This window comes from Microbacterium sp. UNCCL10 (assembly GCF_000746195.1).
Lineage (GTDB): Bacteria > Actinomycetota > Actinomycetes > Actinomycetales > Microbacteriaceae > Microbacterium > Microbacterium saccharophilum.
On record NZ_JQKT01000007.1, the window covers coordinates 735525 to 845310 of the forward strand.

Annotated in this window: 115 protein-coding genes, 4 tRNA genes, 1 other RNA gene and 1 pseudogene (2 of these 121 only partly in view); 83 read left to right on the top strand and 38 right to left on the bottom strand. The window is 70.6% G+C overall.

The genetic code is table 11. The features are described 5' to 3' along the window. A protein-coding gene (locus BR85_RS03670; protein WP_028495302.1) for a phosphocholine cytidylyltransferase family protein crosses the window boundary here: on the bottom strand, window positions 1-522 show its 5' portion. It extends 171 nt beyond the left edge of the window; the window shows 522 of its 693 coding nt (coding positions 1-522); its start codon is at window positions 520-522; its stop codon lies off the left edge, out of view. Window positions 523-717: 195 nt separating this feature from the next. Between BR85_RS03670 and BR85_RS15835 the strand changes: the two genes are divergently transcribed. Genes BR85_RS15835 through BR85_RS03685 form a run of 3 tightly spaced genes read left to right on the top strand, consistent with a single transcriptional unit; the run spans window position 718 to window position 3965 of the window. Then, the gene (locus tag BR85_RS15835) at window positions 718-2127 is read left to right on the top strand and encodes an ABC transporter ATP-binding protein (RefSeq protein ID WP_028495303.1); all 1410 of its coding nucleotides are present in this window, start codon (window positions 718-720) and stop codon (window positions 2125-2127) included. Then, window positions 2103-3659: a hypothetical protein gene (locus tag BR85_RS03680; RefSeq protein WP_028495304.1), complete on the top strand. Its 1557-nt coding sequence runs from the start codon at window positions 2103-2105 to the stop codon at window positions 3657-3659. Before BR85_RS15835 ends, BR85_RS03680 begins: the two co-directional genes overlap by 25 nt. 39 nt (window positions 3660-3698) lie before the next feature. Next, window positions 3699-3965 (top strand): DUF3039 domain-containing protein, encoded by a 267-nt coding sequence (locus BR85_RS03685; protein WP_028495305.1) that lies wholly within the window; start codon window positions 3699-3701, stop codon window positions 3963-3965. Between the two features lie 4 nt (window positions 3966-3969). On the opposite strand, the gene BR85_RS03690 is transcribed toward BR85_RS03685, so the two are convergent. Further along, entirely contained in the window at window positions 3970-5310 is a 1341-nt protein-coding gene (locus BR85_RS03690) for a nicotinate phosphoribosyltransferase (RefSeq protein WP_028495306.1), read from the bottom strand. Between the two features lie 38 nt (window positions 5311-5348). Between BR85_RS03690 and murI the strand changes: the two genes are divergently transcribed. From murI to BR85_RS03715, 5 genes are all read left to right on the top strand, one after another. Beyond that, window positions 5349-6176, top strand: a complete 828-nt coding sequence (gene murI / locus BR85_RS03695) for a glutamate racemase (protein WP_028495307.1) — start codon at window positions 5349-5351, stop codon at window positions 6174-6176. A gap of 9 nt (window positions 6177-6185) precedes the next feature. Continuing rightward, window positions 6186-6929 (top strand): ribonuclease PH, encoded by a 744-nt coding sequence (gene rph, locus BR85_RS03700; RefSeq protein WP_028495308.1) that lies wholly within the window; start codon window positions 6186-6188, stop codon window positions 6927-6929. Continuing rightward, complete coding sequence (gene rdgB / locus BR85_RS03705; RefSeq protein ID WP_028495309.1) at window positions 6926-7543, top strand: RdgB/HAM1 family non-canonical purine NTP pyrophosphatase; 618 nt, start codon at window positions 6926-6928, stop codon at window positions 7541-7543. Before rph ends, rdgB begins: the two co-directional genes overlap by 4 nt. Window positions 7544-7647: 104 nt before the next feature. Beyond that, on the top strand, window positions 7648-8559 hold the full coding sequence (locus BR85_RS03710; RefSeq protein WP_028495310.1) for a cation diffusion facilitator family transporter: 912 nt from the start codon (window positions 7648-7650) through the stop codon (window positions 8557-8559). Window positions 8560-8683: 124 nt separating this feature from the next. Then, complete coding sequence (locus BR85_RS03715; protein WP_028495311.1) at window positions 8684-10153, top strand: HNH endonuclease signature motif containing protein; 1470 nt, start codon at window positions 8684-8686, stop codon at window positions 10151-10153. Between the two features lie 31 nt (window positions 10154-10184). Here BR85_RS03715 and BR85_RS03720 read toward each other — a convergent pair whose 3' ends face one another. After that, complete coding sequence (locus tag BR85_RS03720; RefSeq protein WP_028495312.1) at window positions 10185-12626, bottom strand: ATP-dependent DNA ligase; 2442 nt, start codon at window positions 12624-12626, stop codon at window positions 10185-10187. A 60-nt stretch (window positions 12627-12686) separates the two neighbouring features. Between BR85_RS03720 and ku the strand changes: the two genes are divergently transcribed. Continuing rightward, the gene (gene ku, locus BR85_RS03725; protein WP_028495313.1) at window positions 12687-13646 is read left to right on the top strand and encodes a non-homologous end joining protein Ku; all 960 of its coding nucleotides are present in this window, start codon (window positions 12687-12689) and stop codon (window positions 13644-13646) included. Between the two features lies 1 nt (window position 13647). On the opposite strand, the gene BR85_RS03730 is transcribed toward ku, so the two are convergent. From BR85_RS03730 to BR85_RS03740, 3 genes are all read right to left on the bottom strand, one after another. Further along, entirely contained in the window at window positions 13648-14448 is an 801-nt protein-coding gene (locus tag BR85_RS03730; RefSeq protein ID WP_028495314.1) for a DedA family protein, read from the bottom strand. A gap of 60 nt (window positions 14449-14508) precedes the next feature. Next, window positions 14509-14590: transfer RNA gene (locus BR85_RS03735), tRNA-Leu, on the bottom strand. 24 nt (window positions 14591-14614) lie between these two features. Further along, window positions 14615-15448 carry a formate/nitrite transporter family protein gene (locus BR85_RS03740; RefSeq protein ID WP_028495315.1) on the bottom strand — a complete coding sequence of 278 codons (834 nt, stop codon included), beginning with the start codon at window positions 15446-15448 and terminating at the stop codon, window positions 14615-14617. A 93-nt stretch (window positions 15449-15541) separates the two neighbouring features. Between BR85_RS03740 and BR85_RS03745 the strand changes: the two genes are divergently transcribed. The 7 genes from BR85_RS03745 to BR85_RS03775 are packed head-to-tail and all read left to right on the top strand — an operon-like array spanning window position 15542 to window position 19935. Next, window positions 15542-16702: a TadA family conjugal transfer-associated ATPase gene (locus BR85_RS03745; RefSeq protein ID WP_028495316.1), complete on the top strand. Its 1161-nt coding sequence runs from the start codon at window positions 15542-15544 to the stop codon at window positions 16700-16702. A 10-nt stretch (window positions 16703-16712) separates the two neighbouring features. Beyond that, window positions 16713-17570: a type II secretion system F family protein gene (locus BR85_RS03750; RefSeq protein ID WP_028495317.1), complete on the top strand. Its 858-nt coding sequence runs from the start codon at window positions 16713-16715 to the stop codon at window positions 17568-17570. Next, a complete protein-coding gene (locus BR85_RS03755; RefSeq protein ID WP_028495318.1) occupies window positions 17567-18478 on the top strand; it encodes a type II secretion system F family protein in 912 nt (303 codons plus the stop codon). The genes BR85_RS03750 and BR85_RS03755 overlap by 4 nt, the downstream gene beginning before the upstream one ends. A 42-nt stretch (window positions 18479-18520) precedes the next feature. Then, window positions 18521-18712, top strand: coding sequence for a hypothetical protein (locus tag BR85_RS03760; RefSeq protein ID WP_028495319.1), 192 nt, complete (start codon window positions 18521-18523; stop codon window positions 18710-18712). A gap of 8 nt (window positions 18713-18720) precedes the next feature. Further along, complete coding sequence (locus BR85_RS03765; RefSeq protein WP_028495320.1) at window positions 18721-19095, top strand: TadE/TadG family type IV pilus assembly protein; 375 nt, start codon at window positions 18721-18723, stop codon at window positions 19093-19095. Next, the gene (locus BR85_RS03770; protein ID WP_028495321.1) at window positions 19070-19525 is read left to right on the top strand and encodes a hypothetical protein; all 456 of its coding nucleotides are present in this window, start codon (window positions 19070-19072) and stop codon (window positions 19523-19525) included. The genes BR85_RS03765 and BR85_RS03770 overlap by 26 nt, the downstream gene beginning before the upstream one ends. After that, a complete protein-coding gene (locus BR85_RS03775; RefSeq protein WP_028495322.1) occupies window positions 19522-19935 on the top strand; it encodes a pilus assembly protein TadG-related protein in 414 nt (137 codons plus the stop codon). The genes BR85_RS03770 and BR85_RS03775 overlap by 4 nt, the downstream gene beginning before the upstream one ends. Before the next feature lie 9 nt (window positions 19936-19944). Here BR85_RS03775 and BR85_RS03780 read toward each other — a convergent pair whose 3' ends face one another. After that, on the bottom strand, window positions 19945-21192 hold the full coding sequence (locus tag BR85_RS03780; protein ID WP_051526235.1) for an MFS transporter: 1248 nt from the start codon (window positions 21190-21192) through the stop codon (window positions 19945-19947). Window positions 21193-21253: 61 nt separating this feature from the next. Between BR85_RS03780 and prfB the strand changes: the two genes are divergently transcribed. From prfB to smpB, 8 genes are all read left to right on the top strand, one after another. Continuing rightward, entirely contained in the window at window positions 21254-22363 is a 1110-nt protein-coding gene (gene prfB, locus BR85_RS03785; protein WP_028495324.1) for a peptide chain release factor 2, read from the top strand. A gap of 95 nt (window positions 22364-22458) precedes the next feature. Further along, a complete protein-coding gene (locus BR85_RS03790) occupies window positions 22459-23280 on the top strand; it encodes a DUF4397 domain-containing protein (protein WP_028495325.1) in 822 nt (273 codons plus the stop codon). 11 nt (window positions 23281-23291) lie between these two features. Then, window positions 23292-23924: a class F sortase gene (locus tag BR85_RS03795; RefSeq protein ID WP_028495326.1), complete on the top strand. Its 633-nt coding sequence runs from the start codon at window positions 23292-23294 to the stop codon at window positions 23922-23924. Continuing rightward, window positions 23924-24511, top strand: coding sequence for an RNA polymerase sigma factor (locus BR85_RS03800; protein WP_028495327.1), 588 nt, complete (start codon window positions 23924-23926; stop codon window positions 24509-24511). Before BR85_RS03795 ends, BR85_RS03800 begins: the two co-directional genes overlap by 1 nt. Continuing rightward, window positions 24498-25220, top strand: a complete 723-nt coding sequence (locus BR85_RS03805) for an anti-sigma factor (RefSeq protein ID WP_028495328.1) — start codon at window positions 24498-24500, stop codon at window positions 25218-25220. Before BR85_RS03800 ends, BR85_RS03805 begins: the two co-directional genes overlap by 14 nt. 61 nt (window positions 25221-25281) lie before the next feature. Continuing rightward, window positions 25282-26265, top strand: a complete 984-nt coding sequence (gene ftsE, locus BR85_RS03810; RefSeq protein WP_028495329.1) for a cell division ATP-binding protein FtsE — start codon at window positions 25282-25284, stop codon at window positions 26263-26265. Beyond that, window positions 26262-27176, top strand: coding sequence for a permease-like cell division protein FtsX (gene ftsX / locus BR85_RS03815; protein ID WP_028495330.1), 915 nt, complete (start codon window positions 26262-26264; stop codon window positions 27174-27176). Before ftsE ends, ftsX begins: the two co-directional genes overlap by 4 nt. A gap of 72 nt (window positions 27177-27248) precedes the next feature. Next, on the top strand, window positions 27249-27725 hold the full coding sequence (smpB, locus tag BR85_RS03820) for an SsrA-binding protein SmpB (RefSeq protein WP_028495331.1): 477 nt from the start codon (window positions 27249-27251) through the stop codon (window positions 27723-27725). A 28-nt stretch (window positions 27726-27753) separates the two neighbouring features. Here the strand turns inward: smpB and BR85_RS03825 are convergent, their stop codons facing one another. Continuing rightward, window positions 27754-28419 carry an SIMPL domain-containing protein gene (locus BR85_RS03825; protein WP_028495332.1) on the bottom strand — a complete coding sequence of 222 codons (666 nt, stop codon included), beginning with the start codon at window positions 28417-28419 and terminating at the stop codon, window positions 27754-27756. Window positions 28420-28555: 136 nt separating this feature from the next. Here BR85_RS03825 and ssrA point away from each other — a divergent pair. Further along, window positions 28556-28924: a transfer-messenger RNA gene (gene ssrA, locus BR85_RS15125) on the top strand. Window positions 28925-29149: 225 nt separating this feature from the next. Next, window positions 29150-30274: a ScyD/ScyE family protein gene (locus tag BR85_RS03835; RefSeq protein WP_028495333.1), complete on the top strand. Its 1125-nt coding sequence runs from the start codon at window positions 29150-29152 to the stop codon at window positions 30272-30274. 51 nt (window positions 30275-30325) lie between these two features. Here BR85_RS03835 and BR85_RS03840 read toward each other — a convergent pair whose 3' ends face one another. Then, entirely contained in the window at window positions 30326-30946 is a 621-nt protein-coding gene (locus tag BR85_RS03840) for a hypothetical protein (protein ID WP_147049299.1), read from the bottom strand. Window positions 30947-30956: 10 nt separating this feature from the next. Further along, window positions 30957-31619: a VOC family protein gene (locus BR85_RS03845; protein WP_028495334.1), complete on the bottom strand. Its 663-nt coding sequence runs from the start codon at window positions 31617-31619 to the stop codon at window positions 30957-30959. A 65-nt stretch (window positions 31620-31684) separates the two neighbouring features. On the opposite strand from BR85_RS03845, the gene BR85_RS14835 reads away from it, so the two are divergent. After that, entirely contained in the window at window positions 31685-32737 is a 1053-nt protein-coding gene (locus BR85_RS14835) for a bleomycin resistance protein (RefSeq protein WP_051526134.1), read from the top strand. Window positions 32738-32752: 15 nt separating this feature from the next. Here BR85_RS14835 and BR85_RS03855 read toward each other — a convergent pair whose 3' ends face one another. Continuing rightward, window positions 32753-33364, bottom strand: a complete 612-nt coding sequence (locus BR85_RS03855) for a TetR/AcrR family transcriptional regulator (protein ID WP_028495335.1) — start codon at window positions 33362-33364, stop codon at window positions 32753-32755. Between the two features lie 78 nt (window positions 33365-33442). On the opposite strand from BR85_RS03855, the gene BR85_RS03860 reads away from it, so the two are divergent. Next, complete coding sequence (locus BR85_RS03860) at window positions 33443-33865, top strand: ester cyclase (RefSeq protein WP_028495336.1); 423 nt, start codon at window positions 33443-33445, stop codon at window positions 33863-33865. A gap of 5 nt (window positions 33866-33870) precedes the next feature. On the opposite strand, the gene BR85_RS03865 is transcribed toward BR85_RS03860, so the two are convergent. The 3 genes from BR85_RS03865 to BR85_RS03875 are packed head-to-tail and all read right to left on the bottom strand — an operon-like array spanning window position 33871 to window position 35539. After that, complete coding sequence (locus BR85_RS03865; RefSeq protein ID WP_081782651.1) at window positions 33871-34884, bottom strand: NAD(P)-dependent alcohol dehydrogenase; 1014 nt, start codon at window positions 34882-34884, stop codon at window positions 33871-33873. After that, window positions 34881-35105 carry a helix-turn-helix transcriptional regulator gene (locus tag BR85_RS03870; RefSeq protein WP_028495338.1) on the bottom strand — a complete coding sequence of 75 codons (225 nt, stop codon included), beginning with the start codon at window positions 35103-35105 and terminating at the stop codon, window positions 34881-34883. Before BR85_RS03870 ends, BR85_RS03865 begins: the two co-directional genes overlap by 4 nt. Further along, on the bottom strand, window positions 35105-35539 hold the full coding sequence (locus tag BR85_RS03875) for a hypothetical protein (protein ID WP_028495339.1): 435 nt from the start codon (window positions 35537-35539) through the stop codon (window positions 35105-35107). The genes BR85_RS03870 and BR85_RS03875 overlap by 1 nt, the downstream gene beginning before the upstream one ends. 145 nt (window positions 35540-35684) lie before the next feature. Here BR85_RS03875 and BR85_RS03880 point away from each other — a divergent pair, with 145 nt between their 5' ends. After that, window positions 35685-37082: a hypothetical protein gene (locus BR85_RS03880; RefSeq protein WP_028495340.1), complete on the top strand. Its 1398-nt coding sequence runs from the start codon at window positions 35685-35687 to the stop codon at window positions 37080-37082. A 30-nt stretch (window positions 37083-37112) separates the two neighbouring features. Here the strand turns inward: BR85_RS03880 and BR85_RS03885 are convergent, their stop codons facing one another. Beyond that, window positions 37113-37670 (bottom strand): hypothetical protein, encoded by a 558-nt coding sequence (locus tag BR85_RS03885; RefSeq protein ID WP_028495341.1) that lies wholly within the window; start codon window positions 37668-37670, stop codon window positions 37113-37115. A 17-nt stretch (window positions 37671-37687) separates the two neighbouring features. Next, the gene (locus tag BR85_RS03890) at window positions 37688-38515 is read right to left on the bottom strand and encodes an inositol monophosphatase family protein (protein ID WP_028495342.1); all 828 of its coding nucleotides are present in this window, start codon (window positions 38513-38515) and stop codon (window positions 37688-37690) included. Between the two features lie 94 nt (window positions 38516-38609). Here BR85_RS03890 and BR85_RS03895 point away from each other — a divergent pair. Continuing rightward, window positions 38610-38682, top strand: a tRNA-Lys gene (locus tag BR85_RS03895). Window positions 38683-38756: 74 nt separating this feature from the next. Here the strand turns inward: BR85_RS03895 and BR85_RS03900 are convergent. Next, on the bottom strand, window positions 38757-39995 hold the full coding sequence (locus BR85_RS03900) for an MFS transporter (protein WP_051526135.1): 1239 nt from the start codon (window positions 39993-39995) through the stop codon (window positions 38757-38759). After that, complete coding sequence (locus BR85_RS03905; RefSeq protein WP_028495344.1) at window positions 39992-40423, bottom strand: MarR family winged helix-turn-helix transcriptional regulator; 432 nt, start codon at window positions 40421-40423, stop codon at window positions 39992-39994. The genes BR85_RS03900 and BR85_RS03905 overlap by 4 nt, the downstream gene beginning before the upstream one ends. A gap of 128 nt (window positions 40424-40551) precedes the next feature. Between BR85_RS03905 and BR85_RS03910 the strand changes: the two genes are divergently transcribed. Genes BR85_RS03910 through BR85_RS03950 form a run of 9 tightly spaced genes read left to right on the top strand, consistent with a single transcriptional unit; the run spans window position 40552 to window position 49115 of the window. Next, complete coding sequence (locus BR85_RS03910) at window positions 40552-41754, top strand: substrate-binding domain-containing protein (RefSeq protein WP_028495345.1); 1203 nt, start codon at window positions 40552-40554, stop codon at window positions 41752-41754. Beyond that, a complete protein-coding gene (locus BR85_RS03915) occupies window positions 41751-42512 on the top strand; it encodes an ABC transporter ATP-binding protein (protein WP_028495346.1) in 762 nt (253 codons plus the stop codon). Before BR85_RS03910 ends, BR85_RS03915 begins: the two co-directional genes overlap by 4 nt. After that, window positions 42509-43219 carry an ABC transporter ATP-binding protein gene (locus BR85_RS03920; protein WP_028495347.1) on the top strand — a complete coding sequence of 237 codons (711 nt, stop codon included), beginning with the start codon at window positions 42509-42511 and terminating at the stop codon, window positions 43217-43219. Before BR85_RS03915 ends, BR85_RS03920 begins: the two co-directional genes overlap by 4 nt. Next, window positions 43216-44091, top strand: a complete 876-nt coding sequence (locus BR85_RS03925; protein WP_028495348.1) for a branched-chain amino acid ABC transporter permease — start codon at window positions 43216-43218, stop codon at window positions 44089-44091. The genes BR85_RS03920 and BR85_RS03925 overlap by 4 nt, the downstream gene beginning before the upstream one ends. Then, window positions 44088-45230 (top strand): branched-chain amino acid ABC transporter permease, encoded by a 1143-nt coding sequence (locus tag BR85_RS03930; RefSeq protein WP_028495349.1) that lies wholly within the window; start codon window positions 44088-44090, stop codon window positions 45228-45230. The genes BR85_RS03925 and BR85_RS03930 overlap by 4 nt, the downstream gene beginning before the upstream one ends. Then, window positions 45227-46798 carry a class I adenylate-forming enzyme family protein gene (locus tag BR85_RS03935; protein WP_231478562.1) on the top strand — a complete coding sequence of 524 codons (1572 nt, stop codon included), beginning with the start codon at window positions 45227-45229 and terminating at the stop codon, window positions 46796-46798. The genes BR85_RS03930 and BR85_RS03935 overlap by 4 nt, the downstream gene beginning before the upstream one ends. Next, window positions 46785-47477 (top strand): TetR/AcrR family transcriptional regulator, encoded by a 693-nt coding sequence (locus tag BR85_RS03940; protein WP_081782652.1) that lies wholly within the window; start codon window positions 46785-46787, stop codon window positions 47475-47477. The genes BR85_RS03935 and BR85_RS03940 overlap by 14 nt, the downstream gene beginning before the upstream one ends. Continuing rightward, the gene (locus tag BR85_RS03945) at window positions 47470-48222 is read left to right on the top strand and encodes a 3-hydroxybutyrate dehydrogenase (RefSeq protein WP_028495352.1); all 753 of its coding nucleotides are present in this window, start codon (window positions 47470-47472) and stop codon (window positions 48220-48222) included. The genes BR85_RS03940 and BR85_RS03945 overlap by 8 nt, the downstream gene beginning before the upstream one ends. Continuing rightward, entirely contained in the window at window positions 48219-49115 is an 897-nt protein-coding gene (locus BR85_RS03950; protein ID WP_028495353.1) for an alpha/beta fold hydrolase, read from the top strand. The genes BR85_RS03945 and BR85_RS03950 overlap by 4 nt, the downstream gene beginning before the upstream one ends. On the opposite strand, the gene BR85_RS03955 is transcribed toward BR85_RS03950, so the two are convergent. After that, window positions 49099-49905: an IclR family transcriptional regulator gene (locus BR85_RS03955; protein WP_028495354.1), complete on the bottom strand. Its 807-nt coding sequence runs from the start codon at window positions 49903-49905 to the stop codon at window positions 49099-49101. The two genes, BR85_RS03950 and BR85_RS03955, sit on opposite strands and share 17 nt — an antisense overlap. Before the next feature lie 100 nt (window positions 49906-50005). Between BR85_RS03955 and BR85_RS03960 the strand changes: the two genes are divergently transcribed. The 4 genes from BR85_RS03960 to BR85_RS15765 are packed head-to-tail and all read left to right on the top strand — an operon-like array spanning window position 50006 to window position 52804. Beyond that, window positions 50006-50806 carry a CoA transferase subunit A gene (locus BR85_RS03960; protein ID WP_028495355.1) on the top strand — a complete coding sequence of 267 codons (801 nt, stop codon included), beginning with the start codon at window positions 50006-50008 and terminating at the stop codon, window positions 50804-50806. 1 nt (window position 50807) lies between these two features. Beyond that, entirely contained in the window at window positions 50808-51461 is a 654-nt protein-coding gene (locus BR85_RS03965; RefSeq protein WP_028495356.1) for a 3-oxoacid CoA-transferase subunit B, read from the top strand. Next, window positions 51458-52642, top strand: a complete 1185-nt coding sequence (locus tag BR85_RS03970; protein WP_028495357.1) for an acetyl-CoA C-acetyltransferase — start codon at window positions 51458-51460, stop codon at window positions 52640-52642. The genes BR85_RS03965 and BR85_RS03970 overlap by 4 nt, the downstream gene beginning before the upstream one ends. A gap of 39 nt (window positions 52643-52681) precedes the next feature. Beyond that, window positions 52682-52804 (top strand): hypothetical protein, encoded by a 123-nt coding sequence (locus BR85_RS15765; RefSeq protein ID WP_261798688.1) that lies wholly within the window; start codon window positions 52682-52684, stop codon window positions 52802-52804. Window positions 52805-52835: 31 nt separating this feature from the next. Here BR85_RS15765 and BR85_RS03975 read toward each other — a convergent pair whose 3' ends face one another. Continuing rightward, a complete protein-coding gene (locus tag BR85_RS03975) occupies window positions 52836-53090 on the bottom strand; it encodes a hypothetical protein (RefSeq protein ID WP_028495358.1) in 255 nt (84 codons plus the stop codon). A gap of 77 nt (window positions 53091-53167) precedes the next feature. Between BR85_RS03975 and BR85_RS03980 the strand changes: the two genes are divergently transcribed. The 10 genes and pseudogenes from BR85_RS03980 to serA all read left to right on the top strand — a co-directional run bounded on the left by BR85_RS03980 (window position 53168) and on the right by serA (window position 63889). Further along, complete coding sequence (locus tag BR85_RS03980; protein WP_028495359.1) at window positions 53168-54589, top strand: alpha,alpha-trehalose-phosphate synthase (UDP-forming); 1422 nt, start codon at window positions 53168-53170, stop codon at window positions 54587-54589. Beyond that, window positions 54586-55371: a trehalose-phosphatase gene (gene otsB, locus BR85_RS03985; RefSeq protein ID WP_028495360.1), complete on the top strand. Its 786-nt coding sequence runs from the start codon at window positions 54586-54588 to the stop codon at window positions 55369-55371. The genes BR85_RS03980 and otsB overlap by 4 nt, the downstream gene beginning before the upstream one ends. A gap of 29 nt (window positions 55372-55400) precedes the next feature. Further along, window positions 55401-57107, top strand: a complete 1707-nt coding sequence (ilvD, locus tag BR85_RS03990; RefSeq protein WP_028495361.1) for a dihydroxy-acid dehydratase — start codon at window positions 55401-55403, stop codon at window positions 57105-57107. Window positions 57108-57148: 41 nt separating this feature from the next. Beyond that, window positions 57149-58948 carry an acetolactate synthase large subunit gene (locus BR85_RS03995; protein ID WP_028495362.1) on the top strand — a complete coding sequence of 600 codons (1800 nt, stop codon included), beginning with the start codon at window positions 57149-57151 and terminating at the stop codon, window positions 58946-58948. Between the two features lie 3 nt (window positions 58949-58951). Next, window positions 58952-59461 carry an acetolactate synthase small subunit gene (gene ilvN, locus BR85_RS04000; RefSeq protein ID WP_028495363.1) on the top strand — a complete coding sequence of 170 codons (510 nt, stop codon included), beginning with the start codon at window positions 58952-58954 and terminating at the stop codon, window positions 59459-59461. Window positions 59462-59496: 35 nt separating this feature from the next. Beyond that, on the top strand, window positions 59497-60522 hold the full coding sequence (ilvC, locus tag BR85_RS04005; RefSeq protein ID WP_028495364.1) for a ketol-acid reductoisomerase: 1026 nt from the start codon (window positions 59497-59499) through the stop codon (window positions 60520-60522). 137 nt (window positions 60523-60659) lie between these two features. Continuing rightward, window positions 60660-61268: pseudogene (locus BR85_RS04010) on the top strand (copper homeostasis protein CutC); the annotation flags it as partial. Window positions 61269-61300: 32 nt separating this feature from the next. Next, window positions 61301-61822, top strand: coding sequence for a hypothetical protein (locus BR85_RS04015; RefSeq protein ID WP_028495365.1), 522 nt, complete (start codon window positions 61301-61303; stop codon window positions 61820-61822). Further along, window positions 61819-62157: a hypothetical protein gene (locus BR85_RS04020; protein WP_028495366.1), complete on the top strand. Its 339-nt coding sequence runs from the start codon at window positions 61819-61821 to the stop codon at window positions 62155-62157. The genes BR85_RS04015 and BR85_RS04020 overlap by 4 nt, the downstream gene beginning before the upstream one ends. 127 nt (window positions 62158-62284) lie before the next feature. Further along, window positions 62285-63889 (top strand): phosphoglycerate dehydrogenase, encoded by a 1605-nt coding sequence (serA, locus tag BR85_RS04025; protein WP_028495367.1) that lies wholly within the window; start codon window positions 62285-62287, stop codon window positions 63887-63889. 3 nt (window positions 63890-63892) lie between these two features. On the opposite strand, the gene BR85_RS04030 is transcribed toward serA, so the two are convergent. After that, window positions 63893-64438 carry a TetR/AcrR family transcriptional regulator gene (locus BR85_RS04030; RefSeq protein WP_028495368.1) on the bottom strand — a complete coding sequence of 182 codons (546 nt, stop codon included), beginning with the start codon at window positions 64436-64438 and terminating at the stop codon, window positions 63893-63895. Window positions 64439-64475: 37 nt separating this feature from the next. Between BR85_RS04030 and BR85_RS04035 the strand changes: the two genes are divergently transcribed. Genes BR85_RS04035 through BR85_RS04055 form a run of 5 tightly spaced genes read left to right on the top strand, consistent with a single transcriptional unit; the run spans window position 64476 to window position 70217 of the window. Further along, a complete protein-coding gene (locus BR85_RS04035) occupies window positions 64476-66059 on the top strand; it encodes an MFS transporter (protein WP_092896826.1) in 1584 nt (527 codons plus the stop codon). Next, window positions 66022-67074 carry a 3-isopropylmalate dehydrogenase gene (locus BR85_RS04040; protein WP_028495369.1) on the top strand — a complete coding sequence of 351 codons (1053 nt, stop codon included), beginning with the start codon at window positions 66022-66024 and terminating at the stop codon, window positions 67072-67074. Before BR85_RS04035 ends, BR85_RS04040 begins: the two co-directional genes overlap by 38 nt. Window positions 67075-67126: 52 nt before the next feature. Continuing rightward, window positions 67127-68221: a branched-chain amino acid aminotransferase gene (locus BR85_RS04045; RefSeq protein ID WP_028495370.1), complete on the top strand. Its 1095-nt coding sequence runs from the start codon at window positions 67127-67129 to the stop codon at window positions 68219-68221. Between the two features lie 3 nt (window positions 68222-68224). Further along, window positions 68225-68992, top strand: coding sequence for a fumarylacetoacetate hydrolase family protein (locus tag BR85_RS04050; RefSeq protein ID WP_028495371.1), 768 nt, complete (start codon window positions 68225-68227; stop codon window positions 68990-68992). Next, on the top strand, window positions 68985-70217 hold the full coding sequence (locus tag BR85_RS04055) for an MFS transporter (protein WP_028495372.1): 1233 nt from the start codon (window positions 68985-68987) through the stop codon (window positions 70215-70217). Before BR85_RS04050 ends, BR85_RS04055 begins: the two co-directional genes overlap by 8 nt. A gap of 85 nt (window positions 70218-70302) precedes the next feature. Here the strand turns inward: BR85_RS04055 and BR85_RS04060 are convergent, their stop codons facing one another. Further along, window positions 70303-70530 carry a VOC family protein gene (locus BR85_RS04060; RefSeq protein ID WP_028495373.1) on the bottom strand — a complete coding sequence of 76 codons (228 nt, stop codon included), beginning with the start codon at window positions 70528-70530 and terminating at the stop codon, window positions 70303-70305. A 68-nt stretch (window positions 70531-70598) separates the two neighbouring features. On the opposite strand from BR85_RS04060, the gene gltX reads away from it, so the two are divergent. Together gltX and BR85_RS04070 are read left to right on the top strand one after the other, a co-directional pair. Beyond that, window positions 70599-72113, top strand: coding sequence for a glutamate--tRNA ligase (gene gltX, locus BR85_RS04065; protein WP_028495374.1), 1515 nt, complete (start codon window positions 70599-70601; stop codon window positions 72111-72113). A gap of 73 nt (window positions 72114-72186) precedes the next feature. Then, window positions 72187-72258 (top strand) — tRNA-Gln (locus BR85_RS04070). Window positions 72259-72328: 70 nt separating this feature from the next. Here BR85_RS04070 and BR85_RS04075 read toward each other — a convergent pair. Then, window positions 72329-74341, bottom strand: a complete 2013-nt coding sequence (locus BR85_RS04075; protein WP_028495375.1) for a DUF262 domain-containing protein — start codon at window positions 74339-74341, stop codon at window positions 72329-72331. A 140-nt stretch (window positions 74342-74481) separates the two neighbouring features. Between BR85_RS04075 and BR85_RS04080 the strand changes: the two genes are divergently transcribed. Continuing rightward, on the top strand, window positions 74482-75255 hold the full coding sequence (locus BR85_RS04080) for a hypothetical protein (RefSeq protein WP_028495376.1): 774 nt from the start codon (window positions 74482-74484) through the stop codon (window positions 75253-75255). 67 nt (window positions 75256-75322) lie between these two features. On the opposite strand, the gene BR85_RS04085 is transcribed toward BR85_RS04080, so the two are convergent. Beyond that, window positions 75323-76966 (bottom strand): YhgE/Pip domain-containing protein, encoded by a 1644-nt coding sequence (locus BR85_RS04085; protein WP_028495377.1) that lies wholly within the window; start codon window positions 76964-76966, stop codon window positions 75323-75325. Window positions 76967-77375: 409 nt separating this feature from the next. Here BR85_RS04085 and BR85_RS04090 point away from each other — a divergent pair, with 409 nt between their 5' ends. From BR85_RS04090 to BR85_RS04105, 4 genes are all read left to right on the top strand, one after another. Continuing rightward, window positions 77376-78155, top strand: coding sequence for a DeoR/GlpR family DNA-binding transcription regulator (locus BR85_RS04090; RefSeq protein WP_028495378.1), 780 nt, complete (start codon window positions 77376-77378; stop codon window positions 78153-78155). Next, window positions 78152-79102 carry a 1-phosphofructokinase family hexose kinase gene (locus BR85_RS04095; RefSeq protein WP_028495379.1) on the top strand — a complete coding sequence of 317 codons (951 nt, stop codon included), beginning with the start codon at window positions 78152-78154 and terminating at the stop codon, window positions 79100-79102. Before BR85_RS04090 ends, BR85_RS04095 begins: the two co-directional genes overlap by 4 nt. 64 nt (window positions 79103-79166) lie before the next feature. Beyond that, window positions 79167-81233 carry a PTS fructose transporter subunit IIABC gene (locus tag BR85_RS04100; protein ID WP_028495380.1) on the top strand — a complete coding sequence of 689 codons (2067 nt, stop codon included), beginning with the start codon at window positions 79167-79169 and terminating at the stop codon, window positions 81231-81233. 17 nt (window positions 81234-81250) lie between these two features. Beyond that, window positions 81251-81523: an HPr family phosphocarrier protein gene (locus tag BR85_RS04105; RefSeq protein WP_028495381.1), complete on the top strand. Its 273-nt coding sequence runs from the start codon at window positions 81251-81253 to the stop codon at window positions 81521-81523. A gap of 74 nt (window positions 81524-81597) precedes the next feature. On the opposite strand, the gene BR85_RS04110 is transcribed toward BR85_RS04105, so the two are convergent. Further along, window positions 81598-82236 carry an MBL fold metallo-hydrolase gene (locus BR85_RS04110; RefSeq protein WP_028495382.1) on the bottom strand — a complete coding sequence of 213 codons (639 nt, stop codon included), beginning with the start codon at window positions 82234-82236 and terminating at the stop codon, window positions 81598-81600. 98 nt (window positions 82237-82334) lie between these two features. Here BR85_RS04110 and BR85_RS04115 point away from each other — a divergent pair. Next, a tRNA-Glu gene (locus tag BR85_RS04115) sits at window positions 82335-82410 on the top strand. A 255-nt stretch (window positions 82411-82665) separates the two neighbouring features. Here the strand turns inward: BR85_RS04115 and BR85_RS04120 are convergent. The 3 genes from BR85_RS04120 to cmtR (BR85_RS04130) all read right to left on the bottom strand — a co-directional run bounded on the left by BR85_RS04120 (window position 82666) and on the right by cmtR (BR85_RS04130) (window position 84897). Then, window positions 82666-83793 (bottom strand): site-specific integrase, encoded by a 1128-nt coding sequence (locus BR85_RS04120; protein ID WP_028495383.1) that lies wholly within the window; start codon window positions 83791-83793, stop codon window positions 82666-82668. Window positions 83794-83890: 97 nt separating this feature from the next. After that, window positions 83891-84547 carry a cation diffusion facilitator family transporter gene (locus BR85_RS04125; RefSeq protein ID WP_028495384.1) on the bottom strand — a complete coding sequence of 219 codons (657 nt, stop codon included), beginning with the start codon at window positions 84545-84547 and terminating at the stop codon, window positions 83891-83893. Beyond that, on the bottom strand, window positions 84544-84897 hold the full coding sequence (cmtR, locus tag BR85_RS04130; protein WP_028495385.1) for a Cd(II)/Pb(II)-sensing metalloregulatory transcriptional regulator CmtR: 354 nt from the start codon (window positions 84895-84897) through the stop codon (window positions 84544-84546). Before cmtR (BR85_RS04130) ends, BR85_RS04125 begins: the two co-directional genes overlap by 4 nt. 226 nt (window positions 84898-85123) lie before the next feature. On the opposite strand from cmtR (BR85_RS04130), the gene BR85_RS04135 reads away from it, so the two are divergent. The 10 genes from BR85_RS04135 to BR85_RS15130 all read left to right on the top strand — a co-directional run bounded on the left by BR85_RS04135 (window position 85124) and on the right by BR85_RS15130 (window position 94090). Next, window positions 85124-85528: a four-helix bundle copper-binding protein gene (locus tag BR85_RS04135; protein ID WP_028495386.1), complete on the top strand. Its 405-nt coding sequence runs from the start codon at window positions 85124-85126 to the stop codon at window positions 85526-85528. Window positions 85529-85561: 33 nt separating this feature from the next. Beyond that, window positions 85562-86179, top strand: coding sequence for a DUF305 domain-containing protein (locus tag BR85_RS04140; protein ID WP_028495387.1), 618 nt, complete (start codon window positions 85562-85564; stop codon window positions 86177-86179). A gap of 129 nt (window positions 86180-86308) precedes the next feature. Next, window positions 86309-86590 carry a metal-sensitive transcriptional regulator gene (locus BR85_RS04145; protein ID WP_028495388.1) on the top strand — a complete coding sequence of 94 codons (282 nt, stop codon included), beginning with the start codon at window positions 86309-86311 and terminating at the stop codon, window positions 86588-86590. 31 nt (window positions 86591-86621) lie between these two features. Beyond that, window positions 86622-86948 (top strand): heavy-metal-associated domain-containing protein, encoded by a 327-nt coding sequence (locus tag BR85_RS04150; RefSeq protein WP_028495389.1) that lies wholly within the window; start codon window positions 86622-86624, stop codon window positions 86946-86948. Beyond that, entirely contained in the window at window positions 86945-89218 is a 2274-nt protein-coding gene (locus BR85_RS04155) for a heavy metal translocating P-type ATPase (RefSeq protein WP_036272218.1), read from the top strand. The genes BR85_RS04150 and BR85_RS04155 overlap by 4 nt, the downstream gene beginning before the upstream one ends. A gap of 71 nt (window positions 89219-89289) precedes the next feature. Continuing rightward, complete coding sequence (locus BR85_RS04160) at window positions 89290-89706, top strand: DUF6153 family protein (protein WP_231478563.1); 417 nt, start codon at window positions 89290-89292, stop codon at window positions 89704-89706. 90 nt (window positions 89707-89796) lie between these two features. Continuing rightward, entirely contained in the window at window positions 89797-90390 is a 594-nt protein-coding gene (locus BR85_RS04165; RefSeq protein WP_028495391.1) for a DUF305 domain-containing protein, read from the top strand. Between the two features lie 56 nt (window positions 90391-90446). After that, window positions 90447-91328: a WD40/YVTN/BNR-like repeat-containing protein gene (locus BR85_RS14840; RefSeq protein WP_051526139.1), complete on the top strand. Its 882-nt coding sequence runs from the start codon at window positions 90447-90449 to the stop codon at window positions 91326-91328. Between the two features lie 35 nt (window positions 91329-91363). Continuing rightward, on the top strand, window positions 91364-93868 hold the full coding sequence (locus BR85_RS04175; RefSeq protein WP_036272453.1) for a heavy metal translocating P-type ATPase: 2505 nt from the start codon (window positions 91364-91366) through the stop codon (window positions 93866-93868). A 36-nt stretch (window positions 93869-93904) separates the two neighbouring features. Next, the gene (locus BR85_RS15130; protein WP_081782656.1) at window positions 93905-94090 is read left to right on the top strand and encodes a YHS domain-containing protein; all 186 of its coding nucleotides are present in this window, start codon (window positions 93905-93907) and stop codon (window positions 94088-94090) included. An 82-nt stretch (window positions 94091-94172) separates the two neighbouring features. Here BR85_RS15130 and BR85_RS04180 read toward each other — a convergent pair whose 3' ends face one another. From BR85_RS04180 to cmtR (BR85_RS04205), 6 genes are all read right to left on the bottom strand, one after another. Then, window positions 94173-95330, bottom strand: a complete 1158-nt coding sequence (locus tag BR85_RS04180) for a hypothetical protein (RefSeq protein ID WP_028495392.1) — start codon at window positions 95328-95330, stop codon at window positions 94173-94175. A gap of 329 nt (window positions 95331-95659) precedes the next feature. Beyond that, on the bottom strand, window positions 95660-96007 hold the full coding sequence (locus tag BR85_RS04185) for a helix-turn-helix domain-containing protein (protein ID WP_028495393.1): 348 nt from the start codon (window positions 96005-96007) through the stop codon (window positions 95660-95662). Continuing rightward, complete coding sequence (locus tag BR85_RS04190; protein WP_028495394.1) at window positions 95991-97103, bottom strand: tyrosine-type recombinase/integrase; 1113 nt, start codon at window positions 97101-97103, stop codon at window positions 95991-95993. The genes BR85_RS04185 and BR85_RS04190 overlap by 17 nt, the downstream gene beginning before the upstream one ends. A 49-nt stretch (window positions 97104-97152) precedes the next feature. Next, window positions 97153-97473 (bottom strand): hypothetical protein, encoded by a 321-nt coding sequence (locus BR85_RS04195; protein ID WP_028495395.1) that lies wholly within the window; start codon window positions 97471-97473, stop codon window positions 97153-97155. Then, window positions 97470-98141 (bottom strand): cation efflux transmembrane domain-containing protein, encoded by a 672-nt coding sequence (locus BR85_RS04200; protein WP_028495396.1) that lies wholly within the window; start codon window positions 98139-98141, stop codon window positions 97470-97472. The genes BR85_RS04195 and BR85_RS04200 overlap by 4 nt, the downstream gene beginning before the upstream one ends. After that, complete coding sequence (cmtR, locus tag BR85_RS04205) at window positions 98138-98497, bottom strand: Cd(II)/Pb(II)-sensing metalloregulatory transcriptional regulator CmtR (RefSeq protein ID WP_028495397.1); 360 nt, start codon at window positions 98495-98497, stop codon at window positions 98138-98140. The genes BR85_RS04200 and cmtR (BR85_RS04205) overlap by 4 nt, the downstream gene beginning before the upstream one ends. A gap of 364 nt (window positions 98498-98861) precedes the next feature. On the opposite strand from cmtR (BR85_RS04205), the gene BR85_RS15375 reads away from it, so the two are divergent. Together BR85_RS15375 and BR85_RS04210 are read left to right on the top strand one after the other, a co-directional pair. Continuing rightward, on the top strand, window positions 98862-99059 hold the full coding sequence (locus tag BR85_RS15375) for an SHOCT domain-containing protein (protein ID WP_197018584.1): 198 nt from the start codon (window positions 98862-98864) through the stop codon (window positions 99057-99059). A gap of 414 nt (window positions 99060-99473) precedes the next feature. Further along, a complete protein-coding gene (locus BR85_RS04210; protein WP_028495398.1) occupies window positions 99474-102224 on the top strand; it encodes an AAA family ATPase in 2751 nt (916 codons plus the stop codon). Window positions 102225-102272: 48 nt separating this feature from the next. On the opposite strand, the gene BR85_RS15135 is transcribed toward BR85_RS04210, so the two are convergent. Beyond that, entirely contained in the window at window positions 102273-102419 is a 147-nt protein-coding gene (locus tag BR85_RS15135) for a MerR family transcriptional regulator (protein WP_081782657.1), read from the bottom strand. Window positions 102420-102572: 153 nt separating this feature from the next. Here BR85_RS15135 and BR85_RS04215 point away from each other — a divergent pair, with 153 nt between their 5' ends. Beyond that, window positions 102573-103205, top strand: coding sequence for a hypothetical protein (locus BR85_RS04215; RefSeq protein ID WP_206686736.1), 633 nt, complete (start codon window positions 102573-102575; stop codon window positions 103203-103205). Window positions 103206-103484: 279 nt separating this feature from the next. Here the strand turns inward: BR85_RS04215 and BR85_RS04220 are convergent, their stop codons facing one another. From BR85_RS04220 to BR85_RS04230, 3 genes are all read right to left on the bottom strand, one after another. Next, on the bottom strand, window positions 103485-104384 hold the full coding sequence (locus tag BR85_RS04220) for a hypothetical protein (protein WP_051526140.1): 900 nt from the start codon (window positions 104382-104384) through the stop codon (window positions 103485-103487). 98 nt (window positions 104385-104482) lie between these two features. Next, on the bottom strand, window positions 104483-105604 hold the full coding sequence (locus BR85_RS04225; RefSeq protein WP_028495400.1) for a DUF4349 domain-containing protein: 1122 nt from the start codon (window positions 105602-105604) through the stop codon (window positions 104483-104485). Continuing rightward, on the bottom strand, window positions 105601-106161 hold the full coding sequence (locus BR85_RS04230) for an RNA polymerase sigma factor (protein WP_028495401.1): 561 nt from the start codon (window positions 106159-106161) through the stop codon (window positions 105601-105603). Before BR85_RS04230 ends, BR85_RS04225 begins: the two co-directional genes overlap by 4 nt. Before the next feature lie 227 nt (window positions 106162-106388). Here BR85_RS04230 and BR85_RS04235 point away from each other — a divergent pair, with 227 nt between their 5' ends. The 4 genes from BR85_RS04235 to BR85_RS04250 form a co-directional block, all read left to right on the top strand. Then, window positions 106389-107480, top strand: coding sequence for a TerC family protein (locus BR85_RS04235; RefSeq protein WP_028495402.1), 1092 nt, complete (start codon window positions 106389-106391; stop codon window positions 107478-107480). A 121-nt stretch (window positions 107481-107601) separates the two neighbouring features. Next, window positions 107602-108429, top strand: coding sequence for an ABC transporter ATP-binding protein (locus BR85_RS04240; RefSeq protein WP_028495403.1), 828 nt, complete (start codon window positions 107602-107604; stop codon window positions 108427-108429). Then, window positions 108426-109115 carry an ABC transporter permease gene (locus tag BR85_RS04245; protein WP_028495404.1) on the top strand — a complete coding sequence of 230 codons (690 nt, stop codon included), beginning with the start codon at window positions 108426-108428 and terminating at the stop codon, window positions 109113-109115. The genes BR85_RS04240 and BR85_RS04245 overlap by 4 nt, the downstream gene beginning before the upstream one ends. Next, a protein-coding gene (locus tag BR85_RS04250) for an ABC transporter permease (protein WP_028495405.1) crosses the window boundary here: on the top strand, window positions 109112-109786 show its 5' portion. 45 nt of this gene lie beyond the right edge of the window; 675 of the gene's 720 nt are visible here — the first part of the coding sequence; its start codon is at window positions 109112-109114; the stop codon falls past the right edge of the window. The genes BR85_RS04245 and BR85_RS04250 overlap by 4 nt, the downstream gene beginning before the upstream one ends.

Sequence of the window (109786 nt, forward strand, 5' to 3'; positions counted from 1 at the left end):
CGGCTTGTCGGCGCGGGAGATGTAGTTGATCCCCACGGCTTCGCCGATGCCGCCCGTGACCGTCTTGGACAGCTCCTGGATGAAGCCCTCCGCGTCGACGGTGTACTTGACCTCTTCGTCGCTGACCTTGGCGGTGTTGACGGAGACGAAGGACTGGTCTCGCTCGATGAACTCGACGGCGCGGCCGAGCACGCGCGGGTCGAAGACGACGTCGCCGTTCATCCAGAGGACGGCGTGCTTGCCGGTGGCCTTGAGGGCGCGCAGCAGGCTCTTGGACGTGTTGGTCTCGTCGTAGCGGTCGTTGTAGACGTACTCCGCCTCGGGGAACGCCTCCACGATCGTCTCGGCGCGGTAGCCGACGACGGCGGTGATGCGCGCGTCCGAGCCGAACGCGGCGCGGATGTTGTCGTGCTGCTGGCGCATGATGGAGCGACCGTCGCTCAGCGCGGTGAGGGGCTTCGGCAGGCTGCGCCCGAGCCGCGAGCCCATACCGGCCGCGAGGATGACGGTCTGAAGAGTCAAAAGGTGCTCCTGAAAGGTGTTCACTGTCCGTTAGACGAAATGACACTCCTTCGTGCCTCGTCAAATGGTAGCGAAGCCACCTGGGAGGGCGCAGGAAGTCGGTCCTCCGTTGTGGATTCGTGACAATCCTGCGGCCTGTGACGCCGCGCGCTCATTCCCGACCGGGGATTGAGGGGCCTTGCTAGGTTGGGTCGCGTGACCGCCTCGCTGCCACTGCCTGACGACGACCGGGACGCCGTTCCCGGCGTCTCCGGGGTCGTGCCGCCGCTGCCGCCGCTCCCGGCCGCGGACGCCGCGGCGGCCGCGAAGGCGCCGCCTGCGAAGGCGCCGGGGGCGAAGGTCCCGGGAGCGAAGGCGGCGAAGGCCGCGGGAGCGCAGGCGCGGCCGGTCAAGGCGGTGCCGCCGCGCCCGCCGAAGCCCCGCACCGCCACGCCGCCCCCCAAGCCGCCGATCCCGGCGTCCGTCGCCGCGGCGCGGTTCGACGTCGCGGAGCCCGCCCCGGTCGAGCCCGCCCCGGTCGAGGCGGAGCCGGTCGAGCCCGCCCCGGTCGAGGCGGAGCCGGTCGAGCCCGCGCCGGTTGCCGTCGTCGCGCGGGCGGAGCCGCCGCTCATCGTCCCGCCCGTCCCGCCGCTGCCGGTCCTCCCCGTTCCCGAACCGGAGCCGGAGCCGGAACCACAGCCGGAACCCGCACCAGAGCCCGAGCCCGTCCCGGTGCCGGAGCCCGAACCGGAACCCGAACCGGAACCCGAACCCGAACCCGAGCCTGAGCCTGAGCCGGAGCCTGAGCCCGAGCACGCCTTCGTCTTCGAACCCGACCCGGAGGGGGCGACGGAGGTCGAGGGGATGGTGGCAGCCGTCCGCCTGGCCGGCGTGACGAAGGTGTTCGGGGCGACACGCGCCGTGGACGCGGTCGACCTCACGATCCCGCCGGGCACGTTCTACGGTCTCGTCGGGCCGAACGGCGCCGGGAAGACCACGACGCTCTCGATGATCGCCGGGCTCCTCCGCCCCGATGCCGGACGCATCGAGGTCGGCGGCGTGGATCTCGCCCGCCATCCCGCGCGGGCCAAGAAGCTGATGGGCGTGCTGCCCGACCGGCTCCGCACCTTCGACCGCCTCACCGGGCGGCAGCTCCTGCACTACTACGGCGTGCTCCGCGGGCTCAAGCCCGGGGTCGTGGCGAGCCGCACCGCGGACCTCGCCCGCGCCTTCGACCTCACCGACGCGCTCGGACGCCCCGTGGCGGACTACTCCGCCGGCATGACCAAGAAGGTCATGCTCGCCGGCGCCATGATCCACTCGCCGCGGGTGCTCGTGCTGGATGAGCCGTTCGAAGCCGTCGATCCGCTCTCCAGCTCCGTCATCCTCGACATCCTGTCGACGTACGTCGACCACGGCGGCACCGTCGTGCTCTCCAGTCACGGGATGGAGCTCGTCGAGCGCGTCTGCACCGGGATCGCCGTCATCGTCGGCGGTCAGGTGCTCGCCGAGGGCACCGTCGCGGAGGTGCGGGGGGAGCTGACGCTGGAGCAGCGCTTCGTGGAGCTCGCCGGAGGCCTCAGCGACGTGGAGGGCCTCGAATGGCTGCACACGTTCTCCGGCTGAGATTCGACCTGCTGCTCGGCGCGTTCCGCGGCGACGCCCGCCACGTGGCCCGTACGGTGCTGGGCGCGGCGGCGTTCCTGGCCGTCGTCGCCGTCGGGTGCGCCGGCATCCTCGCGCTTCGGGGCGCCTCGGATGACGTCGCGCGCGCCGTCACGGTGCTCGGGGGTGCGGCGGTGACCCTCGGGTTCCTGATCGCGCCGCTCGTCACGGGCCTCGCCGATCCCCTCGACCCGCGCCGTTTCGCGGTGCTCGGCGCCGATCCGCTCTGCCTCGCCGGCACGATCCTCCTCGCGAGTCTCATCAGCGTCCCCGTGCTCGCCCTCGCGGCCCTCGGGGCGTGCCTCGTCGTCCTGTGGAACGCGCACGGCGTCCCCGCGGGCACCGGCATCCTCGCCGTCGTCCTCGGCGGGGTGATCTGCGTCCTGTTCGGCAAGGTGTCGGCGGCGCTCGCGGGGCTGGTGCTGCGCCCCCGGCGTTCCCGCGAGCTCACCGGTCTCTTCCTCGTCGCGGTGCTCGTGGTCGTCGTCCCGATCGTCGGGTACCTCGCCTCGCGGCAGTGGCGCGGACGGGTGCCCGCCCCGGTGGAGCGCGCCGTCGACATCCTCGCCGTCACGCCCTTCGGGGCGGCCCCCGCCGTCCCCGCACTCGCGGTCGATGACGCGCACCTCGCGCCGCTCGCCGTCGCCGCCGTCACGGCCCTCGTGCTCGCGGGGCTGTGGTTCTGGCTCGTCCGGCATCTGCTGACGACGACGCCGCGACCGCGGTCGACCCGCGTGCGAGGCGGTCTCGGCTGGTTCGCCTTCCTGCCCGGCACTCCTGCCGGAGCCGTGGCCGCCCGGAGCCTCACCTACTGGTCCCGCGATGCGCGGTACATCGTCAACGTCGTGGTGGTGCCGATCGCCGCGCTCATCACGGTCGTCCCGCTGCTCCTCGTGGGCGTGCCGGTCGAGGTCGTGGCGCTCGTGCCGGTGCCGCTCATGGCCCTCTTCTTCGGCTGGCTGGCCCACAACGACCTCGCCTACGACTCCTCGGCGCTGTGGATGCATCTCGCCGGGGCCGTCCGCGGCGCCGCCGACCGCGTCGGACGGCTCGTCCCGGTCAGCCTCGTCGCGGTGCCGCTCCTCGCGGTCGCCATCCTGCTCTCGGTCCGGCTGCACGGGAACCCCGAGATCCTGCCGGCGATGGTCGGCGTGTGCACGAGCCTCTTCCTCTGCGGCCTGGGGCTGTCGTCGATCTCGTCGGCCGCGGCGCCCTACCCGGTCTCCAGCCCGGGCGACAGTCCGTTCCAGCAGCCGCAGCGCACCGGCGGCGGGCTCGCGCAGGGCCTCGTGCTCGTCGGAGCGATGATCCTGAGCGCCCCGGCGCTGTGGTTCGCGTGGCTCGCACTCACCGATGACCCGACGCACGCGCAGACCGCGCTGTGGGCCGGGGTGGGGGTCGGCGTCTTCGTCCTGACGGCCGGGATCCTCCTCGGCGGCTGGATCTTCGACCGCGGCAGCGGACGCCTCATGGAGTTCGCGGAGTCGGTCTGACGGCCCCGGCCGCGACCCGCCCCGGCTACACTCGCAGGCATGAGTACGCCTCTCGACAGCCCCGACCAGGGGGGTCTTGCGACCCTCGACCGTGAGCTCGAGGAACTCCTCAAGGAGGAGCATTTCGAGCCGGGCGATCACGAGCGCTTCTCGCACTACGTCAAGAAGGACAAGATCCTCGAGTCGGCGCTCACCGGCAAGCCGGTCCGCGCCCTGTGCGGGAAGAAGTGGACGCCGGGCCGCGATCCGGAGAAGTTCCCGGTCTGCCCGACGTGCAAGGAGATCTACGACTCGATGATGGCCTGAGGGCTCAGCCCTCGACGTCGACGAAGACCGTGGGGATCGCCGGGTCGGACCGGCTGAGCGCGAGCGCCCGCACGGGCAACTCCTCCCGCGCCCGCAGGTGGTGCGCACGGGCCGTCTGCACGCCCGCGGGGCCGAGCGCGCCGGCATCCACCTCGCCGCCCTCGACGAGCGTCACCTGGAGGGCGCGCGCGTCGGGCTGATCCGCCGCCGTCTGCACCTCCTCGAAGCCGTCCGAGACAACGATGAGCTCGCGGGTCGCGGTGCCGTGCTCGAGGGTCCGGAACGCGGCCTTGCGGCCGCCCTTGGACGCCTTGTCGCTCGACGCCTTCGCCACCGACACCCACCCGCCGGCGGCATCCTGCCGGGCGACGAGCTTGTAGACCATGCCCGCCGTCGGGGCGCCGGAGCCCGTCACGACGGACGTGCCGACGCCGTAGGCGTCGACGGGGGATGCCGCGAGGGCGGCGATGGCGAACTCGTCGAGGTCGCTCGTCACGGTGATCTTCGTACCGGTCGCGCCGAGCGCGTCCAGCTGCGCGCGGACCTCGGCGGCCACCGTCGGCAGATCGCCGGAGTCGATGCGGACCCCGCCGAGGCCCGGCCCGGCGACGCGGATCGCCGTGGCGACGCCCTCCTCGATGCCGTACGTGTCGATGAGCAGGGTCGTGTCCAGGCCGAACGCCTCGATCTGGCTGCGGAACGCCTCCTCCTCGGTGTCGTGCAGGAGCGTCCAGGCGTGGGCGGCCGTGCCCATCGTCGGGATGCCCCACAGCCGCCCGGCCTCGAGGTTGCTGGTGGCGCCGAACCCGGCGATGTAGGCGGCGCGGGCCGCCGCGACGGCGGAGTGCTCGGCCGCGCGCCGCGAGCCCATCTCCGCCAGCGGACGGTCGCCGGCCGCGATGCTCATGCGCGTCGCCGCGTTCGCGACCGCCGAGTCGTGGTTCAGGACGCTCAGGGCCAGGGTCTCCAGGACCACGGCCTCGGCGAAGGTTCCCTCGACCGTGAGGACCGGGGAGCCCGGGAAGTAGAGCTCGCCCTCCCGGTAGCCCGTGACCGTCCCGGTGAACCGGTAGCCCTCCAGGAAGGCCAGGGTCTCGGCATCCACGACGTGGTTGTCGCGCAGGTACCGCAGCTCGTCGTCGCCGAAGCGGAAGTCGCGGAGCATCTCCAGCAGCCGTCCCGTGCCGGCGACGACGCCGAAGCGGCGCGCACCGGGCAGGCGGCGGCCGAAGAGCTCGAAGACGCACCGGCGCTGCGCCGTGCCGTCGCGGAGCGCCGCGTCGATCATCGTCAGCTCGTAGCGGTCGGTGAACAGGGCCGTGCTCTCGAAGCCGTCGACGCTCATGCCGGTCACTCTACCGAGGACGGGTAGGGTGGACGATCGTGGATGACGCGCCGATCGGGATCTTCGACTCCGGTGTCGGCGGGCTCACGGTGGCTCGCGCCGTCTCCCAGCTCCTGCCGAGCGAATCGGTGCTGTACATCGGCGACACGGCCCACTCGCCGTACGGTCCGAAGCCCATCGCCGACGTGCGCCGCTACTCGCTCGAGGTGCTCGACACGCTCGTCGACGAGGGCGTGAAGATGCTCGTCATCGCCTGCAACACAGCATCCGCCGCGATGCTGCGCGATGCGCGGGAGCGCTACGACGTGCCGGTCGTCGAGGTCATCGGGCCCGCCGTCCGCACCGCCGTCTCCACGACCCGCAACCGCCGCATCGGCGTCATCGGCACCGCCGGGACGATCGGCTCGGGGGTGTACCAGGACATGCTGGGGGTCGATCAGACCCTCACCGTCTTCGCGCAGGCCTGCCCCCGGTTCGTCGAGTTCGTCGAAGCCGGTGTCACCGGCTCGCCGGAGGTGCTCGCCGTCGCGGAGGAGTACCTCGCGCCGCTGCGCCACGCCGGCGTCGACACGCTCGTCCTCGGCTGCACGCACTACCCGTTCCTCGAGGGCGCGATCAGCTATGTCATGGGCCCCGACGTCTCGCTCGTCGCCAGCGACACCGAGACGGCGAAGGACGTCTACCGCCAGCTCGTCTCCCGCGACCTGCTCGCGAGCCCCACGGCCGTCCCCACCCACGTCTACGAGGCCACCGGCGACTCCGCCGACGACTTCCTGAGCCTCGCGCACCGCCTGATGGGGCGCGAGGTGTCCGCCGTCCGCCTCGTGCAGACCGGCGCCATCGACCTGCCGCCCGCCCGGGCCTGAGAGGACAACATGACCGAGATCACCCGCGCCGACGGCCGCGCCGTCGACGACCTCCGCCCCGTCACGATCGAACGCGGCTGGAGCGCGCACGCGGAGGGCTCGGCGCTCATCTCGTTCGGCGGGACGAAGGTGCTGTGCACGGCGTCGTTCACGAACGGCGTCCCGCGCTGGCTCACCGGCAAGGGCAAGGGCTGGGTCACCGCCGAGTACGCGATGCTCCCGCGCGCGACGAACTCCCGCAACGACCGGGAGGCGGTCAAGGGCCGCATCGGGGGCCGCACGCACGAGATCTCCCGCCTCATCGGCCGGGCCCTCCGCGCCGTCGTCGACACGAAGGCGCTCGGCGAGAACACGATCGTGATCGACTGCGATGTGCTGCAGGCCGACGGCGGCACGCGCACCGCGGCGATCACGGGAGCGTACGTCGCCCTGGCCGACGCGATCGAGTGGGGCCGCGCGAAGGGCTTCGTCGGCAAGAACGCCAAGGCGCTCATCGACTCGGTCGCCGCCGTCTCCGTCGGGATCATCGACGGCGAGCCCATGCTCGACCTCGCCTACGTCGAGGACGTGCGCGCCGAGACCGACATGAACGTCGTCGTCACCGGCCGCGGCCTGTTCGTCGAGGTGCAGGGCACCGCGGAGGGCGCGCCCTTCGACAAGCGCGAACTCGACGCGCTGCTCGAGCTCGGGGTCGCCGGCTGCGCGACGCTGCGTGATGCGCAGACCGCGGCCCTTGCGGTGGACGCGGCGTGACGCTGCTGGATGCCACGGCGGGACGCCAGATCGTCCTGGCGACGCACAACCTGCACAAGGTCGCCGAGTTCCAGGCGATCGTCGCCGCGACGCGGCCCGACCTGGAGGTCATCGGCTACGACGGCCCGGAGCCCGTCGAGGACGGCGTGACGTTCGCGCAGAACGCGCTCATCAAGGCGCGCGCGGCGGCGGCGCACACCGGCCTACCCGCCCTCGCCGACGACTCCGGCATCTGCGTGGACGCGCTCGGCGGGGCTCCCGGGCCGTTCTCCGCCTACTGGGCGGGGCACCGGAAGGATGCGATGGCGAACCTCGAGCTGCTGCTGGACCAGCTGTCCGACATCGCCGACCCGAACCGCACCGCGCAGTTCGTCTCCACGATCGCGATCGTCCACGGCGAGTCGGAGCAGGTCGTCGAAGGCATCTGGCCGGGCCGGCTCGCGACGGCGCCGGCCGGTGAGGGCGGGTTCGGCTACGACCCGGTCTTCATCCCGGACGGGCAGGAGGCGCCGGAGCGCACCGTCGCGCAGTGGTCGGCGGAGGAGAAGAACGCGGTTTCGCATCGCGCCCGCGCGTTCGCCGCGCTCACGCCCCTGCTGACCGAGCTGTCCTAGGCGCCGGCGGCCTCGCGGGCGGCGCGCCCCAGGTGAGAACCGGACTCATTCCCGACTGGCGCGCAATGCGCTCGCGGAGTGCGCCGCGGGCATAGCCTCGGAGCATGCACGACCACGCGCCGAACGGCATCCGCGGGGCGAGCAATCAGCGGCTCCTCGCCATGTCGCTCGCGCTCACCGCGACCGTCATGATCGTGCAGATCGCCGGCGCCGTGCTCACCGGGTCGCTGGCGCTGCTGGCCGACGCGGCGCACATGTTCACCGACAGCTCCGCGCTCGTCATCGCGCTCATCGCGAGCGTCATCGCGGCGCGCCCGGCGAACGACCGGCACACCTACGGGTTCCAGCGCGCCGAGGTGTTCGGCGCGCTCGCGAACGCCGTCATCCTCATCGTCCTGTGCGCGTGGATCGTCGTCGAGGCGGTCGGCCGGCTCGTGCGGGCGGACGACGCGGTCGTCGACGGCGGTCTCATGCTGATCGTGGCCGCCGTGGGCCTCGTCGCGAACGGCGTCTCGATGTACCTGCTGAGCGCGGCCCAGCGCCGCAGCATCAACGTGCGCGGTGCCTACCTCGAGGTGCTCGGCGACCTGATCGGTTCGGCCGTCGTCATCGTCGCGGCGATCGTGATCGCCCTGACGGGGTGGATGCCGGCGGACGCGCTCGCGTCGCTCGTCATCGCGGCGATGATCCTGCCGCGGGCCGTCGTGCTGCTGCGCGAGGTGTTCGAGGTGCTGGGGGAGCGCGCCCCCAAGGACACCGACCCGGCGCTCATCCGCTCGCACCTCCTCGGCACCCCCGGCGTCGTCGACGCGCACGATGTGCACGTGTGGCAGCTGACGCGCGGGGCGCCGGTGTTCACGGCGCACGTCGTCGTCGCGCCGTACGTCATGGCGGAGGGGCGCTCCGGCGAGCTGCTGACGCGCCTGCAGACCTGCCTCGCCGATCACTTCGACGTGGAGCACTCGACGTTCCAGCTCGAGCCGGCGGGACACGAGGACCACGACGCGCACACGTGAGGCGCGCTGGCGATCCGGGTGTCGATCCCGATGTCGGAGGGGGTCCCTACTCTGGAGACAGAACATCCCGCACGTGCCCATCCGCGGGAGCCGCTGACGCGAGCGACGCTCGCGGGAGGTCGCCATGGGGCACGAAGAGGATCCGGTCCAGGACGCGGTCGGTGACGCGCTCGGCTGGCCGGCGCTGGACGCGCTGGTGTCGACCCTGATCGACACGCGACGCCGCGTGGCGGCGCTGCAGGCCGCGGAGGCGCGGCTCCTCGCCGACGCGACCGAACTCGTGATCGCCCGGACGGCCGAGTCCCGCGCGCAGGGACGATCGCAGGCCGACCTCCCGCTCCGCGAGGTGGCGCTCGAACTCGGCATGGCCATGCGGGCCAGCGACCGCACCGTCCAGGGGCGGATGAGCGACGCGGCGATCCTTGTCGGACGGCTGCCGCGGACCCTCGCAGCCTGGGAGGAGGGCCGCATCGATGCAGCGCACGCCTGGGCCATCGTGCGGGCCGGGGTGGCGATCGGCGACCCCGACCGGCTCGCCCGCTACGAGGATCTCGCCCTTGCGGCCGCCGAGACCGAATCGCCGGGACGGCTCGTCCCCGTCGTCCGGGCGCTGGCCGCCGCCGTCGACCCCGACACCTTCCAGGACCGGCTGACGCGCGCCGCCGATGACCGGTCGGTGCGCGTCTACGACCTCGACGAGGGGATGGCGCGGCTCATCGCCGACCTGCCCGCCCCGCTCGCCTATGGCATCCGCGACCGCCTCACCGAGATGGCCCGCGCGGTGCTCGCACCTCAGCAGGGCGGGGAGGGCGATCCGGCGGGCGCAGCCGGCCCGGCGGGCGCAGCGGATCCGGCGGGCGCAGCGGATCCGGCGGGCGCTGCCGACCCGGCGGGCGCAGAGAGCGCCGACGTCGCCGCGCCCGCCTGCCTTCGCACTGGGCCCGGGATCCGCCGCGAACGCCTGGCCCAGGGCGGGAACGGGGCCGACCCGCGCACCATGGACCAGGCGCGCGCCGACGTCCTCGCCGACCTGCTGCTCGGCGGATCGCCGATCGCGCACGGCACCGACCTGGGCGCGATCGCCGCGCGCATCCACCTCACGGTGCCGGCGTTGACGCTCGCCGGCGTCGGGAGTGCACCCGCTCTGCTCGCGGGGTACGGCCCCATCGATCCGGAGCTCGCCCGGCGACTGGCCTTCGCGGCGCCCGGCTGGGATCGCGTCTTCACCGACCCGCATACCGGCGCCGTCCTCGCCGTGGATCGCTACCGGCCCTCCGCGGAGCTGCGGAGATACCACGCCGTGCGCGACGAGCGGTGCCGGACGCCTGGATGCCGGCGGGCGGCGCACCGCTGCGACCTCGACCATACGGTGGACGCCGCGCGCGGCGGCGCGACCGCCGTCGGCAATCTCGCCTTGTTCTGCCGCCGGCACCACACCGACAAGCACGCCACCGCCTGGCGGCTGCGGCAGCTCTCCGGCGGGGTCATCGAGTGGATCGCGCCGACGGGGCGCCGGTATCGCGACCGGCCGCCGGCGACCGTCCGCTTCGTGCCGGAGGGTGTCTCCGTCGAGCACGATCCGCCCCCGTTCTGATCGGTGGGCGTGCTCGCGTCGGATCGGGGCCTCAGACGTCCTCCCGCACCACGTCCTCGGGACGCACGTCGGGGCGCAGTCCGCGCCACCGCGCGTGACGCAGTGTGCCGCCCGGGGTGAACTCGGCGAACTCGACCTCGGCGACGAGTTCCGGGCGCACCCACAGGGCGTCCGACGCGTCCGCCCGCGGGACGCCGACCATCGGGTTCTCGTCGGTCCGCAGCGGCTGAAGCTGCGACTCCAGCAGCCGCAGCGTGGCCTCGCTGAATCCGGAGCCCACCCGGCCGACGTACTGCAGGCCGTCCGGGCCGGGGATCCCGAGCAGCAGCGACCCGATGGTGCCCGTGCGGCCGCCCTTCCCGGGGCGGATCGCGCCGATCACGACGTCCTGCGTGCGGGTCAGCTTCACCTTGAGCCACTCCTCCGACCGGGTCCCCGGACGGTAGCGCGACCGCGGATCCTTCACGACGACCCCCTCCAGCTCCAGCGCCGTCGCCGTCGCGAGCGCCGCGTCGAGGTCGTCGGCCACCGGCGGGACGACGACGGCCGCATCGGCGCCCGCGACGAGGTCCTCGAGCAGAGCGCGGCGTTCGGTGAGGGGCCGGTCCATGACATCCAGCCCGCCCACCGACAGCACGTCGAACAGGACGTACGTGACGGGGGTTCGACGCGCCTCGCGCTCGATTTCCCGCGGCCTCGTCAGGTGCATGCGGCTCTGCAGCCGATGGAAGCTCGGTCGCCCGCGCTCGTCGTACGCGACGACCTCGCCGTCGACGACCGCAGGCCCGGGCCCGAGACCGACGTCGACGCCGGTCAGCTCGGGGTAGCGGGCCGTGATGTCGGTGCCGCTGCGCGCCCGCATCCGCAGGCGCTCCCCGTCCCACACGCCGATCGCGCGGATGCCGTCCCACTTGAACTCCACCCACGGCTCACCCCAGCGCCGCGCGGCCTGCGCCGCCCGGGTAGGGGTGGACGGCGTCGCGAGCATGGGTGCCGCGTCCGGGGCGGCGCCGCGCGACCGGGGCCGTGCGCGCCCGGGCACCGCCGCAGCCACAGGCACCGCGGCAGCCACGGGCGCCGCAGGCGCGGCATCCTTCATGCGGTGCAGCAGCCACTGCGACTTCTCGCCCGCGCCCTGCGTGCGGATGAGCGCGAGCCGCACGGTGCCGAGCGGCCCGCCCTCGGCGCCCGCGGCGGTGAAGATCACCTCGTCGTCGCGCCACTTCTCCGCGTCGTAGACGCCGCGGTCCCAGATCGTCATCGTGCCGGCGCCGTACTCGCCCTTCGGGATCTCGCCGGAGAAGTCGAGGTAGCTGAGCGGATGCGGCTCGGTCATGACCGCGAGGTTGTTCTTCTCCGTCGTGACCGGGATGCCGCGCGGCACGGCCCAGCTGACGAGCACGCCGTCCCGCTCCAGACGCAGGTCCCAGTGCAGCCGGCTCGCGTGATGCTCCTGGATGACGAACCGCGCCGCGCCTGGGCCGGGGTCGCCGCCCGGAGCGGGGGAGGCCGGGACCGGCTCGGGCGTGCGTGCCGCGTCGCGCTTGGCGATGTACGAGGCGAGGCTCCCGGTCGACCCGGCCGAGGCCGCCGAGGCGGCCACCGGAGCGAGAGGCGCGAGGAGGTCGCCGACCTCGTCCGTGCGCTCGAGCATCTCATCGAAGCGGAGATGCCGGAGGCCGGGGTCTGCCAGCTCCTCCCACGACCGGGGCGCGGCGACCATCGGGTGGTCCCGGCCGCGCAGCGAGTACGGCGCGATCGTCGTCTTCGACCCGTTGTTCTGGCTCCAGTCCAGGAACACCTTGCCGGGCCGGGCGCTCTTGGACATCTGCGACACGACGAGGTCGGGGTGATCGGCCTCCAGGAGCCGGGCCAGCTCCTTCGCGAACGCGGAGATCTCGTCGCTCGTCCGCGTCCCGTCCAGGTGCGCGTAGAGGTGGATGCCCTTGCTGCCGCTCGTCACGGGGAAGGGGTCGAGGCCCATCCCGGTGAGGATCTCCCGCGACCAGCGCGCCACCTCCGCACACTCAGCGAGCCCGACGCCGGGGCCGGGGTCGAGGTCCAGCACGATCCGGTCGGGGTTGCGCCGGGCGCCGTGCGCGTCGAACCGCCATTGCGGCACGTGCAGCTCGAGGCTCGCGACCTGCGCGAGGTAGACGAGGGTCGGCACGTCCTCGACGAGCGGGTAGTCCTTCGCCCCTGTCGAGTGGTCGATGGGATGCCGGGGGATCCAGGCCGGCGCGCCGGGCTCGAGGTCCTTCGCGAAGAACGGGGGCGCGTCGACCCCCTCGGGCCAGCGCTTCCGCGTCACGGGGCGGCCGCTCACGTGCGGGATCAGCAGGGGGGCGATGCGGGTGACGTAGTCGATGACCTCGCCCTTGGTCGTCCCGGTGTCGGGGTAGAGCACCTTGTCGAGGTTCGTCAGTCGCAGGCGGCGGTCGCCGACGCGCACGAGCTGTCCCTCACCTGCCATGACGAAAGGCTAGTGCGCAACCTCTGGCCCGAATCGGTCCACGCGGTGTGTACTGGGGGAATGAGAGCGATCTGGAAGGGTGCCCTGACCTTCGGCCTCGTCAACGTGCCGGTCAAGGTCTACTCCGCCACCGAAGACCACGACGTGTCGCTGCACCAGGTGCACGCGGCCGACGGAGGGCGCATCCGGTACCAGCGGATCTGCGAGATCGACGGCGAGGTCGTGCCGTACGCCGAGATCGACAAGGCCTACGACGACGGGGAGCGCACGGTCGTCCTGACCTCCGACGACCTCGCCTCCCTGCCCTCCGAGCGCAGCCGGGAGATCGAGGTGGTGGAGTTCGTGCCGAGCGAGCAGATCGACCTGCTCACCCTCGACCGTGCGTACTACCTCGAACCGGATTCCGCATCGCCGAAGGCCTACGTGCTGCTGCGGAAGACGCTCGAGCAGACCGACCGCACCGCCGTCGTGCGCTTCTCGCTGCGGCAGAAGACGCGGCTCGCGGCCCTGCGCGTCCGCGGCGACGTGCTGGTGCTGCAGACGCTGCTCTGGGCGGATGAGGTGCGCGAGGCCGCATTCCCAGGGCTCGACGCGCCGGTGAAGATCTCCGAGAAGGAGCTCGAGCTGTCGGCATCCCTCGTGGAGAGCTTCTCGAGCGACTTCGATCCCGACGAATTCGTCGACGAGTATCAGAAGGAGCTGCGGACCCTGATCGAGGCGAAGCTCGAGCAGGGCGACGCGCTGGACACGTCGGAGACCTTCGGCGACCGCGAAGAGGCCGACACGGGTGGCGAGGTGATCGACCTCATGGCGGCCCTCCGAGCGAGCGTGGAGCGCAGCCGCGCGGCGCGCGGGGAGAGCACCGCGAAGCCTGCGGCGGCGGAGGACCCGAAGCCGGCGGCGAAGAAGCCGGCCGCGAAATCCGCCGACAAGACCGCGGAGAAGAGCGCGGCGAAGGCCCCCGCCAAGAAGAGCACGGCGAAGACGCCTGCGAAGAAGGCGACGAAGAAGGCGTCCTGAGTCAGACCTGCGCGCGGGGCGGCTCGGTGCCGTCGCCGTCGTGCCGGCCGAACTCCGGCTCCTTGTCGAAGACCTCGGGGTCGAGGACCAGCGCCTCGGCCTCGTCGTGGTCGACGACGACGTCCTCGCCGGCGGCGGCGGCCTTGCGGGCCTTGTACCGCTCGGAGAAGTAGTGCCAGACCGTGATCAGCGCCGTGCCGCCGACGGCGGCCAGCAGGATGAGGTCGATGTACTCCGACACGAACCATGCCACCGGCGGAATGAACCCGATGAGGTAGCCGAACATCGTGAGGCCGAAGCCCCAGAGGACCGCACCGATGAGGTTGTACAGCGTGTACTTGCCCTTGTGCATGTGCCCGACACCGGCCGCGACCGGCGCGAACGTGCGGACGATGGGCACGAAGCGGGCCAGGATGATCGTCAGCCCGCCGTACCGCTCGAAGAACGCGTTGGTGCGCTCGACGTTCTTCCGGCTGAACAGGCCGGACTCCTTGCGCTCGAAGATCGCCGGGCCGCCCTTGTGGCCGATGAAGAACCCGACTTCACCGCCGACGAACGCCGCGAGTCCGATGAGCAGCGCCACCCACCAGACGCTGATGCCGAAGACGCCGTTGGGGGCGTAGTCCTGCGGGTGCGAGAGCAGACCGGAGATGACGAGCAGCGTGTCGCCCGGCAGGAGGAATCCGATCAGCAGACCGGTCTCGGCGAAGACGATGAAGCACACGACGACGAGGGCCCAGGGGCCCGCCGTCGTGATGATCAGTTCGGGGTCGAGCCAGGGGATGAGAGCGATGGAGTGCACAGGGGTCCCGTCGGTCGTGCGTGCGGTCGGCGGTCAGCAGATTCCAGCCTAACCGGCTCGTGCGGAAGGTGGGACTTGAACCCACACGCCCGAAGGCACAGGAACCTAAATCCTGCGTGTCTGCCGATTTCACCACTCCCGCGGAAGCCTCAGTCTAGCGAGCGCGTCAGGCCTCGACGGCGGCGTCGTCGGGGCGGGGGAGCGCCTGATCGAGCTGACGGTCCCAGCGCGGCGAACCGCCGACGAACCAGTACGCGGCGCCGATGAATACGGCGCCGCCGATGAGGTTGCCGAGACCGACCCAGAGCAGGTTCCCGCCGAAGAGCCCCCACGTCGCATGCTCGTAGCCGCCGAAGAGGCCGATGGAGTACGTCGTCATGTTCGCGACGACGTGCTCGAAGCCGGAGGCGATGAAGGCGAGCAGCGCCCAGAAAATGACGGCGAGCTTCGGTCCGTCGGTGGTGAGGCGGTTGCACATCCAGATCGCGAGGCACACGAGGATGTTGCAGAGGATGCCGCGGACGAACAGCTCGGCGGGCGATTCGGTCGCCTTCGCGGCCAGGAGGTCCTGGATCATCTCGCCCGCGGCGGCGTTGGAGTGCAGGACGCCGGAGGCGACGACGAGACCGCCGAAGACCGCCGAACCCAGGATGTTCGCGCCGAAGGTGAACAGCAGCGCCCCGAGGGCAGGGAGGGGGCGGACCGCCCGCATGAGCGTTCCCTGGGCGAGGATCATCATCGCGGACGTCACGAGCTCCGCGCCCGCGAAGACGACGAGCGTGAGCGCGACCCCGAAGACGAGGCCGCTCACGAGCTTGACGGCGGGTTCGCCCGCGGCGGCGAAGGGCCCCGCAGCGCTGACCATCAGGACGACGGCCACGCCCACGTAGGCGCCGGCGAGCATCCCCGAGACGAGGAAGCGCACGGGAGCGCGCAGGCCCTCGGTCTTGTGGATCGCGGCATCGGCCTGCGCCGTCAGAGTCTGCGGAACGGTGAGCACACTCCATTGTCGCTGTGGTCGGACCACAAAGCAAGCACCGGAAGATGTGGATAACTTGCTCGGGCGTGCCCAGGGCTTGTCAGGATGCCTCGGGTGAGCCTGGCGTCGCTGTCTCCGAACGTCGCGCCGGCGACCCGGACCGTCGCCGAGCGCGTGCGCGAGCGCCTGCGCGCCGAGCAGGTCGATCCGGCGCGGGAGCCGGACCGGGCTGCCCTGATCGTGCGCGCCGAGGTGCGGCGGCACAACGACTATGCGCTCGGGCGCGGCGGCGAGCTCATCGACGACGAAGCGGCCTGCGTCCGCGACGTGCTCGCGAGCGTCGCGGGATACGGCCCGCTGCAGGCGCTCCTCGATGACCCGGGCGTCGAGGAGGTGTGGATCAACGCGCCGGACCGCGTGTACGTCGCACGGGCCGGTCGCAGCGAACGCGCCCCCGTCGTCCTGACCGACGACGCCGTCCGCGATCTCGTCGAGCGGATGCTGCACGCCACCGGCCGGCGCGTCGACCTCAGCCAGCCGTTCGTCGACGCGTCCCTGCCCGACGGCTCCCGGCTGCACGTCGTCATCCCCGACATCACCCGGCGGCACTGGGCCGTCAACATCCGGAAGTTCCTCCCCGCCTACCGCGGGCTCGACGACCTCGTCGCGATCGGCTCCATGCCGCCGGAGATCGCCGACCTGCTGCGGACCGCGATGGCGGACGGCCGCACCGTGCTCGTGTCGGGGGCGACGGCGGCGGGGAAGACGACGCTCCTCGGCGCGCTCATCGCGGCATGCCCCGCCCACCACCGCATCGTCACGGTCGAGGAGACGTTCGAGCTGGCCGTGCGCGCCCCCGACATCGTCGCGATGCAGGGACGCCAGCCGAGCCTCGAGGGGACCGGGGAGGTGACGCTCCGTCGCCTCGTGAAGGAGGCGCTCCGGATGCGACCGGACCGGCTCGTGGTCGGGGAGGTCCGCGACGCCGAGGCGCTCGACCTGCTCCTCGCGCTCAACACCGGCGTGCCGGGCGCCGCGACGCTGCACGCCAACTCCGCCGGGGAGGCGCTGCGCAAGCTCGCCGCCCTGCCGCTGCTCGCGGGGCGGAACATCGACGCCGGCTTCGTCGTGCCGGCGATCGCCTCCTCCGTGCACCTCGTGGTGCACTGCGCGCGTGCCGCCGACGGCCGGCGTTTCGTCTCCGAGGTCGTCGCCCCCACCGGCCGCGTCGCCGACGGGGTCGCCGAGACCGAGACCGTCTGGGCCTGGGCATGACGGCGCGGACATGATCATCGTGTGGGGCGCGACCCTCGCCGCCGGGCTGCTGCTGACGCTGTCCCCGTGGCTCTGGCCGCCGCGGACGACGGCGGCGCCGCCCCGCGCCCCCGGCCGCATCGCCCGCATGCTCGAGGCCGCCGGGTTCGCGCATACGCCCGCCGGTCGCCTCCTCGTCCTGTCCGCCGGCGCCGCCGTTCTCGCGGCCGCCGTCGCCTGGCTCCTCACCGCGCTGGCGGCGGTGGCGCTCGTCGCGGCGCTCGTCGGGGCCGCCGCCCCCACCGTGTGGCTGCGCGGCCGGGCTCGCCGGCTGCTCCGGTCGCGCCGGGCGCTGTGGCCCGACGTGTGCGACCTCCTCGTCGCATCCGTCCGCGCCGGTATTTCGCTGCCGGATGCCGTCGCCGCGCTCGCGACGTCGGCACCGGCGCCGCTGCGTCCGGCCTTCTCCGCATTCGCCGGCGACGTCGCGGCATCCGGTCATTTCGACTCCAGCGCCCTGCGCCTGAAGTCCGCGCTCGGCGATCCGGTCGGCGACCGCATCATCGAGACGCTCCGGATGGCGCGCCAGGTGGGCGGGACCGAGCTCACCACCGTGCTGCGCGCGCTGTCGTCATCCGTGCGCGCCGATGCGGCACTGCGCGCCGAGGTCGAGGCCCGCCAGTCGTGGATCCGAGGAGCCGCCGTCCTCGGCGTCGTCGCGCCGTGGATCGTGCTCGTGCTGCTGTCGATGCGGCCCGAGGGCGCGGCGGCGTACTCCAGTGCGCAAGGCGTCGTCGTGATCCTCACCGGTGCGGCCGTGTCGGTCCTCGCCTACCGCCTCATGCTCCGGGTCGGCCGCCTGTCCGAGCCCCGGCGGTGGTTCGGATGATCACGCAGGCGGCCCTCGCGATCGTCCTCGGCGGCGCGTTCGCAGCCGGCGTGCTGCTGGCCGCCCAGCGGGTGCCGCGCTGGGCGGCGCCGAGCCTCGCGCGGCGCATCGCGCCCTACGTGCGCGACGTCGCGGATCCGCTCGGCCTCACCCCGCTCGCCCCGCCCGTCGGGCTCGGTGTGTGGCGGGTCCGGCGTGACCGGCTCATCGCCGGGCTCGGTGGGGCGGAGGCGCTCAACCGCCGGCTCCGGCAGGCCGGCTGGGCGCAGGATGCCGTCGCCTTCCGCGCCCGGCAGCTCGCGTGGGCGGTGGCCGGCGTCGCGGTCGGGGGAGCGCTCGCCGTCGTCGCCGTGCTGAGCGCGGGCAATCCCGCGGCCGCGGCGCTCGCGCCGCCGATCCTCGGATGCGCGGGCGCCGTGCTGTGCGACGTGCACCTGACCGGCGCCGCACGGCGGCGGGTCGCCCGTGTCGAGGAGCAGCTGCCGACCGTGCTGGAGTTCCTCGCCCTGTGCCTCGCGGCCGGGGAGAGCCTGCTGGATGCCCTGCGCCGCATCGGCGAGGTGGGCTCGGGAGACCTCACCGCCGAGATCCGGCGGGCCGTCCTCGCGACCGGTACGGGGTCGAGTCTCACGGACGCGCTGGGCGAGCTGGCGCGGACGCTCGACGTGCCCGCCCTGTCGCGGGCCCTCGATCAGCTCATCGCGGCCCTGGACCGCGGCGCCCCGCTCGCGCAGGTGCTGCAGGCGCAGGCGTCCGACGCGCGGGAGGACGCCAAGCGCACCCTCATCGAGCAGGCCGGGCGCAAGGAGATCGCGATGCTCCTCCCGCTGGTGTTCCTGATCCTCCCGCTGTCGGTGCTGTTCGCCGTGTTCCCCGGCATCGTCATGCTGCGGCTGGGTATCGGATGACGGGTGAGGGGACCGGATGACCGGTCGGAAAGGAGGCGGATGATGATCCGCACAAGCTGGGGCCGTGTGAGGGCGGCATGGGAGGACACGCTCGTCGACGAACGCGGCGACGTGCCCGGCTGGGTGCTCGTGACGCTCATGACGGCGGGACTCGTCGTCGCGATCTGGGCGCTCGCCGGGCCCGCGCTGGCCGACCTGTTCCAGCAGGCGATCAGCCGCGTCTCCGGCTTCTGAGGCCGGCGATGGACGACCGCGGCTCGAGCCCCGTGGAGTTCGTCCTCGTCGGTGCGCTCCTGACGGTGCTGACCCTCGCCGTCGTGCAGCTCGGCCTCGCCGTCTACGTCCGCAACGTCGTCCACGATGCGGCCGTCGAGGGTGCGTACCACGCGGCGCTCGCCGACACGTCCCTGCGGGACGGTGCCGAGCGCACGACCGCGATCATCGCCCGCACGGTTGGGGACGTGTTCGTCCAGGACGTGAGCGCGCGGGACGCATCCTCGGGCGGTCAGCCGATCATCGAGGTGACGGTCACGGCGACCCTGCCGCTCGTCGGGCTGCTCGGCATGACCGGAGGGCTGGAGGTGACCGGTCATGCGCCCGCAGAGAGCCTGGACTGACGAGGACACCGGCGCGGCCGCGCTCGAGTTCATCCTCGTGGGCCTCGTCCTGCTCGTTCCGGTCGTGTACCTCATCGTCGCCCTCGGCTCGATCCAGGCCCACGCCCTCGGCGTCGAGGCGGGGTCGCGGCACATCGCGCGGGCGATCGCGACGGCCCCGGATGCCGCCACCGCGGACGCCCGCGCGCGGGAGATCCTCGCGTCGGTGACGCAGGAGTACGGCATCGATCCGGGCGCCGTGCAGGTCTCCGTCGGATGCCGCCCGGCCGGCGCCGCGTGCCCGTCCGCCGGCGCGACGCTCCTCGTGACCCTGACCACCGCCGTCCCGCTTCCGCTCGTCCCGCCGGTGCTCGACCTGGACCGCGTCGCCCGGGTGCCCGTGGAGGCCGTGACGGCGCAGAAGGTGTCGCGCTTCTGGGGGACCGGATGACCCGGCGACCACGGGACGATGAGGGGAGCGTGCTGCTCCTCACGATCGGCTACGCCGTGCTGGCGCTCGCCCTCGTCTTCGTGTGCGTGGACGCCACGAGCCTGTATCTCGCGCAGAAGCGGGTGGATGCCGTCGCCGACGCGGCCGCACTCGCCGGCGCCGACGGGTTCACCGTGACGGTCGAGGGAGGCCAGGCGTCCGCGACGCTCACCGACGCCGGTGTCCGCGACCAGGCCGCGGACCTCGTCGCGGCGCTCGGGACGGCCACGCTCGTCTCCGCGGAGGCCCCCGACGGCGTCTCGGCGCGCGTCACCGTCACCGCGACGTGGCATCCGCCCATCCTCGCGCTCTTCGTTCCCGACGGTGTCGTGCTGCGGGCGACCGCCACGAGCCGCAACGCGCTGCGCTGACCCGCCGGGTCAGGCGCGGGGGACGAACCGCGGCACCCAGCGCAGGAACGCGCCGGCGCCGAGGAGCCCCACGACGCCCATGACGGCGGTCGCGAGGCCGAGCGTCGACACGGCCGCGACGGCGGAGACGAGGAGCGGGGCGACGGCGCCGCCGGCATCCGTCAGGGTGCGCCACGACCCGAGGAACGGCGCCGGGTCGGCGGGTGGGGCCACATCGGCGCCGAGGGTCAGGAGGATGCCGCTGGACAGGCCGTTGCCGACGCCGAGGACGGCGGCGAACATCGCGAACCACATGGCGGCGGAGTCCAGGTCGTGCGTGACGGACAGCGCGAGGAAGCCGGCGCCCATCAGGATCATCGCGGGCAACGCCGCCCACAGGCGCCCGAAGCGGTCCATGACCTGTCCGCTCGCGTAGAACAGCGCGAAGTCGATGGCGCCGGAGATGCCGACGACGAGGGCGATGCTCTGCGCATCCAGGCCGATGGACACGCCCCACAGCGGCAGGACCACCTGACGCGTCGACCGGACCGCCGACAGCGACGCGGCGGCGAGCCCGAGCCGCGACAGGACGCCGCGATGCCGCCACATGGTGCGGAAGACGCCGGCCCGCTCGCTCGTCGGAATGGACCCGGTCACCGCCTCCCCGGTGTCCTCCGCGAAGCGCGGGTCGCCCGTCGCGGCGGGCTCCCGCACGGCCGCCATCTCGGTCTCGGGGTCGGCGCCGACGAGCACCAGGATCACGGTCGCGACGAGGCATCCGCCGAAGAACCAGAACGCGGCATGCTCGTCGGCGAACACGGCGAGCAGCCCCGCCGCGACGAACGGCCCGATGAACATGCCCAGGCGGAACGTGCCGCCCAGGAGCGACAGCGCGCGGGCGCGGAAGCCCAGCGGCACGCGCGTCGTCATGAACGAATGCCGGGCGAGGCCGAAGACGGCCGCGCAGAAGCCGACGAGGAACACGGATGCCGCCAGCACGGGCAGGCTGGGCGCCGCGAGCAGGCCCGCGACCCCCGCGATCGCGAGGGTACCGCCGCCTGCCATCGTGACGCGCTCCCCGAACCGGGCGACGGCCCACCCCGCCGGGATGTTGCCGCACAGCTGGCCGACCACGAGGGCGGAGGCGATGAGCGCCGCGGTCGGGACGTCGGCGCCGAGCTCGGCGGCGATGACGGGCAGGAGCGGGATGACGGCGCCCTCGCCGAGGGCGAACAGCAACGTCGGGCCGTAGATCATGGGGGCGAATCGCCACAGCATGGCCCGGATCGGTTCGGAGTCGGCGGCGGCGGTCACCGCATCCACGTTAGTCTGGACTGTCATGCTCGAACTCGATCTCTCCGCCGACATCCAGGCCCTCCGCGCCACCTTCGCCGACATCCAGGCGGTGGTCGACGTCGAAGGGCTCACCGCGGAGATCGCGCGCCTGTCCGAGGAGGCCGGTGCACCCGACCTCTGGGATGACGTCGAGAAGGCGCAGAAGGTCACGAGCGCCCTCAGCCACCGGCAGACCGAGCTTCGCCGCATCACCGAGATCGAGCAGCGCCTCGACGACCTCGACGTGCTCATCGAGCTCGCCGTCGAGATGGAGGACGAGGACTCCGCGGCCGAGGCGCGCACCGAGCTCGCCGACCTGGAGAAGGTCATCGGCCAGCTCGAGGTGCAGACGCTCCTGGACGGGGAGTACGACTCCCGCTCCGCCGTCGTCACGATCCGCTCCGGCGCCGGCGGCGACGACGCCACCGACTTCGCCGACATGCTCCTGCGCATGTACCTGCGCTGGGCGGAGCGTCACAAGTACCCCGTGAAGGTCATGGACACCTCGTACGCGGAGGGCGCGGGCATCAAGTCCGCGACCTTCGAGGTCGACGCGCCCTACGCCTACGGCACGCTGTCGGTCGAGGCCGGCACGCACCGTCTCGCCCGGATCAGCCCCTTCGGCTCCGCCGACAAGCGGCAGACGAGCTTCGCCGCCGTCGAGGTCATCCCCGTTATGGAGGAGGCCGTCGAGGTCGAGGTCCCCGAGGGCGACATCCGCGTCGACGTCTTCCGCTCCTCCGGCCCCGGCGGGCAGTCCGTCAACACGACCGACTCGGCCGTCCGCATCACCCACCTCCCGACCGGCCTCGTCGTCTCCATGCAGAACGAGAAGTCGCAGATCCAGAACCGGGCCGCCGCCATGCGCGTCCTGCAGACGCGCCTGCTGCTCCTCAAGCGCGAGGAGGAAGCGGCGAAGAAGAAGGAGCTGGCCGGCACCATCACCGCCAGCTGGGGCGACCAGATGCGCTCCTACTTCCTCTACGGACAGCAGCTCGTGAAGGATCTCCGCACCGGATACGAGGTCGGCAACCCCGCCGCCGTGTTCGACGGCGACCTGGACGGTCTCATCGCCGCCGGCATCCGCTGGCGCAAGCGCAAGACCGACGACTGAACTTTTTTCATTCGCCTGCATCCAAATGACGGTGTGCGGGGGAATCCCTTGATGAAGCGCGAAACAGGTCGCGCCCCATCGATAAGGAGTTCCTCGTGCGTAAGACACTCACTGCGGGCATCGCCGTCGGCGCTGTCGCCGCTCTCGCCGCATTCGCTCCCGCCTACGCCATCTCGGACACCACGGCCGATCTGTCGGTCCTGCACGGCATCCCGGACACCCCGGTCGACGTCTACGTCAACGGAGAGCTGACGCTGGACGACTTCCAGCCCGGCGATCTCGCCGGCCCGCTCGACCTTCCCGCCGGCGACTACGTGGTCGCGCTGACGGCGCCGGATGCCGCGGACGACTCCGCCCCGGTGCTCGGTCCCATCACGCTGACGCTCGAGGCGAACAAGAGCTACACCGCCGTCGCCCACCTGGACGCCGACGGGGCGCCCACCGCGAAGCTCTTCACCAACGACATCTCCGCCACGGATGCGGGACAGGGTCGACTGACCGTCCGCCACGTCGCCGCGGCCCCGGCCGTGGACATCCTGGCCGGCGGCCAGGCCGTCGTGTCGGGTCTCGCCAACCCCGATGAGGCCTCGCTCGACCTCGCAGCCGGCACCGTGTCGGCGGCCGTCGCGCTGGCCGGCACCACCGACCCCGTCATCGGCCCGGCCGATGTCACCGTCTCGGAGGGCGCCCTCACCATCGTGTACGCGTGGGGCAGCGCCGCGGATGAGAACCTCGCCCTCGCCGTCCAGACCGTTTCGGGCCTCCACTCCGGCCCCGACGGAGTGAACACCGGTGAGGCCGGCCTTGCCGCCGAGAACGGCTCGACCGGATGGCTGTTCGGCGCCGGCGCCGCGCTGCTGCTCGCCGTCGCGGCCGGCTCGGTCCTCTCCGTCCGCGCGGCCAACGCCCGCCGCTGACGCCGATGGCCATGTCGCGTCTGCTCCCCGCCCTCGTCGCTGTAGCGATGATCGGGACCCTCGCGGCCTGCACCACCCCCGACGCGGAGGGCGGGATCCCCAACCCGCCCTCCGCCTCGGCGACCGCGGCACCGGCACCGACCCCGTCGGTGTCGGTGCCGGTCGTCCGGGCGACCCCGACGCCCCCGCCCGTACCCTCGCCGGAGCCGACCGCGCTCGTGCTGCCCGACCTCGGCGTCGACATGCCGGTCGATCCCGTCGGCGTCCAGGCGGACGGGGCGATGGAGATACCGACGGATCCCGCCGTCGCGGGGTGGTACCGGTTCGGCCCCGCCCCGGCCGACGCGGCGGGCGCCACCGTCATCGCGGCGCACGTCGACTCCCGTGTGTACGGGCTCGGGCCCCTCGCGCGGCTCCGCGACGCGCAGCCGGGTCAGCAGGTCTCGGTCACCGATGCCGCCGGCACGACGACGACGTACGTCGTCGAGAGCGTCACCTACATCCCGCGCGCGCAGCTCCCCGTCGACGAGCTGTTCTCCCGCGAGGGGCCGCGTTCCCTCGTCGTCATCACGTGCGGCGGCTCGTTCGACGAGCGAACCCGCAGTTACAGCGATAACGTGGTGCTCGTCGCACGGGAGGCATGATGACCCTCGTCGCCCCGCCGCCCGCCGCCTTCCGGAAGGAGCCCGCCATCGAGGACGATGCCGAACTCGGCGCACGCTTCGCCGCGGGCGACGAGCGCGCGCTGAAGGAGATGTACGACCGCTGGTCGCGGCTGGTCTACACCCTCGCCGTGCGCTCGCTCGGCGACCGGGCGGAGGCGGAGGACGTCACCCAGCGCACCTTCGTCTCGGCGTGGACCTCACGGGCTTCGTTCCAGTCGGGCAAGGGCCCCCTCGGCGGATGGCTCGTCGCCATCGCGCGGCGCCGGATCGCCGACGCGCACGAAGCCCGCTCCCGCACGGCGCGGATCGAGGAGGCCATGCGCGCCGTGGCGGAGGAGCCGGTGGCGGCACCTGTCGACGTCAGCGATGCGATCGTCCTCGCCGACGAGATCGAGCAGCTCGAGCCGGACGCCCGCGCCGTCGTGACGCTCGCGTTCTACCAAGACCTGACCCACGCGCAGATCGCCGAGCGACTGGCCATGCCACTGGGTACCGTGAAGAGTCACATCCGCCGAAGTCTCACCCGTCTGCGATCCCGATTGGAGGCCGCTCATGTCGCATATTGACCCGGACGTCGCGGCGCTCATCGCGATGGGCGAGCCGGTCGCCACCCCGGCCGAGCGTACGCACCTCGCCGAATGCGCGTCCTGTGCCGCCGAGGTGGCCGCGCTGGCACGCACCGTCGCCGTGGGCCGCTCCGTCGGCGGCGACGCCGCGCTCCTCACCCCGCCGCCGCGGGTGTGGGATGCCATCAGCTCCGAGCTGGGCTTCGACGAGGCCGTCGCGCCCGAGCCGGCAGCCCCACAGCACGCCGTGCGGCGCGGAGCCCGCGGAAGCCGACCCCGTCGGCGCCTTCTGCTCGCCCTGGTGGGCGCCGCGGCCGCCGTCGTCATCGTCGCGGGCGTCTGGACGTCCGTGAGCCTGCTGACCCCGCGCCCGCAGATCGTCGCCGAGGCCACCCTCGACGGGTTCCCCTCCTGGCAGGGCGCGGCCGGTGAAGCCGTCCTCGAGAAGGTCGACGGGCACCGGCGGGTCGTCGTGACCCTCGACGCCTCCGTCCCCGCCGACGGCTACCGCGAGGTGTGGCTCATCGCCTCCGACGGGTCCGCGCTCGTCAGCCTGGGGGTGCTCGACGGCGCCACCGGCGAGTTCGCGGTGCCCGACGACGTCGACCTGTCCACCTTCACGCTCGTCGACATCTCCCAGGAGGAGACCGGCGGCGACCCCGGGCACTCAGGGGACTCCATCGTCCGCGGTGAGCTCACCGCGGCCTGATCCACGGCACGCGGGTGTCGCTCGGCCCGCGCCGCGGGAGCGCGCATAGGCTCATCAGGTCATGATCCGGTTCGAGCACGTCAGCAAGCGGTACCGCGGGACGAACAAGCCGGCGCTCAGCGACGTCGATTTCGAGGTGCAGCGCGGCGAGTTCGTGTTCCTCGTCGGCGCGTCCGGCTCCGGGAAGTCCTCCTGCCTCCGCCTCATCCTGCGCGAGGATTCGCCCTCCGACGGGCGCGTCGTCGTCCTCGGGCGCGACCTGCGCACCCTGTCGAGCCGCAAGGTGCCGTACTTCCGGCGCCACATCGGCTCGGTCTTCCAGGACTTCCGGCTGCTGCCCAACAAGACCGTCTTCCAGAACGTCGCGTTCACGCTGCAGGTCATCGGGTCTTCCCGCGCCTTCATCCAGCAGGCGGTGCCGGAGGTGCTCGCCCTCGTGGGCCTCGAGGGGAAGCACAAGCGGTTCCCGCACGAGCTCTCCGGCGGTGAGCAGCAGCGCGTCGCGATCGCCCGCGCACTCGTGAACCGGCCGCAGATCCTCCTCGCCGACGAGCCCACCGGCAACCTCGACCCCGCCACCTCCGTCGACATCATGCAGCTCCTCGCGCGCATCAACGCCGGCGGCACGACCGTCGTCATGGCGACCCACGAGGCCGGGTTCGTCGACCAGATGCAGCGGCGCGTCATCGAGCTCCGCGGCGGAGTCATGGTGCGCGACGACCGCCACGGCGGGTACGGCGACACCTCGTCGCTGCCGAGCCTCGCGCCGGAGCCGGAGCGGGGTGCCGCGGCCGTCGCGGCACTCACGGCCGTACTCGAACTGCAGCGGGAGATCGCCGCCGCCGCTCCCGCGCCGGAGCAGCCGGCATCCGCCCCCGCGGTCGTCACCGACCCTGCACCCGTGGACGAGCCGCAGCCGCACACGCGCCCGATCATGATCGACGCGCCCGAGGTCGACCTCGACGACCTCGGCCTGAAGGGGATCGACGTGACCGGCAAGCTGGGGCTCGAAGGCCGCGACGACGAAGTGGGTCCGACGACATGAGATTCCGCCTCATCCTCGCCGAGGCCCTGTCGGGACTGCGGCGGAACGCCTCCATGGTGATCTCCGTCGTGCTCGTCACGTTCGTCTCGCTCACCTTCGTCGGCGCCGCGATGCTCATGCAGATGCAGATCGGCAAGATGCGCGACTACTGGGTCGATCGCGCGCAGGTCGCCGTCTTCATGTGCCGCGCGGACGCCGCCACCACGACGTGCGTCAACGGCGTCGCGTCGGAGGATCAGGTCGCCCAGGTGCGCGAGAAGCTGGAGAGCCCCGCGCTGGCGGGTGTCGTCCGCGACATCCGTTTCGAGACCCGCGACGAAGCGTACGCGAACGTGCTGGCCCTCATGGGGGAGGACTACGCCGACTTCATCACCCCCGAGCAGCTCAACGAGACGTTCTGGGTCAACCTCGTCGACCCCGGCCAGACCGACGTCATCGCGGAGGCGTTCGGCGGCATGGACGGCGTCGAGGAGGTGAAGGACCAGATGCAGTACCTGGATCCGCTCTTCTCCGCCCTGACGATCGCGACGTACATCGCCGTGGGGATCGCGGGGCTCATGCTGATCGCTGCCGTCCTGCTCATCGCCACGACGATCCGCCTGTCGGCCTACGCCAGGCGGAAAGAGCTCGGCATCATGCGGCTCGTGGGCGCGTCGAACAGGTTCATCCAGACACCGTTCATCCTGGAAGGCGTCTTCGCGGCCTTCATCGGCTCGGTGCTCGCGAGCGCCGCGATCCTCGCGGGGGTGGAGTTCGGCGTGCAGCAGTACCTGCGCGGCCGGGTGGACTTCGTCACGGACTGGGTGAACATGCGCGACGCTGCGGTCGTCATCCCCCTCGTCATCGTGATCGGGCTCGTGCTCGCGGCCGTGTCGGCCGGGTTCGCGATCCGGCGCTGGCTGCGCGCCTGAGCGCCCGGTCGGGATAGACTGACAGGCTGTCGCGCGCCGCCCGGGCGCAGTGCGGCTGTCCGAGGAGAAGAAATGGTCAAGGAGCGCGGCGAGAAGGTCGTTGCGACCAATCGTCGCGCGCGCCACGAGTACGCCATCGAGAAGACGTACGAGGCGGGCCTCGTGCTCACCGGAACCGAGGTGAAGTCGCTGCGCCAAGGCCGAGCCAACCTCAGCGACGGGTACGCGTACATCGACGGCGGCGAGGCGTACCTCGACGCCGTGCACATTCCGGAGTACTCGCAGGGGCACTGGACCAACCACGCCACGAAGCGCACCCGCAAGCTCCTCCTCCACAAGGACGAGATCGTGAAGATCTCGCACGCCGTCAGCGCCGGCGGCTACACGATCATCCCGCTGAAGCTCTACTTCTCCGACGGCCGGGCCAAGGTCGAGATCGCCATCGCGAAGGGCAAGCGCGAGTTCGAGAAGCGACAGACGATTCGCGAGCGCGAGGACAAGCGCGAAGCAGAGCGCGCCATGCGCTCCAAGAACCGCCTCGGCGACTGAGTCCGGCGACTGAGTCCGGCGGGCCTGGTCAGCTCGCGCGGAAGCGCGCTTCCACGCCGGCGGAGATCACGACGTCCTCCGGATGGAACTCCGCCATCGCGGAGCCGGCGGCATCCCGCCCCATCGACGCCTTCATCATCTGCATCGCCCCGCCCGCGGGGGCGACGCCGTCGGTGAGGAGGCCCAGATCGGCGATCTCGACGGGGGTGAGGGTCGCGCGTCCGATCGCCTCGGCATACGCCGTGGCCCGCTCGACGGCGACCGACACGGCCTGCGTCGCGACCTCGCGCTCGACACGCGCACGGGTCTCGGGCGCGAGTTCCCACGACACCGACCCCACCTGCATCCCCTCCCGGGAGGCGATGTCGCTCAGCCAATCGGAGAGGAGCATGAAATCGGTGAACGTCGCCCGGAGCTCGACCGATGCGTGGTGCACGAGATCGAGTTGACGACCCTCGCTGTTCCACGGGCGGTCCGCCCACACCGAGACACGCTGGCTCGTCCAGTCCGCGATCCCACCGGACGCCTTCCGGGCCGTCAGGTCGTCGCGGACGGGGGCGACGAGCGCCGCGATCCTCTCCACGACGGCCCCGCGCTCGGCTCCGTCGACGGACGCCGAGACATGGGCGATGGCGTGCTCGGGCGCGATGCGCGCCTCGTGTTCGCCGCGGACCGTGATCGTGACCTCGCTCATGCCGTGAGTGTATCCGGGCGGTGCGGGGGTGGCCCGAGCGAGCGTCGATCGTGGTAAGCTGTAATGCTCGGGCGCCTCGGTTCCCGGCAGCACAACTCCACAGCGTGACAACGGCCGCCTTCACACGAAGGTCCACGGGGATGATCGGTTTCGACATCGCCTGTGAATCTGCGGGAAGCGGGCCGAGGATGCAGGGTTATCTCGTAAACGATCTCTGCAAAACTATAAGTGCCGAATCCAAGCGCACTGAGTTCGCCCTCGCTGCCTAAGCGAGCCTGAACTCCGTCAGACCGTAGGCGATCCCGCTACGGACCCTGGCGTCATCTAGGGATCTTGCTGCGTGACGGCGTCTGGACGTCACGCGGGACTCTTCCCAGGCTGGGCTCGTCGACTTAGGTGTCTGTGACAAAGGTCGGAGCCGAGCAGAACGTCTGCACAGACTGCGCCCGGAGAAGACGCAGTATCTCAGCGATGGACGGGGGTTCGATTCCCCCCATCTCCACGAAGCCGTTGTCACAGAGGAGGCCCGGCCCTCGCGCCATGTGCGCGGGGTCCGGGCCTTCTCGTTGCCGGCTCGCGCCATTGACGATGCGGCGCGACAGGGCCAGAATGAGCGCCGGGTCGTCATCGGCGACGATCTTCATCACCGGACGGCGGTACGGGGGGGCAACCGGCTTCCGCCCGGATTCCCGCTGCTCGGCCGCATCGCCGGGCCGGATTCGGAGGTGTCATGAAGCAGTTCCGCGCGCTCGGGGCCGGTATCGCCGCTCTCGCGCTCATCCTCGCCACGCCGACCATGGCGTCGGCCGGTCAGAAGCCGAAGCCGGCGCCCGGCCCGGTCGTGAAGTCCTCGCAGGTCGTCGCGCCGTTCAACCTCGACATCGACGGGAGGGACGTCCACGTCGCGGACGGGTTCGCGGGCATCGTCGGCACCCTCGCCGCGGACGGCTCGATCACGCCGACCGTGAACCCGGCTCCGGGCGCATCGGGCGTGGAGGTGTCGCAGAACGGCAGGACCCTCGCGTTCACGACGACCGAGGGTGAGAAGGAGATCACCGCCAGCGGCTTGAACCTGTGGGGCCCGCGCGGTTCGAAAGTGTACGCCGACACGCTCGCGTACGAGCAGGCGAACAACCCCGACCAGGACGTCGCCTACGGCGTCGAGAACCCGAGTCAGTGCGTCAGCGACGCGCTCACGGCCGCCGGTTTCCCGGTGAGCTATACCGGGCTCGTCGACTCGCACGCGTACTCGGTGACGCAGTGGGGCAGGCAGTGGGTGATCGCGGATGCCGGAGCCAACGCGCTGCTCGCGGCGGACAGCGCCGGCCGGGTGAGCACGCTGGCGGTGTTCCCCGCGCAGCCGACGACCATCACGTCCGAGATGGCCGCGGCGCTCAGCCTCCCGGACTGCGTCGTGGGCATCCCGTACCGGTTCGAGGCGGTCCCGACCGACGTCGAGGTCGGGCGTGACGGGATGCTGTACGTCACGACGCTGCCGGGCGGTCCGGAGTCGCCCGTGCTGGGAGCGCGCGGGGCGCTCTGGCGGGTCAATCCGTGGAACGGCAGCGCCACGCAGATCGCGACCGGCTTCCTCGGTGCGACCAACCTCGCGATCGGTCAGCGCGGCGAGATCTATGTCGCGGAGTACTTCGCGAGCGCCATCTCCGTCGTCCGGAACGGCACGAAGTCGCACTTCCTCGACCTGACCAACGTCGTCGCGATCGAAGCGGGCCGCGGCGGATCGCTCTGGGCGGGGACGACGATCTCGCTCGACCCGGCTGGGCCCCAGGTGCCCGGCACGATCGTGGAGATCGTGAACGGGAAGTGGCACAAGAAGGCCTCGTTCCGGCACTGACGAATCACCTGCGCGGCCTCTTCCCGGGCGAACGGATCGTGTTCCGGCCGGTCAGGGGCGATGCCGTGCGACGGCAGGCGCGCCGAAGAGCGACCATGCGGTGGTCGCCGTCAGGCTCGCGACCGTCACGGCCATGAGCATCCCCGCGATGACGTACAGGGTGGCGATGAGCCAGACCGGGCTGGCCTCGTCGACGAGCGGTGAGGGCGCGGCGGTCCACAGGACGGCGACCGACCAGGCACCCATCGTGACCGGGACCCATCGCCGCGCGCCCTCCCGGCGGAGCGCCAGCCACTGCGCGACCGGGATCGTGGCCAGGAGGACGAGCCCGCCGACGACGAGCAGGGGGATCGCCGCGGCGGGGTCGAGGTCCAGTCCGAGCGTGCTCGGCAGCATCCCGATGAGCCACGCGAGGGCTGCCGCGCCGGCCGTGGCGCCGATCCACAGCGCCCGCCGCGGGCGGCGGGCGGCCATCGCGGCGTACTGGCCGGTCGCGAGGGCCGCTCCCTCCACGGCGCCGGCGACGACGATCAGGAGGAGCCGCCACGGTTCCGGCGTGCCCCAGACGATCGTGAGGACGGCGACGGCCGCCGCGACGGCGAACCCCGTCGCCTCGCCGATCGACACGAGGAGGATCCAGCGGCCGAGGAAGCGCGCGCGCATGCTGGTCACCACGCCGACGTCAGGCCTCCAGGTCGGCCCAGCCGGCGATGTCGACCTTGTGGTTCTCCGGGGATGCGATCGTCCAGGAGTTCATCGACACGTTGTCGTCGACGATGCGGCCTCCGGCGCGCACGGCGGCGCGCACTCGCTTCTCGGCCTGATCGGCCGGCACCGAGACGTCGATGTGGGTGCGTCCTCGGCCCGGGCGGGGTGGCGTGAGCTCGTGGAACCACAGGTGCGGACCGCGGCGCACCGGGTCCACGAGATCCTCGTCGCCGACGCGCGTATACCCGAACGCCGCCTCCCAGAAGGGGCGTGTGTCGGTGCCGGCATCCTGCGCGACCGCGATCCCGACGACCTGCAGCATCGAGGGATCGGGCTCGAGTCCGAGCCGGTGCGCCGCGGCGCTGACCGCCGCGGCGAGTTCGGCGTCCTTCCGGCTCAGCGCACCATCCTCGTGCGTGAAGGTGCGGACGGTCACGCCCTGCGGGCGGACATCGACGTCCGGCTCGTGGCCCACCGCAGCGGATGCGGCGGCGATCGCGGCGACGAATTCCGCTGCGTGCGCGAACGAGTCCGTGCGGTAGAACGCATGAGCACCCCAGAACAGGACGCGCCAGTCGCCCACGCCGGGGGTCGCGTGGAAATCCCGGGGGTGCAGCCGGCCCTCTTCGTCGTCCATGCCGGCGACCCTAGCGGCCACGTCCGACGGTGTGAAGGCAGGACGAGGTTGCGTAGCCTGCACTCATGAACCGCGCCGTGCCGATCCTCCTCAGCCGCGATCTCCCCGAGACCCTCGGGTTCTATACCGCGCTCGGCTTCGAGAACCGCGGTGCGCCGCTGCCAACGTGGGAGTACCTCATCCTGGGCCGTGGTGACATCGAGCTGCACTTCTCCGGCGATCCCACGGTCGACCCGCTCCGCTCGGCCTCGATGTGCTATCTCTACGTCGACGACGCGCGGGCGCTGCACGACGAATGGGCGCGCATCGTCGTGCCCGACCCGACCACGGGAAGCCGGATCACACCCCCCGTCGACACGGACTTCGGATTGCGGGAGTTCGCGGTCGTCGATCGCAGCGGGAACCTGCTGCGCGTGGGCTCCTTCCTGAGCGAGGCGGTGCCGCCGATCCCGGAGTCCGACGCCGCCCTGGCGCGGCGCGCGCAGATCCTCGCCACCGAGCACTGGGGTCTCCTCGCGGCCCGTGGCACGGCGCAGAGTGAGGTACTCACGCGCATCACGATCTTCCTGACGCTCGTCTCCGCGGGTCTCGTCACGATCGGGCTCCTGGGCCAGGCGACCGCATTCGAGGGCTGGTTCGGCGGCGCCGCCATCGCGATCCTCGCGTTCCTCGCGCTCGTGGGCCTCATGACGCAGACGCGGGTGATGAACGTGTCGGAGGAGGACATGATGTATGTCGTCGCGATGAACCGGCTGCGCAGCGCCTACGTCGACCTCGACCCGACCGTCGCGGACATCTTCCTCGCCGCCGTCGCCGATGACCGGCCGGGGATGGAGCGGACCTATTCGTTCCTCCGCCGGCGCAGCGCCAGCGTGCTGCTCGGCAGTTCCATGATGCTCATCATCGTCGTGAACGCCTGCGTCCTCGGTCTCGTCGCGGGGGCGGTCATCGGCACGGCCGGCGGCTCGTGGGGGTGGGCCGTCGGGGTCGGCACGGCGATCGGCCTATTCGCCGCGATCGCGTTCTTCGCCTACGGCGGATGGACCTTCCGGCACACCTGGCAGCGGTACGTCCCCCGGCGGAGGACCGCCGACCAGCCGCCATGGCTGCGGGACTGAGCCGGCGGCGCGCGGTCAGCCTCCGAGCAGCTGCGCCTCCAGAGTGGCGGCGAGCCAACTCTCGAACCGCTCGGGAGACCAGCCCGACGCGGTGACGAGCTCGCCGTACACCCCGGCGGCCGCATACGCGCGGAAGACCGCCTGCGCATCGGCCCGGGGGATCGCCAGGTCGTCGCCGAGCGAGGCGATGAGGGCGTCCATGACGCGGTTCCGGCCGCGGAGCTTGCCGCGCAGGAGGGTCTGGGTCTCGGCGTCCTCGTCGATCGCCGCGTCGAGGATGCGCACGACGTCGAAATCGGTCGAGTACAGCGTCGTCAGCCAGTGCGCGGCGCCCCGGAGCCGCGCACGCGCGTCCGGCTCGGCGAGGATCGTCTCGGCGAGCTCGCGCGCCCCCGCCCGTGCGAGCCAGAGCTCGCAGATCAGGTTGAGGATCTCCCGTTTCGCGCCGAACGCCGTGTACACCGTGCGGTCCGCGACGCCCGCCGCCTTCGCGATGGCATCCATGCTCGTCGAGCCGTAGCCGTCCCGCGCGAACAGGCGCCGCGCCGCCTCGGCGATGCGGACACGCGTCGCCTCCGCCTGTTCGCGGCGGTACGCAGAAGCCGGGGGCTTGACGTCGGAGGTCACGAGGTCCACAGTAGCTATCGCACTCGATGCAGTGCCACTGCAGTCACTGCGGGGATGGTGCACGACAAGGGGGACGACATGAATGAGCGGACGAACGTGCTGGAGCGGATGCTGCAGGAGGGGTTCGCCACAGGGAACACCGACATCGTCGACGAGCTCTGCGATCCCGGCATCGTCGAGCACCAGTTCGGGCTCGCCGGTGTCGGAGCCGATGCGATCGGCAAGATCAAGCGCGCCATCGCCGAGGTGCACCGCGGCATGCCCGATCTGAGGTTCACGATCGAGGATGCCGTGGAGAGCGGCGACACCGCGTGGGTCCGCGCGGAGGGCATGGCGACCAACACCGGCCCGTTCCTGGGGCCGCCGACGGGCAGGCCGGTGCGCTTCACGGTCATCGACATCGCACGGATCCACGACGGGCGCATCGTCGAGCACTGGGGCGTGCCCGATCGCTTCGCGATCCTCATGCGGCTCGGCCGCATCCCGGTGCCCGTGGGGTGAGGCCGCTAGGCGATCACGACGACCTTGCCGACGGTGTGCCCGGCGTCGACGTGCGCGAGGGCCGCTCCGGCGTCATCGAGGGGCCACGTGCGCTCGATGTGAGGTGCCAGGTCTCCCGCGGCGGCGAGCCGGGCGAGGTCCGCCGTGATCTCCGGGTGGGCGGTGGCGGCGAGCGGGCGGATGCGGGCTGCCGGGCGGGAGAGGAGCATCCCGCGGACGATCGTCCCGATCGGCCCCCACACCCGATGCGCGCCGCCGCTGACGAGCACGAGGATCCCGCCCGGCGCGAGGAGGCGCCGCAGCGGTCGCAGGCGGTCCTCGCCGGCGATGAGCACGACGACGTCGAAGGATGCCGCGGGCAGTGCCCCGAGGTCGGCGGCGCGGTGCCGGAGCACCGTGCCGGCGCCCAGGTTCGCGACGACGTCGGCGGATCGGTCCCCGGCGACGGCAGTGACCGTGGCCCCGCGGAGCGCCGCGAGCCGGACGGCGAACGTGCCCACGCCGCCGCCGGCGCCGAGGATGAGGATCCGCTTCCCCGCCGCGTCGTCGTCGGCGCCGACTCCGGCGAGCGCGAGCGCCTGCCACGCCGTGCCGCCGGCCATCGGCAGGGCCGCCGCCGTCACGGCATCCACGCCCGCCGGACGACGGACGAGCCGGTCCGCGCGCGCCGCGGCGTAGGTCGCCAGTCCGCCGCCGGTGATCTCGCCGACGACGTCATCGCCGATGCGGAGGCCGGCGGGATCGGCGGCGACGTCGGCGCCGACCGCGACGACGGTGCCGGCGACGTCGCGTCCCTGCACCGCGGTGCGGGGTCGGCGGAGCCCGAAGGCGAGGCGCAGCAGCAGGGGGTCACCGCGCATGACGCGCACGTCCGCGGAGTTGAGGCCCGTCGCCTGAACCCGGAGGAGGACCTCGGCGTGTGCGGGGACCGGCACGGGCGCGGTCTCGGGGCGCACGGCATCGGGTCCGCCGTAGCGGTGCTGGGTCCAGGCGGTCATGGTGGCGGTCGGCGGGGTCATGAGGAGCTCTCCTGCGGGTAGTGGAAGACGTCGTCGAGTCCGCGCGCGAACTCGCGCGCGATCTGGAATGCCAGCTCGAGGCTGGGGGAGTACCTGCCCTGCTCGATGGCGATGAGGGTCTGCCGGGTGACGCCGAGTCGCCGAGCGAGCTCGGCCTGCGTCATCCCGGCGGCCTCGCGGTGCGCACGGATGTCGTTCGTCACCCGGGTCGGCTTGACCATCAGACGAGTCCCCGGCGATAGGCGACGACCTGTGCGACCCCGCCGACGAGGGCGGAGACCGCGAACCCGAAGAACATCGTGTGCGCGACCCAGAACGGCTCCGCCCGCACGGCGCAGAGCACGATGACGCCGAGCCCCGCGATCACGAGGAACGCCTGCCCGACGCGGTCGCCCATGCGCGCGATGTCGCGATCGCGGTCGTCGGAGCGTCCGGCGCCGTCGGGGTCGCGCATCCCGGCGAGGATTCCCCAGACGATGCTCACTGCGATGGCGGCGACGATGCTGATGCCGATCGTCCACGCCATCATCGGCCACCACTCGATCTCGGATGCCGGCTGCTCGCCCAGTGCGCGCAGGAGCGCGATGACATACGCCGTCATGGCGATCAGCGTCACGATGAGCCCCGCCCACGTGTTGCGCTCCTGGTAGACCATGTCACCCTCCGATGTCGCATCCTGTGTAAAGAAAACTTGACATTCGAAGTGTGCGGCAGTCCCGGGTGGATGTCAAGGATTCTTTACATGGGTTGCCGATGTCGGCGCAGCACGGGACGCTGTCGGGACGTGACGAGGAGGCGGCATGACGCAGCACGACATGTTCGCGGAGCGTCACATCCTGCATTCTCGGGACGGCAGGCTGGCCGAGTCCGGCCCGCCCACGACGCGCGCGCAGGTGCGTGAGATGGTCCGCCGTGCCGGGGACTCGCCGCGCGGGCTCGTTCTCTACATCCACGGCGGGCTCGTCACCACCTCGGCCGCTCTCACGACCGCGGAGTGCCTGGCCCCGGAGATCGCGGGCTCCGGCGGCTACCCGGTCTTCCTCGTCTGGGAGACGGGACTGCTCGACAGCCTGCTCGATGCGTTCGCGGGTCCCGCGCGGGTGATCTTCGGCGCTCTCGCGGACGCCGTGGCCGAGATGCCCGAGGAGGGCGAGCGGCGGCCGGTGCTGGAGCGCCGGCTGCGGAGCGATCCGCTGCTCGTGGCCGAGGTCGAACGCGCCGCGCGCACGCCCCCGCGGCGCCGGGCGGGCGGAGTGGACGCACTGAACGGGGACCTGCTCCGCGCCGCGCTCACGCCGGAGACCTACCGGGCCGTCTTCGGGATCGCAGGCGATCGTCGCGGCGCGCTGCCGCTCGAGCCCTTCGACAGCTTCCTGGCCTTCGCGTTCGGTGTCCTCGACGAGCTCCGGGCGCGCGAGCCGTACGGCTGGCTCCACGGGCCACGGCAGAGCGTACTCGAGGAGTGCGTGCGCGCCGTCGGCGTGGGTGCCGCGGCGTGGGACGAGATGACGGCGGACGCCGGCCGCAATCTCGGGCCGACGGGCGCGGTGACGGTGCTGCTCGAGGCGATCCGGGACCGCGAGGCGGCCGGCGCGCCGCCCCTCCCGGTCACAGTGATCGCCCACAGCGCCGGGAGCATGATCGCCTGCGACCTCATCGACCGGTGGCGGGCGGTGCCCGGCGCCGGCCGGCTCGACGTCGTGCTCCTCGCCCCCTCCGCGAGCGCGGAGCGGTTCGCGCTGACCCTGCGAGCGGATGCCGTGGCGCCGGTGCTCGCCGGGCTGCGCATCTTCACGATGACCGATGCCGCCGAGCGGGCCGACGCGCTGCCGCGGATGACGCAGCGGGTCTACGAGCACAGCCTCCTCTACTTCGTCAGCGGCGCCTGCGAGTCCCGGGCCGACCGCCCGCTCTCCGGTATGCGGCGGTTCGCCGATGCGGAAAAGCTGACACCGTCCTCCCGGCGCCGGTCGGGATGGGCGGACCAGACCCCGCTCGTGACGGCCGCCGAGCACGCCGCCATCCGCACGATCGAGCGGTACCTCGCGGCGGACCCGGATCGCCTCGTCCTCACCCCGACGCCGGCGGACGCGCCCGCCGGGCGGGCCAGTTCGGCGCGGTCGCACGAGGGATTCGTCTGGGCGACGCGGGAGAGCATCCGTCACATCGTCGCGCACGGACTCGCGGACGGCCGCTAGCGCCGCCGCGGCGCCGTCGGCGCCGGGCGGCTACCGGGCGGGCTGCTCGATCAGCAGCAGGCCCTGCTGCGTGTCGGACATCGTCACCCAGCCGTCCCCGAAGAGGTAGGTCGTCCCGACGGCATCCGGATTCTGCGCGTCCGCCTCGCTGAGGTAGAGCCCCTCGGCGCTCTCCTGCGCGGTCCACCCCACCGATTCGAGCTGCTCCTGCGCCTCCTGGGCCTCGTCGGCGGTGATCGGCGCCCAGCCGAAGACGACGAGATCGTCGAACGTGTCGCCGGGCCGGGCCCATGTGCAGGAGATGCCGTCGAGCACGAGGTCGTTGATGGCGAACTCGCCCTCCTCCGAGGTCCAGCCCTCCGCCTCCAGTCCGGCCACGGCGTCCGGGGCGATGAGGTTCTCGCAGGTCAGGTCGGCCGGGTCCACGGGCGCTGTCGTCGGCACCGCCGAAGGGCTGGGATCGGCCCCCGGCGCCGGTGCGGTGGGGACCTCGGTCGGCTGCGCGCCCGGCGTCCCCGTGCACGCGGTGAACAGGAGCGCGCCGAGGGCGAGCGGGAGCGCGGCGCGGGAGAGGCGGGGGAGAGGCATGCGTGCGGGCTCTCGATTCACGGGGTGCGGATGAGGGAGAGGAACGCGTCGTGCAGGATGCCGTTGGTCGCGAGGGACGAGCGGGACGCGAGGGAATCCCGCCCGTCGATGTCGGTGAACCGTCCGCCGGCCTCGGTCACGATGGGCACGAGGGCGGCGATGTCGTACTCCTGCACGCCGAACTCCGCGACGAACTCGAGCCGGCCTTCGGCGAGCAGCATGTACGGCCACGTGTCGCCGTAGCCGCGGTCGCGCCAGACGGCCCGGCTGAGGCGGAGGAGGTCGTCGCTGCGTCCGACCTCGTCCCACTGCGCGATGCTCTGGAAGCTGACGCTCGCGTCGGCGACGTCCGACACGGTCGAGACGCCGAGCCGGCGCGGGGTCCCCTCCGGCGTGTTCGTCCAGGCGCCGAGGCCGGTGGCCGCCCACCAGCGTCGCCCGAGCGCCGGCTGACTGGCGACGCCGACGCGGGGGACGCCGTCGATCGCGAGCGCGATGAGGGTCGTCCACATCGGGATGCCCTTGAGGTAATTCGCGGTGCCGTCGATCGGGTCGATGATCCACTGGCGGGCGGTGTCGCCCGTGACGCCGTACTCCTCGCCGAAGACGCCGTCGCCGGGCCGCTCCTCCGCGAGAACCTCGCGGATCGCGCGCTCGGCGGCGAGGTCGGCTTCCGTGACGTGGGTCGCGTCCGCCTTCGTGCGGATGTCGAGGTCCGCGGCGTCGAAGCGGCTCATCGTGACGGCGTCGGCGGCATCCGCGATCCGCAGGGCCAGGGCCAGATCCTCCGCCAGGTCACCGTCGAAGGGCGCGCTCCAGGACGGCGAGGGGGAGGGGGAGGTCACGTCTCCCAGGATAGACGGCCGGGGTGGCCCCGATTGGCGATCGACCGCATCGGGATGATAACGTTGATCCTCGTTCGCCTCGTGTGAACAGCGCGCACCTCTAGCTCAATCGGCAGAGCAACTGACTCTTAATCAGTGGGTTCAGGGTTCAAGTCCCTGGGGGTGCACGGAACAGCCCCGGAGACTCTCGCCAGTCACCGGGGCTGTCCCTTTTCCGCCGCGGAATGCGGCGCCGGGCCTCTCAGGCGGCGTCGCCGACCAGCACCGCGGCCGCCTCTTCCGCCGCGTCCGCCCGGTGCGCGTCGACGCGTGCGAGGGCCTTCCGGCCGAGGAGGATCGTCAGGGCCGCGAGGACGACGGAGCCTGCCGCGAAGAAGAACGGCACCGACGCGTTGAAGGCGTGCCAGAGCGCGGCGGCGATCGGCGGGGCCGCGGCGCCGCCGAGGAACCGCACGGCGGAGTACGCGGCGCTGGCGACCGAGCGCGGCTGGTCGGTGGCCTCCATCACCGACTCGGTGAGGATCGTGTTCATGACGCCGAGGAGCAGCCCGCCCACGATGATGCACACGACGAGGGCTCCCGGGTTCGCGGCGAAGAGGCCGGCGAGCACGAGGTCGATCGCGAGGAGGGGCAGGACGGTCATCATGGCGGTCGTCCGGCGCATGCCGCGCAGCAGCAGGGGAGCGACCCAGACGCTCGTGACGGCGAGGGCGACGCCCCACCCGAAGAACGTGAGTCCGATGCCCATGGCGCCGAACCCCAGCGGGAACGGCGAGAAGGCCAGGAGGACGAAGAACCCGATGTTGTAGAACAGGGCCGTTACGGCGAGGACCGCGAGCGCGGGCTGGCGGAGCGCCTGGAACGGCGCCGACAGCGCCGTGGGGGTGCGCGTCTCGTTCGGCGTGCGCAGCAGCACGACGATCGCGACGAAGGCGATCGCCATCAGCGCGACCACGCCGAAGAACGGGCCGCGCCAGCTCACTTCGCCGAGGATGCCGCCGACGAGCGGGCCGATCGCGATCCCGAGGCCGAGGGCGGCCTCGTAGAGCACGATCGCGGCGGCGCTGCCGCCGGAGGCGGCGCCCACGATCGTCGCGAGCGCCGTCGAGATGAACAGCGCGTTGCCGAGACCCCAGCCGGCGCGGAAGCCGATGACGGCGTCGACGCTGCCGGAGAGGGCGCACAGCAGCGCGAAGACGATCACGAGGGCGAGGCCGATGAGCAGCGTGGCCTTCGCGCCGATGCGGCTGGACAGCCAGCTCGTGACGAGCATCGCGAGCCCCGTGACGACCAGGTAGCTCGTGAAGAGCAGCTCCGTCTCGACGGGCGAGGCCTCCAGTGATTCGGCGATCGCGGGGAGGATCGGGTCGACCAGCCCGATGCCCATGAAGGCGACGACGCACGCGAAGGCGACCGCCCAGACCTGTGCGGGCTGCCGCCAGATGCCGGGCGCGGTGGGCGGTGTCGGGGTGGTGGTCATCGGCTCTCTTCCGGGGTTGCGGTCTTGCGGGCGAGGATGGCGGCAGCGCGGCGCAGGGTCTCCCAGTCCTCGTCGCTCAGGTCGCCGAATCGCGGCGTCAGCGCGGCACCGAGCTCCTCGAGCCATGCCTCGAGGGCCGCGAGTCCGGCGGGGGTCGCGGACAGCACGGTGGCCCGCGAGTCCGCGGGATCGGCGCTGCGCTCGAGCAGACCGGCCTCCGCCATCTGACCGGCGAGGCGCGTCATGCCGGGCTGGCTGATGCGGCTCCGGCGCGCGAGATCGCCGAGCCGCTGCGGGCCGTGGTCGCGCAGGAGGCTGAGCGTGCGCCACTGTGCCGCGGGGGTCTCGGACCGGGTGTCCAGCGCCGCCATCCGGGTCAGGGCGTGCGCACCGAGCATGAGATGGAGGACGTCCTCGGATCGGGTCACCCGAGAAGCATAGCCAAGATATATACCTCGTGCATGTGTTGTTGACATCTCCGCGCGGCACGCCCAAGATGGCAATACCTGAATCACATCTCAGGTCTGACTCCCTTCCAATGGTGAAAGGCACGCACATGCGGGTTACGAAGAAGTTGCTCCTGGGGTCCATGGTCGCCACGGCCGCCCTCGCTCTGGCGGCCTGTGCGCCGTCGACCGCCGCCCCGAGCGCATCGGGCACGGCGGATGCCGGACCGGAGGAGATCACGGTCGGCGTCATCACGAGCGAGACCGGCCCGCTGGCCGGATACGGCAAGCAGTATCTCGACGGCTTCAAGGCCGGGCTCGACTACGCCACCGACGGCACCAACGAGGTCGGCGGCACGACCATCACGGTCGACTACCGCGACGACGCGGGCGACCCCGACACCGCCGTCAACCTCGCGAAGGAGCTCATCGGCGAGGGCGTGAACATCCTCGCCGGCAGCGCCTCCTCCGGCGTCGCGCTGGCGGTGGCCGAGCAGGCCGCGCAGAACCAGGTCCTCTTCCTCTCCGGCCCCGCCGCCGCCGACGCCGTCACGGGCATCAACGACTACACGTTCCGCACCGGCCGCCAGTCCGCGCAGGACGTCGCGACCGCCGGCACCTTCCTCGACGACATCTCCGGCAAGACCGTCACGGTCTTCGCGCAGAACAACGCGTTCGGGCAGGGCAACGAGGCCGCCGTCAAGGCGATCCTCGGCGGCAAGGGCGCGACCGTGAACAGCGTCCTCGTCGCGGAGGACGTGACCGAGTTCACCCCGTTCGCGCAGCAGGTGCTGACCGCCCAGCCCGACCTCGTCTTCGTCGCGTGGGCCGGCGCCACCTCCGGCGCGATGTGGCAGGCGATGAGCCAGCAGGGCGTCCTCGACGACATCCCGGTCGTCACCGGGCTCGGCGACACCGCCACGTTCGGCGCGTACGGCGAGGCGTCCGAGAGGATCAGCTTCCTGAACCACTACTTCGCCGGCGCTCCCGACAACGACGTGAACGCTGCGATGGTCGAGGCCGTGGAGGCAGCCGGCGGCACGCCGGACCTGTTCACGCCGGACGGGTTCAACGCGGCACTCATGCTGGTGCACGCCATCGAAGAGGGCAAGGGTGACGTGGATGCCATGATCTCGGCGCTGGAGGGCTTCGAGTTCGACGGCCCCAAGGGCGCCATGATGGTGCGCGCGAGCGACCACGCCCTGCTGCAGGAGATGTACCAGGTCAAGCTCGTCGCCGACGGGTCCGGCTTCGTCCCGGAGCTCGTGGACACCGTCGCCGCCGACGAGGTCGCACCGGCCGAGGCACCGTGAGCCCCGTCCCGTCCGCGCTCCGCATCGAGGGCCTCGGCCTGCAGATCGGCGGAGCCACCATCCTGAAGGATGTCGACCTCGACGTCGCGCCCGGCTCGCTGGTCGGCGTGATCGGCCCGAACGGCGCCGGCAAGACCACGCTCTTCAACGTGATCTCCGGCGTCGCGCGGCCGACGGCAGGCCGCATCCTGATGAACGGCGACGACGTCACCCGCTCGTCCGTGCCCCAGCGGGCGCGGGCGGGACTGGGGCGCACCTTCCAGACCTCGAGTCTGTTCCCGCGGCTGAGCGTCCTGGAGAACGTCGGGCTCGCGGCCCAGGTCTCCCTCGGCGGCAACTACTCCCTCCTGCGCTTCCCGCGGCGGACGGACGCCGCGACGGCCCTCGCGCTGGAGAAGCTGACCCTGGTGGGCCTCACCCACAAGCTCGACACCCCGGCCGGCGACCTGTCGCACGGCGACAAGCGAAAGCTCGAGATCGCGGTGATCCTTGCGACCGACGCCTCCATCGTGCTGCTGGACGAGCCGATGGCGGGCGTCGCGTCGGGGGACGTCGCGGGACTCGTGGAGAACATCCGCGACATGCAGCGCGACAAGCAGTGCACCGTGCTCATGGTGGAGCACCACATCGACGTCCTCATGGGGCTCGTCGAGAAGGTCGCCGTCATGTACGCCGGCTCGATCATCGCGTTCGACACGCCACAGAAGATCATGGAGAACCCCACCGTGCAGAGCGCCTACCTCGGGACCGCGGCATGACGGCGCCGATCCTCACCGTCGAGCATCTGTCGGCCTCCATCGCGGGCCAGCAGGTCGTGGAGGACGTCACCTTCGCCGTCCCGGCCACGGGCATCACGGCGGTCCTCGGACGCAACGGCGTCGGGAAGACCTCGACGCTCCGCGGCATCCTGGGCCTCATCAGCCGCCGCGGCGCGGTGACGCTCGCGGGGGAGCGCATCGACTCTCTTCCCACCCACCGGATCGTGCAGCGCGGAGTGGGGTACGTCCCGGAGGACCGCGAGGTCTTCGCCAAGCTCACGGTGGCCGAGAACCTCGCCCTCGCCGAGCGCACCAAGAACCCCCGCCGCGAGTTCGTCGCCGAGCTCTTCCCCGACCTCGTGGCCCGTCGGGGTCAGATGGCCGGGACGCTCTCCGGCGGCCAGCAGCAGATGGTCTCCGTCGCGCGGGCGCTCCTGAACGAGAACGTCCTCCTGCTCGTCGACGAGCCCACGAAGGGGCTCGCGCCGCGCATCGTCGCCGAAGTCGCCGACGCGCTGCAGGAAGCCGCCAAGATCGTCCCCATCCTGCTCGTCGAGCAGAACCTCGACGTCGTCCGCCAGCTCGCCGACGACGCCGTCGTGATCGCCGGCGGCCGGGTCGTGCACACGGGGCCTGCCCGGGAGATCCTCGACGACCGCGCCCTCACGATGCGCCTCCTCGGCGTCAGCGCGGAGGTGCACGCGTGAGCAGCCTCGTCCTCATCCTCCTCACCGGCATCGGTCTCGGCGCGCTGTACTTCCTCGTCGCGTCAGGCCTCAGCCTCATCTACGGACTCATGCACGTGCTGAACTTCGCGCACGGCGCGTTCCTGACCCTCAGCGCCTTCATCGGCTGGCAGGTCGCGCAGGCTCTCGGCACGGCATCCTGGGGTTCGTTCCTCGTCTCGATCCTCGTGGGCGCCGCCGTCGGCGCGGTCTTCGCGACGCTGACCGAGCTCATCCTCATCCGCCCGCTGTACGAGCGGCACATCGAGCAGGTGCTCGTCACGGTGGGCCTGTCCTTCGCCGCCGTCGCGCTGTTCGAGGGCATCTGGGGCACGGATGCCATCAACATCGCGGGACCCCCGTGGCTCAAGGGCACCACCGAGGTGCTCGGCGCGAAGATCCCGAACACCTACTGGGTGCTCATGATCGCCGCCGCCATCGTGCTGGCCGCGCTCGTGCTGTTCCTGCAGAAGACGCGCTACGGCATGATCATCCGCGCCGGCGTCGAGAACCGCGCCATGGTGACGGCCCTCGGCATCGACGTGCGGAAGAGCTTCACGCTCGTCTTCGCGATCGGCGGCGCCGCGGCCGGCATCGGCGGCGTGCTCGCGATGCACTATTCGACCTTCGTGTCGGCCCACCTCGGGGCGACGCTGCTCATCTTCGCGTTCATCGTGACCGTCATCGGCGGCCTCGGCTCCCTCACCGGCGCCGCGATCGCGTCGGTGCTCGTCGCCGTGCTCCAGCAGTTCGCGAACTTCTACCTGGAGGGCACCGGCGACTTCATCGTCGTCGTGCTGCTGGCCCTCGTGCTGCTGGTCCGCCCGCGCGGACTCATGGGGAGGACCGCATGACCGTCACCACGGGCGTCCCGACGCTCATCCCCGGCCGGAAGGGCGCCGCCCTGCCGTTCGTCATCGGCGCGGCACTCGTCGTGATCATGGCGGTGCTGCCGCTCCTGGACATCTCGCTGCCCGGGATCCTCCCGGGGCCGACCTACACCCCCGGCAGCCTCGCGCTGCTGTCCCTCTGCATGGTGTTCGCCGCGCTCGCGCTGTCCTACAACCTGCTCCTCGGCACGGCCGGGATGCTGTCCTTCGGCCATGCCCTGTACTTCGGCGCCGGCGCCTATGGCCTGGGCATCGCGCTGAAGTACTTCGAGGTGCCGCTCTGGCCCGGCATCCTCATCGCCCTCGTCGGCGGGCTCCTCATCGCGGTCGTCACCGGCGCCGTCTCGATGCGCGTCGCCGGCATCCCGTTCGCGATGGTCACGCTCGCCTTCGCGCAGGCCGGTTCGGTCCTCGTCCGCCGCAATCAGCAGGTCACCGGCGGCGAGGAGGGGATGCGGCTGCCCGTCGCGCAGGTTCCGGAGTGGCTCGTCGGGGTCGTCAACACGCGCAACCTCTACTGGTTCGCGCTCATCGTGCTCGTGATCGTCTACCTCGTGGTGCTGTGGGTGGACCGGTCACGTCTGGGCCACCTCGCCGAGGCGACGCGGGAGAACGAGCTGCGGGTGCAGGTGCTGGGGCTGCGCCCGTACACGGCCAAGCTCATCGTCTTCGTCGTCGCGGCGGGGTGCGCCGCCCTCGCCGGTATCGCGTACATGCTCCTGCAGTCCGGGACGCAGCCGAGCGCCGTGGGCGCCGACCTCACCATCACGGTCCTCGTCATGGTGGTCCTCGGTGGCGTCGGGTTCCGCTGGGGTGCGATCGTGGGGGGCGTGCTCTACACGATCCTCGACCAGCGGCTCACGGCGCTCGCGCGGGCGGAGTGGATCGAGACCCTGCCGGACGTCCTCCGCATCCCGCTGTCCGAACCGCTCTTCCTCCTCGGCGTGCTGTTTATCCTCGTCGTGATGTTCCTGCCCGGCGGCATCGCCGGCACCGTCGACTCCGCGATCCGTCGGCGCCGGGGCGAGCGGACGCGGACGCAGCTGCGCCAGCTCGACGACGCCCCCGCGGAAGCCGACGCCCCCGTGGAAGCGCGCGCATGACCGACCTCGGGATGGATCAGGGCGGCGACGGGCCGCACACCGTGGGGCGCTGGCTCGCCGACCGGGCGGCGGCGGCGCCGGATCGCACGGCGATCGACGACCGCGGCGTCACGATCGGGTACGCCGACCTCGACGACCGGGCCCGTGAACTCGCCCTGCGACTCCGCCGTGCCGGGTACGGCCCCGGCGATCGCCTCGCGACGATCTCCGGGAACTCCATCGACCATGTCGTGGTGTTCTTCGCGTGCGCGCGCGCCGGGGTCGCCTTCGTCCCGCTGTCCTGGCGGCTCGCGCCGCGGGAGCTCGGCGAGGCATTGGACCGATCCGACCCCGCGCTCGTCCTCGTCGAGGACGAGTACGTCGGCGTCGCGGCCGAGGCGCTCCGCCGCCTGGCGGTCAGGCCGCCCGTCGCCCTCCTCGGCACGACCGAGATCGAGGCCGCGGTCCCCGCGAAGCACGGCCCCGCGGCGCCGCTCCGGCCCGTCCGCGACGATGACCCCCTGCTGGTCATCTACACCTCGGGCAGCGAGTCCGCGCCGAAGGGCGTCGTGCTCTCGCACGCGAACTGCTTCTGGAACAACCTCGCCCTGGCCGGGGCCATGCAGCTCACCGCCGACGACGTCGTCCTCGCGATGCTCCCGCAGTTCCACGTGGCCGCCTGGAATGTGCAGCCCCTCCTCGCCTGGTGGGTCGGGGCGACGGTCGTGCTGGAACGGTCGTTCCAGCCGAGCCGCGTCCTGCAGCTCATCGCCGAGCGGGGGGTCACGGCCATGATGGGCGTCCCCACCCAGTACCGGCAGCTCGCGGACGATCCGCGCTTCTCTGGCTCGGCCCTCCGGAGTCTGCGCGTCGCCCTCGTCGGCGGTGCGACGATGCCGCTCGATCTGGCGACGGCGTGGGCCGACGCCGGGGTGCCGCTCACGCAGGGCTACGGGCTCACCGAGGCGGCGCCCAACGTCCTCTTCCTCCCCGGCGCCGAGGCCCTCCGTCATCCCGGCGCCGTGGGCCGGCCCTACCCGCACGTCGACGTCTGCGTCGTCGACCCGGCGACCCTCCTTCCGCTGGACGGCGCGGCGACGGGGGAGCTCTGGGTGCGGGGGCCCAGCGTCTTCTCCGGATATCTGCACGACGAGGACGCGACGGCGCGCGCCCGGCACGGGGAATGGCTGCGCACGGGCGACATCGTCCACCGGGGCGCCGACGGCGTCTTCACGATCGTCGACCGGTTAAAGGACATCTACATCTCCGGCGGCGAGAACGTCGCGCCGGCCGAGGTCGAGCGCGCCATGCGGCTGCATCCCGGGGTCGCCGATGCGGCGGTGGTCGGGGTTCCCGATCCCGTGTGGGGGGAGCGCGGCGTCGCGTTCGTGGTCCGGCGCCAGGGCGTCGCGCTCGGCGAGGACGAGGTGCTCGCCCACGCGCGCGCCGAGCTCGCCGGCTTCAAAGTGCCCGTGCGCATCGGCTTCCTCGACGAGCTGCCCCGCTCGACCATCGAGAAGATCGCCCGGGCGGCGCTGCGCGAACGCGCGATCGCCCTGATCCAGGAGGACGCCCATGAGCGCCGCTGACCACGTCGAGACCCTCGGCCAGGTGCCCGCCACGCTGTCGGCGACGACCGGCAAGCCGCTCACCAAGCGGGGCGTGGCGACACGCCGGAAGCTGCTGGAGGCCGCCGAGGTGGTCTTCGCGGCGGTCGGCTACCACGAGGCCTCCATCGTCAAGATCACCGAGCGCGCGGGAATCGGCCTCGGCACCTTCTACCTCTACTTCGACGGCAAGCAGCAGATCTTCGAGGAGCTCGTCGTCGACCTGAACCGGCGCGTCCGCCACTCGATGGCCGAGGCGATGGCGGGAGCCGCGAACCGCATCGACGCGGAGCGGGCGGGCTTCGAGGGGTTCTTCCGCTTCACCGCGGCCCACCCCGCTCTGTACCGGATCGTGCGAGAGGCCGAGTTCGTGTCCCCGGAGACGCTGCGCCTGCACTACACGCGCATCGTCGAGGGGTACGAGGCGGGCCTGCGCGCCGCGCAGCAGCACGGCGACGTCGACGACCGGCTCGACCCGGAGGTGACGGCATGGGCGCTCATGGGCGTAGGAGAGCTGATCGGCATGCGGTTCCTGCTGTGGGAGCGGGATGCCGACGGCAAGCCCCCGGCGACGATGCCGGCCGAGGTGATCGACCACATGATGCGGTTCATCCAGAACGCGCTGGCGGCGCGGACGAGCAAGGGAGCAGAGGATGACTGAACAGGATCTCGCGGGGCGGCGCGCCCTCATCACGGGCGCGGGCAGCGGCATCGGCCTCGCGTGCGCGCACGAGTTCGCCGCGCGCGGCGCGCACGTGATCGTCGCCGACTTCAACGCGGAGGCCGCCGCGGACGCGGCAGCGGCCGTCGCGGGGGAGTCGTGGGTCGTCGACCTCTCCGACACGGCGGCCCAGGAGCGGCTCGACCTCGATGTCGACATCCTCGTCAACAACGCCGGAGTGCAGACGGTCGCCCCGATCCACGAGTTCGACCCGGAGCGGTTCCGCTTCATGCACCGCCTCATGGTCGAGTCGCCCTTCCTCCTCATCCGCGCCGTGCTGCCCCGGATGTACGAACGCTCCTGGGGGCGGATCATCAACATCTCCAGCGCCCACGGCCTGCGAGCGAGCGCCTACAAGTCGGCGTACGTCTCGGCCAAGCACGCCCTCGAGGGGCTGTCCAAGGTGACGGCGCTGGAGGGCGGGCCGCACGGGGTCACGAGCAACTGCATCAACCCGGCCTACGTGCGGACGCCGCTCGTGGAGAAGCAGATCGCCGACCAGGCGACGCTGCACGGCATCCCGGAGAGCGAGGTCGTGGAGAAGATCATGCTCACCGAGACCGCCATCAAGCGCCTCGTCGAGGCCGACGAGGTCGCCTCCCTCGCCGGCTGGCTGGCGTCGGACCGCGCCGGCATGGTCACGGGCGCGAGCTACACGATGGACGGCGGGTGGACGGCGCGATGACGCGGACCTATCGCACGCTCGACGTGCCGGTCCGCGGCGGCGACCTGCGCGTGGGGGTCTGGGAGGACGGCACCCCCGATGCCCCGACGGTCGTCGCGGTGCACGGCGTCACGGCGTCGCACCTCGCCTGGCAGCTCGTCGCCCAGGCGCTGCCGGGCGTCCGGATCGTCGCCCCCGACCTGCGCGGCCGCGGCCGCAGCAACGAGCTCAGCGGACCGGCCGGCATGGCCGCCCACGCCGACGACCTCGCGGCGGTCTTCGCGCACCTGCACATCCCGGCCGGTCTCGTGGTCGGGCATTCCATGGGCGCGTTCGTGTCGCTCGCGTTCGCGCACCGGCATCCCGGCCTGCTCGCGCGCCTGCTGCTCGTCGACGGCGGCCTCCCGCTCGCGACCCCGCCGGGGCTCTCCGGCGACGAGCTCGTCGCCGCCATCCTCGGACCCACGGCCGAGCGCCTGTCGATGCGCTTCCCCGACGTCGCCGCCTACCTCGCCCTGTGGCGTGCGCACCCGGCGTTCGCGGCGGACTGGACGCCGGAGCTCGAGGAGTACCTGGCGTACGATCTGGTGCCGGACGGCGGCGGGTCGCTGCGTCCCGCGACGAGCTACCGGACGACCCTCGAGGACACCGTCGACCTCAACACCGGCACGGCGGTCACCGACGCCCTCGCGGCCCTCGGCCACCCGACGCGGTTCCTCACCGTGCCGCGCGGCCTGCAGAACGAGGCGCCGGGCCTGTACTCGCCGGAGCACGCGGCGCGCCTGGTGGCGACCTATCCGGCCGTGCGGCACGAGCGCTGGGACGACCTCAACCACTACACCGTCGTCATGTCCGAGCCCGGCGCCCGCCGCGTGGCGGCCGTCATCCGGGAGGAGCTCAGCGCGCTCGACTGACGCCGCGCCGGGCCGACGCGATGCGGGTCGTCAGCTGGTGCGCGTGGGCCAGGAGCGTGCGACCGAGGAGCGGCAGCCGGTCGGGCCCGAACCGGAATCCGACGCCCGTGAGGCTCAGCGCCCAGGCCGGGCTGCCGGACTGGTCGAACACGGCCGCGCCGATTCCCCAGCTGCCCTCCACGATGAGACCCGGGTTGACGGCGTAGCCGCGGTCGCGGGTCTCCGCGAGGCGCCGGCGCAGCGCGTCCGCATCGTGGGACGCACCCCAGCTCGTGGCGAGCTCCGGATGACGCGCGAAGTAGGCCTCGCCCTCCGCCTCGGGGAGGAACGCGAGGATCGCGAGTCCCGCCGAGGCGACGCCCAGCGGGAAGCGCACGCCCTCGCTGAGCACGAAGGAGCGGATGGGGAACGACCCCTCCTCGCGCAGCAGGCACACCGTCTCATCGCCGCGCCGCACCGAGAGGAAGGCGCTCTCCTCCGTCTTGACGGCGAGCGAGCGGACAATGTCGCCGGCGAGGTGCGTCACGTCATAACGCGCCGCGGCCACCGAGCCCATGAGGAACAGCTCGGGTCCCGGCATCCACCGCGACGTGCGCTCGTCCTGATCCACGAGGCCCTCCGCGCGCAGGGCCGTGAGCAGCCGGTGCGCGGTCGACCGGGAGAGCCCGGCGTCCCGGGCGAGCTCCTGCACGCCGCGTCCGTGCTCGCCGCCCGCCGTCACGAGCCGCAGCAGCGCGGCGGCGCGGGCGATCGCCTGCGCGCCGGGCACGGTCCTGGTCGGGGTGTCCACATGATGGACACTAGGCGGCCCGGCTCCCACATGGCAAACCCCGCCTTGTCGTACCCTCGGCGCGGCAGGATGCTGGGGGGACGACACGAGGGAGTGCAGTGTGATCGACAAGACGTTCGCGTCGGCGGCCGAGGCCGTCGCCGACATCCCGGATGGGGCATCCCTGGCCGTCGGGGGCTTCGGGCTCTCCGGCAATCCCATCGCGCTCATCGAGGCGCTCCTCGCGCAGGGGACGACCGATCTGTCGATCGTCTCGAACAACTGCGGCGTCGACGACTGGGGCCTCGGGGTGCTGCTGAACGCGAAGCGCATCCGCAAGATGACCTCCTCCTACGTGGGCGAGAACAAGGAGTTCGAGCGGCAGTTCCTCAGCGGCGAGCTCGAACTCGAGCTCACCCCGCAGGGCACGCTCGCCGAGAAGCTCCGCGCCGGCGGGTCGGGGATCGCCGCGTTCTACACGCAGACCGGTGTCGGCACGCAGGTCGCGGAGGGAGGCCTCCCGCGCAAGTACGACGGAACCGGCGGCGTCGCCGTGGCCTCGCCCGCCAAGGACGTCCGCAGCTTCGAGCTCAACGGCCGCGCCGGCGACTACGTGCTGGAGGAGGCGATCGTCACGGACTTCGCGCTCGTGCACGCCGCCGCCGGCGACACCCACGGGAACCTCATCTTCAACAAGGCGGCCCGGAACTTCAACCCGCTCGCGGCCATGGCCGGGCGCGTGTGCATCGTGCAGGTCGAGCATCTCTTCCAGCCCGGCGAGCTCGACCCCGACCGCATCCACCTGCCCGGCATCTACGTGCACCGCATCGTCGAGGTCGGCGGCGACATCGAGAAGCGGATCGAACGCCGGACCGTCTCCGTCGCCGAAGCGCTCGGCCGCGACATCCCGGAAGGAGCCTGACATGGCGCTGTCCCGCAACGACATGGCCGCGCGCGCCGCGGCCGAGCTCGCCGACGGCTCGTACGTGAACCTCGGCATCGGCCTGCCGACCCTCGTCCCGAACTACGTGCCGGATGGGGTCACGGTCGTGCTCCAGTCCGAGAACGGAATCCTCGGCGTCGGTCCCTACCCGACCGAGGATGCCGTCGACCCCGACCTCATCAACGCGGGCAAGGAGACCGTCACGGTTCTGCCGGGCGCGGCGTACTTCGACTCCGCGACGAGCTTCGGGATGATCCGCGGCGGCAAGATCGACGCCGCGATCCTCGGCGCCATGCAGGTCTCCGCCGCGGGAGACCTCGCGAACTGGATGATCCCCGGGAAGATGGTCAAGGGTCCCGGCGGCGCCATGGACCTCGTGCACGGGGCCGCGAAGGTCGTGGTGCTCATGGAGCACACCGCGAAGGACGGCTCGCCCAAGATCGTCCACGAATGCACGCTGCCCCTCACCGGCCGGGGGGTCGTGGACCGCATCATCACCGACCTCGCCGTCATCGACGTCACGCCCGACGGGCTCGTGCTCGTGGAGACGGCGCCCGGGGTCACGGTGGACGAGGTCGTGGCGGCCACCGAGCCCGATCTGCGGGTGCCGGACCAGCTCAGGAGGAACGCATGAACACCGACGACGTCGTCATCGTGGCCGCCGCGCGCACCGCGCAGGGCCGCCTCAAAGGTCAGCTCGCCTCCTTCACGGCGCCGCAGCTCGGCGGCTTCGCCATCGCCGGGGCGCTCGCGCAGGGCGGCATCCCCGCCGGCGCCGTGGACGCCGTGATCATGGGCCAGGTGCTCCCGGCCGGCTCCGGCCAGAACCCCGCCCGCCAGGCCGCCATCGCCGGCGGGATCGGGTGGGACGTGCCGGCATCCTCGGTCAACAAGGTCTGCCTGTCGGGCCTCACCGCCATCATCGACGCGAAGCGCATGATCCAGACCGGCGACGCGACGGTCGTCGTCGCGGGCGGCATGGAATCGATGACCCGCGCGCCGCACCTGCTGATGGGGTCGCGCGACGGCTGGACGTACGGCTCCGTCGAGGTGCTGGACCACATGGCCTTCGACGGCCTCACCGACGCCTACGACAAGGAGAGCATGGGCGCCTCCACCGAGCGGCTCAACGCCTCCTACGAGGTCACCCGCGCCGGGCAGGACCGCGTCGCGGCGCTCTCGCATCAGCGCGCCGCGGCCGCCCAGGAGGCGGGGCTGTTCGACGCGGAGATCGTGCCGGTCGAGGTGCCGCAGCGCAAGGGCGACCCGATCCGCGTGACGGCGGACGAGGGCGTGCGTCCGGGGACGACCGAGGAGACGCTCGCCGGGCTCCGGCCCGCATTCAGCGCCGACGGGTCGATCACGGCCGGCAACTCCTCGCAGATCTCCGACGGCGCGGCCGCCGTCGTCGTGACGAGCCGCGCCCACGCCGACGCGCAGGGCTGGACGGTCCTCGCCGTCGTCGGCGCGTCCGGGCAGGTGGCCGGGCCGGACAACTCCCTGCACGCGCAGCCCGCGCGCGCCATCGAGCAGGCGCTCCGCAAGGGCGGCCTCGCGGCGGCTGACCTCGACCTCGTGGAGATCAACGAGGCCTTCGGCGCCGTCGTCGCCCGCTCGCAGGCCGAGCTCGGGCTGTCCGAGGACATCGTCAACGTGCACGGCGGCGGCATCGCGATCGGGCACCCCATCGGGGCATCCGGATGCCGGCTCGTCGTGCACGCCGTGCACGAGCTCGTCCGGCGCGGCACCGGCACGGCCGCGGTGGGCCTGTGCGGGGGCGGCGGTCAGGGAGAAGCGCTTATCCTGAGTCGGTGAACGCTCACCGCGAGCGTCGACGATCCTCGAGGAGCCTCCATGTGCCGACCCGTCTCCTGCGACAGCTGCGGCAAGACCACGTGGGCCGGCTGCGGCGAGCACATCGAGCAGGCTCTCGCGGGGGTCGGCCCCGCCGAGCGCTGCACCTGCGCACGCGGCTGACCGCGGTGCGCGGCTGACCGCGGCGCCGGCGTCAGCGCTGCAGGCGGCGCTTCAGGAGCTTCTGCTCCTTGCCGGCGACGGGCGAGTCCTGGGCGATGAGCTTGCCGCGGGAGGCGCGACGCGTGTCGACGATGGCGCCGACGGACAGTGCCAGGGTGATCCCCCAGCTGAGCCAAGCGAGGGCGATGCGCCACGTGAACGGCTCGTTGCCGCGGATGCCGCGCAGCAGCGCGAGGCCGCTCGTGACGGCGGAGATGATCCCGGTTCCGAAGAGGTACTTGCGCATGCGCTCCACGCTACCCGGCGGACACGCGGGACGCGCGGCTTGTTAGCCTGGACGTTCGCACCGCCGAGAGGATCATCGTGACCGACCACGCTGCCGTGTCCGATTTCGTCGTCGTCTCCAACCGCCTCCCCGTCGACCGCACCGACGACCCCGAGGAGCCGTGGCGTCGCTCGCCCGGCGGCCTCGTGACGGCGCTCGCCCCGTTCATGCGGCGCACCGACGGCGCGTGGGTGGGATGGCCGGGACAGGCCGGTGTGGAGCTCGACCCGTTCGAGACCGACGGGATGCAGCTGGTCCCCGTGACGCTGTCCGCGGAGGACGTGGAGCTCTACTACGAGGGCTTCTCGAACGACACCATCTGGCCGCTCTACCACGACGTCATCTCCCCGCCCCGCTACCGCCGCGAATGGTGGCAGGCCTACGTCCGCGTCAACCGCCGCTTCGCCGAGGCCGCCGCGGCCGCCGCGGCCGACGGTGCGACGGTGTGGGTGCACGACTACCAGCTGCAGCTGGTCCCGAAGCTCCTCCGGGAGCTGCGGCCCGACCTCGTGATCGGCTACTTCCACCACATCCCGTTCCCGGCCTACGGCCTGTACTCGCAGCTGCCCTGGCGCCGTCAGGTGCTCGAGGGGCTCCTGGGGGCCGACGTCATCGGCTTCCAGCGCGTCGCCGACGCCAGCAACTTCGCGCGGTCCGTGCGGCGTCAGCTGCGCTACGACACGAAGGCGACCGGCATCACGGTGCCGCAGCCCGGCGGGGGAGAGCGGCTCGCGCTCGCGAAGGCGTTCCCGATCTCCATCGACGTCGACGACTACGTCCAGCTCGCGCACAGCCCGGCCGTGCGCGCGCGCGCCGCGGAGATCCGGGAGAGCCTCGGCAACCCGAAGAAGGTGCTGCTGGGAGTGGACCGCCTCGACTACACGAAGGGCATCGGCCACCGGCTCAAGGCCTTCGGCGAGCTCCTCGACGACGGCAGGCTCGACGTGGAGGACGTCACCCTCATCCAGGTCGCGAGCCCGAGCCGCGAGCGGGTCGACGCCTACATGCAGCTGCGCGACGAGGTGGAGCTCGCGGTCGGCCGCATCAACGGCTCCGTCGACACCGTCGGGCACACCGCCATCCGCTACCTGCACCAGTCCTTCCCCCGGGAGGAGATGGTGGCCCTCTACCTCGTCGCGGACGTCATGCTCGTCACGGCCCTCCGCGACGGCATGAACCTCGTCGCGAAGGAGTACGTCGCGAGCCGCATCGACAACCGGGGCGTCCTCGTGCTGAGCGAGTTCGCGGGCGCGGCCGACGAGCTCGGCAGCGCGATCCGCATCAACCCGCACGACATCGACGCCCTCAAGGACGAGATCGTCCGCGCGATCGAGATGACCCCCGCCGAGCAGGGCCGCCGGATGCGCGCGCTCCGCCGCCGCGTGAGCGACCACACCGTCGACGACTGGTCCCGCGACTTCCTCGCGGCGCTGGATGCCGCGCGGCAGGCCCGCTCGTGACGCTCGACGCCGACCTGGCCGCGCTCGCCCGGACCCCCAGGCTCCTCATCGCCCTCGACTTCGACGGGACGCTCGCGCCGCTGCAGGACGAGCCGATGCGCTCCCGCATGCTGCCGGAGGCGCGGACGTCGCTGGAGCGCCTCGCCGCCCTCCCGGACACCGTCGTCGCCCTCGTCTCTGGGCGGACCCTCGCGCACCTCGAGGAGATCAGCGAGCACACCGCCGACTCCCGCATCCACCTCGCCGGCTCGCACGGCGCCGAGTTCTGGCACCCGGACGGCGACGGCGCCGCGCACGCCGCGGAACCCGGTGCGGACGCCGACGAGGACGCCACGCTGCGCGACGACCTCATCCGGCGCGCGCAGGAGATCGTCGCGCCGCTGCCCGGTGCGTGGATCGAGGCGAAGATGTTCGGGTTCGGTCTGCACACCCGTCTGGCCTCGGAAGCGGATGCCGCGGCGGCGACCGCCGCGATCGACGCGCTCGTCGCGGAGCGGGCGCCGGCGTGGCGTCGCCGCACCGGGCAGGACATCCTCGAGTTCGCCTCCCGGCAGGAGGGCAAGGACTCCGCCGTCCGGGCGCTGCGGGCGCAGGCCGAAGCGACGGCCGTGCTGTTCGCCGGCGACGACGTCACCGACGAGGACGCACTGGCGGCGCTGGAGCGGCTGGACCTCGGCATCCGCGTCGGCCCGGGGGAGACGGCGGCACGCCACCGTGTGCCGGATGCCGCGGCCCTCGCCGCCCTCCTCACCAGGCTCGCCGAGCTGCGCGCGACACGGTGACCCCGCGCGGACGGGAATAGACTTCGAGAATGCCCGCACCCGACGAATCCATCGACATCAAGCCCCGCAGTCGCGTCGTCACCGACGGCATCGAGGCCACCACATCCCGCGGCATGCTGCGCGCCGTCGGCATGGGGGACGCGGACTGGGACAAGCCCCAGATCGGCATCGCCTCGAGCTGGAACGAGATCACGCCCTGCAACCTGAGCCTGGACCGCCTGGCACAGGGGGCCAAGGAGGGCGTGCACGCCGGCGGCGGCTACCCGCTGCAGTTCGGCACCATCTCCGTCTCCGACGGCATCTCGATGGGCCACGAGGGCATGCACTTCTCGCTCGTGAGCCGCGAGGTCATCGCCGACTCCGTCGAGACCGTCATGATGGCCGAGCGCCTCGACGGCAGCGTCCTGCTGGCCGGCTGCGACAAGTCGATCCCCGGCATGCTGATGGCCTCCGCCCGCCTGGACCTCTCCAGCGTCTTCCTCTACGCCGGCTCCATCGCACCGGGCTGGGTCAAGCTCTCCGACGGCACCGAGAAGGACGTCACGATCATCGACTCGTTCGAGGCGGTCGGAGCGTGCATGGCCGGGAAGATGAGCGAAGCCGACCTCAAGCGCATCGAATGCGCCATCGCTCCGGGCGAAGGCGCGTGCGGCGGCATGTACACGGCGAACACGATGGCCTCCGTCGCCGAGGCCCTCGGGCTCAGCCTCCCCGGCTCGGCCGCGCCGCCCGCCGCGGACCGCCGCCGCGACTACTTCGCGCACCGCTCCGGCGAGGCCGTCGTGAACCTGCTGCGTCAGGGCATCACGACCCGCGACATCCTCACGAAGGAGGCGTTCGAGAACGCCATCGCCCTCGCGATGGCGCTCGGCGGCTCCACGAACGTCGTGCTGCACCTCCTCGCGATCGCGCGCGAAGCCGAGGTCGAGCTGACCCTGCACGATTTCAACCGCATCGGCGACAAGGTCCCGCACGTGGCGGACATGAAGCCGTTCGGGAAGTACGTCATGAACGACGTCGACCGGCACGGCGGCATCCCCGTCATCATGAAGGCGATGCTCGACGAGGGCCTCCTGCACGGCGACGCCCTGACGGTGACGGGCAAGACACTCGCCGAGAACCTCGCGGAGCTGAACCCGGACCCCATCGACGGCACCGTCATCCACACCTTCGACAACCCGATCCACGCCACCGGCGGCCTCACGATCCTGCACGGCTCGCTCGCGCCGGAGGGCGCCGTCGTCAAGACCGCCGGCTTCGACGCCGCCGTCTTCGAGGGGCCTGCCCGCGTCTTCGAGCGCGAGCGCGGCGCCATCGACGCGCTGGCCGCGGGGGAGATCGAGGCGGGGAGCGTCGTCGTCATCCGCTACGAGGGACCCAAGGGCGGCCCCGGCATGCGGGAGATGCTCGCGATCACCGCCGCCATCAAGGGCGCGGGGCTCGGGAAAGATGTACTACTGTTGACGGACGGTCGATTCTCAGGCGGCACAACCGGACTGTGCATCGGCCACATAGCACCCGAAGCGGTGGACGCAGGTCCCATCGCCTTCGTGCGCGATGGTGATCTGATACGGGTCGATATCGCGGCTCGCACTCTCGACCTACTCGTCGACGACGCAGAGCTGAGCTCCCGCCGCTCCGGCTGGGAGCCCCTTCCCCCGCGCTATACCCGTGGCGTCTTGGCCAAGTACTCGAAGCTCGTGCGCTCCGCTGCGGAGGGCGCGACGACCGGCTAGGCCCTCCCACACTCGCCCATCGATCACGAGGTCTCACACCCATGTCATCCGACACTGCGGCCGTGCCCCGGCCGCCCGCACGCAGTTCGTCCGCGCCCCTCCTCACAGGAGCCCAGGCCGTCGTCCGCTCGCTCGAGCTCCTCGGGGTGACCGATGTGTTCGGGCTCCCGGGCGGCGCGATCCTGCCGGTCTACGACCCGCTCATGGACTCCACGGAGCTCCGGCACATCCTCGTCCGCCACGAGCAGGGCGCCGGCCACGCGGCCGAGGGCTACGCCGCGGCCTCCGGGAAGACGGGCGTCGCGATCGCGACCTCCGGCCCCGGCGCGACGAACCTCGTCACCGCGATCGCCGACGCCTACATGGACTCCATGCCGATCGTGTGCATCACGGGCCAGGTGTTCTCGACCCTGATGGGCACCGACGCCTTCCAGGAAGCAGACATCGTCGGCATCACGATGCCGATCACGAAGCACTCGTTCCTCGTGAAGGATGCCTCGGAGATCCCCGGCGCCATCGCGGCGGCGTTCGAGATCGCCTCCACCGGCCGCCCCGGGCCCGTCCTCGTGGACATCACGAAGGATGCGCAGCAGGCCGAGGTGCCCTTCATCTGGCCGCCGAAGATCGACCTGCCCGGTTACCGGCCCGTCGTGAAGGCGCACGGCAAGCAGATCCAGGCCGCCGCACAGCTCCTCGCCACGGCGAAGAAGCCCGTGCTGTACGTCGGCGGCGGCGTCATCCGCTCCGGCGCGTCGGCCGAGCTGCTGCGCCTGGCCGAGTCGACCGGCGCCCCTGTCGTGACGACGCTCATGGCGCGCGGCGCGTTCCCGGACTCGCACCCCCAGCACCTCGGCATGCCCGGCATGCACGGGACCGTCCCCGCCGTCCTCGCCCTGCAGGAGGCCGACCTCCTGATCGCGCTCGGCGCACGGTTCGACGACCGCGTCACGGGCAAGGCGGCGCTGTTCGCCCCCGACGCCCAGGTCGTGCACGTCGACATCGACCCCGCGGAGATCTCGAAGATCCGCACGGCCGACGTCCCGATCGTCGGCGACCTGCGCGAGGTCCTCGTCGACCTCGACGCCGCCTTCTCCGGCGCGACGGGCGCCGCCAAGCCCGACATCGCGGAGTGGTGGTCGTACCTCGACGGCCTCCGCGACGAGTTCCCGCTCGGCTACAGCCAGCCCAGCGACGGCCTCATGTCGCCCCAGTACGTCATCCAGCGCATCGGCGAGCTGACCGGACCGGAGGGCATCTACGCAGCCGGCGTCGGCCAGCACCAGATGTGGGCGGCGCAGTTCATCAAGTACGAGCGTCCCAACGCGTGGCTCAACTCCGGCGGCGCCGGCACGATGGGCTACTCGGTCCCGGCCGCGATGGGCGCCAAGGTCGCCGAACCCGACCGCGTCGTCTGGGCGATCGACGGCGACGGCTGCTTCCAGATGACCAACCAGGAGCTCGCGACCTGCGTCATCAACCAGATCCCGATCAAGGTCGCGATCATCAACAACTCCTCGCTGGGCATGGTCCGGCAGTGGCAGACGCTCTTCTACGACGGCCGGTACTCCAACACCGACCTGAACACGGGCCACGACACCGTCCGCATCCCCGACTTCGTCAAGCTCGCCGAGGCCTATGGCTGCCTCGCGCTGCGCGTCGAGAAGGAGGAGGACGTGGATGCCGCGATCCAGACGGCGCTGGAGACCAACGACCGCCCCGTCGTCATCGACTTCGTCGTCAGCGCGGACGCCATGGTGTGGCCGATGGTGCCGCAGGGGGTCAGCAACAGCTACGTCCAGTACGCGCGGGAGCACTCGCCCGCGTTCGACCAGGAGGCCTGAGCGATGAGCAAGCATGTCCTGAGCCTCCTCGTGGAGGACAAGCCCGGTCTGCTGACCCGTGTCGCGGGCCTCTTCGCGCGCCGCGGCTTCAACATCGACTCCCTCGCGGTGGGCGTCACGGAGGTGCCGGGGCTCTCCCGCATCACCGTCGTCGTCGACGTCGAGGAGCTTCCGCTCGAGCAGGTGACGAAGCAGCTGAACAAGCTCATCAACGTCATCAAGATCGTCGAGCTCGAGCCGTCGGCATCCGTGCAGCGCGAGCACATGCTCGTGAAGGTGCGCGCCGACAACCAGACCCGCTCCAACGTCATCGAGGTCGTGAACCTGTTCCGCGCCTCCGTCGTGGACTACGCCACCGACGCGCTCGTCGTCGAGGTGACCGGCGACCGCGGAAAGGTCGAGGCGCTGCTGCGCGCGCTCGAGCCGTTCGGCATCAAGGAGCTCGCCCAGTCCGGCATGGTCGCCATCGGCCGCGGCGGCAAGTCCATCACCGAGCGCGTCCTGCGCGGCTGAACTTTTCGAACCCCTACCAAGGAGAAACACACACCATGGCTGAGATCTTCTACGACTCCGACGCCGACCTCTCGCTCATCCAGGGCAAGAAGGTGGCCATCGTCGGCTACGGCTCGCAGGGCCACGCGCACGCGCAGAACCTGCGCGACTCGGGCGTCGAGGTCGTCATCGCGCTCAAGGACGGCTCCAAGTCCACCGCCAAGGCGCAGGAGGACGGCTTCGAGGTCAAGTCCGTCGCCGACGCCGCCGAGTGGGCGGACCTCATCATGATCCTCGCGCCCGACCAGCACCAGCGCGGCATCTTCAACGAGTCCATCAAGGACAAGCTGACGCCCGGCAAGACGCTCGCGTTCGCGCACGGCTTCAACATCCGGTTCGGCTACATCGAGGCGCCCGAGGGCGTCGACGTCATCCTCGTCGCACCGAAGGCACCCGGCCACACGGTGCGTCGCGAGTTCGTCGCAGGCCGCGGCATCCCCGACATCATCGCCGTCGAGAAGGACGCGTCGGGTCAGGCGTGGGACGTCGCGAAGGCGTACGCGAAGGCCATCGGCGGCACCCGCGCCGGCGTCATCAAGACGACCTTCACCGAGGAGACCGAGACCGACCTGTTCGGCGAGCAGGCCGTCCTCTGCGGCGGTGTCTCGCAGCTCGTCCAGTACGGGTTCGAGACCCTCACCGAGGCGGGCTACCAGCCGCAGATCGCCTACTTCGAGGTGCTCCACGAGCTGAAGCTCATCGTCGACCTCATGTGGGAGGGCGGCATCGCCAAGCAGCGCTGGTCCGTCTCCGACACGGCCGAGTACGGCGACTACGTCTCCGGCCCGCGCGTGATCGACCCGCACGTCAAGGAGAACATGCAGGCCGTCCTCGCGGACATCCGCTCGGGTGCGTTCGCGGAGCGCTTCATCGCCGACCAGGACGCCGGTGCGCCGGAGTTCCAGGAGCTGCGCGCGAAGGCCGCCGCCCACCCCATCGAGGCGGTCGGCAAGGACCTGCGCGCCCTGTTCGCGTGGAAGCAGCAGGACAGCGACTACGTCGAGGGCAGCGCCGCACGCTGAATGACTCTCGGCTACCCGCCGAGTACGGCTTGAAACGAGCCACGGAGGCCCGGTCCTGACAGAGGACCGGGCCTTCGGCGTGCTGGCACCTCACCTGCGTGCAGCACGTCCGGTGAGAGCAAGGGCTCGCCGTCGGAGGACTCACGCCCTCGATCGGCCTCGTCCGGGCCGTCTGCGACGCGGTGGACCCGGCGCTCGTGAACGTCCTCGTCCGACCGCGGAGCGGAGGCTTCGTCTACTCCCGCGAGGAGATCGACCTCGCCGCCGCCGACATCCGTGCCGTCACGTCGCACGGGGTCGGCGGCGTCGTCGTCGGAGGGCTGACCGCCGAGGGGCGACTCGACCTCGCCGCCCTCGCGCGCTGGCGGGATGCCGCGGGCTCTGCGGCCGTGGTCTTCCACCGCGCGATCGACGCGTCGCCCATGCCGGACGCCGTCTTCGACGCGCTCCGCGCCGCGGGCGTCTCGCGCGTGCTGACCTCGGGTGGGGCGGCGCGGTCGGTCGAGGGCATCGCGCGACTCACCGCGTACGTGAAGCGCGCCGACGGCGTCGAGGTGATGGCGGGTGGCGGCGTCGCGCCCGCGGACATCCCCGCGCTCCGCCGAGCGGGTGTCGGCGCCGTGCACCTGTCGGCGCGGAGGCGCACGGGCCGGGAGGCGCCGGCGGGCCCGGGCGGCGGGGAGGAGGGACACGACACGACCGACGCGGAGCTCGTTCTCGCCGCCGTCGCCGCGGCGCGCTCCTGACGCGCTGCGTCGCCCCCGGCTACGCTGAACGCGTGAGCACCGGACGCGACGACGACGCCCTCAGCTGGCAGGGCGACGACGACCCGACGCTCGACGTGGGCGCGAGCCCGGTCGACGAGCGCGATCCGGCGCCGTCCGCGCCGGCGGCGGAGCGCCCGGCGCTGCCCGACGGCTACCGGGCCGTGGGCCTCGGCAGTGACGAGGTGGGACGCATCGACGCCGACGGGACCGTGACGCCCGCCGGAGCCCCCGTGCCGCTCGGCAACGCGATGCTCATCGCGCTCGGCATCCTGGGCGGCGTCTACCTGCTGTACACGATCGGCTGGGTGATCGGCGCCCTGCGCCTGGACACGGTCGCGCCGATGCTCATCGTCTCGCCGGCGGCGTACGTGCCGGCGTTCTGGCTCGCCGTGCTCGCGCCGGCCCTGTGGTTCGGGGTGTCGCTGTGGCTCACGCGCGGCTCGGCCGCGTGGGTGCGCCTCGCCTGGCTCATCGGGGGAGCGGTGCTGCTCATCCCGTGGCCCTTCATCATGATCGGGGCGGTGGGACAGTGACCGAGACGACCGCATCCCGGGCGAGCATGCCGACGTGGCTCGCCGCCACGATCGCCGGCGCGTTCGGCCTCTTCTACGCCTACGCCGTGTGGAACGCCGTCGCGTTCCTCATCGACAAGGCGACGAACCCCGGACTGAACGGCCTCGGCTGGGCGGTGCTCCTGTTCGCGGTGCTCTTCCCGCTCATCGTCTTCGGCGCTGCCCTGGCACTCGGACTCCGCCGCCCGCCCGCGCACTTCGCGGCCCTGCTGCTCGCCGGGCTCGGGCTCACGGCCGTGTTCTGGCTGAACATCATCTCCTACGTGTTCTCCAGCGGCGCCTCGCTCATCGCCTGACCGCCGACGTCACACGGTCGGGGGGCTCTGCGCGCGGCGGGTAGGCTGGTCCTGCCACGCCCCGACGCTGTGCGGCGCGGCATCCCACCCCGCCGTCGCAACCGCGAGCCCCCGAAGGTCTGCCACCGTGTCCAAGCCTGTCGTCCTCATCGCCGAAGAACTCTCTCCCGCCACGATCGACGCGCTCGGTCCAGACTTCGAGATCCGCAACGTGGACGGGGCCGACCGCTCGGCGCTCCTCCCCGCCCTCGCGGAGGCGCACGCGGTCCTCATCCGCTCGGCCACGAAGATGGATGCCGAGGCGATCGCCGCCGCCCCCGCGCTCAAGGTCATCGCCCGCGCCGGGGTCGGCCTCGACAACGTCGACATCAAGGCCGCCACGACAGCCGGCGTCATGGTCGTCAACGCCCCGACCTCCAACATCATCTCGGCGGCGGAGCTGACGATCGGCCACATCCTGAGCCTCGCCCGCCGCGTCCCCGCCGCGCACGCGTCGCTGGCCGCCGGCCAGTGGAAGCGCAGCGCCTACACGGGCACCGAGCTGTTCGAGAAGACGCTCGGCATCATCGGACTCGGCCGGATCGGCGCGCTCATCGCCGCGCGCCTGCAGGCGTTCGGCATGAACGTCATCGCCTACGACCCGTACGTCACGAGCGCGCGCGCCCAGCAGCTGGGCGCCCAGCTCGTCACGCTCGACGAACTCCTGCAGCAGAGCGACTTCATCACGATCCACATGCCGAAGACGCCCGAGACCACCGGGATGATCTCCACCGACCAGTTCCGGCTCATGAAGCCGAGCGCGTACATCGTCAACGTCGCGCGCGGCGGCCTGATCGACGAGGAAGCGCTGCACAAGGCCCTCACGACCGGCGAGATCGCCGGTGCGGGCCTCGACGTCTTCACGAGCGAGCCGCCGGCCGCCGACGGCTCCGCCGCCCTCCTGCTCGACCTGCCGAACGTCGTCGTGACGCCGCACCTCGGCGCGTCGACGGACGAGGCGCAGGAGAAGGCCGGCGTCTCGGTCGCGAAGTCGGTGCGCCTCGCCCTCGGCGGCGAACTCGTGCCGGATGCCGTCAACGTCGCCGGCGGCATCATCGACCCGTACGTGCGCCCCGGCATCCCGCTCGTCGAGAAGCTCGGTCAGATCTTCTCCGCCCTCGCGCACAGCCCGCTCACGAGCCTCGACGTCGAGGTGCACGGCGAGCTCAGCGGCTACGACGTCAAGGTCCTCAAGCTCGCCGCGCTCAAGGGCGTCTTCACCAACGTCGTGAGCGAGACGGTCTCCTACGTCAACGCGCCGCTCCTCGCTGAGCAGCGCGGCATCGAGGCGCGCCTCCTCGTCGACGATCAGTCCGACGAGTACCGCAACGTGATCACGCTGCGCGGCGCGCTCTCCGACGGATCGCAGCTGTCGGTCTCCGGCACGCTCACCGGCACGAAGCAGATCGAGAAACTCGTCGGGATCAACGACTACGCGCTCGAACTGCCGATCGAGAAGCACCACATCGTGATGCTGTACACCGACCGGCCCGGCATCGTCGCGGTCTACGGCCAGAAGTTCGGCGAAGCGGGCATCAACATCGCCGGCATGCAGATCGCACGGCGTGCGGCCGGTGCGCAGGCGCTGTCGGTCCTGACGGTCGATTCCCCGGTCTCCGACGACCTCCTCGACGAGGTGCGCTCGGCGATCCAGGCCGACCTGTTCCGTCAGATCGAGATCACCGAGGCCTGATCCTCACGCGCTCGCGGCACGCTCCACGAGCGCGATGAGCGCATCCATCTCGGCGCCCTCCGGCACGGGGCCGGGCACGGCACCCGTGCCGAGCGCGTTGTTGAAGTAGAGCCCGTCGCTCACGAGCAGCACGAGCTGCACGGCCGTCTCGTCGCGCGTGTGCGGGCGGAGGGCGTCCGCCCAGAGCTCCCGCACGCGACGCAGCGCATCGACGGCGGCGTGGCTTCCCGCCTGGGCGAGCTTCGACCCGGCGACGAGCGCGCGGTCGATGGGGGAGTCGTCCATGACGGAGGTCCGCAGGAAGGCCGCCACGAGCCCGCCCGGCGCCGCCGACATCTCGTCGAGGTCGGTGCGCGCCAGCTGTTCCATGCGCCCCAGGAGCCCCTCATCGAGCGCCTCCTTCGAGGCGAAGTGGTAGAGCAGGCCGCCCTTGGACACTCCCGCCGCCGCGGCGGTGGCCTCGAGGGTCGCGTGCCGCGGTCCCTCGACGATGAGTAGGCGCTCATACGCCTCCAGGACGCTGTCGCGGGCTCGTGCGGGTCTGCTCACAGCTGTTACTATACCGGCTGGACGGTATAGAAACATGATGACACTGACAGAAGAGATCGCCCTCGCCGACAGCCGCGGAGCGCGGGTGGGATGGCGCGGCTGGGCGGCGCTCGTCGTGCTCATGCTGCCCGTGCTCCTCGTCTCGGTCGACAACACCGTGCTGAGCTTCGCGCTACCGGACATCGCCCTGGACCTGGCGCCCTCGAGCGCCGAGCAGCTCTGGATCATCGACGCCTACCCCCTCGTGCTCGCGGGCCTCCTCGTCACGATGGGGACGCTCGGCGACCGGTTCGGCCGCAGGCGCATGCTGCTGATCGGCGCGACCGGCTTCGCCGCCATCTCGGTGCTCGCCGCCTTCGCGCCGTCCGCGACGCTGCTGATCGCAGCCCGCGCGGGGATGGGCGTCTTCGGGGCCATGCTCATGCCGTCGACCCTGTCGCTGCTGCGCAGCATCTTCACCGACCGCGACCAGCGCCGGTTCGCGATCGCGGTGTGGGCCGCGATGTTCTCGGCCGGTTCCGCGCTCGGCCCGATCGTCGGCGGCATCCTGCTCGAGCACTTCTCCTGGGGCTCGGTGTTCCTCATGTCGGTGCCCGTCCTCGTGCCGCTCCTGGTCCTCGCGCCGCTCCTCGTGCCGGAGAGCCGCGACCCCCGCCCCGGTCGCATCGATCCGCTCAGCATCGTGCTGTCGATGCTGACGATGATCCCGATCGTGTACGCGATCAAGGAGTTCGCGGTGCACGGCGCCGGGGTGCTGCCGCTCGTCCTGGTCGTGGCGGGCCTCGGGTTCGGGATCGTCTTCGTGCGGCGCCAGCTCACCTCCGCCTCCCCGATGCTCGACATGCGCCTGTTCGGCCGGGGAACCTTCACCGGCGCGCTGCTGGTGAACCTGCTGAGCATCGTCGCGCTCGTCGGCTTCCTCTTCTTCGTCGCGCAGCACCTGCAGCTCGTCCTCGGCATGTCGCCCCTGGACGCCGGTCTCGCGCTCGTCCCGGGCATGCTCGCGATGATCGTCGCCGGGCTCGTCATCGTCCCCATCGCGCGGCGGGTCGACGCCCGCATCGTCGTCCCCACCGCCATGCTGTTCTCCGTCGCCGGGTACCTCCTCGTCGCCGTGTCGACGGCCGAAGCGTCTCTGGGCCTTCTCGTCGTCGCGTTCGTGCTGCTCGGACTCGGGATCGGCGCGGCCGAGACGGTGTCCAACGAGCTCATCCTCGCGAGCGCCCCGCCCGCGAAGGCCGGCTCCGCGAGCGCCGTCTCCGAGACGGCGTACGAGCTGGGCGCGGTGCTCGGGACGACGGTCCTGGGCGGCATCCTGACGGCGCTATACCGGTCCGGGATCGTCCTGCCCGAAGGGCTTCCCGCCGCAGCAGCCGACGCCGCACGGGAGACGCTCGCCGGCGCCATGGCCGCCGCCGACGGCCTCGACGCCACCCTCGGCGCCGCGCTGCGAGAGGCCGCGGCCCATGCGTTCGACGCCGGCGTCGGCGTCACGGCGCTCATCGGGGCGGGGCTGGTCGTCGTGGCCGGGGTCATCGCGGCCAGTACGCTGGGAGGGACCCCCACCCCGACCGAGGAGAGCAATGTCGCGCGTCATCAAACTGGCACTCATTCCGGGTGACGGCATCGGCCCCGAGGTCGTCGCAGAGGCCGAGAAGGTACTCGACGCCGTCACGGCCGACGCCGACGTCACGTTCGACAAGACCCGCTTCTCCCTCGGCGCCGCGCGCTACCTGGAGACCGGCGACACCCTGACCGATGAGGACCTCGCCGCGATCAAGGGCCAGGACGCCATCATCCTCGGCGCCGTCGGCGGCCTCCCCGGCGACCCGCGCCTGAAGGATGCCAACATCGAGCGCGGGCTGCTCCTGAAGCTCCGGTTCGAACTCGACCACTACGTCAACCTGCGCCCCTCGAAGCTGTACCCGGGCGCGCCCGGCCCGCTCGCCGAGCCCGGCGAGATCGACTTCCTCGTCGTCCGCGAGGGGACGGAGGGCCCGTACGTCGGCAACGGCGGCTCGATCCGCACCGGCACACCGCACGAGGTGGCCAACGAGACGTCCGTCAACACGGCGTTCGGCATCGAGCGGGTCGTGCGGTACGCGTTCGCCCAGGCGGAGCGGCGCCGGAAGAAGTTGACGCTCGTGCACAAGACGAACGTGCTCGTGCACGCCGGCGGGATGTGGAAGCGCATCGTGGATGCCGTGGCATCCGAGCACCCCGGCGTCGCCGTAGACTATCTGCACGTCGACGCGGCGACGATCTTCCTGGTCACGAACCCGGGCCGCTTCGACGTGATCGTCACCGACAACCTCTTCGGCGACATCCTCACCGACTTGGCCGGCGCCGTCACCGGAGGCATCGGCCTCGCCGCTTCGGGGAACATCAACCCCGACGGCGCGTTCCCGTCGATGTTCGAGCCCGTGCACGGATCGGCGCCGGACATCGCGGGCCAGCAGAAGGCCGATCCCACGGCCGCGATCCTCTCCGTCGCCCTGCTGCTCGATCATCTCGGGCTCGGGGCGCAGGCCCAGCGCGTGACCCGCGCGGTCGAGGAGGACATCGCGAACCGCGGCGGCACCGCCCGCACGACCGCGCAGGTCGGCGACGCGATCGCGGCGCGCGTTCAGGCGTAATCTGGATGCGCCCGTCGTCCCTCGTCGACGGAGCGCGTGGAACAGGACTGACATGACCCTCACAGAGACCGACCTCGCCCCGCTCGAGTTCGCCGTCACCAAGAACCTCGCCGCGAAGTCGGCGGCCCAGCGCGAAGAGATCCTGCGGAGCCCCGGCTTCGGCACGAGCTTCACCGACCACATGGTCGACATCTGCTGGTCGACCCGCGGCGGCTGGCACCGCCCCCGCGTGCAGCCCTACGGCCCGATCTCGCTCGACCCCGCGGCGGCCGTCCTGCACTACGGGCAGGAGATCTTCGAGGGGATCAAGGCCTACCGGCACGCGGACGGCTCGATCCACACGTTCCGGCCCGAGCAGAACGCCCGCCGCCTGCAGCGCTCCGCGCGCCGGCTGGCGCTGCCCGAGCTGCCCGTGGAGTACTTCCTGCAGTCGCTGCGCGAGCTCATCGCCGTCGACGCCGCCTGGGTGCCCTCCGGCGAGGACCAGAGCCTGTACCTGCGGCCCTTCATGTTCGCCAAGGAGGCCTTCCTCGGCGTCCGGCCCGCCGAGAAGGTCGCGTACTACGTCATCGCGAGCCCTGCCGGCGCCTACTTCAAGGGCGGCGTGCAGCCGGTCACGATCTGGCTGAGCGAGGACTACGCGCGCGCCGGCAAGGGCGGCACGGGCGCCGCGAAGACCGGCGGCAACTACGCCGCGAGCCTCCTGCCCCAGGCCGAGGCGTACGAGAACGGCTGCGACCAGGTCGTCTTCCTGGACCAGGACCGCAACGTCGAGGAGCTCGGCGGCATGAACGTCGTCTTCGTCCGCAAGGACGGCACGCTCGTCACCCCGCACTCCCCGTCGATCCTCGAGGGCATCACGCGCGACTCGATCCTGCAGCTCGCGGAGGACCGCGGTCACGCCGTCGAGCGCCGCGCGGTCTCGCTCGACGAGTGGCGCGAGGGCGTGGCATCCGGCGACATCGTCGAGGTCTTCGCGTGCGGCACCGCCGCCGTCGTGACGCCCATCGGGACGCTCAAGGGCAAGGGCTTCGAGGACGCCCAGCCCAGCGGCACCCTCGCGCTCGAGCTGCGCCAGCAGCTCACCGACATCCAGTACGGTCGCGCCGAGGACACCCACGGCTGGCTCGTCCGGCTGGACGGCTGAGCCGTGCGGATCGCCCGTTTCAGCCACCACGACGCCATCCGCTTCGGAATCGTCGATGAGACCGACCTCGTCGTGCTCTCCGGCGACCCGATGTTCGCCGGGTTCGACACGACGGGGGAGCGCGTGCCGCTGTCCGAGGTCACCCTCCTCGCGCCGGTGATCCCGCGCTCGAAGATCGTGTGCGTCGGCAAGAACTATCACGACCACGCCGCCGAGATGGGCGGGGAGGCGCCGGCCGAGCCGATGCTCTTCCTCAAGCCCAACACCTCCGTCATCGGTCCGAACGACGCCATCGTGCGGCCCGTGCAGTCGCAGCGCACCGACTTCGAGGGCGAGCTCGCCGTCGTCATCGGCCGGATCGCGAAGAACGTCCCGGCGGAGAACGCGCTGGACTACGTCCTCGGCTACACGATCGGCAACGACGTCACGGCCCGCGACCTGCAGCGCAGCGACGGCCAGTGGTCGCGCGCGAAGGGGTTCGACACGTTCTGCCCGCTGGGCCCCGCGATCGAGACCGACTTCGATCTCGACGGCGGAGCACGCGTCGTGACGCGCGTGAACGGCGAGGTGCGCCAGGACGGTCCGATCAGCGACATGGTCCACTCGGTGCCGGACATCATCGCCTACGCGTCGGCAGCGTTCACGCTGCTGCCGGGCGACGTCATCCTGACCGGCACGCCCGCGGGCATCGGCCCGTTCCAGGCGGGGGATGTCGTCGAGGTGGAGATCACGGGACTCGGAGTGCTGCGCAACACCGTGCGCGATGCCTGACGCTTCCGCCGTCACGACCCCGGAGGCCGTCGCCGCCCTGCAGCGGCGTACCGTCACGGTGCTGGCGGCCGGTCAGGTGCTGGGCGGCATCGCGTTCGGCGCGACCGTGTCGCTGGGCGCACTGCTGGCCGCCGACCTGTCCGGGCAGGACTCGCTGTCCGGTCTCGCGACCGCATCCGTCACCCTCGGCGCGGCGCTCTGCGCCATCCCCCTCGCGCGGCTCGCGGGTCGCCGTGGACGCCGCTTCGCTCTGACGCTCGGGAACCTGTTCGCGCTCATCGGGATCGCGACGGTCATCACGGCGGCCGCGGTCCGGTCGTTCCCGCTGCTGCTCGTCGGCGTCATCCTCATCGGCGCCGGCAACGCCGGCAACCTGCAGTCGCGGTTCGCGGCGACCGACCTGGCCGCATCCGGCCGGCGCGGACGCGACCTCGGCACCGTCGTGTGGGCGACCACGGTCGGCGGGGTCATCGGCCCGCTCATGCTGACGCCGGGGGAGGCGCTCGGGCAGGCGATCGGGATGCCGCCGCTCACCGGGTCGTATGCGTTCTCGCTCGTCGCGCAGGTGGCCGCGTTCCTGCTGTACCTGACGGCGCTGCGGCCCGACCCGCTCCTGACGGCGCAGCGCCTCGCGCGCAGCGGCGAGGCCGGCCGCGAGCACATCGTCGAGACCGACCGCCCGATCGCCGCGCGGTACGCGATCTTCGCCGTGGCCGGTTCGCACGTCGTCATGGCCTCCGTCATGGCGATGACCCCCGTGCATCTCGCCCACCTCGACCCGGCGCATGTCACGACGATCGTGGGGGTCACGATCGCGCTGCACGTCTTCGGCATGTACGGGCTGTCGCCGCTGTTCGGCATCCTCGCCGACCGGTGGGGACGGATGCCGACGATCCTGCTCGGCCAGGGGATCCTCGCCGCGTCGCTCGTGACCGCCGCGATCGCGCCGCGATCGCAGGTCGCGGTGCTCATCGCGCTGTTCCTGCTCGGCCTCGGCTGGAGCGCGGCGACCGTCAGCGGCGCGGCGCTGCTGACCGAGAGCACGCTCACCGCGATGCGGCCGAGGAGACAGGGACGCAGCGACACCATCATGACGCTGTCCGCCGCCGTCGGTTCGGTGCTCGCCGGGGTCGTGCTGGGCTGGATCGGCTACGGGGGGCTCGCGCTCGTCGCGCTCGGCATCGTCGTCATGGTCACGGTGCTGTCGCCCTACGCTCGGCGCTGATCCCGGCCGCCGAACGGAGCCCACCGTGCCAGGGGGTTCCGACATTCCCACCGGTCTGCCGACGTCAGGCCGAAGCCCCGACGGCTCAGTCCTCGGCGACGATCTCCGCCTTGAATCCGGCGGTGTTCTCCAGCCATCCCGCATACTGGTCGGGCCCGCCGGCGTGCGGCCCACCCAGGAAGGCCAGATGGTTCACTCCCGCGCGTCGCCGGTCGTGCCCCGCAGGGCCGAGCCGCTCGAGCAGCCATCCCCACTCCGCGGCGGCGGCATCCAGGTCGGCGACCCACATCTCGACGTGATGGAAACCCGGCATCCACCGACTCTCGCAGCCCGAAGCCCGCTCGCCAAGTCGCCGCACGCGCGCGAACTAGACTGGACCGGATGTCTTCTGCACCCGATCCCCGCACCACGACCGCCACCGGCTCCGATATCCGCGTGCGCTTCTGCCCCTCTCCGACGGGGCTGCCGCACGTGGGAATGGTCCGCACGGCGCTCTTCAACTGGGCGTACGCGCGCCACAACGGCGGCAAGCTGGTGTTCCGCATCGAGGACACCGACGCCGCCCGCGACAGCGAGGAGAGCTACCGCCAGCTCCTCGATGCGCTGACCTGGCTCGAGATCGACTGGGACGAGGGCGTCGAGAAGGGCGGCCCGCACGCCCCGTACCGTCAGTCGCAGCGCCACGACATCTACCGCGGCGTCCTGGACAAGCTCATCGCCGCCGGCGCCGTGTACGAGTCGTACTCGACGGCGGAGGAGATCGACGCGCGCAACGAGGCCAACGGCCGCGCGAAGCAGCTCGGCTACGACAACTACGACCGCACCCTCACCGAGGAGCAGAAGGCCGCCTTCCGCGCCGAGGGGCGCGAGCCCGCGTGGCGCCTGCGGGTGCCCGACCACGACCTCACCTACGTCGACCTCATCCGCGGCGAGGTGACCTTCCCGGCCGGCTCCTTCCCGGACTTCGTGATCGTCCGCGCCGGCGGCGTCCCGCTCTACACCTTCGTGAACCCCGTGGACGACGCCCTCATGGGCATCACCCACGTCCTGCGCGGCGAGGACCTCATGCCGTCGACGGCGCGTCAGCTCGCGCTCTACAGCGCCCTCATCGACGCCGGCGTCACGACATTCGTGCCGCGCTTCGCGCACATGCCGCTCGTCCTCGGCGAGGAGGGCAACAAGAAGCTCTCCAAGCGCGACCCGAAGGCCGACCTCTTCCTGCAGCGCGAGAAGGGCTTCATCCACGAGGGACTCCTGAACTACCTCTCGCTCCTCGGCTGGTCGATCGCCGCCGACCGCGACGTGTTCTCCCGTCAGGAGCTCATCGACGCGTTCGACATCGTGAACGTGAACCCCAACCCGGCCCGGTTCGACCAGAAGAAGGCCGAGTCCATCAACGGCGACCACGTGCGGATGCTGGAGCCCGCCGACTTCGCCGGCCGCCTCGTCCCGTACCTCGCTGCCGCGGGTCTCGTCAGCGAGCCGCCGACGGCTTCGCAGCAGGAGATCCTGGACGCCGCCGCTCCGCTCGTGCAGGAGCGCATGCAGCTCCTGGGCGATGCCCCCGGGCTCCTCGGCTTCCTGTTCCGCGACGCGGTCGTCTACGAGGAGGATGCGCTCAAGGGCCTCCCCGCCAACGCGGGGGAGGTGCTGACGGCATCCGTCGCGGCCCTCGATGCGGTTCCGGACGACGGCTTCGCCGCGGCGGCGATCCAGGACGCGCTGTCGGCGGCCCTCATCGACGGACTCGGGCTCAAGCCCCGCGTCGCCTACGGGCCGCTGCGCGTCGCCGTGAGCGGCCGCCGCGTCTCGCCGCCGCTCTTCGAGTCGATGGAGCTGCTGGGCAAGCCGGAGTCGCTGCGACGCCTCGGAGCGCTCGTCGCGCACCTCGGCTGACACGCCGCTCGGTTTGGCGCGGCCCGCGGAGTGGGCTAAGCTTGATCTTCGGAACGGCTTCGGCCGGACCCCTTGGGGTATGGTGTAATTGGCAACACGGAGGTTTCTGGTACCTTTGTTCTTGGTTCGAGTCCAGGTACCCCAGCAAGGAAAAACCCCCGCTCAGGCGGGGGTTTTCCTGTTTTCGGGACGCGCGCGTGCCGGTCGCGGTTCAGTCAGCGCATCGCGTCGCCGATGTAGGAGTACTTGACGAACACCTCCGACGCCCAGCCCGCCTCGTCGAGGACGCCCTGCACCGCGGTCAGCATGTACTTCGAGTCCCATCCCATGTAGAGATACTGGCCCTCGGCGATCTCATCCCACGGGCCGTTCCACGCCATCGCGGGATAGACCGGTCCGCCACGACGCGCGCTGAAGTCGACGACGCTCTGCCGGGAGTCGGCCCAGAGCCGCTTGAAGATGCGGTTGAAGAGGTACTTGACGTCCTTGACCTCCCAGTGCTCGCCGCGGTACTCGACGTAGTCGAACTCCCGCTGCCACCCGCGCGGCCAGCCGCGGCGGCGCTTGGCATCTAGCACGGGGGTGAGGTTGTCGTCGTCGATGCTCACGACGGCCGGTCGTTCCCAGACCCGCACGAAGAGGTCGGTGAGGTGCTCGGTGCGGGCGGCGATGGCCGCCGTGCCCCACGCCTCGACGTCGGCCAGCTCGCGGGTCGGGACGACGCGGCTCCGGGCGTACAGGTCGCGCTTCACGGCGAACGATGCATCCAGCGCCCGGTCGGCGAGACCCTCCTCCAGGAGCGCGAGGTTGCCGAGCGTCTGCGCGAGCGCGCGGTGGCTGTTCTGCTCGTCGTCGGTGTACTCGGCCCAGCGCCGCGCGCCGTCGCCGCTCCAGTCATCCGGCGGCGCGAGCGGGAACACGTGCTCCACGTCGAGCCCCTCGACCTCGTCGACCCCCGACAGCCGCCCGAGGACGTACGGCGCGTGCGGCAGGTCGCCGTACTTGAGCCCCACGCGCACGCGCTCGTCCGAGGGGGTGATGCGCGCGATCGCCCGGACGAGCGCGTCGCGACCGTCATCCATCGCGCGGCACAGCCGGGCGACGAGGCGGTCGGTGGAGATCCCGACGATCTTCCTCCGCAGCAGCAGCGACTGGAGGTGCTCGAGGGCCGAGATCAGCTCGTCGACTCCCAGCACGCCGTGCCGGTGGTTGCGGTAGAGCCGCATGACGAGCGGATACATGCCGCGCCCGAACGTTTTGAGGTAGCCGAACTGGCGTCCGACCTCGGCGTCCGGAGCCTCGCCGGGCTCCAGGAGCAGGCGGTAGATCTCGGAGAACTCCCGCCACTGCGTCGCCCGCTCCCGGAGCGTCTCGACGTCAAGACGCGGGAACTCGTGCCGGAACGCGTCGTAGACCCCGCGCTCCCCGGTGACGGTCACCTCGCGCCCCGTCAGCATGACCAGGTAATGGCGCCAGAAGCCGCCGATCTGCTCGCCGGTGTTGCGCTCGATGGGCAGCCAGAACTGCTCCTCGATCTCGCTCTGCTCGGCGTGAGAGAGGCCCATCAGGACGTAGTTGTGGATCAGCTCGTGGTCGCGCAGCGGCTCGCCGGTGGAGTTCAGGCTCTCGAAGATCTGCTGCGCGTTCGCCTCCGCGCCGAGCGTGATCGACACGTGCTCGAGCTTCTGCAGGCCGCGCCAGATGTGCGCGGCCTCGCCCGGACGGATCTGGCTGCGGAAGAAGGCGTAGTTGTCGTCGAACCGCGACGCGCGCTCCTCGCCGGCGGGGGAGCGGTCGCCCAGCACCACGCTCTCGAACACGTCCGCCCACGCGCGGTGGGGGCGCAGCTTCGTGCGTGCCGGGTCGTCGGTGCGCACGAGGACCCGTTCGAGCTCGGCGGCCGTCGCCGGATCGTCCCCCTGCAGCGTGTGGTGCAGGGCCGCCACGAGGAGCATGAGCGTCGTGATGCGCTGCTGGCCGTCGATCAGCACGAGCTGCGCGTCATCCTCATCGGAGGTGCTCGCCGTGGAGAGGATCGAGCCGATGAAGTGGGTCTGACCGGCATCCGCCGCGGCGACGGCGCGGATGTCACCCAGCAGCTGCTCGCACCCGCCGATGTCCCACCGGTACTGGCGCTGATACACCGGGACGACGATCGTGGTGTCGGATGCCGAGAGCCAGCCGATCGTGTTGACAGCGGTCGCTTCGACATTCGTGGCGGTGCTCATATGCTCCGAATCGCTCCTCACCGGACCCGATCGAGTTTAGTCGCCGCGCTCCAGAAGGCTCGCAGGACGCCTCGGTAGGCTTGCCGCAGTTGGACCTGTAAAAAAGTGCTGGTCCTCTACGAAAGGGCATGATTCAGATCATGGGTTACATCAAGTCTGCGGCGCTGGAAGAGACCGGCTACGTCGTCCTCGACCGCTACAACAAGGAGATCGACCCCAAGGAGTGGCTCGACATCGAGTACGTCGACTGGAAGTCCTCCGGCGACACCCGGTTCGCGCCGCTCGCGTCCGCCAAGGGCGAGATCGAGTGCAACGGCTTCTGGAACCACAAGCCGCCGCGCACCGACAAGGACGGCGTGTGGATCCCGTCGCAGACCGAGAAGGCCCCCACGCTCACCGAGCGCGCGCAGGAGCCCGGCGCCAACGTCGGCCGCTGCCGCATCATCGAGCTGCAGCCGAACACCTACGCGGACTGCCTCTACAACCTGCACCAGGATGACAACAACCGGCTGAACCCGGACGGCACCGGCTGGGTGGTCCGCGGGTTCTTCAACCTCACCGACGACAAGACGAGCTACTTCGTCCTCCGTGAGAACCGCACCGACCCGAGCGAGGAGACGCGCATCGCCCTCCCCGCCGGCGCGCAGCTGATCGTCGACACGCAGCGCCTCTGGCACGCCGCCGCGCACTACGGCGACGAGCCCCGCTACTGCCTCATCACGTCCTGGACCTCCGGCCCCGAGCTCGACGCCTACATCGAGAAGTACAACGGCGTGAACAAGGTCGAGAGCTACCCCGTCGACCAGGAGACGCTGGATGCCGGTCAAGCCGAGCAGGCACGCCGCATCGCCGCGCGCGCGGCCGCCCTCGCCGCGCGCGGCCAGGCCGAGGTCATCGCGATGAGCGAGGCCTGAGCCTCTCCCACCCCACGCACAGAGGGTCCCGGCCGATCGGCCGGGACCCTCTGTTCGCTGTGCCGCGTCAGGCGCTGACGAGGCCGCGCACGCGGTTGCGGTGCGCGATGCGGTGCGCGATCCAGAGCGCGATGCCGATGAGGCCCGCGATGGCGACGCCGAACATCCACGGCAGCAGCGACGGGGTGAGGCCCGACGTGCCGGCGGCGAGCTGCCCGGTGCCGTCCGCGATCTTCGTGTTGCCGTCGCTGAGCTCGGTCGAGCCGGCGGCGAGCGTGCCCGCGCCGTCCGCGAGCTGCGTCGTGCCGTCCGCGAGCGTCACGGTACCCGTTGAGAGCGTACCGAGGCCGGTGGCGAGGCTGCCGGCGCCCTGGGCGAGCGTGCCGGTGCCGTCCGCGAGCGAGGTCGCACCGGTGGCGAGCGATCCGGCTCCCGTGGCGAGGTTCTGTGCGCCGGTCATGAGACGGAGCGAGCCGTCGTTGAGGCGCTGCGTGCCCGCGTTCAGCTCGGAGAGTCCGCTCGCGAGCTCGCTCGTCTTGCCGGCGAGCGTCGTGCCGCCGGAGGTCAGCTCACCCGACTTCGCGCGGAGCGTGGACAGACCGCCGGAGACCTCCGCGGCGCCCGCGTTCAGCCTGCCGAGACCCGCCGACAGCTCGGCCGACTTGGTCTTGGCCGTCGCGAGGCCGGTCGCCAGTTCGCCGCTCTTCGTCGCGAGTGTGTCCAGACCCGTCGACACGCCGGAGGCTCCCGCGCTGAGGGTCGCGGTGCCGGTCTTCAGGGTCGTCAACCCGTCTCGGAGGTCGGCGACGCCGTCCCGTACCTGGGCAGCGCCGCCGCTCACGGCATCCGCCCCGGTCTTGATGCTCCCGGCGGCAGCGGCGAAACTCTGGAGGTAGCCGACGATCGTGGCGTTCGCGGGGTCGGCCGACAACATGGTGGCGAGTCCGGCGATCTGGTCGCGGAGTGAGCCGAGGTTGGTGGCGACGTCGGCTGCGCCGGCGGCCACCGGCACGGTGCCGGCGGCTGCGGTGGTCGCGCCGGTGAGGGCGCCGGCGACGCCGGCGTCGACCCCTGCGGCACCGGACTTGACGCTCTGCGCGCCGGTCGCCGCGCCGCCGATCCCGGCGGCGAGCTGGGATGCGCCGTCAGCGGCGTCGCCGAGGCCCGTGGCGAGCTGCGCGCCGCCATCCGAGGCCGACGTCACGCCGGCGGCGAGCGTTCCCGCCCCGGAGTCGAGGCGGTCGATGCCGGCCTTGGCGGTGTCGATGCCCGCGGAGAGGCGTCCGGCACCCTCGGCGATCTGGCTCGCGCCGCCCGCGGCCTTCGTGGCGCCGGCGTGCAGCCGCACGGCACCGTCCCGGTTCGCGATGGTGCCGTCGGCGAGGGTGACGGCGCCCGTGGCGAGGGTCTGGGCGCCCGTGGACAGGGCGACGGCGCCGGCGGCGGCGGACGTGGCGCCGTCGGCGAGCTTCGTGGCGCCGTCGGAGGCCGTGGTCGCCCCGTCTTTGAGCTTCGCGGCACCGGCGGTCAGCTCGGAGGCGCCCGCGGCCAGGCGCTTCGCGCCGTCGGCGACGTCGGAGGCGCCCGCCTGCGCGCGCGCGGCCCCGGAATCGAGTTCCGCGGCGCCCGCGGTCAGCTTGGCCGCCGTCAGGAAGTAGAGGATCGTCATCGCCGCCAGCAGCACGCTGAGGGTGATGACCGTGATGCGCATACCCAACCCGTGGGTGTGTGCGTGGGTACTCGTCATTGAGACTCCGTTGTTTCGCGCCTGCGGGGCAGGCGTGGCGGGCACTCCGGCTGGCGCCGGCCGACACGTGATCGGGGATGGATCGCCGCCACCGGCGGTCCGCGAACGGATCGCCCGCGACGGCTGTGTCGCGGAAGTGCCCTGAAGCTAACAGGTGTTCACACGTTCCTGAGGGCCTGCCGCACGGGTCTATCAGTGACACTCAGTCTCACATTCAGAGAGCCTCCGTATCTTGTAGGCATCCTACAAACGCCTGCGCGCGTTCCTCGGCGCTGCGACGGCGCCGGCCGTTCGGGTTTGCGCACTGCCAACTGAAACAACATTGCGAAGAGTTGGCAGTGTGTTGTACTGTGTTGCCGATCGGGAGGTCATCTTGTACGCAATGGAGCGCCAGCAGCTCATCGAGCAGCTCATCGTCGCGGACGGTCGGGTCGCCGTCGTGGAGCTTGCCGAACGGTTCGCCGTCACGACCGAGACGGTCCGACGCGATCTGGCCCTCCTCGAGGAGCGCGGAGTCCTCCAGCGCGTGCACGGCGGCGCCGTCGTGGCGTCGCGCACCAGCACGATCGAGCCGTCCCTCGCAGAGCGATCGGAACGCCGCAGCGCGGCGAAGGAGGCCATCGCACGCCGCGCCCTGGACGCCCTGGCCTCCGGCGCCACCGGCTCGGTGTACCTCGACGCAGGGACGACCACCGCGGCGGTCGCCCGGCTCCTCGCGGGCCGACCCTCCGGGCGCCCCCTCGAGGTCGTCACGCACGCCATGACGATCGGACACGTCCTCGCCGGTGCCGCGGGCGTGAATCTCACCGCCATCGGCGGCCGGGTCCGGGGGCTCACCGCTGCCGCCGTCGGGGCCCAGACGGTCGCCGCCATCGGGCACCTCCGACCGGACGTCGCCTTTCTCGGCGCCAACGGGATCTCCGCGGACTTCGGCGTGAGCACCCCCGATCCGGACGAGGCCGCGGTCAAGCGCGCCATCGTCGCCTCCGCGCGCCGCGTGGTCCTCGTCGCCGACGCCGACAAGCTCGACGCAGAGCTCCTCGTCTCCTTCGCCGCCCTCGACGAGATCGACGTCCTCGTGACGGACGCCGCGCCGTCCACGGCGCTGGCGGCTGCGCTGGACGAGGCGGGAACGGAGGTGTGGCTCGCATGATCGTCACACTGACCGCCAATCCGTCCCTCGACCGCACGATCACGCTCGCCGAGCCGCTGCAGCGCGGTGCCGTGCAGGCGGCGCTGTCAGCCCGGGAGGATGCCGGCGGCAAAGGCATCAATGTGACCCGCGTCGTGCACGCCGCGGGCGTGGAGAGCCTCGCGGTCCTGCCGCTGGATGCGGAGGACCCGTTCGCCTCCGCCCTCCGGCACACCGGCATCCCGGTGCTCCCGGTGGACACGGCGGGCGTGGCGCGCGCCAACGTCACGATCACCGACCCGGCGGGGGAGACCACGAAGCTGAACCTCCCCGGGTCCGTGCTGTCCGCGGAGGACGCCGGCCGGCTCGTCGCCGCGGTCACCCGCGCGGCGGAGGGCGCCGAGTGGGTCGTCCTGGCCGGTTCCCTGCCCCCCGGCCTCCCCGATGACTTCTACGTGACCGTCATCCGCGCCGTGCGTGCGCGGTGGGGCGAGCGCGCACCGCGGATCGCCGTCGACACGTCCGGCCCCGCGCTGCGCGCCGTCGTCGACGGCGGCGCCCCCGACCTCATCAAGCCGAACGACGAGGAGCTCGTCGAGCTCACCGGCGGCCACCTCGACCCATCGGCCGACCTGGCCGACGCGGTGCACACGCTGGCTCGCACCCTCGTGCCCGAGCGGGTCGCCGCGGCCTTCGTGACCCTCGGCGGCGCCGGCGCGGTGCTCGTCGACGCGACCGGCGCCTGGCACGGCGCTCCGCCGCCCACCCGCGTCCGCAGCACCGTCGGGGCGGGGGACAGCTCGCTCGCCGGGTTCCTCCTCGCGCACGTCACCGGCGCCGGATCCGAGGAGTGCGTGCGCTCCGGCATCCGCTACGGCTCGGCCGCCGCCGCGCTCCCCGGCACGCAGGCACCCACCCCCGCAGACCTGCCCGCCGGCGACGTGCCGGTGCGGGCGCTCACTCCTTGACGGCGCGCGGCCGCGCGACGACACCCATCGACCTGGACAACGACAACGACCACTGGAGGTCACCGTGGCAGAGACCATCACGCCGGCACTCGTCAGCCTCGACGAGTCGCTCGGCGACGACAAGCGCGCCGTCATCGGCGCCCTCGCGGCCCGCGTCGCGGCGGAGGGGCGGGCCACCGACGGTGCCGCCCTCGCCGAGGACGCGTGGGCGCGCGAGCAGAAGGACGAGACCGGGCTCCCGGGCGGCATCGCCATCCCGCACGCCAAGAGCGCCGCGGTGACGCAGGCCAGCCTCGCGTTCGCGCGGCTGAAGCCCGGTGTCGCCTTCGGAGCACCGGACGGACCGGCCGACCTCGTGTTCCTCATCGCGGCGCCGGACACGGCGGCCGAGGAGCACCTCGCCGTCCTGTCCACACTCGCCCGGAGCCTCATGCGCGAGGACTTCCTCGCCGGCCTCCGCGCCGCGACGACCCCCGATGAGGTCGTCGCGATCGTCCGGGGCGCGATCTCGGACGTCCCGGCCGCCCCGGCATCCGCCGCGGTGTCTGCGACGACATCCGCCCCCGCGACCGTCCCGGACGGCTCGACGATCGACGGCCGGCCGGCGCGCATCGTCGCGGTGACCTCGTGCGCGACCGGCATCGCGCACACCTTCATGGCCGCCGATGCCCTCACCGCCGCGGGCGCTGCCGCCGGCGTCGACCTCGCCGTCGAGCCGCAGGGCTCCAGCGGCTACCAGGCGCTGCCGCAGCAGGTCATCGACGATGCGGATGCCGTCATCTTCGCCACCGACGTGGACGTCCGCGAGCTCGGGCGCTTCGCGGGCAAGCCCGTCGTCCGCTCCGGCGTCAAGCGGGGGATCGAGCAGCCCCGCCAGCTCATCGCGGAAGCCGTCGCGGCCGCGGCCGACCCGGCCGCCGCCCGGGTGAACGCCGGCGGCGCGACCACGGGGACGAGTACGACCTCCTCGGCGCAGCTGTCCTGGGGAGCGCGCATCCAGCGCATCCTCCTCACGGGCGTCAGCTACATGATCCCGTTCGTCGCCGGCGGCGGCCTGCTCATCGCCCTCGGGTTCCTCCTGGGCGGCTACCGCGTCACCGACGATGCAGCGAAGGTCATCATCGACAACTCGCTGTGGAACCTGCCGACCGAGAACATCACGTCCGACCTGGGGCCGCTCGGCCAGTACCTCGGCTCCGTCGCGTTCATGATCGGCGCCACGTCCATGGGCTTCCTCGTCGCCGCCCTCGCCGGCTACATCGCGTTCGCGATCGCCGACCGGCCGGGCATCGCGCCGGGCTTCGTGGCGGGCGCCATCGCCGTCACCATGAACGCGGGCTTCATCGGCGGCATCATCGGCGGGCTCCTCGCGGGCGTCGTCGCGTGGTGGCTCGGCAGCCTGTCTGTGCCGCGGTGGCTGCGCGGGCTCATGCCCGTCGTGATCATCCCGCTCGTCGGGTCGATCGTGGCATCCGGCCTCATGATCCTCTTCCTCGGCCGTCCGATCGCGACCCTCATGACCTGGCTCACGGACGGCCTCACGGCGCTCACCCAGAGCGGGGCCGGCGTCATCGGCGTCGGGGTGATCCTCGGCCTCATGATGTGCTTCGACCTCGGCGGTCCCGTCAACAAGGTCGCCTACGTCTTCGCCACGACCGGCCTCGCTGCGGGATCGGACGCCAACACAGCGCCCTACCTCATCATGGCGGCGGTCATGTGCGCCGGCATGGTGCCCCCGCTCGCCCTCGCGCTCGCCTCGACGGTTCTGGCGCGACCGCTGTTCACTCCCGTGGAGCGGGAGAACGGCAAGGCGGCGTGGCTGCTGGGCGCCGCCTTCATCAGCGAGGGCGCCATCCCGTTCGCCGCTGCCGACCCGTTGCGCGTCATCCCGGCCTCGATGGTCGGCGGTGCCGTCACGGGGGCGCTCAGCATGTGGTTCGGCGTCACGAGCTTCGCCCCGCACGGCGGCATCTTCGTCCTCTTCGCGATCGGCCCGGTGTGGGGTTTCCTGGTCGCGCTCGTGGCGGGTACGGTCGTTTCAGCGGTCCTGATCGTCGTGCTCAAGAAGTTCGTCGGCCACAGGAACCCCATCCAGGCCGAGGCAGCCGTCGTCGCCCCGGTCGCGGCATAACCGAACAGGAGAACGACATGGCAGAACGTACCGCCACCATCGCGAGCAGCTCGGGCCTGCACGCCCGCCCGGCGAAGCTCTTCGTCCAGAAGGTGCAGGAGACCGGCGTCCCGGTCACCATCGCCGTCCCGGGCGGTGCCGACCTCAACGCGGGCAGCATCCTGAGCCTCATGGGCCTGGGCGCCACGCAGGGCACCGTTGTGACCCTGAAGGCGGAGGGCGACGGCGCGGAGGCGGCTCTCGACACGCTCGCCGCCTTCCTCGAGGTCGACCACGACGCCGAGGCCTGAACCGAGCCACGCACCGACGACGGATGCCGCGGAGCCCTGAGGGCCCGCGGCATCCGTCGTTTTCGGTCGGGAGGTCAGAGGTCGACGGATTCGCCCGGGTCGAGCGCGACGAACTCGCCGCCGTCCTGCTCCGTCGCCCAGCGCAGGCGCTGCCGGCCCATCTCCCGCCCGACCTGCGACAGCGTCATGTCGTGCGTGCCGAACGCGCGGCGCGGTGCCACGGCGAGGACGAAGTCCATGGCCTCGCCGATCTTCAGCCAGGGAGCTCCGACCGGCGCGGCGAGGAGCCGCACGTCCCGTCCTTCCGGCACGGCGTAGGAGTCGCCGGGGTAGTAGAACTCGTCGTTCACGAGCACGCCGACGTTGTCCACGATCGGGATGGTCTCATGGATGACGGCGTGCCGCCCCCCGAAGAACTCCATTGTGAACGGCTCCAGTTCGACCGTCTCCCCGGGGGAGACGCTGATGACGTCGAAGCCGGCGGCGGCAGCCGCGACGCCGGCCGGCCCGTAGATGGGGGTGCCGGGCGCCGCCTTCAGCAGCCGGTCGAGGTGCTCGGGCGTCCAGTGGTCGGGGTGCTCGTGCGTGAGGACGATCCCGATGAGATCCTGCAGGTCCGCCAGAGGCAGTGTGAAGGATCCGGGGTCGACGATGAGGGTCTTCCCCTCGCGTTCGAGGCGGAGGCAGGCGTGTTCGTGCTTGGTGACGCGCATGCCCCCAGTCAACGCGTCCGGAGGGCGTGGAGGCAAGCTCGGGCCTCGATTTGGCCGAGGCGCGGACGGCATGGCATAATCGAACGGTTGCGTGAAACGGCCCCATCGTATAGCGGCCTAGTACGCCGCCCTCTCACGGCGGTAACGCGGGTTCGAATCCCGCTGGGGTCACCAACGAAAACCCCCGGTTATCCGGGGGTTTTCGTCATTCTCGGAGGACGTCCATGTGGGTGATGTTCGGATCTGCCCACATTTTGCCCACGGATCCCAGAGTCGTTGCCTGCAGATGGTCGGCTGGAAACGCGGATTTCGGGGCGTCTTTGCAGGCTTTTGACCATCACTCCGTCTCGCCTTGAGGTCCCGAGGCGCAGCGATCGCACTCTGTCAGGCCGTGCTCGCCGGGGCGATGAGGCTCAAAGCGGGGTTTGTCTACTCGGTCTCAGCCACAGCGTAGAAGTCGCCGACAGTCGTCTGGAGAGCAGCCGCGTTGAGCGAGACCGCGACGGCATCGAGATCCTCCTCGAACAGGTCGGCGTACACGTCGAGGGTAACGCTGGCCTTGGCATGGCCGAGCATTCGCTGCACCGCTTTGACGTTCGCTCCGGCTGAGATCGCCAGAGACGCCGCCGTGTGGCGCAACTCGTGCGGAGTCAGGCCTGTCAACCCGATACTGGCAGCCGCGTCGTTGAACCAGCCGAGGCGAAAGACCGCGTTGCGCAACCACGTACCCGTGCGCTGACCGTAGAAGACCGGTGAGTGGGGGGACCGGCCGGCGATCTGGCGGGCGAGGTGCGGGCGGAGGAAAGCAGGAATGGGAATCGACCGGTGCTCGTAGTCCTTCGGCGCCTCCTCCCTCTGGTGGCCCTTCACCATGACGACCGTGGCCTCTACGTTGAGTCGGCTGCGTTCCAGGTCGACGTCCTTCACACGCAATCCCGACGCTTCGCCCCAACGGAGTCCGCAGTATGCCAGTACAAGCACGAGGATGTCGTAGCCCAGCTCGGCGCCGTTCGGTTGTCGGCCCACAGCTTGCGCGAGTGCTCCGACCTCGGCATGGCTGAGGTACCGCTTACGCTTCTGCACCGTCCTCGCCAGCCGCAGGGTCGCGGCGGGGTTATGAGACAGACGGCCATCCTCAACGGCGAGTTGAAGTGCGCCCGATAGCACGAGGACGATCTTGCGGACCGTGGCAGGTTCGCCAGGCAGCGTGGACGCCCATTGCTGCACCCCCAGTCGGGTCACGTCGCTGAGTGGCAGATGTCCAAGCTTCGGATTGACGTGCTTAGCGATGATCCCCTCGATGCGATCTCGGGTGGTCGCCCGCACGTCGGTGCGCGACGAGAGCCAGATTGCCATCCACTGCTCGACCGTGACGCGCGCCCTACCCGGATCGATGTAGCCGCCGCGAGCCTTGTCTAATTCGACTGACGCCAGAAAGAGTTCGGCCTCGCGCTTTGTTCGGAAGCCGCGCTTGTCCGTCTGGGTCTGGTCGGGCTTGCGGTATCGCACGCGGTACCGGCGGCCCTGCGCCGAATCGTATGGGGATATGCTGCCCATGCTCGAGAGTGTAGACAGGCCACCCGACATCGCCTCCGTCCGGAGTCAGGCCATCGTGGTGAGCGCGAGTCGCTGCGCGCGGGCGAGAATCGCGGGATTACGCGGATCCTCGGCCATCCTCTTTCATCTCACTGAGGACCTCGAAGGGAGACTCGATGTCTCCGCGCCACGCTTCGATGCCTTCACGGACGGCGAGGGCTGCGACGACGAGCGCGGCGACAGAGTCGGCCCACCACCATCCGAGAAGGCTGTTCAGAATCAGACCGATGAATACGGCGCCGGAGAGGTAGACACAGAGCAGTAGCTGCTTCGCGTCGGCGAGCACGCTCTTGGATCCGAGTTCTCGACCTGTGCGCGTTTCGTACCAGGCGAGCGCTGGCATCACCAGCAGGCTCAACGCGGTGATCCCGAGGCCGAGCGGACTGTGCTCGGGGGCGTCTCTCGAGACGAGGCTCAGGATCGCGTCGATGGTGACGTAGCCCGCGAGGGCGAAGAACGCGAGCCCGATCGCGCGAACCGTGGCCTTCTCCCACCGCTCCGGATCCTTCCGGGTGAACTGCCACGCCACCGCGACGGCCGAGAGCACTTCGACGACAGAGTCCAAACCGAACCCGATGAGAGCGGCAGAAGAGGCGAGCACACCCGCCCAGATCGCGATGACCGCCTCGAGCACGTTGTAGGTGATCGTAAAGGCAACGATGAACCGCACACGGCGATGCAGCCGCTCCCGTCGCTCAGGCGTGAGCGTCGTCACGGCGCGACCTCGCAGCAGCCGGGAACCGTGCAGGATGCGTCCACGCACGGCGCGCTCTCATCGACCGCCAAGGTGACATCCACGAGAGCGGTGAGCGCGACGGTCAGATGGCCATCAGCAATCTCGTAGCGAGTCTGACGCCCCTCGGGCTCGGCGATCACGATGCCGCAGTCGCGAAGGCAGGTGAGGTGGTTGGAGACATTAGACCGCGATAGTTCCAGTTCGCGAGCGAGTACAGCCGGATAGCTCGGGCCGCCGAGTAGGGTCATCAGAATCCGCGATCGTGTCGGGTCGGCCATTGCCCGTCCCAGTCGATTCATGACATCCAGGCGATTCGCGATAGTCAGCACTCGATGACTATACAGTGCTTACTGTACCGACGGCGGATCTTCGCCAGGGGCCCAACGAGCACACGCATGGCGCCCATCTCATCCGCGAGGTTGCGCCGGTGACACAACCCCGCGGCCGTCGCTTATTGCGGGTACCGTACCCCGGTTGACTATGCAAGGCCCTTACTGTGCGCGTTGCGAGCGGCTTACGTTACCGGCGTTCAAACCCCTTCGAAAGGACACGGCCATGACGGTCACCGAGGACATGCTGCGCACCTACCCGAAGAGTCTCGGGAATGTTGATGAGAGGGCGCTGGCGCGTTGTATCGACGCGTGTGTGGAGTGCGCGCAGGCCTGCACTGCGTGCGCGGACGCTTGCTTGAGCGAGGAGATGGTCGCGGAGCTGACGAAGTGCATTCGCACCAATCTGGACTGCGCAGACCTGTGCGCGGTCACGGCGCGTGTGCTGTCACGGCACACCGGGTACGACGCGAACATCACCCGCGCGGCCGTGGAAGCGTGCCGATCGGCATGTAGAGCATGCGCAGACGAGTGCGAGCGTCACGCAGACATGCACGAGCACTGCCGTGTGTGCGCGGAATCATGCCGACGCTGCGAGCAGGCCTGTGAGGAACTGCTGCGCAGCCTGTAGAGCGTCAGATCGAGCAAAGAAAGGACGCCTCTGATGTCGAAAACCGATAACGATCAGCACACCCCAGATCACCAACACTCGGAAGACGACAAGCCCCGCACGTCGGGTGCAATGTACCTGCGATTTGCGGCGATGATCCTCACTGCCATGGTCGTCATGTACTGGGTCATGTTCGTGGGCTCATGGGAGTGGAGCCACATCCGCTTCAGTCAGAGCCGGGTGTTCATGGCCGTCACCATGGGCGGCGCCATGGTGCTCGTGATGATCGCCTGGATGCTGAACATGTACAAGAACACCAAGGCGAACATCGCCATCGTCGGCGTCGGTATCCTCCTGATCGCCGGAGGCGCGTTTCTCGATCGCAGCCAGATCACCGTCGGCGACACCTCGTTCATGAACGCAATGATCCCGCACCACTCCCTCGCCATCACCCGATCCGAGCGCGCACAGATACAAGACGTGCGAGTCTGCGAGCTGGCCGTCGAGATCATCGAGGCGCAGAAACGGGAGATCCTCCTGATGGACTGGCTTATCGACGACATTCAAACCAACGGGCCGGCAACCACCCCGGAAGAGGCAGCCTCGCGAGCCGCGCCAAGCTTCTCCGGACAAGCAGACCGAAGCTGCGCGAACGAGGCCACCACCGAGTAGTTCAGGACTGTCCGCCGCCGGACGCGCGGGTCCTTCCCGCTGACGGGCGTGCGTGAGACATTCCTCGGCCCCTGCGCGCTAAGCGTGACATAGCGCCCTCTATACCCTAGGGGGGTATAGTATGTAGTCATGAACGGGTATGCGGGCAACAAGGATGATCTGCTTAAGCGGCTGAGCCGGGCCGAAGGGCAGGTGCGCGGCATCGCGCGAATGGTCGACAACGACAAGTACTGCATCGACATCCTCACCCAGGTATCGGCGGCGACGAGCGCGCTGGAGACGGTCGCGTTGTCGCTGCTGGCGGATCATCTGTCCCACTGCGTCGCTGAGGCTGCAGCTGAAGGCGGCCCGGTCGCCGAAGAGAAGATCCGAGAAGCGAACGAGGCGATCGCTCGCCTTGTCCGCTCCTGACGTCTACCCCTGAACCGAAAGGACACACATCATGACCACGAACGAGCGCACTGACCTGGGCCTGATCGACTCCGCCGCCGGATGCAGCTGCTGCGCCGCGGCATCCGTCCCCGACAAGCAGCCCGCGGCATCTACGATCACCGAAGAACTGCTGGTTGAGGGGATGACCTGCTCGCACTGCGTGATGAGCGTCACCGAGGAGATCTCCGCGATCGACGGTGTCGACAACGTCTCGGTCGACCTGAACGCCGGCGGCACCTCACGGGTCACGATCCACAGCGCCGCGCCGATCGATGCCGCACGCGTGCGAGCCGCGGTGGAGGAGGCGGGGTACGCCCTCGCCGGCACACCCGCATGAGCACCGTCGATGTGGACCTCGATATCTCGGGGATGACCTGCGCATCCTGCGCGACCCGGATCGAGCGCAAGCTCAACAAGATCCCGGGGGTGGAGGCGACGGTCAATTACGCGACCGAGAAGGCGCGCGTGCACGCCGACGGCGTGGAGACGGCGCAGCTGATCGCGGCGGTCGAATCCGCCGGCTACTCCGCGGCGCTTCCCGCGCCGATCATCGATGAGTCCGCATCGGCCGCAACACCTGCCGACGACGTCGAGCTGGTTACCCTGCGCCGCCGGCTGCTGATCAGCACGGCCCTGGCCGTGCCGGTCGCGCTGGTGTCGATGATCCCGGTGCTGCAGTTCACGAACTGGCAGTGGCTCGCGCTGACCCTGACCGCGCCGGTCGCGGTGTGGGGCGCCTGGCCGTTCCACCGTGCCGCGTTCGTGAATGCCCGCCACGGCGCCGCCACCATGGACACGCTGATCAGCCTCGGGGTGATCGCCGCATTCGGTTGGTCGCTGTACGCGCTGTTCTTCGGGATGGCGGGGATGCCGGGCATGCACATGACCTTCACCCTCTTCGGCAGCCCGGAAGCGGGAAGCGGGGAGATCTACCTGGAAGTCGCCGCCCTCGTCACGGTGTTCATCCTGGCCGGCCGGTACGCCGAAGCCCGGGCGAAGAAGTCCTCCTCCGAGGCGTTGCGCGCCCTGCTCGAACTCGGCGCCAAGGACGCCACGCGCCTCGTCGGCGGGGTGGAGCAGCGTGTTCCGGTCGCACAGCTTGCCGTCGGGGACCGGGTGCTGGTGCGCCCCGGCGAGAAGATCCCCTCGGACGGGCTCGTCGTCGACGGCGCCTCGGCGATCGACGCCAGCATGCTGACCGGGGAATCCGTGCCGGTCGAGGTCACCGTCGGATCCCGCGTCGTGGGCGCCACCGTGAACGTTGGCGGACGCCTGATCGTCGAGATCACGAGGGTCGGGGCGGACACGGAGCTGGCGCGGATGCAGCGGCTGATGGATGACGCTCAGACCGGCAAGGCGCGCGTGCAGCGTCTCGCTGACCGGGTCTCGGCCGTGTTCGTTCCGATCGTGATCCTCCTGGCGATCGTCGCTTTCGTCGGGTGGATGCTGGTCGGTGGGTCCGTCGAGGTCGCGTTCACTGCTGCGGTGGCGACGCTGATCATCGCCTGCCCGTGCGCGCTGGGCTTGGCCACTCCGACCGCGCTGCTGGTCGGCACCGGACGCGGGTCACAGCTGGGCATCCTCATTCGTGGGCCGCAGGTGCTTGAGCAGACCCGTCAGGTCGACACGATCGTGCTGGACAAGACCGGAACCATCACCCAGGGCGCGATGACCGTCAACACCGTCTCGGCGGCGCCCGGCGTTACCGATGACGAGTTGCTGCGGATCGCCGCCGGCGCGGAGTGGGGATCCGAACACCCCGTCGCGCGGGCCATCGCGAGCGCTCATGGTGGCGCGGCACCGGTGGCGGAGTCGTTCGCATCGCACGCCGGGTTCGGCGTCCAGGCCGTTCTGGAAGGCTCGCTCGTCGTGGCTGGACGCCCGGAGTGGGTGGAGGACCAGTGGTCCGTTCATCTGCCGATCCGTTTTCGCGGTGAGGCTGAGGTGCTGGAGGCTGCTGGGGGCACGGTGATCGCGGTCGCCCGCGACGGGGACTTCCTCGGCATCGTCGCGGTCTCCGACACCCTCAAGCCCACCAGCGCGGACGCGATCGCCCGATTCCGCGCCCTGGGCCTGCGTCCCGTGCTGCTCACGGGCGACAACGCCGGCGCCGCCGAGCACATCGCGGGGCTGGTCGGCATCGATGAGATTCGGGCTGGGGTCACCCCCGCAGGAAAGCTCGACGCCATCCGGCAGCTGCAATCCGCGGGGCGTGTGGTGGCGATGGTCGGTGACGGTGTGAACGATGCCGCCGCCCTCGCCGCGGCCGACCTCGGCATCGCGATGGGGGGCGGGACGGACGCCGCCATCGCCGCCAGCGACGTAACCATCGCCTCCGGCGATCTCCTGGTTGTCGCGGATGCGATCCGGCTGTCGCGCCGGACGCTGGGCACCATCAAGGGCAACCTGTTCTGGGCGTTCGCGTACAACATCGCCGCGATCCCGATCGCGATGCTCGGCCTGCTCAACCCCCTGGTTGCCGCCGCAGCGATGGCCCTGTCGTCGGTGTTTGTGGTGACCAACAGCCTCCGCCTGCGGCGGTTCCGCCCAGCGTCGGCGCCGACGGTGCCGACCGCACCCGTGGCGCGGGAACCGCAGCACGTTTGAGACCTGGCGGCTGGCGGTTCCACGCCGGCCGCCAGGGACGATTACCCTGAAGGGGAGGAGGTGAGTTCTCGATGATCACTCTCGCGCAGCATCTGCGTCGCGGCCCTTCCGGGCTGGGTCATTCTGTGCTGTTGCTCATCGCCCTCACCGCCGCGCTCATCATCGGGCTGCTCGCCATGCACGCGCTGGCCGCCCCGACAGCCCACGCCGAGCCTGCCGCCGCCGTGTCCGTGCAGGAAGCCGGCGCCGCCCACGGCCACGATGCGCCACCGGCTGACGACGGTTGCCCGGACTGCGGGGGGCATGAAGCCATGCTCGCGATGGCGTGCGTCCTTGCCCTCCTGGTCGTATCGCTGCTTTTCCTCCTGCCCCGCGCTGGCGTCAGCTGGGGTGTCGTGTTCGGCCGGGCCGGACCCCTCATGGTCGCCGGCCGGGCAGCGCTGTCTCGACCACCCTCTCTTCTCGTTCTTTGCATCAGTCGAACGTGATGGCAGCTCGCTGACCCGTTAAGGGCAGCCGAGCTTTCGCGCGCGATCACACCGATCGTGCGCGCCACACAGACGACTGAGGAGAACCACATGAAGAACCGTGCCGCGGCGACCGCCGCGATCACCCTGACCGCCCTGCTCGCCCTCGCTGGCTGCGCCGGCGCCACCGGCAGCGGCGGGATGCCCAACATGCCCGGAATGGGCTCGTCGGCATCCGCATCCCCGGCCGCCGACGTGAACAACGCCGACATGCAGTTCACGATGATGATGATTCCCCATCACGAACAAGCCGTTGAAATGGCCGACATGATCCTCGCCAAGGACGGCATCGACGAGCGCGTCATCACCCTGGCCGAGCAGATCAAGGCCGCCCAAGGCCCGGAGATCGAGCTGATGGAGTCCTGGCTCGATGACTGGGGCACCCCGATGGGGGACATGGACGGAATGGACCACGGAGGGATGATGTCGGACACCGACATGCAAGCCCTCCAGGACGCCACCGGTGCGGAGGCCTCCCGCCTCTTCCTGGAGCAGATGATCGTCCACCACGAAGGCGCGATCGACATGGCGCAGACCGAAGTCGAGAACGGCCAGAACGCCGACGTGATCGCCCTCGCAGAGGCCATCATCGCCTCACAGACCACCGAGATCACCACGATGGAGGAGATTCTCGCGACACTCTGACCGTCAGGGGCCGGCCGCACCCGACGGCCGACCCCCGACCCAGGGAGACCGCCACCATGAAGACACATACACGCACTCTCGCCGCTTTTGGCCTCGCCACCACGGTTGTCCTGACCGCCGCCGCATGCGCGGCTGTACCCGAGAATGAGACCTCGCTCGATCTCATACCGCACGTCCACGACGTCGCTTTCGACCCGGACGGGGCGGTGCTGGTCGGCGCACACACCGGTGTCTACCGGGTCGACCCGACGACCGACGACACCTCCCTGGTCGGGAAGACCACCTTCGATGCGATGGGACTGACCGTCCACGCGGACACCATCCTCGCGTCCGGCCACCCTGACCCGGCCAACCAGGACCACACCTTCACTGCCCCCAACGTGGGCCTGGTCCGCTACAGCGACGCCGGCTGGGAACAGGTGTCGCTGGCAGGCGTCACCGACTTCCACCTTCTCGCCGCCACCCCCGCCGCCCCCGACTTCCTCCTCGGGCTTCCGTCCGACCGGGCGGTCCTCGCCGCGAGCGGTGATGCCGGGCAGACCTGGGAGGACCTTGGCCCGCTGACGGCACGGGACATCAGCATCGACCCGATGAAAGCCGATGTGGTCACTGCCACCACTCCGGAGGGTCTGATGGTCAGCCGCGACGGCGGCATCACCTTCACCGCGGTCGCCAACGCCCCGGCGCTTCTGGTGATCACGGCCGACCCGACAGCGGAGGAGGGCATCATCGGGGTCGATGCGGACGGCATGATCTGGACCGGAAGCACGACCGAGGGGGCCGTCTGGAAGACCGCCGGGCACGCCACCGGCGCCGCCTCGGCAATCGCGGCCAGCTTCGACGGAGCTGTCGCCATCGCTGACGAGGGCGGAGTGCGCATAACCACCGACGCCGGAAAAACCTGGCGGACTGTCATCAGGACGGACGCTTCACAATGAACCCGACGTCCGCCGATCACCGAGAAGAGAAGATCATGAGCAACACGACGCGAACCGTGGTGTTGGAAGTCGAGGGGTTGTCCTGGGCGTCCTCAAAGGCCACGGTCGAGGCCACCCTGCTGCGGCAGGCGGGTGTCACTGATGTCGAGGCGAACCCGGTCTCCCAGACCGCGAACGTGACCTACAACCCGGAGCTGACCTCACAGGATCAGCTGCGGCAGTGGATCATCGAGTGCGGCTACCACTGCGCCGGGCAGTCCGTCCCCGAGCACATCTGCGATCCCGCCGACGACCCCACCCGGCCGGCGCACACCGACCACCGCCCGCCCCCGACCGAACCACACGTGCCGCCGCCCGGGGATGCACGGCCCCTGGGCCCGACGAGCCCGGCTCACGATCACGCCGCCATGACCAGCCCCGCACCTGTAGGCGGCGAGACCCCCGCGAGCCAGGGCCCACACCAAGCTCCGGATCACGGCGGCCACGAGATGGCCGACCGCAGCATGCAGGATGTGATGGGGCACGGCGGAAGCCACGCGGGAATGTCCATGGCGTCGATGATCCGCGATATGCGCAACCGTTTCATCGTGGCCGCCGTGCTGTCCGTGCCGATCATCTTGTGGTCCCCGATCGGCCGGGAGGTGCTGGGGTTCACCGTTCCCGCACCGTTCGGGCTGCGCGATGACGTTTTCTCGCTGATCCTCTCGCTGCCGGTGATCTTCTACTCCGCCTGGATCTTCTTCGATGGTGCTTTCCGCGCGCTCCGAGCCCGGACCCTGGACATGATGGTGCTGGTCGCGGTCGGTGTCGGCACCGGCTGGCTGTACAGCGTGGCGGTCACCCTCACCGGCGGCGGTGAAGTGTTCTATGAGGCAGCCACCGTGCTTGCCGCCTTCGTTCTGCTCGGCCACTGGGTGGAGATGCGCGCCCGCGGCGGGGCGAACGACGCGATTCGCACCCTGCTCGAGCTCGCCCCTCCCCGCGCCGTCGTGCTCCGCGACGGCGAAGAGGTCGAGGTGCCCACCGCCGACGTCGTCCCCGGCGATCTCATGCTGGTGCGACCCGGCGCGAAGATCCCGACCGACGGCACCGTCGAAGAAGGCGACTCGGAGATCGACGAATCGATGGTGACCGGAGAGAGCCTGCCGGTCCTCAAGACGCCCGGCTCCGAGGTGATCGGGGCCACCGTCAACACCACCGGGACCCTCCGGGTGCGGGCCACCAAGGTCGGCGCCGACACCGCCCTCGCGCAGATCGTCGCCCTCGTTCAGGAAGCGCAGAACTCCAAGGCCCCCGGGCAACGCCTCGCCGACCGTGCCGCGTTCTGGCTGGTCCTGGTCGCCCTGATCGGCGGCACGGTCACCTTCCTGGCCTGGTGGCTCACCGGCGCGCCGGTGCCCACGGCGATCCTGTTCGCCATCACCGTCGTGGTGATCACCTGCCCCGACGCGCTCGGCCTGGCCACACCGACTGCGATCATGGTCGGCACCGGACTCGGCGCCAAACGCGGCGTGCTGTTCAAGAACGCCAGCGCCCTGGAATCCGCTGCCCATATCGATATGGTCGTCCTCGACAAGACCGGCACTCTGACCAAGGGCGAACCCGAAGTCACGGACTACCTGCCGATCGGCATGAACGACATCGAACTGCTCTCCCTCGCGGCCGCAGCGGAACGCGAATCTGAGCATCCGCTCGCCAGGGCGGTCGTCGCCTACGCCGACGCCCGCAACATCCCCCGACGCACCGCCAGCGCATTCCGGAACGTGACCGGGCTCGGCGCGGTCGCCACCGTCGACGGCCACCGCGTGGTGATGGGCAACACCCGTTTGATGGCCGACGAGGGCATCGACATCAGCCCCATCGAGGCAGCCCTCCACGGACTGGCCTCCACCGGCCGCACCGCCATCGCATTCGCGGTGGACGGCGAGGCAGCGGGGGTGATCGCGCTGGCGGACGCGCCGCGAGAAACCGCCGCCGCAGCGGTCACGGCCCTGCACGAGGCTGGCATCGAGGTCGTCATGCTCACCGGCGACAACGAACCCACGGCAAAGCGGATCGCTTCCCTGTTGGGCATCGACACCGTGATCGCCGAAGTCCTCCCCGAGGACAAGTCCGCACGGATCGCCGAGCTGCAATGCGCGGGCAAGAAGGTTGCCATGGTCGGCGACGGCGTGAACGACGCCCCCGCCCTCGCTCAAGCAGACCTGGGCATCGCCATCGGCGCAGGAACCGATGTGGCCATCGAGACTGCTGATGTCGTTCTGATGCGCTCCGACCCGCTCGACGTCGCGATCGCGCTGCGGATCGGAAAAGGCACCGTTCGCAAGATGCGACAGAACCTCGGCTGGGCCATCGGCTACAACGCCGTTGCCCTCCCGATCGCCGCCGGCGTGTTCGTCTCCTCGCTGGGGATCATGCTCAGCCCGGAGATCGCCGCCATCTCCATGTCCGGCTCCAGCGTCATCGTCGCCGTCAACGCGCTCCTGCTCAAGAGGCTGCGCCTGCCCTCACCTCCCGCTCCCGCTCCCGCAGCATCCTGACGGTCCCCTGCCTGACCCCAACCCGAGGAGAATCCCATGACACACCACACCGACGACACGACCGACAACACAGTATTAGTCACTGACCCGGTCTGCGGAATGCTGATCGACCCCGCCACAGCCGCCACAACCCGAGAGCACGGCGGCACCACGTTCTACTTCTGCTCAATCGGATGCGCCAAGGCTTTCGACGCCGATCCCCACCGATACGGACACCCGTGAGCTATCGCCGAGACCGAGGAACCGTCCACCGTCAGGCTGGCTGGGAGCTCGTGTCCGGATGGTGCCTGAAACGCTGTTTTCGTTACTGGCAATCAGCATTACTCGTTCGTGTCGAGATCCCTCTCATGCCTCCCAGCTCGGGATACGCTCCCCAGCCGGCTCCGGTGTTCGCTGAGTGGCGTATGGCTGTATTGACGGTGACTCCGGTGATGTCCGCGACGATGCTCGCCGGGAGCACCTGTACGAGGTGATCGAGTCTGGCGCGTTTGATGATCCGAGCGTGGAGTCCGTGCTTGTTCAGGTTGAATCGGACGCTGGCTTCGCTCAAGTGTTGCTCCGGCATCACGCCTTCGAAGAGCCAGCCGGGCGACGCTCCGACGTATGGTCGCTGGTCGCGTGTCATGTCGAGGTGCTCCGTGAGGAGGTCGGCGATCGGAGGCGGCAGAATGACTGGGGTCGTCCCGAACTGAACCTTGACGTGCCCTTCGGTGAATTGGACGTCTTCGCGTCTCAGCCGAACGGAGTCTCTGATCGGCTGGGCGAACACAAGAAGAAACAGCCCGATGATCCGGCTCGACATCGGGGTGGATTTGTCTTGGAGGAGGATGTCGACTTTCTCCCAGATGGCTTCTTCATCGAGGGTGGCTGGCGAGACGGTGGACGGGGACCGGGGCACGTCGATGCGTGTGGTGATTCGGTGTCGGGCTGCCCAGTTGAGGAATCTCCCGATGGTGACGTTGGGATCGTGGTGGGCGAGGTAGCGGTCGACCGTCACTTGCTCGAGCGTGGGGAGGTCGAGGTCGTGCTCGTCGAGCCAGGCGAGGAAGGCTGCGATCTTGTGGAGTTCGGAGCTGTGGACGTTGGCCATTCCGACGCTGATTGGCCGGTCAAGTGACCGCCTGCGCAGTTTCCGCAACGTCTCCCATTTGAAGAATCTGGTGACGATGATGGCCTGTTCGGCGGGCAGGGTGTCGATGAATGCCCGGCTCCGGATCTCGAGGTCGTTGAGTCGGACATCGATGGTGGGCAGGGTGCCGGCAGCGATCAGCATTCGCCGGAAGTACCGGACGCGCGTCGATTGCGGGAGCTCGTTGATTGCCTCGTGGCTGATGGGCTTCTCACCGTGAGCCATGGCTCGGAGGGTGCGGTCGATGGGTTCGCGGCGGAGCCACCGGACCGCCGAACGCGGGTCCCTGGCGCTGAGCAGGTGGTCGCGGAGCGGGGCAAGCGCCGGGTGCATACGGCCATTCGAATCTGCCAGGACGTCATCGAGACGATCCTCAAGACGGCAGCGTCCACAGTGCGAGCCGGTCAGGTGTTCCTCACTCCCGCACCTGGCACATCCGAACCGTGACGGTACACCCGTGCACGCAGCGCACACGATCTCGCCGTCGTGTGACCGGAATGCCAGGACCTTCATCTGGGCGCACGCCGGGCAGGGTGCAGCGTTTCGACGCAGACGGGAATAGCAGGCGTTGCAGATGCGCTGCTCGAGAATCTCGTACCTGGCCTCGACGTCGCGACCGCACGAGTCGCAACGTCGCTTCCATCCAGGGCTCGCGCTCTCGCTCACTCCGTGGGACGGTGCAGTTTCGCGGGGATCGGGCGGAGGGCACCGATAGAAGGTCCGTTGCTGCGGGCTTCGCCGACGGCGCGAGGTGCGCGCGCTGCAGCCACAGGGGCCACCTCGATGAGGTCGTTGGGTGTGCAATCGAGGATGCGGCAAAGCGCGGCGAGTACCTCGATGTTGAGCCTTTCGGGCGTCTTCGTCACGAGGCGATAGATCTGCTCGCGGGACAGGTGCACACCCTGCTCCCGGAGCGGGTCGATGAGGTCGGTCGTATGGAACATCCCCGCGACGGCCATGACCTGCCGCAACTGCCAGGTGATCGGGCTGTGGTCAGCGATTGTCGGCATCGTTTCCTCCATAGATTCGGGCGAGAGCTCGGGTCACCATGCGGGCCCTATAGTCGTCGCCGAGCGAGGTGTAGATCGCGGTGGTGGACGCATACGCGTGGCCGACCTGATCCTGGACAAACTTCTCCGAGTAGCCCCACTCGATCAGGTTGGTGACGTAGGTATGGCGCAGCGCGTGCACGCTGAGCTCCGGAGGGAGACCCAGCTGATCACGGAGGGCTGCGAACCTCATGTCGATGTAGCGAAGACTGACCCGACTGCCGCGTTCGGTCGGCCAGAGCATGCCGGTCCCGTCCGTGAAGCGAGAACGTGCGTGATCCACCCACTGTGCGAGACCTTGGGTGACCCACCCCAGCTCGGGCACGGTCAGCACCGAACGTCGGCGCGGCCCGGAGCCACGCGAGCCCTTACCCCAGCGAACCTCAACGGCACCGAACCGACCGAAGCGCGGAGCCGCGCCATTGGGGCGCATATCCGCGACGTCGAGACCGACCGCCTCAGCACGGCGCAGACCATAGGCGTAGATCGTCTTGAATATCTGCGCGTCCCGAAGTGCAGCCAGCGCGCCCTTCCGCCCCTGGTCGAGAATGGACTCAACCCGCGCGTCTGCAGCGGCGAAGAACTGCTCGAGTTCGTCATAGGTGAGCGCCCGGCGCTGCGCCCGCCCTTCGTAGTCGACGAGGTGTGCGGTGGTGTTCCACTCATGGCATATCTGCTGCGGTGCCTGGCCGAACCGGCGTTCGCACTCGGCCGCCCATTCGTAGCGCCCGTCGCAGAGGTATTCGCAGAAGAGCCGAATGATCATCTGATACGCACGGATGGTCGACCGTGCCGCAGGACGAGCTCCCGACTTCGCGTGCGTCGTGTAGTCCTCGACGTCGCCGACTGACCACTCCCACGGGTATCGCCCCGTGAAAGCCTCGAACCGGCGAATCGTGAGAATCCTGCCTTGGATCGTCGAGGCCACAAGGCCTCGACTGACCTGCTGATCGCTCCATCCCGCGAGCATGGCGTCATAGACGAACTGCTTCTCGTCCAGTGGGCGCACGTTCCCAAGCAGCCGAAGCGCGGTCGCGCCGCCATGTCCAGAACTCACCCCGCCAGTATTGCATTAGATGCATCATTGATGCACCTGCGGCATGCGGTCAGTACTGTGGAGTCGGCACGTTGAGCGCCGCGAGTTGCTCCTCGGAGCCTCGCGCGATCAGACGCAGGTCACTGTCGTTTTCGTCAATGTTCCACTGCACGAACGCGCAGCAACGCTGCTCGACCTCGACGAGTTCCCGCAGCCGGCTGATCGAGTCATCGACCTTGGCGTAGTGGACGACAAGCTCGGAGTCGGTGCGTTCTGAGGAGAGCACATAGTCCGCGTCGAACGCTTGCCACTTCTCCACCTGCGCCTTGGCTTCCGCGATGGTCGGGAGCGTGCATGCGATCGGGACGTCCCGGAATGGGCCCTGCGTCATCGGATCTTCTCCTCTGCGTCTTCATCGTCATCTTCCAGGTCCTCAAGGACCTCGAACGGGGATTCCACGTCGCCGCGCCATGCTTCCAGCCCCTCGCGGATCGCGAGTACCGCGACGACGAGCGCTGCGACGGAGTCGGCCCACCACCAGCCGAACAGGCTGTTGAGGATGAGGCCGACGAACACTGCTCCGGAGAGGTAGACGCACAGGATGAGCTGCTTAGCATCCGCCATCACACTCTTGGAGTCCAGCTCACGTCCCGTGCGGACCTCGAACCAGGCAAGCAGGGGCATGATGAGCAGGCTCAAAGCGGTGATACCCAGGCCAAACGGGCTATGGTCCGGACCCTCCGCCTGGATCAGGCTCAGGACAGCGTCCACGGTGACGTATGCGGCGAGAGCGAAGAACGCGATGGCGATCACCTTGACGGTGACCTTCTCCCACCGCTCGGGATCCTTGCGGGTGAACTGCCACGCGATCGCGGCGGCCGAGAGCACCTCAACGACGGAGTCCAGACCGAACCCAATCAGCGCGGCAGACGATGCGAGCACGCCAGCCCAGACCGCGACGATGGCTTCGATCACGTTGTACGTGATCGTGAAACCGACGATGAACCGGACCCGCCGGTGCAGCGTGGTACGACGCGCAGTTGTCAGCGAGGAGTTCATGCCTGCGCCTCCGTTCCGCAGCAGCCGGGCACCATGCACGCTGCGTCGAGACACGGTGCGTTCTCGTCGACGGCAAGCGTCACATCGACCAGCGCCGTGAGCGCGGCCGCAAGATGCGGGTCAGCGATCTCGTAGCGGGTTTGCCGCCCTTCGGGCTCGGCAACGACGATGCCGCAATCTCGCAGACAGGTGAGGTGGTTCGACACATTCGAGCGCGAGAGCTCGAGCGAGCGGGAGAGCACAGCCGGGTAGGAAGGTCCCTCGAGCAGGGACATCAAGATCCGGGAGCGGGTCGGGTCCGCCATCGCGCGGCCGAGTCGGTTCATCACATCTAGACGGGAAGTAATAGTCAGCACTCGATGACTATACATCGAACGCTGACTAATACGCTAGCGTGCACCCAGTCCTTCGAGATGCATCTGGTGATTAATGCCCAGAGTAGCATCCATCGCGAAGAGGCCGCACACGCGCCTCGCATGTCTTTACGTCGATCACCCACGACACGCGGTTTCGGAGCCGTCGACTTGGCAATCATCAATGTCCCCGGGAAGGTTCATGAGAAGTATGCCGTGCTTTGCACCGCGGGACGTTCGACCTATAGGGACGCTCAAGCTTCAGCGCAAGCTGGAGTCACGGATCGGCCAGGCAGGCGGATAGAAGGGCGGTCAGCTCATGATGTACGGAAACGGCTTCGGGTGGGGCTGGATGTGATTCGGCGGCGTGATGTTGCTGCTCATCTTGGCGGCAGTCATCATCTTGATCGTCCGCACCGCAGCTTCAGGTTCGTCTCCGCGTGGGGGACAGGTTCCGTCGGCGCCGAACCCAGCGCGTCAGATCGCCGAGGAACGCCTTGCGCGCGGCGAGATCACCCCAGACGAATTTCGACAGGTCGTGCGGGCGCTCGAAGAACGCACCTGAGCACGGTCCCGTCCGACGGGTCAGCCGGGGTGCAGTTGGAGCGTTCGACGCAATAGGACCCTCGTTCTGTCTGCGGGTCGTGGCGAGCAAGCCCATAGTCGTTCAGCGCCATTCGAGACCGCGGGGAGACTCGAGCGTCGGCGACACGCGAATCGAAACTTCGCCTCAAGAGATCGCCCTGGTCGCCATGCGGCCTCGATCGAGCAGCGCAACACAACGCACAACCCGGCGGCTGCCACCGACAGGGTCGGAGCCGAAACGGTCCAAGTCCGGAACACCGATGAACAGCAATGCACGCAGGCACCCATCGCGGTGGGGCGCCTGATCGGTACCATTTAGGCGCATCCCGCCACAGCTACCTTCAAGGCGTAAAAAGTCCTGGCCAAACGTAAAAACCAGCCCTACTCTGACTGCATGCGAGGTGGCCTTGAGCGGTGGAAGCGTGGGGTTGAGTCCCGAGGGGTACGACACGCGATTGCGTACGCGCTCGAGGGGACCTGTGACGCTCATCTCCAGCACGCGTCCGGTGGTGATGCGCTCGAAGCGTATGGTCTGGCATCGGACTCGACTGTTGCGCGTTTCGTCGTCGACCACGGCCGCATCTCCGCCGACGAACTCACTGCCGGCGGGCTTCGTGTGTGGATCACGGGCCACGACCCTGTCAGTGGTGAGGAGCGCGGCCGGCAACGGCTGAGCGCTGACGCCGACCTCTTGCTGGACGGCACGCTCAATCACCCGAAGTCGTACAGCATCGCTGCGTTGCTGCATCCGGAACTCGCGACCGAGTTTGAGGCGCTGCAGGACCGGCTGCGGGATCAAATCCTGCTGACCTGGCAGCGCGAGCTGAACGCGCGCCGTGGTCACGGTGGGCTGATCCGAGAGGACATCACCCGCATCGAGGTCGTCGAGCTGCAGCATCGTCGCTCACGGGCGCTGGACCCGCACGCTCACCGTCATATGTGGTTGAACATCAAGGTCCTCGGTGAGGACGGCAAGTGGTCGAACGTCGACTCACGCGTCGCGATGAAGCTGCACACGGTGATCAATGCCGAAGGCGATCTCGCTGCCCGCACTGACCCGCAGTGGATGGCCGCCCTCGCGCGCCACGGATTCACTCTCGATGACGACGGAGAGGTGGCGCAGCTCGCCGGAGCGGTACGGCCCTTCTCGCGTCGGTCAGCGCAAATCGAGCGGAACCGAGCGAGGCTGGTTGCGGTATGGACCGCCGAGCACGACGGTGCGCGCCCCAGCATCCGGGTTCTGACGCAGATTGACCGTCGAGCGTGGGCGATGTCGCGCCCGAACAAGCCGGCCCACCTGGACGAGCAGTCCTGGGAGGCAACGGTCCGCGACGAGCTGGAGGTTATCGATCCAGCACTCACCCGCGATCGGTCTCCGATCGCGCACACCGCGACGCCGACGGACGCGCTGGACCTAGATCTGCTGTCGGATGCTGCGGTCGTAGACGCCGACGCGCGGTCGACCCGTTCTGGCGGCCGGTTCAGCTCGTTCGATCTTCGTGCCGGCGCCATTCGCGCCCTCTCGCGCAGCGGCGTGATCGCGCCGCGCGACACGTTGACCGCGACGATCGACGAGATCTCCGAACGAGCGCATCGCAAGTCCGTGCGCCTCGCTGGGGGCGCGGACATTCCCGGTCATGTGAAGGCGTACATGGCGACCGAGACGATGCGCCTGAAGATCCGTCTCTCAGGGCGCCTCGATGCTCTCGCCTCACCCGGCCGCTCACTCCTGCCGACCGAGCTAGGTCGTGCCGCAGCATCCATCGAGGACATCGACACCCTGGATGCCTCGCAGCTCGCAGCAGCGGGCGCGATCGCGGGGAGGGGTGGGCTGGTGGCGGTCACCGGGCCGGCTGGCGCGGGCAAGACCACGATGTTGCGCGTCGCATACGCGGGACTGGCAGGACAGCGGCGACGGATGCTGGTGGTCGCGCCGACCCGGAAGGCGGCATCGGTCGCATCGCGCGAAGTCGGTGCCGCGGCCTCGAGCCTGCACGCGCTGCTCGCCGACCACGGCTACCGCTGGCACACTGACTCCGCCGGAGCCCAAGTCTGGGCGCGTCTGTCCCGCGGCGAGGCGGACCCGACGACGGGGGTTGTCTACGACGGGCCAGCCAGATTCGTCCTCCGGAGGGGCGATCGGATCGTGGTGGACGAGGCCGGCATGGTCGACCTGCAGACTGCGGCCGCGCTTGTCGATCTCGCCCTCGAGCACGGTGTCGGCGTGGCGATGGTGGGAGACCCGAACCAGGCACTCCCGGTCGGGCATGCAGGAGCGATGGCATCCGCGGTGCGCTACGCGACAGCATCCGTCGAACTCGACACCGTGCACCGGTTCAGCGATCCCGAGTACGCCGCGCTCACGCTGCGCGTCCGCAACCCCCGCGACCGCGACGACGCACTCCAAGTCGCGGGGGAGTTGCTCGAACACGGGCACGTGCAGCGGGTGGCCAGCGCGGAGGAAGCACGCGACGCAATGGTCGCGGCCTACTTCGATTGGCACGCCCGCAGCAAGCGCGTTGCGCTGGTCGCCGGTACCAATGATGAGGCGGACGCGATCAACGACGCCATCCAGCAACGACGGCTCAATGACGGTGAGCTGGATCCCACGACGCTGGCGCTGGGGATGGGGGAGCAGCACATCCTGGTTGGCGACATCGTGCAGACCCGCCGCAATGATCCGCGCACCGGGGTTGAGAATCGTGCGCAATGGGTGGTGCGCAACATTTGGGATGCAAGCATTGACCTCGCCTCGGTCGGTGACAGTGGTGAGATTCGCCGGGTGAGCCGCGAATACGCGCTCGATCACCTGCAACTTGCGTACGCGTCGACGGTGCATGGCATTCAAGGCGAGACGACGGATGCCGCAGTGGTGGGGCCGGATGTCGACGCGGCCGGCCTCTACGTCGGCCTGACGCGCGGGCGGCACCAGAACGTGGCCGTCACGATCGCCCGGACCGACCAGGATGCGATCGGCAACATCGGCGCGACGATGATGCGCGGCACGACCGAGCTGACGATCCAGGACGCGATGCGCGCGGCAGACGCCGAGCTGCGGCGAGCGGCACGCGCGCGATCACTCGAGGCGTCGACACCAGGGGTTACGCCGAACTCTTCTGCCTCGCGCGGCGGGCTGTCGCTCTGAGGGCCCTCTCCTGGTCCGTGATCCAGAAACGTCAGGAGCAACTCGTGATCAGGCGTCGACGCCGAACACGCGCAGGAGTGCGGCGCGCGGGATCATTCGCCGCAGCCCCAGTTGGACCGACGGAATAGTCCCGTTCTCCATGCCCAACTTGATCGTGCGGTAGTCGACGCCGACGAGCTTCGCGGCATCCTTCATCGTCAGAGCCAGACAATCCGATGAGCGATTCATGGCCTTCCTCACGTTTGAGCCAACAGCGTCAGTCTCCCTTCGACGCAAAGTACCACAGATGTGAGCCAAGATCGACAGTCATCTTCGCGAATTCTCCGGCGGAGTGGAATAGTGGGTTCCATGGCGGAGCTGCAGACGTACGACATCGGTGACGAGCGGATCGATCTCGGGAGCGGAGTGAGCGTGCCGCGATCGTGGCACGCACGCGTATCGGGCGAAAAGGATGTCCCTGGCACGATCACGGTACGCGTGGAGTGGGATGCAGCACTCGGTCGCTCCGCTGTCGCATTCGCCGCCCTCGAGCGCGAGGGGGGAGGCGTCGACATCACGAGCCAGGTGCTGCGTGAAGTCCGCACGCACTGGATCATGACGAATTCAGCACTCGATGTGGTCACAGTGGATGTCGGCGAGAGCCAGCCCATCGGTGCCCGAGTGTTCCTCGCTCGCCAACTCGCTCGGGAAGGACGCGAGCAAAGAGACTCCATCCTCGACGCGATCGCGATCTACCGCGTCGCGACCGCTCTCAGCTACCCTCCGCTCAAGCTCGTCTCCGACACTCTGAAGATCAGTCAGAGCACTGCGACGCGCTTCATGAGTCGCGCGCGCGATATCGGCCTTGCGCCGGAGGTCCGAATCCAGGAGCCCCGGCGAGCACCAACCGTCGACCGGTACTTCCCCGGTGCCGGACCGTACGACCCCAGCCGGCCACACAGTGGACCCTCCAGTCCCGGCGGGCCATCAATCGGCCTATGACGCAAGAGTCGTCCCCTGGATCGTCATGTGACATCGCAGAGGTAATCGGGATGGGGCGGTAACTTGGCCTTTGCCCACATTTTGCCCACATTTGAAACCGACACGTGTCGATAACTTGGTGCATAGAACCGCATAAAAACAATGATTCTCGGCCGCGTCAACCTGCAGATTTGACTCAAAAACGCTCTCTCACGGCGGTAACGCGGGTTCGAATCCCGCTGGGGTCACCAACACGAAAACCCCCGGTCTCCGGGGGTTTTTTCGTGCGCCGAGGGGCACCTAACGGGCGCGGATCAGGGTGGCCTCGGTCGTGGAGCCGTCGGGCACGACGAATTCGATCCTGGCGTCGCCGTCGACGATCTCGATGATGCGCAGGTCGGCGAAGCGCGGGTGGGCGCGGTGCTCGATGCGCGCCGTCGGACGGGGGAACAGGAACGTGTGGACGAGGGAGAGGTCGGTCGTCTTCCCGGTGTCGACATGCCTTCTGCGGTGCAGGACGTGGCATCCGTCCGGGGATGTCCCCACGACCGCGGCCGTCAGCATGCTCGGTCGCAGCCGGTCCACGAGGCGTGCCACCAGACCGCCCGCCGGCGGCAGAAGCCGGGAGCCGTGGGCGCCTGCCAGCGTCACGGCGGGCTCCCGCCCGGCCAGCTCCCGCCAGGCGCCCAGGAGGGCGTAGTCCCGCTCGCCGTCCAGCGCACCGATCTCGCCGGTGGGGTGGCCGGCGGAGGCGAGGACGGACGACCCGTCGCGCTCCGTCGGGGAGAGGCGCCGCAGCACGGTGGCCAGCCGGCTCATCACGCCCTGTGACGAGCCGTTGTAGGTGATCTCGAGCGGCTCGCCCTCGTCGACGTGGAGGACGAGACGCCCGTCGAGCAGGAGGACGGAGTCCACGATCGCCACGAGTGCCGCATGCGGCACCGTACGCGTCGTGTAGGTGTCGTCCTGCCGGGAGAGGACCGTGGTCGCCTCCGCGTCGACGATCAGGAGCGCGTCGTAGAGGTCCATGCCGGGATGGGCGTCGCGTCGTGCGATGTTCCGCGGCACTTTCAGCACCAGTTCCGCCTTCGCGAAGTCCAGCGGGAAAACGCGGTAGAGACGGGGGACGCCCGCCGCATCGGTGACGTCGTCGACCCAGGGGCCGAATGCCGTGAACTCGGCCGTTTCCGCGGTCGACATGATTCGTCTTCTTGTCTCGAGGGGGAGCCCTCCGGGGGTGCGGGCGCCGCTGTCTGCACACTATCGGTTCCGCGGCGCCTCGCTCTCCGCGTCCGCGTTCAGGCCTCCGGCGGCGTCGTCGCGGAGGCCCTCGCGGCGGCCGTCCGCCGGCGCCGCGCCGCCCGCACGGCCCACACGACGAGCGCCGCACCGGCCAGCACGACGAGCCAGGGGAGCAGGAATCCGAGCCCGATGACGATCCCGTTGACGGTCGCCACGAGACCGTTCCAGCCCGCCGCGAGGCCGTCGCCGAACCCCGCGGGATCGGCCTTCACGACCTCCTGCGGCTCGGACAGCGTCACCGTGAGCGTCGACATGGCCACCTGGTCGTCGAGCGCCGTGAGCTGCTGCTGGTAGGACTCCAGCTCCGCCTGACGCTGCGCCAGCGCGCTCTCCGCCGACAGCAGGTCGGCCGTCGACGTCGCCTCCGCCATGAGAGCCGTGAGCCGCGTGACGGATGCCTCGAGCGCCTCGATGCGCGCGCGAAGGTCGACGACCTGCGTCGTGACGTCGCGCCGCTCCAGCTGCGACGCCATCACCTCCCCGACCTCCGCGAGTCCGCGCGTCTGCGCCGTCAGCTCGTCGGCGGGAACCCGCACCGTGATCCACGAGCCGGACGGCGATGGCCAGACGTCGCCCCCGTCTCGGATGACACCCGGGGCGGGCTGCCCCTCGCCCGCGAGACTGAGCGTCTCGACGTACCCGCCCGCCCGCTCGGCGGCCTCGCCGATCTCCCGGGCCGCCGTCGCCGCGTCCTCCACCTGCACCGACGCGGACGCCGTCGCGATGATCTCCCGTGCGAGGGAGCCGTCGGCCTGCGCACCGTCCTCCGACGCCGCGCCGTTCTCCGCTGCCGCGCCGGCATCCACGCCGGACAGCCGTCCGTCCTCGCTGCCTCCGTCCCAGACCTCGGGGGCGCCCGCCTCGTCGGCCGTGCTCGACGCGCCGATGCCGCCGAGCCCGCCGAGCTGCGGCCCGACGACGGCCGCGACGATCACGACAGCCGCCGCGGCTGCAGCGCCGACCCACCAGCGTCCCCGCCGTGCGCGCCGCCGGGCGTCGACGGCGTGCCGCTCCGCCGGCGCGCCCCGCTCGGCGGCGATCGCGGCGAACAGCGCCTTCTCCATCTCGTCGACGCGGTCGTCGGCGAGCTCGGGCAGCGTCACATCCTCGACGTTCATGTCCCCTCCGTTCCGATGGCGGTCCGCACCTGGGTGCGGATGCGGGAGAGACGATTGCGGACGACCCCGTGCGACACGCCCAGCTGATCGGCGGCCGCCTGATAGGCGTAGCCCTCCGTGGCGCACAGCCGGAAGATCTGCTGATCGAGGGGACTGAGCGCTGACACCTCGGCGAGGATCCGCTCGGCAAGCGCCGCCGTGATGACCTGCTCCTCCACGTCCACCGTCGCCGGCAGCGTCTCGTCGGCCGCAGCCGCCGTGTGGATGCGGTCGCGCTGGAGGCGCCGGACGCGGTTGGCGCACTGGAACCGGCAGATCGTCGCGAGCCAGGGGAGGAGTGATTCCCCCGCCAGCTCCATCCCGGGCAGCTTCCGCCATGCGGCCAGGAACGTCTCCTGGGTGACGTCCTCCGCATCCACGACGTTGCCGAGGATGCCGTGCGCCAGCCAGTACACCGGTCGCACGTACGCCCGGTACAGCGCGCGGAACGCCTCGTCGCTGCCGCCCGCCGCCGCAGCGACGAGCGCGGCGTCGGTGCGGGCGGCCGGCTCGGTCATGGTCTCCTCATCGTCTCTCACCCCAGGAGTGTCGTCCACGGTCACACCGTCTCATGACCTCATGACGCCGGCCGGCGGCACCCCCTGTATCCTTGGACGCGCGAGAGGGAGTATCCCGAACTCGCGCGTCCGTCATCACGGGTTCCGTCGCTGAGACCCCGGGCGCGCGCCGCAGTCCTGCGGGGGAGAGACTTTCGACGTTCCGTCACCCCTCCTGAAAGGCCCGAATGGACCTCCCCGTCTGGTTCGAGATCGGCTCCATGGCCGTCCTCCTCATCATCCTCATCGCGGATCTGCTGCTCATCATCAAGCGGCCGCACATCCCGTCGAACAAGGAGTCCACCCTCTGGGTGCTCTTCTACGTCCTGCTGGCGCTCGTCTTCGCCGGGCTCATGTGGATGTTCGCAGGCGGCGAGTACGCGGGGCAGTTCGTCGCCGGCTGGCTCACGGAGTACAGCCTGTCGATCGACAACCTGTTCGTGTTCGTGCTGATCATGTCGCAGTTCTCGGTGCCGCGCCGCTACCAGCAGAAGGTGCTGATGGTCGGCATCATCATCGCGCTCGTCCTCCGCGGCATCTTCATCCTGCTCGGCGCGGCAATCATCGAGAACTTCCTGCCGATCTTCTACCTCTTCGGCGCGTTCCTCATCTGGACCGCGTGGAAGCAGGCCTTCCCCGGCGGCGACCACGACGAGGACGTCAAGCAGGAGACGTTCATCGTGCGGCTGCTGCGCCGCACCGTCGACATCAGCGACACGTACGACGGTGCGAAGGTCCGCACGGTCGTGGACGGCAAGAAGATGTTCACCCCGATGATCATCGTCTTCGCGGCCATCGGCGTGACCGACCTCCTCTTCGCGCTCGACTCGATCCCGGCGATCTTCGGCATCACGCAGAACGCCTTCATCGTCTTCGCGGCCAACATCTTCGCGCTCATGGGCCTCCGCCAGCTCTACTTCCTGCTCGGCGGGCTGCTCGACCGGCTGCGCTACCTGCACTACGGCATCGCGTTCATCCTCGCCTTCATCGGCGTGAAGCTCATCTTCCACGCGATGCACGAGAACGAGGTGCCGTTCATCAACGGCGGGGAGCACATCGAGTGGGTGCCCGACATCTCCACCTGGATGTCGCTCGGCGTCATCATCGTCTCGATGGTGGTCGCCACGGCCGCGAGCCTCATCGCCTCGGCCCGCGAGAGCCGGCGCGACGAGCCCGGCACGCCGGTCGCCGCCGCGGCCGCTGTGGCGGAGGAGAAGGGGACCCCCGCGTCCGTCGAGCAGCCGCACGTCGAGCAGCCGCACGTCGAGCAGCGCGACTGACGCCCGGCAGGCGGCACGGGACCTTACCGGACGGTGTCGCCGGGTTACACCCCGGTGCCCCGTGTCCCCACCCTGTGCTTGAGTGGCACGTGGGGCCTGAGCGGCTCCGGGAGGGACGCCCGTGATCGAGTTCCGCGATGTGACGAAGCAGTACCCCGACGGCACGCTGGCGGTCGACGGATTCAGCCTCGTGCTCCCGGCGCACAAGACGACGGTCTTCGTCGGCTCCTCGGGATGCGGGAAGACGACCCTGCTGCGGATGATCAACCGGATGGTGGAGCCGACGTCGGGGGAGATCCTCATCGACGGCGATCCCATCCGGGGCCAGGATGCCGTGCGCCTGCGGCGGAGCATCGGCTACGTCATGCAGAACAGCGGGCTGCTGCCGCATGTCTCGGTCATCGACAACGTCGCGACGGTGCCGCTCCTGCAGGGCACGCCGCGGCGCGCCGCGCGCGAGCGGGCCCTCGAGCTCCTCGACGTCGTGGGCCTGGACCGGTCTCTCGCGCAGCGGTATCCGAGCCAGCTGTCCGGCGGCCAGCAGCAGCGCGTCGGCGTCGCGCGGGGCCTCGCCTCCGACCCCAACATCCTCCTCATGGACGAGCCGTTCGGCGCCGTCGACCCGATCGTCCGCGCCGAGCTGCAGCAGGAGGTCAGCCGCCTGCAGCGTGAGCTCGACAAGACCGTGGTCTTCGTCACGCACGACATCGACGAGGCGTTCCTGCTCGGCGACCAGGTCGTCATCCTCGAAAAGGGCGCGGCCATCGCGCAGGTCGGCAGCCCGAGCGAGATCATCGAGGCGCCTGCGAGCGCTTTCGTCGCCGACTTCATCGGCGCCGATCGCGGCAAGCGCGCGCTGCGCCTGAAGGAGACGGCGAACGGCACCGTCGTCGTCGACGCCCTCGGGCGCACGCAGGGAGCGCTCCTGCGCGGGGAAGCCGGCCCGTGAACTGGGTCCTCGACAACCTCGACCTGATCGTCGAGCTCGCGCTCGTGCACGTGCGGCAGAGTGTGCCGCCGCTCGTGTTCGGGCTCCTCGTCTCCCTGCCGCTGGGCTGGCTGGCGTGGCGCTACCGCGCGGCTCGGGGGACCATCCTCAGCATCACGGGGCTCCTGTACACCATCCCCTCCCTCGCGCTGCTGTTCATCCTCCCGGTCGTGTTCGGCATCAGCGCAACGAGCGAGGCGAACCTCATCACGGCGCTCACGATCTACGCCGTGGCCCTGCTGACGCGGTCGGTGGCGGAGGGGCTGGCCTCGGTCGATCCCGACGTCCGCCTCGCGGCGACTGCCGTCGGCTACGGCACGGCGCGCCGGTTCTGGGCCGTCGACCTGCCGCTGTCCGGGCCGGTCATCCTCGCGGGGCTGCGCGTGACCGCCGCCAGCACCGTGGCGCTCGCGACCGTCGGCATCCTCATCGGTGTCACCAACCTCGGCTACCTCTTCACGAACGGTCTGCAGCGCCGCATCATCCCGGAGGTGGTCGCGGGTCTCGTCGCGGTGGGCCTCATCGCCCTCCTGATCGACCTCGCCCTCGTCCTGCTCGGTCGCCTCCTCATGCCCTGGACGCGGCGGACGGCCACGTCCCGCATCTCGGCGCAGCGGGAAGTCGTCCGCGCGGAGGTCACGGCATGAACCTCATCATCGACGCCATCGCGTGGCTGCTGAGCGGGGACCGGTCGAAGTCGGACTCGATCCCGGAGGCACTCGGCCAGCACCTGCTGCTCACCGTCATCTCCGTGCTCATCGCCGCCGCCATCGCCATCCCGATCGGCTGGCTCGTCGGACACACCGGTCGGGGGCGCGACGTGGTCGTCGCCGTCTCCGGGGCCGCGCGGGCCGTCCCCTCGTTCGGGCTCATCATCCTGCTGGTGCTCCTCCTCGGCGTCCTGCACAAGCCCGAGGCCGCCGTCATCACGTTCGTGCTCCTCGCGATCCCGTCGCTCCTGGCAGGCGCCTACACGGGGTTCGAGGCGATCGACCGGGCGACGATCGACGCCGGACGCGCCGTCGGGATGACCGAGTGGCAGGTGCTGTGGCGCATCGAGGTGCCGCTGGGACTGCCGCTCCTCGTGGGCGGCATCCGTGCGGCGACGCTGCAGGTGATCGCGACCGTGACGCTCGCCGCCTACGTGAACGTCGGGGGACTGGGGCAGTACATCATCACGGGCCTCCCGCTCCGCCGGTTCGACATGGTGCTGGGGGGCGCGCTGCTCGTCGCGGCACTCGCCCTCGCCGTCGACGGCCTGTTCGCCCTCACGCAGCGGCTCGCCGTCCCGCGGGGCGTTCGTGCGGCATCCGATCGC

What these genes read in the sequence shown, in the direction of transcription:
- BR85_RS03910 (WP_028495345.1), top strand. Translation starts at nt 40,552, where the DNA reads ATGCGGGTTACGAAGAAGTTGCTCCTGGGGTCCATGGTCGCCACGGCC.
- BR85_RS03965 (WP_028495356.1), top strand. Translation starts at nt 50,808, where the DNA reads ATGGCGCTGTCCCGCAACGACATGGCCGCGCGCGCCGCGGCCGAGCTC.
- BR85_RS04200 (WP_028495396.1), bottom strand. Translation starts at nt 98,141, where the DNA reads ATGAACTCCTCGCTGACAACTGCGCGTCGTACCACGCTGCACCGGCGG.
- prfB (WP_028495324.1), top strand. Translation starts at nt 21,254, where the DNA reads ATGCTCGAACTCGATCTCTCCGCCGACATCCAGGCCCTCCGCGCCACC.
- BR85_RS03950 (WP_028495353.1), top strand. Translation starts at nt 48,219, where the DNA reads ATGACGCGGACCTATCGCACGCTCGACGTGCCGGTCCGCGGCGGCGAC.
- BR85_RS04040 (WP_028495369.1), top strand. Translation starts at nt 66,022, where the DNA reads ATGTCGCGCGTCATCAAACTGGCACTCATTCCGGGTGACGGCATCGGC.
- BR85_RS03690 (WP_028495306.1), bottom strand. Translation starts at nt 5,310, where the DNA reads ATGAGCGTCGACGGCTTCGAGAGCACGGCCCTGTTCACCGACCGCTAC.
- ftsX (WP_028495330.1), top strand. Translation starts at nt 26,262, where the DNA reads ATGAGATTCCGCCTCATCCTCGCCGAGGCCCTGTCGGGACTGCGGCGG.
- BR85_RS03825 (WP_028495332.1), bottom strand. Translation starts at nt 28,419, where the DNA reads ATGAGCGAGGTCACGATCACGGTCCGCGGCGAACACGAGGCGCGCATC.
- BR85_RS03715 (WP_028495311.1), top strand. Translation starts at nt 8,684, where the DNA reads ATGGGGCACGAAGAGGATCCGGTCCAGGACGCGGTCGGTGACGCGCTC.
- BR85_RS04225 (WP_028495400.1), bottom strand. Translation starts at nt 105,604, where the DNA reads ATGAACGTCGAGGATGTGACGCTGCCCGAGCTCGCCGACGACCGCGTC.
- BR85_RS03920 (WP_028495347.1), top strand. Translation starts at nt 42,509, where the DNA reads ATGACGGCGCCGATCCTCACCGTCGAGCATCTGTCGGCCTCCATCGCG.
- BR85_RS03930 (WP_028495349.1), top strand. Translation starts at nt 44,088, where the DNA reads ATGACCGTCACCACGGGCGTCCCGACGCTCATCCCCGGCCGGAAGGGC.
- BR85_RS04165 (WP_028495391.1), top strand. Translation starts at nt 89,797, where the DNA reads ATGAAGAACCGTGCCGCGGCGACCGCCGCGATCACCCTGACCGCCCTG.
- BR85_RS03970 (WP_028495357.1), top strand. Translation starts at nt 51,458, where the DNA reads ATGAACACCGACGACGTCGTCATCGTGGCCGCCGCGCGCACCGCGCAG.
- BR85_RS04180 (WP_028495392.1), bottom strand. Translation starts at nt 95,330, where the DNA reads ATGCACCCGGCGCTTGCCCCGCTCCGCGACCACCTGCTCAGCGCCAGG.
- BR85_RS03760 (WP_028495319.1), top strand. Translation starts at nt 18,521, where the DNA reads ATGATCCGCACAAGCTGGGGCCGTGTGAGGGCGGCATGGGAGGACACG.
- BR85_RS04210 (WP_028495398.1), top strand. Translation starts at nt 99,474, where the DNA reads ATGCGAGGTGGCCTTGAGCGGTGGAAGCGTGGGGTTGAGTCCCGAGGG.
- BR85_RS04160 (WP_231478563.1), top strand. Translation starts at nt 89,290, where the DNA reads ATGATCACTCTCGCGCAGCATCTGCGTCGCGGCCCTTCCGGGCTGGGT.
- BR85_RS03685 (WP_028495305.1), top strand. Translation starts at nt 3,699, where the DNA reads ATGAGTACGCCTCTCGACAGCCCCGACCAGGGGGGTCTTGCGACCCTC.
- BR85_RS03765 (WP_028495320.1), top strand. Translation starts at nt 18,721, where the DNA reads ATGGACGACCGCGGCTCGAGCCCCGTGGAGTTCGTCCTCGTCGGTGCG.
- BR85_RS03860 (WP_028495336.1), top strand. Translation starts at nt 33,443, where the DNA reads ATGAATGAGCGGACGAACGTGCTGGAGCGGATGCTGCAGGAGGGGTTC.
- ku (WP_028495313.1), top strand. Translation starts at nt 12,687, where the DNA reads ATGAGAGCGATCTGGAAGGGTGCCCTGACCTTCGGCCTCGTCAACGTG.
- BR85_RS04175 (WP_036272453.1), top strand. Translation starts at nt 91,364, where the DNA reads ATGAGCAACACGACGCGAACCGTGGTGTTGGAAGTCGAGGGGTTGTCC.
- BR85_RS03750 (WP_028495317.1), top strand. Translation starts at nt 16,713, where the DNA reads ATGATCATCGTGTGGGGCGCGACCCTCGCCGCCGGGCTGCTGCTGACG.
- BR85_RS15130 (WP_081782656.1), top strand. Translation starts at nt 93,905, where the DNA reads ATGACACACCACACCGACGACACGACCGACAACACAGTATTAGTCACT.
- BR85_RS03995 (WP_028495362.1), top strand. Translation starts at nt 57,149, where the DNA reads ATGTCATCCGACACTGCGGCCGTGCCCCGGCCGCCCGCACGCAGTTCG.
- BR85_RS04220 (WP_051526140.1), bottom strand. Translation starts at nt 104,384, where the DNA reads ATGTCGACCGCGGAAACGGCCGAGTTCACGGCATTCGGCCCCTGGGTC.
- BR85_RS03900 (WP_051526135.1), bottom strand. Translation starts at nt 39,995, where the DNA reads ATGACCACCACCCCGACACCGCCCACCGCGCCCGGCATCTGGCGGCAG.
- BR85_RS04060 (WP_028495373.1), bottom strand. Translation starts at nt 70,530, where the DNA reads ATGCCGGGTTTCCATCACGTCGAGATGTGGGTCGCCGACCTGGATGCC.
- ilvN (WP_028495363.1), top strand. Translation starts at nt 58,952, where the DNA reads ATGAGCAAGCATGTCCTGAGCCTCCTCGTGGAGGACAAGCCCGGTCTG.
- BR85_RS03770 (WP_028495321.1), top strand. Translation starts at nt 19,070, where the DNA reads ATGCGCCCGCAGAGAGCCTGGACTGACGAGGACACCGGCGCGGCCGCG.
- BR85_RS04195 (WP_028495395.1), bottom strand. Translation starts at nt 97,473, where the DNA reads ATGACGCAGGGCCCATTCCGGGACGTCCCGATCGCATGCACGCTCCCG.
- BR85_RS03975 (WP_028495358.1), bottom strand. Translation starts at nt 53,090, where the DNA reads ATGCGCAAGTACCTCTTCGGAACCGGGATCATCTCCGCCGTCACGAGC.
- BR85_RS04080 (WP_028495376.1), top strand. Translation starts at nt 74,482, where the DNA reads ATGGGTTACATCAAGTCTGCGGCGCTGGAAGAGACCGGCTACGTCGTC.
- BR85_RS04110 (WP_028495382.1), bottom strand. Translation starts at nt 82,236, where the DNA reads ATGCGCGTCACCAAGCACGAACACGCCTGCCTCCGCCTCGAACGCGAG.
- BR85_RS04055 (WP_028495372.1), top strand. Translation starts at nt 68,985, where the DNA reads ATGCCTGACGCTTCCGCCGTCACGACCCCGGAGGCCGTCGCCGCCCTG.
- BR85_RS14840 (WP_051526139.1), top strand. Translation starts at nt 90,447, where the DNA reads ATGAAGACACATACACGCACTCTCGCCGCTTTTGGCCTCGCCACCACG.
- BR85_RS04035 (WP_092896826.1), top strand. Translation starts at nt 64,476, where the DNA reads ATGACACTGACAGAAGAGATCGCCCTCGCCGACAGCCGCGGAGCGCGG.
- BR85_RS04145 (WP_028495388.1), top strand. Translation starts at nt 86,309, where the DNA reads ATGAACGGGTATGCGGGCAACAAGGATGATCTGCTTAAGCGGCTGAGC.
- smpB (WP_028495331.1), top strand. Translation starts at nt 27,249, where the DNA reads ATGGTCAAGGAGCGCGGCGAGAAGGTCGTTGCGACCAATCGTCGCGCG.
- BR85_RS14835 (WP_051526134.1), top strand. Translation starts at nt 31,685, where the DNA reads ATGAACCGCGCCGTGCCGATCCTCCTCAGCCGCGATCTCCCCGAGACC.
- BR85_RS03795 (WP_028495326.1), top strand. Translation starts at nt 23,292, where the DNA reads ATGTCGCGTCTGCTCCCCGCCCTCGTCGCTGTAGCGATGATCGGGACC.
- BR85_RS03805 (WP_028495328.1), top strand. Translation starts at nt 24,498, where the DNA reads ATGTCGCATATTGACCCGGACGTCGCGGCGCTCATCGCGATGGGCGAG.
- BR85_RS03870 (WP_028495338.1), bottom strand. Translation starts at nt 35,105, where the DNA reads ATGGTCAAGCCGACCCGGGTGACGAACGACATCCGTGCGCACCGCGAG.
- BR85_RS04105 (WP_028495381.1), top strand. Translation starts at nt 81,251, where the DNA reads ATGGCAGAACGTACCGCCACCATCGCGAGCAGCTCGGGCCTGCACGCC.
- BR85_RS04235 (WP_028495402.1), top strand. Translation starts at nt 106,389, where the DNA reads ATGGACCTCCCCGTCTGGTTCGAGATCGGCTCCATGGCCGTCCTCCTC.
- rph (WP_028495308.1), top strand. Translation starts at nt 6,186, where the DNA reads ATGACCGAGATCACCCGCGCCGACGGCCGCGCCGTCGACGACCTCCGC.
- BR85_RS03865 (WP_081782651.1), bottom strand. Translation starts at nt 34,884, where the DNA reads ATGACCCCGCCGACCGCCACCATGACCGCCTGGACCCAGCACCGCTAC.
- BR85_RS04230 (WP_028495401.1), bottom strand. Translation starts at nt 106,161, where the DNA reads ATGACCGAGCCGGCCGCCCGCACCGACGCCGCGCTCGTCGCTGCGGCG.
- BR85_RS03775 (WP_028495322.1), top strand. Translation starts at nt 19,522, where the DNA reads ATGACCCGGCGACCACGGGACGATGAGGGGAGCGTGCTGCTCCTCACG.
- BR85_RS03720 (WP_028495312.1), bottom strand. Translation starts at nt 12,626, where the DNA reads ATGGCAGGTGAGGGACAGCTCGTGCGCGTCGGCGACCGCCGCCTGCGA.
- BR85_RS03875 (WP_028495339.1), bottom strand. Translation starts at nt 35,539, where the DNA reads ATGGTCTACCAGGAGCGCAACACGTGGGCGGGGCTCATCGTGACGCTG.
- BR85_RS03835 (WP_028495333.1), top strand. Translation starts at nt 29,150, where the DNA reads ATGAAGCAGTTCCGCGCGCTCGGGGCCGGTATCGCCGCTCTCGCGCTC.
- BR85_RS04075 (WP_028495375.1), bottom strand. Translation starts at nt 74,341, where the DNA reads ATGAGCACCGCCACGAATGTCGAAGCGACCGCTGTCAACACGATCGGC.
- ilvD (WP_028495361.1), top strand. Translation starts at nt 55,401, where the DNA reads ATGCCCGCACCCGACGAATCCATCGACATCAAGCCCCGCAGTCGCGTC.
- BR85_RS04045 (WP_028495370.1), top strand. Translation starts at nt 67,127, where the DNA reads ATGACCCTCACAGAGACCGACCTCGCCCCGCTCGAGTTCGCCGTCACC.
- BR85_RS04120 (WP_028495383.1), bottom strand. Translation starts at nt 83,793, where the DNA reads ATGGGCAGCATATCCCCATACGATTCGGCGCAGGGCCGCCGGTACCGC.
- BR85_RS04140 (WP_028495387.1), top strand. Translation starts at nt 85,562, where the DNA reads ATGTCGAAAACCGATAACGATCAGCACACCCCAGATCACCAACACTCG.
- BR85_RS03885 (WP_028495341.1), bottom strand. Translation starts at nt 37,670, where the DNA reads ATGCCTCTCCCCCGCCTCTCCCGCGCCGCGCTCCCGCTCGCCCTCGGC.
- BR85_RS03680 (WP_028495304.1), top strand. Translation starts at nt 2,103, where the DNA reads ATGGCTGCACACGTTCTCCGGCTGAGATTCGACCTGCTGCTCGGCGCG.
- BR85_RS03935 (WP_231478562.1), top strand. Translation starts at nt 45,227, where the DNA reads ATGACCGACCTCGGGATGGATCAGGGCGGCGACGGGCCGCACACCGTG.
- ilvC (WP_028495364.1), top strand. Translation starts at nt 59,497, where the DNA reads ATGGCTGAGATCTTCTACGACTCCGACGCCGACCTCTCGCTCATCCAG.
- BR85_RS15765 (WP_261798688.1), top strand. Translation starts at nt 52,682, where the DNA reads ATGTGCCGACCCGTCTCCTGCGACAGCTGCGGCAAGACCACGTGGGCC.
- BR85_RS03780 (WP_051526235.1), bottom strand. Translation starts at nt 21,192, where the DNA reads ATGCTGTGGCGATTCGCCCCCATGATCTACGGCCCGACGTTGCTGTTC.
- BR85_RS04215 (WP_206686736.1), top strand. Translation starts at nt 102,573, where the DNA reads ATGGCGGAGCTGCAGACGTACGACATCGGTGACGAGCGGATCGATCTC.
- BR85_RS04155 (WP_036272218.1), top strand. Translation starts at nt 86,945, where the DNA reads ATGAGCACCGTCGATGTGGACCTCGATATCTCGGGGATGACCTGCGCA.
- BR85_RS03880 (WP_028495340.1), top strand. Translation starts at nt 35,685, where the DNA reads ATGACGCAGCACGACATGTTCGCGGAGCGTCACATCCTGCATTCTCGG.
- BR85_RS03945 (WP_028495352.1), top strand. Translation starts at nt 47,470, where the DNA reads ATGACTGAACAGGATCTCGCGGGGCGGCGCGCCCTCATCACGGGCGCG.
- BR85_RS04185 (WP_028495393.1), bottom strand. Translation starts at nt 96,007, where the DNA reads ATGCCGACAATCGCTGACCACAGCCCGATCACCTGGCAGTTGCGGCAG.
- BR85_RS03800 (WP_028495327.1), top strand. Translation starts at nt 23,924, where the DNA reads ATGACCCTCGTCGCCCCGCCGCCCGCCGCCTTCCGGAAGGAGCCCGCC.
- BR85_RS04095 (WP_028495379.1), top strand. Translation starts at nt 78,152, where the DNA reads ATGATCGTCACACTGACCGCCAATCCGTCCCTCGACCGCACGATCACG.
- ftsE (WP_028495329.1), top strand. Translation starts at nt 25,282, where the DNA reads ATGATCCGGTTCGAGCACGTCAGCAAGCGGTACCGCGGGACGAACAAG.
- BR85_RS04135 (WP_028495386.1), top strand. Translation starts at nt 85,124, where the DNA reads ATGACGGTCACCGAGGACATGCTGCGCACCTACCCGAAGAGTCTCGGG.
- BR85_RS03940 (WP_081782652.1), top strand. Translation starts at nt 46,785, where the DNA reads ATGAGCGCCGCTGACCACGTCGAGACCCTCGGCCAGGTGCCCGCCACG.
- BR85_RS03710 (WP_028495310.1), top strand. Translation starts at nt 7,648, where the DNA reads ATGCACGACCACGCGCCGAACGGCATCCGCGGGGCGAGCAATCAGCGG.
- BR85_RS04150 (WP_028495389.1), top strand. Translation starts at nt 86,622, where the DNA reads ATGACCACGAACGAGCGCACTGACCTGGGCCTGATCGACTCCGCCGCC.
- BR85_RS15135 (WP_081782657.1), bottom strand. Translation starts at nt 102,419, where the DNA reads ATGAAGGATGCCGCGAAGCTCGTCGGCGTCGACTACCGCACGATCAAG.
- BR85_RS03755 (WP_028495318.1), top strand. Translation starts at nt 17,567, where the DNA reads ATGATCACGCAGGCGGCCCTCGCGATCGTCCTCGGCGGCGCGTTCGCA.
- gltX (WP_028495374.1), top strand. Translation starts at nt 70,599, where the DNA reads ATGTCTTCTGCACCCGATCCCCGCACCACGACCGCCACCGGCTCCGAT.
- BR85_RS04085 (WP_028495377.1), bottom strand. Translation starts at nt 76,966, where the DNA reads ATGCGCATCACGGTCATCACCCTCAGCGTGCTGCTGGCGGCGATGACG.
- BR85_RS03845 (WP_028495334.1), bottom strand. Translation starts at nt 31,619, where the DNA reads ATGGACGACGAAGAGGGCCGGCTGCACCCCCGGGATTTCCACGCGACC.